This is a genomic window from Flagellimonas nanhaiensis, from assembly GCF_003382275.1.
Lineage (GTDB): Bacteria > Bacteroidota > Bacteroidia > Flavobacteriales > Flavobacteriaceae > Flagellimonas > Flagellimonas nanhaiensis.
Genome location: NZ_QTJX01000002.1, coordinates 980,416 through 1,095,758 on the forward strand (window position 1 = coordinate 980,416; position 115,343 = coordinate 1,095,758).

114 protein-coding genes and 1 tRNA gene (2 of these 115 only partly in view) are annotated in these 115,343 nt (G+C 41.2%); 58 read left to right on the plus strand and 57 right to left on the minus strand.

Annotated elements, in window-relative coordinates; translation table 11 throughout:
- The 3 genes in view from DX873_RS11970 to DX873_RS11980 are tightly spaced (at most 5 nt apart) and all read right to left on the minus strand, a layout consistent with a single transcriptional unit that may run on beyond the window.
- On the minus strand, positions 1-479 hold the 5' portion of the coding sequence (locus DX873_RS11970; RefSeq protein ID WP_116184895.1) for a LytR/AlgR family response regulator transcription factor. It extends 280 nt beyond the left edge of the window; the window shows 479 of its 759 coding nt (coding positions 1-479); it begins with the start codon at positions 477-479; its stop codon lies off the left edge, out of view.
- A gap of 5 nt (positions 480-484) precedes the next feature.
- Complete coding sequence (locus DX873_RS11975) at positions 485-2,281, minus strand: sensor histidine kinase (protein WP_116184661.1); 1,797 nt, start codon at positions 2,279-2,281, stop codon at positions 485-487.
- On the minus strand, positions 2,274-2,840 hold the full coding sequence (locus tag DX873_RS11980; RefSeq protein WP_116184662.1) for a hypothetical protein: 567 nt from the start codon (positions 2,838-2,840) through the stop codon (positions 2,274-2,276). The genes DX873_RS11975 and DX873_RS11980 overlap by 8 nt, the downstream gene beginning before the upstream one ends.
- A 370-nt stretch (positions 2,841-3,210) precedes the next feature.
- Between DX873_RS11980 and DX873_RS11985 the strand changes: the two genes are divergently transcribed.
- Positions 3,211-3,930, plus strand: coding sequence for a hypothetical protein (locus DX873_RS11985; protein ID WP_147296654.1), 720 nt, complete (start codon positions 3,211-3,213; stop codon positions 3,928-3,930).
- A gap of 46 nt (positions 3,931-3,976) precedes the next feature.
- Entirely contained in the window at positions 3,977-4,465 is a 489-nt protein-coding gene (locus tag DX873_RS11990; protein WP_116184664.1) for a putative adhesin, read from the plus strand.
- 189 nt (positions 4,466-4,654) lie between these two features.
- Here DX873_RS11990 and DX873_RS11995 read toward each other — a convergent pair whose 3' ends face one another.
- Both DX873_RS11995 and DX873_RS12000 read right to left on the minus strand, forming a co-directional pair.
- On the minus strand, positions 4,655-5,599 hold the full coding sequence (locus DX873_RS11995; RefSeq protein WP_116184665.1) for a hypothetical protein: 945 nt from the start codon (positions 5,597-5,599) through the stop codon (positions 4,655-4,657).
- A 167-nt stretch (positions 5,600-5,766) separates the two neighbouring features.
- Positions 5,767-7,419 carry a sodium:solute symporter gene (locus tag DX873_RS12000; RefSeq protein WP_116184666.1) on the minus strand — a complete coding sequence of 551 codons (1,653 nt, stop codon included), beginning with the start codon at positions 7,417-7,419 and terminating at the stop codon, positions 5,767-5,769.
- Between the two features lie 341 nt (positions 7,420-7,760).
- Here DX873_RS12000 and DX873_RS12005 point away from each other — a divergent pair, with 341 nt between their 5' ends.
- The 3 genes from DX873_RS12005 to DX873_RS12010 are packed head-to-tail and all read left to right on the plus strand — an operon-like array spanning position 7,761 to position 9,845.
- On the plus strand, positions 7,761-9,005 hold the full coding sequence (locus tag DX873_RS12005; RefSeq protein ID WP_116184667.1) for a DUF5690 family protein: 1,245 nt from the start codon (positions 7,761-7,763) through the stop codon (positions 9,003-9,005).
- Entirely contained in the window at positions 8,995-9,162 is a 168-nt protein-coding gene (locus tag DX873_RS18915; protein ID WP_181899491.1) for a hypothetical protein, read from the plus strand. Before DX873_RS12005 ends, DX873_RS18915 begins: the two co-directional genes overlap by 11 nt.
- Positions 9,159-9,845 (plus strand): phosphonatase-like hydrolase, encoded by a 687-nt coding sequence (locus DX873_RS12010; protein ID WP_116184668.1) that lies wholly within the window; start codon positions 9,159-9,161, stop codon positions 9,843-9,845. The genes DX873_RS18915 and DX873_RS12010 overlap by 4 nt, the downstream gene beginning before the upstream one ends.
- Here the strand turns inward: DX873_RS12010 and DX873_RS12015 are convergent.
- Positions 9,838-10,404, minus strand: coding sequence for a helix-turn-helix domain-containing protein (locus DX873_RS12015; protein ID WP_116184669.1), 567 nt, complete (start codon positions 10,402-10,404; stop codon positions 9,838-9,840). The genes DX873_RS12010 and DX873_RS12015 overlap by 8 nt on opposite strands.
- A 285-nt stretch (positions 10,405-10,689) precedes the next feature.
- On the opposite strand from DX873_RS12015, the gene DX873_RS12020 reads away from it, so the two are divergent.
- The 14 genes from DX873_RS12020 (at position 10,690) to DX873_RS12085 (ending at position 29,705) form a co-directional block, all read left to right on the plus strand.
- Positions 10,690-13,971: a SusC/RagA family TonB-linked outer membrane protein gene (locus tag DX873_RS12020; protein ID WP_116184670.1), complete on the plus strand. Its 3,282-nt coding sequence runs from the start codon at positions 10,690-10,692 to the stop codon at positions 13,969-13,971.
- Positions 13,972-14,006: 35 nt separating this feature from the next.
- Positions 14,007-15,470 carry a SusD/RagB family nutrient-binding outer membrane lipoprotein gene (locus DX873_RS12025; RefSeq protein ID WP_116184671.1) on the plus strand — a complete coding sequence of 488 codons (1,464 nt, stop codon included), beginning with the start codon at positions 14,007-14,009 and terminating at the stop codon, positions 15,468-15,470.
- 12 nt (positions 15,471-15,482) lie between these two features.
- The gene (locus DX873_RS12030) at positions 15,483-17,153 is read left to right on the plus strand and encodes an alkaline phosphatase family protein (protein ID WP_232520907.1); all 1,671 of its coding nucleotides are present in this window, start codon (positions 15,483-15,485) and stop codon (positions 17,151-17,153) included.
- A 2-nt stretch (positions 17,154-17,155) separates the two neighbouring features.
- On the plus strand, positions 17,156-18,397 hold the full coding sequence (locus DX873_RS12035) for an NAD(P)/FAD-dependent oxidoreductase (RefSeq protein ID WP_116184672.1): 1,242 nt from the start codon (positions 17,156-17,158) through the stop codon (positions 18,395-18,397).
- Between the two features lie 16 nt (positions 18,398-18,413).
- Complete coding sequence (locus DX873_RS12040; protein ID WP_232520908.1) at positions 18,414-19,703, plus strand: ComEC/Rec2 family competence protein; 1,290 nt, start codon at positions 18,414-18,416, stop codon at positions 19,701-19,703.
- On the plus strand, positions 19,681-21,054 hold the full coding sequence (pbfA, locus tag DX873_RS12045) for a (R)-1-hydroxy-2-aminoethylphosphonate ammonia-lyase (protein WP_116184674.1): 1,374 nt from the start codon (positions 19,681-19,683) through the stop codon (positions 21,052-21,054). Before DX873_RS12040 ends, pbfA begins: the two co-directional genes overlap by 23 nt.
- Positions 21,054-22,136 carry an alkaline phosphatase family protein gene (locus DX873_RS12050; RefSeq protein ID WP_116184675.1) on the plus strand — a complete coding sequence of 361 codons (1,083 nt, stop codon included), beginning with the start codon at positions 21,054-21,056 and terminating at the stop codon, positions 22,134-22,136. Before pbfA ends, DX873_RS12050 begins: the two co-directional genes overlap by 1 nt.
- A gap of 156 nt (positions 22,137-22,292) precedes the next feature.
- Positions 22,293-22,925 carry a Crp/Fnr family transcriptional regulator gene (locus tag DX873_RS12055; protein WP_116184676.1) on the plus strand — a complete coding sequence of 211 codons (633 nt, stop codon included), beginning with the start codon at positions 22,293-22,295 and terminating at the stop codon, positions 22,923-22,925.
- A gap of 62 nt (positions 22,926-22,987) precedes the next feature.
- The gene (locus DX873_RS12060; RefSeq protein ID WP_116184677.1) at positions 22,988-24,721 is read left to right on the plus strand and encodes a SulP family inorganic anion transporter; all 1,734 of its coding nucleotides are present in this window, start codon (positions 22,988-22,990) and stop codon (positions 24,719-24,721) included.
- Positions 24,722-24,776: 55 nt separating this feature from the next.
- A complete protein-coding gene (locus DX873_RS12065; RefSeq protein WP_116184897.1) occupies positions 24,777-26,186 on the plus strand; it encodes an MBL fold metallo-hydrolase in 1,410 nt (469 codons plus the stop codon).
- Positions 26,187-26,191: 5 nt separating this feature from the next.
- Positions 26,192-26,572, plus strand: coding sequence for a rhodanese-like domain-containing protein (locus DX873_RS12070; RefSeq protein ID WP_116184678.1), 381 nt, complete (start codon positions 26,192-26,194; stop codon positions 26,570-26,572).
- 81 nt (positions 26,573-26,653) lie between these two features.
- Positions 26,654-27,001 (plus strand): rhodanese-like domain-containing protein, encoded by a 348-nt coding sequence (locus DX873_RS12075; protein ID WP_116184679.1) that lies wholly within the window; start codon positions 26,654-26,656, stop codon positions 26,999-27,001.
- A 54-nt stretch (positions 27,002-27,055) separates the two neighbouring features.
- Positions 27,056-28,039 (plus strand): c-type heme family protein, encoded by a 984-nt coding sequence (locus tag DX873_RS12080; RefSeq protein WP_116184680.1) that lies wholly within the window; start codon positions 27,056-27,058, stop codon positions 28,037-28,039.
- 187 nt (positions 28,040-28,226) lie between these two features.
- Positions 28,227-29,705, plus strand: coding sequence for a BspA family leucine-rich repeat surface protein (locus tag DX873_RS12085; protein WP_181899492.1), 1,479 nt, complete (start codon positions 28,227-28,229; stop codon positions 29,703-29,705).
- 62 nt (positions 29,706-29,767) lie between these two features.
- Here DX873_RS12085 and DX873_RS12090 read toward each other — a convergent pair whose 3' ends face one another.
- Genes DX873_RS12090 through DX873_RS12100 form a run of 3 tightly spaced genes read right to left on the minus strand, consistent with a single transcriptional unit; the run spans position 29,768 to position 32,327 of the window.
- Positions 29,768-30,643, minus strand: coding sequence for a sterol desaturase family protein (locus DX873_RS12090; RefSeq protein WP_116184898.1), 876 nt, complete (start codon positions 30,641-30,643; stop codon positions 29,768-29,770).
- Positions 30,644-30,648: 5 nt separating this feature from the next.
- On the minus strand, positions 30,649-31,104 hold the full coding sequence (locus DX873_RS12095) for a monoheme cytochrome C (protein WP_116184682.1): 456 nt from the start codon (positions 31,102-31,104) through the stop codon (positions 30,649-30,651).
- A 2-nt stretch (positions 31,105-31,106) separates the two neighbouring features.
- Positions 31,107-32,327, minus strand: a complete 1,221-nt coding sequence (locus DX873_RS12100) for a sulfite oxidase (protein ID WP_116184683.1) — start codon at positions 32,325-32,327, stop codon at positions 31,107-31,109.
- 361 nt (positions 32,328-32,688) lie between these two features.
- Between DX873_RS12100 and DX873_RS12105 the strand changes: the two genes are divergently transcribed.
- The 14 genes from DX873_RS12105 (at position 32,689) to DX873_RS12165 (ending at position 43,454) form a co-directional block, all read left to right on the plus strand.
- Positions 32,689-33,951, plus strand: coding sequence for an NAD(P)/FAD-dependent oxidoreductase (locus tag DX873_RS12105; protein ID WP_116184899.1), 1,263 nt, complete (start codon positions 32,689-32,691; stop codon positions 33,949-33,951).
- Positions 33,952-34,043: 92 nt separating this feature from the next.
- Complete coding sequence (locus tag DX873_RS19160; RefSeq protein WP_262511005.1) at positions 34,044-34,172, plus strand: hypothetical protein; 129 nt, start codon at positions 34,044-34,046, stop codon at positions 34,170-34,172.
- A 167-nt stretch (positions 34,173-34,339) separates the two neighbouring features.
- Complete coding sequence (locus tag DX873_RS12110) at positions 34,340-35,650, plus strand: TolC family protein (protein ID WP_116184684.1); 1,311 nt, start codon at positions 34,340-34,342, stop codon at positions 35,648-35,650.
- 9 nt (positions 35,651-35,659) lie between these two features.
- Positions 35,660-36,748, plus strand: coding sequence for an efflux RND transporter periplasmic adaptor subunit (locus tag DX873_RS12115; protein ID WP_116184685.1), 1,089 nt, complete (start codon positions 35,660-35,662; stop codon positions 36,746-36,748).
- 16 nt (positions 36,749-36,764) lie between these two features.
- Positions 36,765-39,956 (plus strand): efflux RND transporter permease subunit, encoded by a 3,192-nt coding sequence (locus tag DX873_RS12120; protein ID WP_116184686.1) that lies wholly within the window; start codon positions 36,765-36,767, stop codon positions 39,954-39,956.
- Positions 39,957-39,958: 2 nt separating this feature from the next.
- Positions 39,959-40,264 carry a hypothetical protein gene (locus tag DX873_RS12125; RefSeq protein ID WP_116184687.1) on the plus strand — a complete coding sequence of 102 codons (306 nt, stop codon included), beginning with the start codon at positions 39,959-39,961 and terminating at the stop codon, positions 40,262-40,264.
- A 10-nt stretch (positions 40,265-40,274) separates the two neighbouring features.
- The gene (locus DX873_RS12130; RefSeq protein WP_116184900.1) at positions 40,275-40,460 is read left to right on the plus strand and encodes a YgaP family membrane protein; all 186 of its coding nucleotides are present in this window, start codon (positions 40,275-40,277) and stop codon (positions 40,458-40,460) included.
- Positions 40,461-40,528: 68 nt separating this feature from the next.
- Entirely contained in the window at positions 40,529-41,086 is a 558-nt protein-coding gene (locus tag DX873_RS12135; RefSeq protein ID WP_116184688.1) for a YeeE/YedE family protein, read from the plus strand.
- Positions 41,083-41,496 (plus strand): DUF6691 family protein, encoded by a 414-nt coding sequence (locus tag DX873_RS12140; protein WP_116184689.1) that lies wholly within the window; start codon positions 41,083-41,085, stop codon positions 41,494-41,496. Before DX873_RS12135 ends, DX873_RS12140 begins: the two co-directional genes overlap by 4 nt.
- Before the next feature lie 99 nt (positions 41,497-41,595).
- The gene (locus tag DX873_RS12145; RefSeq protein WP_116184690.1) at positions 41,596-41,997 is read left to right on the plus strand and encodes a response regulator; all 402 of its coding nucleotides are present in this window, start codon (positions 41,596-41,598) and stop codon (positions 41,995-41,997) included.
- A gap of 101 nt (positions 41,998-42,098) precedes the next feature.
- A tRNA-Arg gene (locus DX873_RS12150) sits at positions 42,099-42,170 on the plus strand.
- Positions 42,171-42,223: 53 nt separating this feature from the next.
- Positions 42,224-42,664, plus strand: coding sequence for a molybdenum cofactor biosynthesis protein MoaE (locus tag DX873_RS12155; protein ID WP_116184691.1), 441 nt, complete (start codon positions 42,224-42,226; stop codon positions 42,662-42,664).
- Between the two features lie 3 nt (positions 42,665-42,667).
- Entirely contained in the window at positions 42,668-43,096 is a 429-nt protein-coding gene (gene moaC / locus DX873_RS12160) for a cyclic pyranopterin monophosphate synthase MoaC (protein ID WP_116184692.1), read from the plus strand.
- Positions 43,097-43,163: 67 nt separating this feature from the next.
- Positions 43,164-43,454 (plus strand): hypothetical protein, encoded by a 291-nt coding sequence (locus tag DX873_RS12165; protein WP_116184693.1) that lies wholly within the window; start codon positions 43,164-43,166, stop codon positions 43,452-43,454.
- 3 nt (positions 43,455-43,457) lie between these two features.
- Here the strand turns inward: DX873_RS12165 and DX873_RS12170 are convergent, their stop codons facing one another.
- Positions 43,458-44,405, minus strand: coding sequence for an NAD-dependent epimerase/dehydratase family protein (locus tag DX873_RS12170; RefSeq protein ID WP_116184694.1), 948 nt, complete (start codon positions 44,403-44,405; stop codon positions 43,458-43,460).
- A gap of 64 nt (positions 44,406-44,469) precedes the next feature.
- Here DX873_RS12170 and DX873_RS12175 point away from each other — a divergent pair, with 64 nt between their 5' ends.
- On the plus strand, positions 44,470-44,967 hold the full coding sequence (locus tag DX873_RS12175; protein WP_116184695.1) for a hypothetical protein: 498 nt from the start codon (positions 44,470-44,472) through the stop codon (positions 44,965-44,967).
- On the plus strand, positions 44,957-45,460 hold the full coding sequence (locus DX873_RS12180; protein ID WP_116184696.1) for a nuclear transport factor 2 family protein: 504 nt from the start codon (positions 44,957-44,959) through the stop codon (positions 45,458-45,460). The genes DX873_RS12175 and DX873_RS12180 overlap by 11 nt, the downstream gene beginning before the upstream one ends.
- A 6-nt stretch (positions 45,461-45,466) precedes the next feature.
- Here DX873_RS12180 and DX873_RS12185 read toward each other — a convergent pair whose 3' ends face one another.
- From DX873_RS12185 to DX873_RS12195, 3 genes are all read right to left on the minus strand, one after another.
- Complete coding sequence (locus DX873_RS12185) at positions 45,467-46,162, minus strand: hypothetical protein (protein WP_116184697.1); 696 nt, start codon at positions 46,160-46,162, stop codon at positions 45,467-45,469.
- A gap of 80 nt (positions 46,163-46,242) precedes the next feature.
- Positions 46,243-47,052 (minus strand): SDR family oxidoreductase, encoded by an 810-nt coding sequence (locus DX873_RS12190; RefSeq protein WP_116184901.1) that lies wholly within the window; start codon positions 47,050-47,052, stop codon positions 46,243-46,245.
- Positions 47,045-49,324 (minus strand): M28 family peptidase, encoded by a 2,280-nt coding sequence (locus DX873_RS12195; RefSeq protein ID WP_116184698.1) that lies wholly within the window; start codon positions 49,322-49,324, stop codon positions 47,045-47,047. Before DX873_RS12195 ends, DX873_RS12190 begins: the two co-directional genes overlap by 8 nt.
- Before the next feature lie 123 nt (positions 49,325-49,447).
- Between DX873_RS12195 and DX873_RS12200 the strand changes: the two genes are divergently transcribed.
- On the plus strand, positions 49,448-49,918 hold the full coding sequence (locus DX873_RS12200) for a CBS domain-containing protein (RefSeq protein ID WP_116184699.1): 471 nt from the start codon (positions 49,448-49,450) through the stop codon (positions 49,916-49,918).
- Between the two features lie 15 nt (positions 49,919-49,933).
- On the opposite strand, the gene DX873_RS12205 is transcribed toward DX873_RS12200, so the two are convergent.
- The 3 genes from DX873_RS12205 to DX873_RS12215 are packed head-to-tail and all read right to left on the minus strand — an operon-like array spanning position 49,934 to position 54,025.
- On the minus strand, positions 49,934-50,287 hold the full coding sequence (locus DX873_RS12205; protein ID WP_116184700.1) for a hypothetical protein: 354 nt from the start codon (positions 50,285-50,287) through the stop codon (positions 49,934-49,936).
- Between the two features lie 9 nt (positions 50,288-50,296).
- On the minus strand, positions 50,297-50,869 hold the full coding sequence (locus tag DX873_RS12210; RefSeq protein ID WP_116184701.1) for a pentapeptide repeat-containing protein: 573 nt from the start codon (positions 50,867-50,869) through the stop codon (positions 50,297-50,299).
- 9 nt (positions 50,870-50,878) lie between these two features.
- Complete coding sequence (locus DX873_RS12215; protein ID WP_116184702.1) at positions 50,879-54,025, minus strand: VPS10 domain-containing protein; 3,147 nt, start codon at positions 54,023-54,025, stop codon at positions 50,879-50,881.
- Between the two features lie 158 nt (positions 54,026-54,183).
- Here DX873_RS12215 and DX873_RS12220 point away from each other — a divergent pair, with 158 nt between their 5' ends.
- Positions 54,184-54,933, plus strand: coding sequence for an SDR family NAD(P)-dependent oxidoreductase (locus DX873_RS12220; protein ID WP_116184703.1), 750 nt, complete (start codon positions 54,184-54,186; stop codon positions 54,931-54,933).
- 36 nt (positions 54,934-54,969) lie between these two features.
- Positions 54,970-55,554 carry a TetR/AcrR family transcriptional regulator gene (locus tag DX873_RS12225; RefSeq protein ID WP_116184704.1) on the plus strand — a complete coding sequence of 195 codons (585 nt, stop codon included), beginning with the start codon at positions 54,970-54,972 and terminating at the stop codon, positions 55,552-55,554.
- 2 nt (positions 55,555-55,556) lie between these two features.
- Here DX873_RS12225 and DX873_RS12230 read toward each other — a convergent pair whose 3' ends face one another.
- From DX873_RS12230 to DX873_RS12240, 3 genes are read right to left on the minus strand one after another with little or no spacing between them, the layout of a single operon-like run.
- Positions 55,557-56,048, minus strand: coding sequence for a DUF6265 family protein (locus tag DX873_RS12230; protein ID WP_116184705.1), 492 nt, complete (start codon positions 56,046-56,048; stop codon positions 55,557-55,559).
- Positions 56,049-56,084: 36 nt separating this feature from the next.
- Positions 56,085-56,786 (minus strand): SIMPL domain-containing protein, encoded by a 702-nt coding sequence (locus DX873_RS12235; protein WP_116184706.1) that lies wholly within the window; start codon positions 56,784-56,786, stop codon positions 56,085-56,087.
- A gap of 42 nt (positions 56,787-56,828) precedes the next feature.
- A complete protein-coding gene (locus tag DX873_RS12240) occupies positions 56,829-57,854 on the minus strand; it encodes a LacI family DNA-binding transcriptional regulator (RefSeq protein ID WP_116184902.1) in 1,026 nt (341 codons plus the stop codon).
- Between the two features lie 176 nt (positions 57,855-58,030).
- Between DX873_RS12240 and DX873_RS12245 the strand changes: the two genes are divergently transcribed.
- From DX873_RS12245 to DX873_RS12265, 5 genes are all read left to right on the plus strand, one after another.
- Complete coding sequence (locus tag DX873_RS12245) at positions 58,031-60,697, plus strand: TonB-dependent receptor domain-containing protein (RefSeq protein WP_116184903.1); 2,667 nt, start codon at positions 58,031-58,033, stop codon at positions 60,695-60,697.
- Positions 60,698-60,785: 88 nt separating this feature from the next.
- Positions 60,786-62,102: an MGH1-like glycoside hydrolase domain-containing protein gene (locus DX873_RS12250; protein ID WP_116184904.1), complete on the plus strand. Its 1,317-nt coding sequence runs from the start codon at positions 60,786-60,788 to the stop codon at positions 62,100-62,102.
- Positions 62,103-62,112: 10 nt separating this feature from the next.
- Positions 62,113-62,706, plus strand: coding sequence for a GNAT family N-acetyltransferase (locus tag DX873_RS12255; protein ID WP_116184707.1), 594 nt, complete (start codon positions 62,113-62,115; stop codon positions 62,704-62,706).
- Positions 62,703-64,307, plus strand: a complete 1,605-nt coding sequence (locus tag DX873_RS12260; RefSeq protein WP_116184708.1) for a sodium:solute symporter family protein — start codon at positions 62,703-62,705, stop codon at positions 64,305-64,307. The genes DX873_RS12255 and DX873_RS12260 overlap by 4 nt, the downstream gene beginning before the upstream one ends.
- Before the next feature lie 11 nt (positions 64,308-64,318).
- On the plus strand, positions 64,319-65,455 hold the full coding sequence (locus tag DX873_RS12265) for a glycerate kinase (protein ID WP_116184709.1): 1,137 nt from the start codon (positions 64,319-64,321) through the stop codon (positions 65,453-65,455).
- On the opposite strand, the gene DX873_RS12270 is transcribed toward DX873_RS12265, so the two are convergent.
- Genes DX873_RS12270 through DX873_RS12285 form a run of 4 tightly spaced genes read right to left on the minus strand, consistent with a single transcriptional unit; the run spans position 65,452 to position 67,878 of the window.
- Positions 65,452-66,048 carry a GNAT family N-acetyltransferase gene (locus tag DX873_RS12270; protein WP_116184710.1) on the minus strand — a complete coding sequence of 199 codons (597 nt, stop codon included), beginning with the start codon at positions 66,046-66,048 and terminating at the stop codon, positions 65,452-65,454. The two genes, DX873_RS12265 and DX873_RS12270, sit on opposite strands and share 4 nt — an antisense overlap.
- 4 nt (positions 66,049-66,052) lie before the next feature.
- On the minus strand, positions 66,053-66,316 hold the full coding sequence (locus DX873_RS12275; protein ID WP_116184711.1) for an Ada metal-binding domain-containing protein: 264 nt from the start codon (positions 66,314-66,316) through the stop codon (positions 66,053-66,055).
- 2 nt (positions 66,317-66,318) lie between these two features.
- Entirely contained in the window at positions 66,319-67,029 is a 711-nt protein-coding gene (locus tag DX873_RS12280) for a 2OG-Fe(II) oxygenase (protein ID WP_116184712.1), read from the minus strand.
- A 9-nt stretch (positions 67,030-67,038) separates the two neighbouring features.
- Positions 67,039-67,878 (minus strand): methylated-DNA--[protein]-cysteine S-methyltransferase, encoded by an 840-nt coding sequence (locus tag DX873_RS12285; protein WP_116184713.1) that lies wholly within the window; start codon positions 67,876-67,878, stop codon positions 67,039-67,041.
- A 378-nt stretch (positions 67,879-68,256) separates the two neighbouring features.
- On the opposite strand from DX873_RS12285, the gene DX873_RS12290 reads away from it, so the two are divergent.
- Together DX873_RS12290 and DX873_RS12295 are read left to right on the plus strand one after the other, a co-directional pair.
- On the plus strand, positions 68,257-69,111 hold the full coding sequence (locus DX873_RS12290) for a helix-turn-helix domain-containing protein (protein ID WP_181899493.1): 855 nt from the start codon (positions 68,257-68,259) through the stop codon (positions 69,109-69,111).
- 47 nt (positions 69,112-69,158) lie between these two features.
- Complete coding sequence (locus tag DX873_RS12295; protein WP_116184715.1) at positions 69,159-70,334, plus strand: alpha/beta fold hydrolase; 1,176 nt, start codon at positions 69,159-69,161, stop codon at positions 70,332-70,334.
- A gap of 92 nt (positions 70,335-70,426) precedes the next feature.
- Here the strand turns inward: DX873_RS12295 and DX873_RS12300 are convergent, their stop codons facing one another.
- On the minus strand, positions 70,427-70,843 hold the full coding sequence (locus DX873_RS12300) for a hypothetical protein (RefSeq protein ID WP_232520909.1): 417 nt from the start codon (positions 70,841-70,843) through the stop codon (positions 70,427-70,429).
- Between the two features lie 269 nt (positions 70,844-71,112).
- On the opposite strand from DX873_RS12300, the gene DX873_RS12305 reads away from it, so the two are divergent.
- Entirely contained in the window at positions 71,113-71,445 is a 333-nt protein-coding gene (locus DX873_RS12305; protein WP_116184717.1) for a single-stranded DNA-binding protein, read from the plus strand.
- Positions 71,446-71,581: 136 nt separating this feature from the next.
- Positions 71,582-72,004: a hypothetical protein gene (locus tag DX873_RS12310; RefSeq protein WP_116184718.1), complete on the plus strand. Its 423-nt coding sequence runs from the start codon at positions 71,582-71,584 to the stop codon at positions 72,002-72,004.
- Between the two features lie 248 nt (positions 72,005-72,252).
- Here the strand turns inward: DX873_RS12310 and DX873_RS12315 are convergent, their stop codons facing one another.
- The 7 genes from DX873_RS12315 to DX873_RS12345 all read right to left on the minus strand — a co-directional run bounded on the left by DX873_RS12315 (position 72,253) and on the right by DX873_RS12345 (position 81,507).
- The gene (locus tag DX873_RS12315) at positions 72,253-72,774 is read right to left on the minus strand and encodes a ferritin (RefSeq protein ID WP_116184719.1); all 522 of its coding nucleotides are present in this window, start codon (positions 72,772-72,774) and stop codon (positions 72,253-72,255) included.
- Positions 72,775-72,843: 69 nt separating this feature from the next.
- Entirely contained in the window at positions 72,844-73,683 is an 840-nt protein-coding gene (locus DX873_RS12320; protein WP_116184720.1) for a phosphatase PAP2 family protein, read from the minus strand.
- A gap of 29 nt (positions 73,684-73,712) precedes the next feature.
- Entirely contained in the window at positions 73,713-74,615 is a 903-nt protein-coding gene (locus tag DX873_RS12325; protein ID WP_116184721.1) for a histone deacetylase family protein, read from the minus strand.
- Positions 74,616-74,618: 3 nt separating this feature from the next.
- Positions 74,619-75,683 (minus strand): hypothetical protein, encoded by a 1,065-nt coding sequence (locus tag DX873_RS12330; protein WP_147296655.1) that lies wholly within the window; start codon positions 75,681-75,683, stop codon positions 74,619-74,621.
- 373 nt (positions 75,684-76,056) lie between these two features.
- Positions 76,057-78,138, minus strand: coding sequence for a methionine--tRNA ligase (gene metG, locus DX873_RS12335; protein WP_116184723.1), 2,082 nt, complete (start codon positions 78,136-78,138; stop codon positions 76,057-76,059).
- Between the two features lie 149 nt (positions 78,139-78,287).
- Positions 78,288-80,006: a DUF1501 domain-containing protein gene (locus tag DX873_RS12340; protein WP_116184724.1), complete on the minus strand. Its 1,719-nt coding sequence runs from the start codon at positions 80,004-80,006 to the stop codon at positions 78,288-78,290.
- Between the two features lie 10 nt (positions 80,007-80,016).
- Positions 80,017-81,507, minus strand: coding sequence for a DUF1800 domain-containing protein (locus tag DX873_RS12345; RefSeq protein WP_116184725.1), 1,491 nt, complete (start codon positions 81,505-81,507; stop codon positions 80,017-80,019).
- A gap of 169 nt (positions 81,508-81,676) precedes the next feature.
- On the opposite strand from DX873_RS12345, the gene DX873_RS12350 reads away from it, so the two are divergent.
- The 3 genes from DX873_RS12350 to DX873_RS12360 are packed head-to-tail and all read left to right on the plus strand — an operon-like array spanning position 81,677 to position 84,783.
- A complete protein-coding gene (locus tag DX873_RS12350) occupies positions 81,677-82,036 on the plus strand; it encodes a YraN family protein (protein ID WP_116184726.1) in 360 nt (119 codons plus the stop codon).
- 50 nt (positions 82,037-82,086) lie between these two features.
- The gene (locus DX873_RS12355) at positions 82,087-82,746 is read left to right on the plus strand and encodes an aspartate kinase (RefSeq protein ID WP_116184905.1); all 660 of its coding nucleotides are present in this window, start codon (positions 82,087-82,089) and stop codon (positions 82,744-82,746) included.
- Between the two features lie 57 nt (positions 82,747-82,803).
- Entirely contained in the window at positions 82,804-84,783 is a 1,980-nt protein-coding gene (locus DX873_RS12360) for a DUF3352 domain-containing protein (RefSeq protein WP_116184727.1), read from the plus strand.
- A gap of 54 nt (positions 84,784-84,837) precedes the next feature.
- Here the strand turns inward: DX873_RS12360 and DX873_RS12365 are convergent, their stop codons facing one another.
- Positions 84,838-85,137, minus strand: a complete 300-nt coding sequence (locus tag DX873_RS12365; protein ID WP_116184728.1) for a GIY-YIG nuclease family protein — start codon at positions 85,135-85,137, stop codon at positions 84,838-84,840.
- 125 nt (positions 85,138-85,262) lie between these two features.
- Between DX873_RS12365 and DX873_RS12370 the strand changes: the two genes are divergently transcribed.
- Both DX873_RS12370 and DX873_RS12375 read left to right on the plus strand, forming a co-directional pair.
- Positions 85,263-86,426: a serine hydrolase domain-containing protein gene (locus tag DX873_RS12370; protein WP_116184729.1), complete on the plus strand. Its 1,164-nt coding sequence runs from the start codon at positions 85,263-85,265 to the stop codon at positions 86,424-86,426.
- Positions 86,427-86,556: 130 nt separating this feature from the next.
- The gene (locus tag DX873_RS12375) at positions 86,557-87,366 is read left to right on the plus strand and encodes a helix-turn-helix domain-containing protein (protein ID WP_116184730.1); all 810 of its coding nucleotides are present in this window, start codon (positions 86,557-86,559) and stop codon (positions 87,364-87,366) included.
- Positions 87,367-87,378: 12 nt separating this feature from the next.
- Here DX873_RS12375 and mfd read toward each other — a convergent pair whose 3' ends face one another.
- From mfd to DX873_RS12390, 3 genes are all read right to left on the minus strand, one after another.
- A complete protein-coding gene (gene mfd, locus DX873_RS12380) occupies positions 87,379-90,777 on the minus strand; it encodes a transcription-repair coupling factor (protein ID WP_116184731.1) in 3,399 nt (1,132 codons plus the stop codon).
- 202 nt (positions 90,778-90,979) lie between these two features.
- Positions 90,980-91,612, minus strand: coding sequence for a ligase-associated DNA damage response endonuclease PdeM (gene pdeM, locus DX873_RS12385; protein ID WP_116184732.1), 633 nt, complete (start codon positions 91,610-91,612; stop codon positions 90,980-90,982).
- Between the two features lie 32 nt (positions 91,613-91,644).
- Positions 91,645-91,983, minus strand: coding sequence for a winged helix-turn-helix transcriptional regulator (locus DX873_RS12390; RefSeq protein WP_116184733.1), 339 nt, complete (start codon positions 91,981-91,983; stop codon positions 91,645-91,647).
- 103 nt (positions 91,984-92,086) lie between these two features.
- Between DX873_RS12390 and DX873_RS12395 the strand changes: the two genes are divergently transcribed.
- Positions 92,087-92,686: a nitroreductase family protein gene (locus tag DX873_RS12395; protein WP_116184734.1), complete on the plus strand. Its 600-nt coding sequence runs from the start codon at positions 92,087-92,089 to the stop codon at positions 92,684-92,686.
- A 10-nt stretch (positions 92,687-92,696) separates the two neighbouring features.
- Positions 92,697-92,993, plus strand: coding sequence for a putative quinol monooxygenase (locus tag DX873_RS12400; protein WP_116184735.1), 297 nt, complete (start codon positions 92,697-92,699; stop codon positions 92,991-92,993).
- A 35-nt stretch (positions 92,994-93,028) separates the two neighbouring features.
- Here DX873_RS12400 and DX873_RS12405 read toward each other — a convergent pair whose 3' ends face one another.
- A complete protein-coding gene (locus tag DX873_RS12405) occupies positions 93,029-95,491 on the minus strand; it encodes a ligase-associated DNA damage response DEXH box helicase (RefSeq protein ID WP_116184736.1) in 2,463 nt (820 codons plus the stop codon).
- A 110-nt stretch (positions 95,492-95,601) separates the two neighbouring features.
- Between DX873_RS12405 and DX873_RS12410 the strand changes: the two genes are divergently transcribed.
- Positions 95,602-96,024, plus strand: a complete 423-nt coding sequence (locus DX873_RS12410; RefSeq protein WP_116184737.1) for a tellurite resistance TerB family protein — start codon at positions 95,602-95,604, stop codon at positions 96,022-96,024.
- A gap of 1 nt (position 96,025) precedes the next feature.
- Here DX873_RS12410 and fbp read toward each other — a convergent pair whose 3' ends face one another.
- Complete coding sequence (gene fbp / locus DX873_RS12415; RefSeq protein ID WP_116184738.1) at positions 96,026-97,033, minus strand: class 1 fructose-bisphosphatase; 1,008 nt, start codon at positions 97,031-97,033, stop codon at positions 96,026-96,028.
- 109 nt (positions 97,034-97,142) lie between these two features.
- Between fbp and DX873_RS12420 the strand changes: the two genes are divergently transcribed.
- From DX873_RS12420 to DX873_RS12430, 3 genes are all read left to right on the plus strand, one after another.
- Complete coding sequence (locus DX873_RS12420; RefSeq protein WP_116184739.1) at positions 97,143-97,625, plus strand: GNAT family N-acetyltransferase; 483 nt, start codon at positions 97,143-97,145, stop codon at positions 97,623-97,625.
- Complete coding sequence (locus tag DX873_RS12425) at positions 97,625-98,875, plus strand: aspartate kinase (protein WP_116184740.1); 1,251 nt, start codon at positions 97,625-97,627, stop codon at positions 98,873-98,875. Before DX873_RS12420 ends, DX873_RS12425 begins: the two co-directional genes overlap by 1 nt.
- Positions 98,876-98,948: 73 nt before the next feature.
- A complete protein-coding gene (locus DX873_RS12430) occupies positions 98,949-100,769 on the plus strand; it encodes a GNAT family N-acyltransferase (protein ID WP_116184741.1) in 1,821 nt (606 codons plus the stop codon).
- Between the two features lie 15 nt (positions 100,770-100,784).
- On the opposite strand, the gene DX873_RS12435 is transcribed toward DX873_RS12430, so the two are convergent.
- From DX873_RS12435 to DX873_RS12530, 20 genes are all read right to left on the minus strand, one after another.
- On the minus strand, positions 100,785-101,207 hold the full coding sequence (locus DX873_RS12435; RefSeq protein WP_116184742.1) for an arsenate reductase ArsC: 423 nt from the start codon (positions 101,205-101,207) through the stop codon (positions 100,785-100,787).
- 19 nt (positions 101,208-101,226) lie between these two features.
- On the minus strand, positions 101,227-101,718 hold the full coding sequence (locus tag DX873_RS12440) for a GNAT family N-acetyltransferase (RefSeq protein ID WP_116184743.1): 492 nt from the start codon (positions 101,716-101,718) through the stop codon (positions 101,227-101,229).
- Positions 101,719-102,207: a DUF6428 family protein gene (locus tag DX873_RS12445; RefSeq protein WP_116184744.1), complete on the minus strand. Its 489-nt coding sequence runs from the start codon at positions 102,205-102,207 to the stop codon at positions 101,719-101,721. It lies immediately after the preceding gene.
- A gap of 2 nt (positions 102,208-102,209) precedes the next feature.
- Positions 102,210-102,533: an ArsR/SmtB family transcription factor gene (locus DX873_RS12450; protein ID WP_116184745.1), complete on the minus strand. Its 324-nt coding sequence runs from the start codon at positions 102,531-102,533 to the stop codon at positions 102,210-102,212.
- A 94-nt stretch (positions 102,534-102,627) separates the two neighbouring features.
- Entirely contained in the window at positions 102,628-103,008 is a 381-nt protein-coding gene (locus DX873_RS12455; protein WP_116184746.1) for a TM2 domain-containing protein, read from the minus strand.
- Between the two features lie 52 nt (positions 103,009-103,060).
- Positions 103,061-103,447 carry a VOC family protein gene (locus tag DX873_RS12460; RefSeq protein ID WP_116184747.1) on the minus strand — a complete coding sequence of 129 codons (387 nt, stop codon included), beginning with the start codon at positions 103,445-103,447 and terminating at the stop codon, positions 103,061-103,063.
- Positions 103,444-103,908, minus strand: coding sequence for a DUF1801 domain-containing protein (locus DX873_RS12465; protein WP_116184748.1), 465 nt, complete (start codon positions 103,906-103,908; stop codon positions 103,444-103,446). The genes DX873_RS12460 and DX873_RS12465 overlap by 4 nt, the downstream gene beginning before the upstream one ends.
- 7 nt (positions 103,909-103,915) lie before the next feature.
- Complete coding sequence (locus DX873_RS12470; protein ID WP_116184749.1) at positions 103,916-104,422, minus strand: DUF4199 domain-containing protein; 507 nt, start codon at positions 104,420-104,422, stop codon at positions 103,916-103,918.
- A 78-nt stretch (positions 104,423-104,500) separates the two neighbouring features.
- On the minus strand, positions 104,501-104,917 hold the full coding sequence (locus tag DX873_RS19180; protein ID WP_116184750.1) for a response regulator transcription factor: 417 nt from the start codon (positions 104,915-104,917) through the stop codon (positions 104,501-104,503).
- 9 nt (positions 104,918-104,926) lie between these two features.
- Positions 104,927-105,859: a 2-hydroxyacid dehydrogenase gene (locus DX873_RS12480; protein WP_116184751.1), complete on the minus strand. Its 933-nt coding sequence runs from the start codon at positions 105,857-105,859 to the stop codon at positions 104,927-104,929.
- An 18-nt stretch (positions 105,860-105,877) separates the two neighbouring features.
- Positions 105,878-106,243, minus strand: a complete 366-nt coding sequence (locus DX873_RS12485; RefSeq protein WP_116184752.1) for a cupin domain-containing protein — start codon at positions 106,241-106,243, stop codon at positions 105,878-105,880.
- Positions 106,240-107,073, minus strand: coding sequence for a hypothetical protein (locus tag DX873_RS12490; RefSeq protein WP_116184753.1), 834 nt, complete (start codon positions 107,071-107,073; stop codon positions 106,240-106,242). Before DX873_RS12490 ends, DX873_RS12485 begins: the two co-directional genes overlap by 4 nt.
- A gap of 51 nt (positions 107,074-107,124) precedes the next feature.
- Positions 107,125-108,477 carry a magnesium transporter gene (gene mgtE / locus DX873_RS12495; protein WP_116184754.1) on the minus strand — a complete coding sequence of 451 codons (1,353 nt, stop codon included), beginning with the start codon at positions 108,475-108,477 and terminating at the stop codon, positions 107,125-107,127.
- Entirely contained in the window at positions 108,464-109,336 is an 873-nt protein-coding gene (gene rsmA / locus DX873_RS12500) for a 16S rRNA (adenine(1518)-N(6)/adenine(1519)-N(6))-dimethyltransferase RsmA (RefSeq protein WP_116184755.1), read from the minus strand. Before rsmA ends, mgtE begins: the two co-directional genes overlap by 14 nt.
- Before the next feature lie 18 nt (positions 109,337-109,354).
- Positions 109,355-109,663, minus strand: a complete 309-nt coding sequence (locus tag DX873_RS12505; protein ID WP_181899494.1) for a gamma-glutamylcyclotransferase family protein — start codon at positions 109,661-109,663, stop codon at positions 109,355-109,357.
- Between the two features lie 4 nt (positions 109,664-109,667).
- On the minus strand, positions 109,668-109,985 hold the full coding sequence (locus tag DX873_RS12510; RefSeq protein ID WP_116184757.1) for a DUF4286 family protein: 318 nt from the start codon (positions 109,983-109,985) through the stop codon (positions 109,668-109,670).
- Between the two features lie 35 nt (positions 109,986-110,020).
- Positions 110,021-111,805 carry a tetratricopeptide repeat protein gene (locus tag DX873_RS12515; RefSeq protein WP_116184758.1) on the minus strand — a complete coding sequence of 595 codons (1,785 nt, stop codon included), beginning with the start codon at positions 111,803-111,805 and terminating at the stop codon, positions 110,021-110,023.
- A gap of 75 nt (positions 111,806-111,880) precedes the next feature.
- Positions 111,881-113,152: a serine--tRNA ligase gene (gene serS, locus DX873_RS12520; RefSeq protein WP_116184759.1), complete on the minus strand. Its 1,272-nt coding sequence runs from the start codon at positions 113,150-113,152 to the stop codon at positions 111,881-111,883.
- Positions 113,153-113,203: 51 nt separating this feature from the next.
- Positions 113,204-114,520 carry an HTTM domain-containing protein gene (locus tag DX873_RS12525; RefSeq protein ID WP_116184760.1) on the minus strand — a complete coding sequence of 439 codons (1,317 nt, stop codon included), beginning with the start codon at positions 114,518-114,520 and terminating at the stop codon, positions 113,204-113,206.
- Positions 114,521-115,343, minus strand: the 3' portion of a protein-coding gene (locus DX873_RS12530; RefSeq protein WP_116184906.1) for a bifunctional riboflavin kinase/FAD synthetase. The gene runs 107 nt beyond the window's last position; the window shows 823 of its 930 coding nt (coding positions 108-930); its start codon lies off the right edge, out of view; its stop codon occupies positions 114,521-114,523.

The following is a 115,343-nucleotide window of genomic DNA, read 5'->3' on the forward strand; positions in this document are numbered from 1 at the left end:
TGATGTTTCTTTTTCAGAAACAAGCTGTCCATAATCTGCATTACTTTATTATCAGCTACAGTAAACTCATGGGTTCTTAATGGATTTTTTTCGGGCTTTCCGTTTGCAAAATTTATCAAGGCCATCTCAATGGCCACACTCAACTGCCTGTCATTAAAAGGTTTTAAGATATAGGCATAGGGTTTGACACTAATGGCCCGGGAAACTATGTTTCTATCGGCATGAGAGGTAAGAAAAATGAAAGGAATACGGTATTTCTCATTTATGATTCGCGCCAGCTCTATCCCATCCAGGGCTCCATGCAGGATTATATCGATTAAGATAATATCTATTGATGCGTTTTCTTCCAAAAAGTCCAAGGCCTTTTGTGAAGATAGTGCTACCCCAGCTATGGAGTAATTCATTTTGGAGAGCCGGTTGGAGATATCCTGGGCCACTAATATTTCATCTTCCACAATCAGGATTTGTACTTGTTCCATTTTGTTTAGGCTATTTTCATTAACATGTTCCAATGTGCTCCTTGCCCGCTAATTGTATTTATGCTCCCACCTAGTTGTTCTATTAAGGAGTGTACAAGTCTAATTCCAAAGGAGTTGTTCTGCTGCGTTTCCAAGATATCGAACCCGCCACCATTGTCCATGACCTGAATATTGATTTGATCATCCTGTTCGGTTTTCTTCAAGATGACCTCCAACAGCGGATTTTCAATATTATCGTAGGCATACTTTAGCGAATTGATGATGACTTCGTTGATAATCAGTGCCAACGGTATGGCCTTGTCAATAGTGATGTTGATATCTGCAATATCGAAACGGGGTTTAAAAGTAGCTCCATAACCATGAAAAAGTCCCAGCACTAATTCCTCAATATATTCTTTGACTTTAATTCTGGTGTCAACCCCATCTTGGTAGAGTTTTCTATGTACCAAGGAGAGGGCTTCCACTCTGGATTGCCCTTCCAATAGGGCTGCTTGGGCCGGATGTCCATCAAGTTGATGCCCCTGAAGACTCAGCAAGCTGGAAATCATCTGTAGATTGTTCTTGATCCGGTGGTTCAGTTCCCTAAGCAATAAGGCTTTCTCCTGTTCCCGCTTGGCAATTTCATCTTTTTGATTGGCGAGAATGGCATTGGCTTTTTTGATTCGATTGTTGCCCCTTCTAAGCAAATAAGCAAAAATCAACAAAGAGAATAATCCCAGGGCGAGTAAGATGACAATATATTTTTGATTGGTATTTATCTTGTTGAGCAGCCCAATCTCTGACTCTCTTTTGTCAATTTCATAGCTAGCTTTGAGTTGTTCTACTTTTTGAATGTTTTCCTTGTTTACCAAACTATCCTGGTACACCTGGTTCATTTTTTGGAATTGAAGCGCTTCCTGATATTGCTCTTTTGCTTCATAAAAACTTGAAAGCAGGGCACTAACATCACGAATCTCTTCTTTAAGACCATTTTTTTTGGCTATGTCCAATGCTTCCAAAAACTTTTCCTCAGCAAATTTTGGCTGCCCCTTCATTTTATGAACTTTGCCCAGTTCAGCCAGATATATTGAAACCGAATAGGAATCGCCAAGTTCCCGAAGAACATTAATGGCTTCGCTTAGGTTCCGTTGGGCAGGGTCAAGAAGATTTTGGGCCAATTGCACCATTCCCAGATTTCCTTGGGAATAGCTCTGGATAATCACATTCTCTATGGACCTGTTCAGTTGCAACGCTTCTTCAAAATGTAAGGAGGCCTTTTCCAACTGTCCATCCAAACGATAGGCCTCTCCCAAGTTGAGTATTGTGAGTGCATGATTGGTGGTTTGGTTGGAAGCGGAATAAATATCTCTTGCCTTTATCAAATACTGTATTCCCAAAGCGTAGTTCTCATCGCTGATGTAATTGCTGGCCAATTGGGTATAAGAAGCTGCCTGGCGTTCGGTCAACTTCAGGGATTCATAAATTTTAAGCGCATCCAGAGAAGCTTGGAACGATTGCGGATTATTTCCAAGTCTGCGTTCCAAATGACTGATTTCTTCCAACGCTTCAGCTTGGAGAAGAAGGTTCTGTATATCCTCTGCTATTTGTAATGATTGTTTGGCCAGAAGTAAAGACGAGTCGATGTCTTGATGGTAATGTGCAGCTAGACTGAGCAGTTTTGACTTCTCTTTTTGGGATAAGTCTTGCGTCCTTAAAATATGTAGGAGGCTATCCGGGTCTTTACTTTGAGAAAAGGAAGTTTCTGCTGTCCATAAGAAAACCAAGAATATGCATATCCTTATAAGAAAATTGCCTTTACACATTGGAGCTTATTTTGGCCAATGGATCAAATTCGAAGTAACATTTCATATGTTCACCAGCTTCATTGTCTATGAAGAGTTGGAAAATGATGCTGTACAATATGTATATGTTTTTTTCAGTGGATTGGCGTTTTTTCAAGGTGCTGATCTCACAAAAGGACTGATAATCCGTAATGGTCTGCGGGGTAATGTACAATGTTCCATCAGGAGCAGTTTTAATATGTTTATAGCTACAGTCAAAAATTTTATACCAATCCGTGAAGTCAGCGGTTCTTTTGCCAATGTTTTGAACCTTACAGTAAATAAGGGGGGTGGCATTGGGGTTTTCCTCACCTTCAACCAATGAGAAACTAGCCCTCACCGTGGTGTTGTAACCAATATGGGGAAGTTTGTTCTTGGATGCGGTAATAAAGTCGTCTATGGGAATGGGTTCAATTAAAGATCCTGTTCCTATGGTAGTGTACAGTACTGCCTCTTTCAATGCTTCCATATCAATAGGGAATGGATAGGCAGGAGAATCAGTGGGATTAGTGTTGTCGATCAATTCGATAGAAATGTTCATTAGTTGGAATTTATATGGTTGATGTTGATTTATGTTAGAGAAGGTATTTTTTACGATAGCTTATGAATTTACTGATTTTTTTGTTCAATATATCCAGAAAAAGCAAGATAATTCCTATGGGTATTAACTCTTGGCGCACTCATGAATCCTTGAAAATGAATGAATTGGCTCGTATGAAGATTGGGAGGAATACATAGGTTAAGGTTGAAAAGTACCTCCCCTTAGGATTTTGAGATAATGCCTTTACTCAATTTCAAGTACGGTCCACTAAACAATTGGTTTCGTTCACTCATCTCTTTTTGTTTACAGATTTTGTGTGGTCAAATTTGAGAGACAAAAAATTAGTATTAATCCTTTAAAAAAATTAAAAATGGGACACGGACCAAAATTAGGAAACGCAATTAAAGACAACACAGCAGCTAGAAATGCAGTTAATGCTGCAGTTAAGCAAGCAGAAGCAGAACTGAAGAATACTGAGGCCAAGGCCAAAGCATTTATTAACAGCCACACAAAAGGTATTGTGGATATTAAGGCTTCCAATGCCAACTCGTATTCAAAATTCTCGGAAGAGTACAGCCTTAAAGTCTTGGACACTATTGTTGATGGTATTGTAGACGGAGCCAAGACCTATCTCGACCCTACAAACGAAGCAACCAAAGCGGCCAAGTTGGCAGAAGACGCCGGGACTATTGTAAAGGGAATTTTGGCACTTTTCTCTACAAGTTCAAGTGTAAATGAGAATGTGCAGGTAACTTTTAACCAAATACAGGCAGCAGATGGCACCAATTGGGCTGTTTATTATGCGTGTAGCTCAATGAGTGTGAAGGCAGAAAATGCATGGGGCAACAAAGATATTATTGTTGTTTCCAACATGTATCTACTTGCAACGGTTAAGCCAAACCCAGAGGCTACTTATGAAAAAATGCTTCAGCAGGACTTGGATACCCTCCTAACACTTAATGAACAATTCGACAAAGCCATTATTGATGCCAGAACTGAAGGTGACCTTGATAATCTTAAGTTCTACCAAGAGAAGCTGAACATGGAACAGGAAAAAATCAAAAAGGAGCTTGAATTGATCGGAGCTTAAGCTTTTAGATTGGATTGAAAAGCATTTACAATTTAATCTAGAAAGTATGAGTGTACTGGTTACAAACAAGGATATTGTCCTTTTAGGGCATGGCAGTTATGCGGGAGGTGCAACGAACACAAAACTTCCCGGGAATATTGACCTTTATGTTTTACCTCCAGTGGGGTATACGTTAAAAACGGATGTAGCGGAAGCATTAATTCAACAACGGGAAATTAAAAAGCTTGTGCTTCATCATGACAATGGTAGCGGAGATACCACCATTGAACCTCCAATGGCAATTTATAAAGGAGGAGGGAACGCTCCCGATTTAAAACTATATGATCTTGGAAGTCTTTCCGATTGGGGTAGACGAACCATCGGAGCAAAAACGAATGTGGTGACGGTTGGCGAACCTACTTTGTTGTCCGATCTATTAAAAAGTGATCAGAAAATTAAGGAGGCAATAAAGCAACTCCCTCCAGGTGGGAAATTAAAATTGTATTGGTCGGCATGCGCTAGTCAGGTAAGAGGAAATAGTGCCAGTCTACCATGATCAGTTCAATAGGTCAAGTTTTGTATCCACTATTTCTTGGATATTTCAATAACTAGACCTATTAGGAATACAGTTTTCTATTAAAATCAGCATTTGACAGTTTGCTTAAAGCAATGGTTCATTTGCTGATTTTTCAGATGTTCATCTTTTAAATCTTCGTGGCAACGGTTGAAATAGATGCGGGAGGATTTATTCAATTTCCGAAATCAGGTCTATTTCCATTTGCTCCACTCCCAAACTCTGCAGTTTTTCAATGTATTTTGGGTTTAATTTGGCCTCTTTCCATTCTGTTTTAAAGTGTCTGTCTATTTCACCGAACCTTGGTTTATGGGCAGATTCAAATTTTAGGATCATTCCATTTGTGGCAAGTCGGTTTCTAAGGTAAAGGCCGGCCCAGTAGGTGTCCCCAAACCCAAATAGGGAAACAGATACAAATGAGGTAAAGGACTTTAGAATCAATTTGTCGTATTTGTCGTGATGGATTTGATCAAGTAGACCAATGATTCTATCTTCATTGAGTCGAATATGGTCCGTAATGTATTCCGAAGTCATTTTGTCCGTTTCGTTCAATGATTCCACTCTGGCCTCAATTGCACCGTGACAAGAGGGGTCCAAAAGCATTACATGAAACCGGCACCCCCGATTGTTTATGGCATCTACTATGGCAGGACAAATACTTTCAATATTGGGCATCCAGATTTTCAGCACTTTTACCCTTCGATCTCTAATTTTCCAGAGTCGCTCACCAAGTATATTACTGTCCAGATTGTCATAAACATCAACAATTCCGTGGTTCTTTATGTTCTTAATGGCGGGCGGAAGCTCCTGCTTGACTATTTCATTGAACCTGGTTTCTACCAAATTCAAGAATTTGGTGTATTGAAAAGTGTTGAACAGAATGGACAACAACCCAATGGAAAACAAGGTGGCCGACAAGTTCTCAATAACATGCACCATTTTGTCAAACTGAAAATAGTTGTTCAATGGGTAGAACAGTATAATGTCAGCTAGAATGTGTGAGCAAATTGAGGAAACAAAGCCTATCAGTACAGCTATGAAGCCCAATTTTGTGCTGTTGAACAATATCTTTCGGTTCTTACTTAGAAAAACGTTTTTAAAGCTTAGTCTTGGCATGGTAGGAAATTATGTTGGAAATATAATCAGTTTTTCTTTACAAATAGATAAAAGCTTTGACAACTCACTTCAACCAAGATTGAAGCTAAGCTTCGGTCAAACAGCACTATACAATGAAAAAAGCCTGTGCCAATTCAGGCTCTTTTCATCTTGTACTTTTTAATTTTCTATCCCGTAAAATAGGATAATATGGCTATAACTATCACCACCAACAGAACGGATAGAACAACATCTATGGTACTGTAGCTACCTTTGGTAGCCGCTCTGTCCTCAGCGGTCAACGTGCCAAAGGAAAGCCCCTTGATTGTGGCATAATCGGGTTCGGCAGTGGCCAAACTAACAGATACACATAATACCACAGAAAAAATGAACATAAAAATGGCCATATGGGCAAAATTGATTGTCGCAAATTGGTACAGAAAGTTTGAAAGCTCAGCTCCCGCTGCTATTTGAGGTTGAAAATAAATTTCCGACCCTAGTCGGAGTACCAATAATACCAAACCTGCCAATAATGTGGTAATGGCCGCTTTGGAGTTGACCCTTTTCCAAATAATCCCTAAAAGGAACACAGCAGTTACCGGAGGGGCAATATAAGATTGCACGTTTTGCAGGTATTGATACATAACGCCACCTCCAATTTTATCCATGATGGGAATCCAGACAATACCCAACACCACAATGAAACTGGTGGCAATTTTTCCAATGGTCAATAATTGACGCTCAGATTTTTCAGGACGAAGTTTTTTGTATATATCAATCGTAAAGATGGTGGAGCAGGAGTTAAATACTGATGCGAGAGAACTCATCAAGGCAGCCATAAGTCCACCGGCCACTAAACCTTTTAATCCGACTGGGAGTAAAGTTTTTACCAACATTGGGAAAGCCCTGTCGGCCCGTTCTACACTAAAAACCTCGGGATTTTGAATGGTCAAGGCAAAAGCAATGATACCTGGAACCAAGAAAATCAGTATAGGCATCAACTTAAGATAAGCGCCAAAGATGGCCCCTCTTCTACCAATCTTAATATTATTGGCAGCCAAGGTGCGCTGAACAATATATTGATCTGTGCACCAATACCAGATTCCCACAATAGTTCCTCCAATTAAAAGACCGGTCCATGGAAAATCAGGGTCGCTCATGGGTCGCCACATATTAAAGTGGTCCGGGCTAGCTGCGATTACAGTTTCCCGCAATTGACCCCAACCTCCAACTTCTTGCAAACCTAGATACGTAATGATCAAGGAGCCCAGTATCAAAATTACCGTTTGAAGAGTTTCAGTATAAATCACCGCCTTCATACCGCCTACCACGGTATAAATTCCAGTAAAAATGACAACTCCAATGGCACCGTACCAAAAGGGAATGCCCAAGAGTTCAGAAACCACAATACCTCCGGCGTAAATGGTCACGGAAACCTTTGTTAGCACATAGGCTACCAATGAAAAAATGGATAAGAACCATCGTGAACGACTATCGAACCTTTTTTCCAGAAATTCCGGCATGGTAAAAGCACCACTTCTAATGTAGAAAGGAAGGAAAAGCCATCCCAATAAGAGCACAATCCATGCATGAAGTTCATAATGGGCCATTGGCGTTCCAGATTCAAATCCGGTCCCGGCGAGTCCTACCACATGTTCTGAGCCTATGTTGGAAGCAAAAATAGAGGCCCCAATAACAAACCATCCTACATTTCTACCTGCTAAAAAGTAGTCCTCGGTGTCCTTGTTTTTTTGGGCAACCACCCAGACGGCCACTGCAATAAGGGCCAAAAAATAGATGCCCAGAACTATCCAGTCTGGTCTCTCTAATACTGATTCCATAGTTGATTTTGAATTGGTTTGGTCATTAAGAATGACACTGCGTTAATTGTATTGGTTGATACTTTTTGCACGAAGCAAGCTCTAGTATAACATTGATAGAGTTGATAGCAATGCTTTGCACTTAGTGCTCCCTAATATAAATGGAATTTTTCAAAACTTGATTGGAGGTACAGTATTCTAACAAACTAAAGACATAATTTTTTGCTAACAATTATTTAATCTATTTGGGATAGGGCTTTTCTTATAAAAGTGAGTAATTTGAAATATAATTTTATTATTTGTAAACATTGCTCCCGAATAAACCTACATTGTTAAAGCAATCAAAAGCTACTTTTGTACTCATGGCTTCCCTGGCTGCTTTTGGCACCTACTTTTGTATGTACGCATTTAGGAAGCCCTTTGCAGTTGCAACTTTTGATGGATTGACATTCTTTGGCATTAACTACAAGATTTTATTGGTCATCGCTCAGGTTTTGGGTTATGCACTATCCAAATTTATCGGAATCAAGGTGATATCGGAGTTAAGGTCCAATCAAAGGTTGTTATATCTTATTTCGTTGATCGGGTTTGCCGAGATAGCCCTATTTTTCTTTGCGTGGGTGCCAGCACCTTACAACATCATATTCATGTTTCTAAATGGAGTGCCCTTAGGCATGATTTGGGGAATTGTATTCTCATACGTTGAAGGGAGAAAGTTTACGGACATTTTGGGAATTGCGCTTTGCGCCAGCTTCATTGTTTCCAGTGGGGTGGTCAAGTCGGTCGGTCTTTTTGTAATGGATTTTTTTGGAGTAAGTGAATTCTGGATGCCGGCCGTAACTGGAGCTATTTTTTTGGTTCCGCTTCTTTTCTTTGCACTCCTTTTACAAAAGATTCCTCCACCTACCGAAGAGGATAAGACCCAAAGGATGGAGAGGATTCCCATGACCAAGGAAGACCGCAAAAATATTATTCAAAGTTTCTTTTTTCCTTTGTTGATCATCATCTTTTTTTATACGCTACTAACGGCTTTCAGGGATTTCCGGGACAATTTCGCCAGGGAGTTATGGGACAGTATCGGTTACAAAGGAGATGCATCCGTATTTTCCAGTTCGGAGCTCATAATAGCAGTGGTGGTCCTTTTGATCATTGGGTCTATTTTTTACATCAAGGACAACTTAAGAGCCTTGCTCACATATCATTGGTTGCTTGCGTTGGGGACCTTGGTATTGGGCGGCTCCACCTTACTTTTTCAGTTAGGACTACTGAACCCTTTTGTGTGGATGGTATGCACGGGCTTTGGCCTGTACATTTGTTATGTTCCTTTTAATGGCTTATTTTTTGATAGGTTCATCGCGGTTTTTCAGATTAGGGGCAACTCCGGTTTTCTGATTTATCTGGCAGATGCCTTTGGGTACGTTGGTAGTGTAGTGGCTTTGTTATATAAGAATTTCGGACAGGCCAACCTCTCTTGGTTGAACTTTTTCATATATGGCACCTATGCTGTTGCCTTGATCGGGCTGGGCATAACAATAGTATCGTTTCTATACTTGAAGTCTAGATACCGTTCAATGAACCTAAACCAACAACTTGAATATGGGCAATAGGTTGGATGCCGTTATGGTCTGTGAAGATATTTTCAAGGCAACGGTGGATAATCATATCCACATAATTGCAGAAATAGAGGGAGTGGCTATAGCAGGTAGCGTAGGATACTCCGAAAAAAGAATTGCTTCAATTTTTAATTACAGAAAGAGAAAATGAAAGACATAAAATTAGCTGTTTTTGATATGGCGGGGACTACTGTCAACGAGGACAATGTTGTCTACAAAACCGTTCAACGCGCACTGGAGATAGGAGGATTTAAAGTGCCTTTGGAAAAGGTTTTGGAGTTGGGAGCGGGAAAGGAAAAATATAAAGCCATTGAGGACATATTGAATGAGGAAATGAATGGAGCAGTTTCCAAAGAAAAAATGGAGGAAATATACCTGTCCTTTAAAAGACTTTTGGGTGAAGCCTATGATCAATTGGAGGTGGCTCCCTATAAGGGTGTTGAGGAGCTGTTTGGGATTCTAAGATCAAACCAGGTAAAGGTGGTACTTAATACAGGTTACGATTACAGAACCGCAAAGACCTTGGTGGATAAACTGGGATGGGAAATTGGAAAAGAGGTTGATGCTTTGATTACGGCAGATGATGTGGAAATAGGCAGGCCCTCTTCAGAAATGATAGATCGGGCCATGGAACAGTTTGGGATTGAAAGTGCAGAACAGGTTTTGAAGGCTGGTGACTCCGTGATAGATATTGAAGAAGGAAAAAATGCAAATTGCGGAATGACCGTGGGTGTCTTGACGGGAGCCCACACCAGAGAGCAATTGGTAAAGGCTAACCCTACTTTGATTTTGGAAAATTTGGAAGAATTGGGTAAAGTATTGTTTCCTAAATAAAAAAGTAGACCACCAGCATTTTTGAAGATATTTTGCCTTTATTGATGGGCACATGGGGAATTCTGCCATCAAAAAAAATAGAATCCCCCTCATTCAATAATACTTCTTGATCTCCGATCAGATAATAACATTTTCCAGAAAGTATATACTTAAACTCAAAAGCGTCTGTAGTCACCTTTTCTCGCTTGGAATTGGGTTGAACTTCCAAAAGAACACTTTCAAAACCAACGGAATTCAATTGCTTGCTAAAAATGTAATTATAGGTAAAGCCGACCGCATCATCCTCTTTGTCAATAATGGTCTGGTCCTCTTTTCTGGATACCAAGAAATTTTGACCATTCACTTTGGGCATACCGTCAAAAAAATCGATCATTTCAGTTTCCAGGGAGTCTACAATTTTGAAAAAAACAGGTAGGGAAGGAATGGTTCTACCATTTTCAATTCTGGAAATCAACCCGGCAGTAACTCCAGCTTTCATGGCGATATCGTTAATTGTCTTTTTGTTGTTTTTTCTAATTTCCTTGATGCGCTTCCCTATTCCTATCAGATAATCTTCCATATTATTTTTCTAATACTTACAATTTTATTATTTATAATATTCTTCAATTTTCTTAAAAATTAAGATGTCCAACTTAACCTATTGTTAAACAATGAGATATTAAAATGTTCATCTACCGCAAGATACTGCAAAATTTGAATATTTGTAAATAATATTTAGCTAACATTACCGTATTTCTTTTAACCTTTCCATATCTTTTTTTTAATCTGTACAAGGGCATGCTTTAACGCACGTGTTGGATATTTGTTGATAAATAATTAACCAAATTTTACAAATACTCAACAAATGAAAAGAACACTAGTAGCATTCTTGCTTGCCTTTACCGCGAGTATTATGGGCTATTCCCAGACAATTTTTTCGGGAAAGGTCGTAGACGAGAACAATGTGTCTTTACCAGGGGCTTCTGTCGTAGTAAAAGGCAGTTCCAATGGTGTGGCCACAGATTTTGATGGAAACTTTCAAATTGGAATTTCCCAAGACGGAGACATTTTGGAGGTGTCCTATATAGGATACCTATCTCAAGAGTTTGACACATCAGGAAAAACAACGGCAACAATTACACTTCTACCAGATTCTCAAAAACTGGATGAGGTTGTGGTAACTGCATTGAACATTACAAGGGACGAAAAAACCCTTGGGTATGCAGTGGAAAAAGTGGATGGCGATGCAGTATCCCAATCCACAAGTACTAACATGGTAAGTACCCTATCGGGTAGGGCCGCCGGGGTTCAGGTTGTTACCAACGGAACTGGCCCAGGTCAGTCCTCATCTGTGGTAATTAGGGGATATTCCTCATTACAAGGAGATAACCAACCCCTTTTTGTTGTAGATGGTATACCTATCAACAATGCAACCGATACCCGGACCAATACTTTGGGAGGTGCAAGTAACATGAATATAGATTATGGTAATGGTGCCGCTGAGGTCAATCCGGAAGATGTGGAGTCGATTTCAGTTCTTAAAGGTGCAAATGCAACGGCCCTTTATGGTTCCCGAGCAGCCAATGGGGCAATAATTATTACCACCAAGTCTGGAAGGTCTCGAAAAGGAATGGGAATCTCGGTGAATTCCAAAGTAACCTTTGAAAGTATGTTGAAGGGGCCTGAGTACCAAAGGGTGTATGGACAGGGTAAGAACTTTGACTTTCAATTTGTTGATGGATATGGAAGTGGAACTTTTGATGGGGTAGATGAATCATGGGGTCCATTGATGGACGGAACCCTTCGTGCTCAGCACGATTCTCCAACAGCCAACGGATTGCGTGGTGGTGATGTTCACGGATTGGACTTCATCTTAGGTTCTTCTGGGGTTGACTTGTCCCGAAGGGGAGCCATTGCACCAACACCTTTTGTAGATCCAGGAGATCCCGTTGAGAATTTTGTGCAGACCGGAAGGACTTTCACTAATAACATCTCCTTCTATGGAGGTAATGAAAAAGGAAATTATAGGGTCAGTTATACAAACCTGGACAATGAAGGAATTCTTCCTAACACCGATTTACGGAGAAACACGATTTCCCTTTCCGGAACATATGACCTAACAGATAAACTGACAGTTTCTTCAAAAGTGAACTATGTCCGTACAGATTCTGACAACAGGCACGTAAATGGATATGGAACCGAATCTGTGATGTACCTCTTTATTTGGTGGGGACAACAAGTGGATGTTAAAGGTCTAAGAAACTACTGGCAAGATGGCCTTGAAGGTTTCCAACAGTTTAATTACAACTATAACTACCACGACAATCCTTACTTTACCATGTTTGAGAATACCAATGCCTTGGCAAAGGATAGGATTATTGGCAACGTTTCCGCTACTTACAAATTCTCGGACAACTTCAGGTTGATGGTCAGAGGTGGTCGTGATTTCTTTTCTGAATATCGATTCATCAAAAGAGCATATTCAACCCAACGTTTTCCAAACGGGCAGTACAGAGAGGATAAGATTAATTTTCATGAGACCAACTTGGATTTCTTGTTGACCTATGATCAGAAGGTGAATGACGACTTCAGTGTAAATGCCAACATTGGGGGTAATAGAATGGTGCAAAAGAATCACTTCAATGCACTTATGACCAATAAGCTGTTGTTGCCTGGAATTTATTCTTTTACCAATGCAGATGGCCCTTTGGTACAGCGTGTGGCACGACCTGAAAAGCAAATCAACTCTTTGTATGGATTTGCGCAATTGGGTTGGAAAAATCAAATTTTCCTTGATTTGACCGCTAGAAATGATTGGTCTTCTACGCTTCCGCAAGAAAATAACTCCTACTTCTATCCATCAGCATCTTTGAGCGTGCTGCTATCGGATATGCTTGGAACCTCCAACAATGATTTGTTATCCTTCGCAAAACTTCGCGCTGGCTGGGCCAAGGTGGGTAACGATACCGATCCTTACGGATTAAACAACTTTTTTGCCTTGGGAACACCTGTAGGGAGCAATCCAACAGCATCTCCATCCAATAATTTGGCAAATGCGGATTTAAAACCTGAGATTCAGGACTCCTGGGAAGTTGGAACCGACCTTAGGTTCTTCAATAACCGATTGGGACTTGACTTTACCTACTACAACACGGTATCCAAAAACCAGATTTTGGATATTGATCTTCCTACCACATCAGGAAAAACCTCAAGGACCATTAATGCTGGTAAGATCAAGAACTATGGAGTGGAGCTTATGCTTACAGGAACACCCGTGAGCACGGACAACTTCACATGGGATACCATGTTCAACTTTGGTCTTAACCGAAACGAGATATTGGAACTTCCTGAAGGAGTGGATAGATATTCCTATGGAGGAAACGGTATTACTTTAATTGCTGAAGAAGGTGGTTCTCTTGGAGATATGTGGGGAACAGGATTGGTGAAGGTTGAAGATGAAAACAGTCCTTTCTTTGGTGAAGTAGTGTTCAACGAAGGATTGGTACAGCAGGACAATACCTTGAGAAAACTTGGAAACTTCAATCCTGATTTCACCTTGGGTTGGAACAACACCATAACCTACAAGAACTTCTCATTGAACTTCCTATTCGATTGGAGACAGGGTGGAGAATTGCTTTCTAGAACCCGTTTGATTGCTGCCACATCTGGAAACGTTGTAGAGACCCTTTGGGGAAGATCCCCTGAATTTGGAGGACCCCATCCAGGAATCAGTGATTCTGGTTTGGACTATGGCGGAGCTAATTCTGATGGTGTAATTGGAGATGGTGTGCGTCAAACAGGAGATGGTTCTTACGTTCAGAACGATGTTATTGTTCCTGCCAATGCCTACCACAACAACAGATACAGAAGAGGAAATGAAACAGAAGGAATCTACGATGCAACCTTTATCAAGTTAAGAGAGGCAAGATTAAGTTATTCTCTTCCTAACAAAGTGTTGGAAAAATTGGGAGTGCAGGACTTTACCTTCTCCTTGATAGGTACCAACCTTTGGTTGTGGGCAAAAGATTTCAATCACGGTGACCCAGAGCTTCTTTCTTTTGGAAGCGGAGCCTATGTGCCCGGTGTGGAAAACGCAACAGTTCCCACAACCAGGAGTATTGGAATGGCGGTTAACATGAGATTATAAAAGCAACTAACACAATAGTGATAACACAAGTAAAGATGAAAAAACAATTAATGATCATAGGCATCATTTTGATGGGCATTCTAAACTCATGTGACAACTTTGATGTGTCCAATGAGAACCCGGATGTGGCATCCAATATCAACAACAATCCAGAATTGTTGTTGACCAACTTACAACGAAGCTCTATTAGAAGAGCAGTGGGAGATTCTTGGAGCGAAGGAAACCTCATGGGACAATATGGAGCCCGCATCGTATTTACCTCATTTGACTTATTCGATTGGGGTGACCAAAGCGGAACATGGGAAAGGCATTACCTGGCCATTAGAGATGCAATGGAACTTGAAAAAATTGCCGTTGAGAATTCCTTGCAGAGCTATGAAGCAATCTCCCTTATCATGCAGACATGGATGTTCAGCATTTTGACCGATATGTATGGAGATATTCCTTATAGCGAAGTAAACCAGGCTGTGGCCGAGGAGGCCAATTACACCCCTGTTTACGATACACAGCAGGCAATTTATGCTGATATGATTGCCAAGTTGAAACAGGCCAGTGATATTTTGGGCGGTTCAGATTTAAATCTGGTAAAAGGAGACCTAATGTTCGGAGGAGATTTGTCCCTCTGGAGAAAATTTGCAAACTCCTTGCGACTACGTTTGGCCCTGCGCTTGAGCGAAGTTGATGCTACAACTGCCGAATCCGTAATAGCGGAAATCTACAATAACCCAAGTAGTAATCCGGTTATGGAATCCAATGATGACAATGCGGTTCTTGAGTTCTTGGCCTCTAACCCGGATGCGCATCCAATAACCGAAGAATCCGTGTATAGGGTAGGATCATACAATGAATACAGAATTTCAGAGCATTTTGTGCAGTTGTTGGAAAGCTTTAACGATCCAAGATTGGACTTTTTTGCCGATCCAACTGCCAATTCCGTAGAAAACGGCACACCTGAAATCGAAGGGATGCAAAATGGAATTGTGGACGGTCCGGCATACGAATACAAGGGAGGAGATGCCTTTCTTTCTAAGTTCAATATCGATTATTTCTACTTTCAACCCAACAGCAATGATGCACGTTTGATGTTGTATTCTGAGGTGGCTTTCATTTTTGCAGAGGCTGCACAAAGAGGTTGGATCACTGCAGATGACCAAGGTTTGTACGAGTCCGGAATTCAGTCAAATTTTGATTATTGGGACGTTGATATGCCAGCAGATTATTTGACCGGCACAGAGGTATCTTATGACGGAACATTGGAAACCATCATAAAACAAAAATATGTTGCGCTGTTCTATACGGACTATCAAGGCTTTATTGAATTTAAGAGAACAGGATTTCCTAATACGATTGCGCCTGGTCCTGATGCGTTTTATTCCACTTATCCGAGTAGGTTTGAGTACCCAAGTGAGGAGCAGTCCTTGAATAGTACCAACTACAATGAAGCATCAAGTAGAATTGGCGGCGATGAAATCACCACAAAAGTTTGGTGGGAAAACTAACTTTTTTAACTGATGTTAAGCAGTAAAACAGTTTGGATTGTGGCAATGACCATAGGAACTTTGTTCCTGTGGTCTTGTGCTTCAGAGAAGAAGGATGTTTCCTGGGGAATTGAACATATAATAGTGATTGGAGTAGATGGAATGAGCCCGGATGGTATCCAAAAGGCAAATACTCCCATGTTGGATTCCATGATTCAAAATGGAGCATCCACCATGCATGCAAGATCGGTGTTGCCATCAAGTTCAAGTCCCAATTGGGCCAGTATGATCATGGGTGCCGATACGGAGCAGCATGGAATTACCTCTAACGGGTGGGAAAAGTTTGATCACAGGCTTCCTCCTGTTGTATCTACCAAAGAGGGAACTTTTCCAACCATTTTCACTCTTTTTAAAGATCAACAGCCAGATGCTCAAATAGGAGCAATATATGATTGGGATGGATTTGGTCGCTTGTTTGAGAAGGATGATGTGGATTTTGATATCGATGGTGACCACGAAGACGGTACAACTAAAGATGCCGTGGGTTATATTGAAGAACACAGACCAAAATTCACTTTTGTGCATTTAGACCATGTGGACCATGCCGGTCATAGCATGGGCCATGGAAGCTTGGAGTATTATAAATCTGTTGAAAAGGCAGATTCTTTGATTATGGAAATCGTCAATGCTGCAAAGAATGCTGAAATGTTCGATAAAACCCTCTTCATTGTATCTGCTGATCACGGTGGTCTGGGCTTTGGGCATGGAGGAGAAAGTCCAGCAGAAATGAATGTTCCATTTATTCTTTATGGAGCTGGGATAAAAAAAGGATATCAGATTGAAGAGACCGTTTATCAATTTGACAATGCCCCAACTGTGGCCTATGCCATGAATTTGCAAACACCTCAAGCGTGGATTGGCAGACCGGTCAAAGGAGCTTTTGTCGGCAATGAAAAACCAAAACTTACCTACAAGAGAAAAGAGCAAATCACCCAACCAAAGATTTTGCCAGATGCGGGCTACTTTGAACCTGCCGGGGGAATCTTCAAGTCTGATTCGGTAACAGTGGTCATGCAGAACCCAAACAACGCAGGAGAAATCCGGTATGTTCTTGGTAATGAATTGCCCACTTTAGAGAACAGTGTGGTTTATCAAGATACCTTTTACCTGAAAGAGACAGCAATTGTAAAAGCAGCAGTGTTCAAAGACGGGAAGATTGTGAGCACCGTGGCCGATGCCAGTTTTCGAATTGTTTCTCCATCCAAAGAAGACCCTGTAAGCTTCAAGGTATATCATGGAGATAAGATGGAAGAGCTACCTAATTTTTCAACACTTGAACCTGTCCAACAAGGGTTTGTAACGGAGTTTTCCCATAAGCAATTGATCATTGATGCTGCCAAAGAGGACCAAATAGCCTTAATCTTGGAAAGCTATCTAGAAATTGATGAAACCAGCACCTATGGATTTTTTACCAACAGTGACGATGGAAGCAAGCTATATGTTAATGGAGAGTTGGTTGTTGATAACGATGGAAATCATGGTGTTCGGGAAAGAGGAGGAAGAATGGATTTGGAAAAGGGGAGACATTTAATCAGGGTCGAGTTTTATAATGGAGGTGGGGGCTACCATCTGGATGTAAAGTACCAGGGCAAAGAAATTCCCAAGCAGATAATTCCCGCAAACAAATTATATCGTAAAAAATAGCAATGGGTAATTTTGAGTACAGTAACATTGGAGCGGTCGTCATAGGAGCGGGAACCATTGGTTCTGCAACAGCATGGCATTTGGCCAAAAATGGAGTGAAAAATGTTATTCTGATAGACCGGAATCAAGTGGGGACCGGAAATACTTCGAAAGCAGCTTCATTAATGACTTCGGTACGTACCAAAGAGGCCATGGTACCCCTCATCAAGGAAACGTACAGAAATATTAAGGAGATAGAGGCCAAAACAGGAGAATTTGTTGGAAAGAAAACGGTGGGCACACTCCATGTGGCGTCTTCAGAGGCCACCGTAAAAGGCATGGATGCCATTGGAGCGATCGCAGACCGACATAATATTTCCCATAGGTTCTGTACAATTGATGAGCTCAAAACCAAACTTCCTTGGTTTGATGCAGACCAGGCATTGAAGGTGATGTATTTTGAAGAGGACTCCTTCGTAGATGCGTATGTATTGGCCAAAGTTTTTGCTGATGCAGCTAAGAAGGAAGGAGCTACGCTATTACAGAACACAGAGGTTTTGGAGATTCTTCAGGAAAAAGGTGAGATCATAGGTGTTAAAACGGACAAGGGAAACCTAGAAACCTCTATAGTGGTTGATGCTGCCGGTGCATGGGCAAACCAACTTTCTTTACAGGTTAATGTCCCAATTCCAATGGCTCCGGTTAGAAGTATTTATTGGATTACTGAAAAGAATGAGACCTTGTTCCCTAAGGAACAACCCATGGTTTCCCTCCCCGATGCCATGGCCTATAGTCGCCCAGAAGCAGGGGGATTGTTGTTTGGACTACGGGAAGATAACAGCCCTCATTTTCATCCAAATGAACTGGATAAAAATCCCCATTCAGATTTTTTGGGTAATCCAGAAGATCAATGGGATATTATTATGGAGCATGGTAAGGACTTTGCCTCTTTCTTTTTAGGATTTGAAGATATGGGCATTGAAAACTGTATCACGGGGATATCAACCTACACCCCTGATGGATATTACTCATTTGGCAAAGCGGTTGGAATGGAAGGTTTTTATGTGGCAGCTGGATGCGCTGGTGCCGGAGTGGCAGGAGCCGGCGGTATTGGAAGAATGATTTCTGAAATGATATTGGAAAAAGAACTGTTTGCAGACCCCATACCCTTTAGGATTGACAGGTTCGATGATTTTGATCCTATGTCGGAATCATTTAGACAACGATGCGCCGATGCTAGGAGCAAAAAGAAAGATGGAGGCTGATTAAAATTTAAAAGTGATGTCGACAATAAGATTGAAATGGAATTTATCCACTCCCTATACATTTTATGCTTTCTTTTTGGGGATGTTATTCCTGAATGCACAAAAACCTATGCTTTCTAAATGGCAGGAAGGTTTTTTGGATATTCATCACATCAATACGGGAAGGGGAGACGCAGCTTTTATGGTTTTCCCTGATGGAACAACCCTTTTAGTGGATGCAGGGGATATGTCCGAAACCCATCCCAGAACGACCTCAAGTCGAAATGCTCCGCTGGTTCCCAATAATTCTAAATCTGCTCCGCAGTGGATTGTTGACTATATCGATCAATTTCGTCCCAAAAATCAAAAACGTCAATTGGATTACGCCCTGATCACCCATTATCATGATGATCATTTTGGCGAGGTCGATTCACTTCGGAGTATAGCAAAAGAAGGCTATCAACTAACAGGAATCATGGTAGTGGGCATGCTCATTCCCATCAAAAAATTGATTGATAGGGGATTTCATTTTCCCATTGACCTAAAGGATTCCGAAGTACAATCGGAAGAAAGGTTTACAAGCGACAAGTATGGAATGATCCCCACCCTAAAGGAGTATTGGAAATATATTGATGTTCAATCTAGCGCTACAGGACTCGAAAATGAAGCCTTGAAGGTTGGACACACAGACCAGATAGTTCTTAAAAACGATTCAATTGGTTATCCTTCATTTTTAGTTAGGAACATCGCTTCCAATGGAACAATCTGGACAGGTGAAAATACCAATACTTATTCTCTTTTTACCCAAGGGGAATATCCTGGCGAAAACCCTTTGAGCAATTGCATCCGAATTGATTATGGAAAGTTCAATTATTTTACGGGAGGTGATATTTCTGGAGTAAACAGAATGGGACAAATGGATTTTAATTCAGTGGAGTCTCACATAGCTCCCATAGTTGGCCCAGTGGACGTAGCTACTCTAAACCATCATGGGAACAGGGATTCGCAAAATCCATATTATGTTCGGGCCATAAGACCCAGGGTCTGGATACAGCAGAATTGGACTGCGGATCATCCAGGGGAGGAGGTTTTACGCAGAATTACTTCAAAAGAATTGTACCCTGGTGACCGGGATATCTTTTCCACCGTAATGCTCCAAGGAGCAAAAGATGTGATTGGAGGAAGGTTGAATCAGTACAGAAGCCAAGAGGGACATATTGTTGTACGAGTTTATGATGAGGGGGATAAGTATGATGTGTTTATATTGAATGACAAGTCCGAAGAAAGGGAAATATTAGCAAAACATGGACCATACACAGCCAGATAATTATAGGCCCGAACAGCTGGTGGAAGGAGACATCAACCTAACTTCCGCAAGGGGAGATTGGGTGGTGAACGGAAATTTGGACGAGCGAACCAAGGAGCTTTTGGAAAGAGATGCCAAGTGTTTTATGCACCAATCCATGTCCACTCCTTGTTTAGATGTACTAAAAACCTGCGATGGGTCATATATCGAAAATATTTCAGGGAAAAAATATTTGGACTTTCACGGCAACAATGTCCACCAAATTGGGTTTTCGCATCCTAAACTTGTAGAGCGGCTTACAGAACAATTACAGGGGCTTACCTTTTCAACCCGAAGGTACACCAATGAAAAGGCCATTCAATTTGCAGAAAAACTAACCTCTTTGACCCCAAAGGGACTCAATCGCATCTTGCTCACGCCAAATGGCAGTTCCTCAATTGGAATTGCACTTAAGTTGGCTCGAGCCGTTACCGGAAAACACAAAGTGGTCTCCTTTTGGGATTCCTTTCATGGCGCTTCTCTGGATGCCATAAGCGTAGGAGGAGAATCTGTTTTTCAAGAGCACATGGGACCTTTGATGCCAGGAGTTGAACGCATTCCGCCCCCAATAACCTATCGTGGAATTTTTGAGGGCAATGAGGATAAAGCCCTCGAATATTTGGAGTATGTGCTTTCCAAAGACACCCAAATTGGAGCTTTTTTGGCAGAGACCATACGCAATACCGATGTACAGATTCCTTCTAAAAAGTTTTGGAAAGCTGCTCGCGATTTGTGCACAAGACATGGTGTGCTATTGATTTTGGATGAAATCCCAATTGCTTTGGGCAGAACAGGTAAACTATTTGCTTTTGAGCATTATGGCATAGAACCCGACATCCTTTGTCTGGGTAAGGGCCTAGGAGGAGGAATAATTCCCCAAGCTGCGATAGTGACCCGTGAAGAGTATAATACTTTTGGGCATATTTCCCTAGGGCACTACACCCATGAAAAAAGCCCCATGGGAGCAGCGGCCGGGTTGGCCGTTCTTGAAATTATTGAAGAAGAGGGGTTGCTGGAAAAGGTGAAGTGCTATGAGGCCTATATGAAGACAGCTCTTCATAAATTACACAAAAAGTATTCGCTGATTGGTGATGTTCGCGGTGTTGGACTTTTATTGGGAATTGAATTGGTCACTAGTAGGACAACCAAGGAAAAAGCAATTTCGGAAGCGGAGGAAATCATGTACGATTGCTTAAAACAGGGATTGAGCTTTAAAGTTTCCAAAGGAAATGTGTTACAGTTATCCCCGGCGCTGACCATTTCCAAGGAAGAACTGGAAAGAGCATTAGAAATTTTAAACAAAGCATTTTTAAAAACAAATACCATAGCCTAATGAAAAGTTTAAAAACAATATTCGTTTTAATAAGTATCGCTTTAACAGTGGTGGTACGAGGTCAAGAGGAGAAAACGCCAAAAGTTGTACTCATTACCCTTGACGGCCTTAGGTGGCAAGAACTCTTTAAGGGAGCTGACCCTGAATTGATTGAAAACAAAGAATATGTTCAATCCCCGGAAAGTTTGAAGAAACACTATTGGAGGGAAACTCCAGAAGCAAGACGGGAAGCCTTAATGCCCTTTTTCTGGAAAGAGGTTTCCAAAATGGGCCAATTACATGGCAACCGCGCATTGGGGAGTAAAATGAACCTTACCAATGGTATGTGGTTTTCTTACCCCGGGTATAATGAGATATTAACTGGAAAAGCAGACGATAAGAATATTACCAGCAATGATAAGATGCCTAACCCGAATACTACAATACTGGAGACTGCCAACAAAGACTCAAGATATAAAGGAAAGGTCGCTGCCTTTGGCAGCTGGGATGTTTTTCCCTATATCATCAATGAAGAACGCTCTGGTGTCCCGGTAAACGCAGGTTACGAAAAGGCGGTAGGGGCCAACCTTACCGAGAGAGAAAAAATGCTCAATGAAATCCAGAAGCAAGCTCCCATTGTTTGGGAATCGGTTCGATTGGATGTGTTCACGCATAACTATGCCTTGGAGGAAATGAAAAAGAACCATCCTAAGATGCTGTACATTTCTTATGGTGAAACCGATGATTTTGCCCATGGAGGGTTCTATGATTTCTACTTACAGTCTGCCCAACGTACCGATGCAATGATCAAGCAGTTATGGGATTTTACCCAACAGGATCCATTTTATAAAGATCAAACCGTATTCCTCATTACAACAGATCATGGTCGGGGAACAAAACCTCTGGAAACTTGGAAGAGCCATGGTACCCAAATAGATGGGGCCGATCAGGTGTGGTTGGTTGCTTTTGGGAAGGGTGTCCAACCTTTGGGTGAAATTTCCACAGATGAGCAGTTGTATACCAATCAAGTGGCTCCAACTGTACTGAATTTCTTAAAACTGCCCATTTCTAGCAATATAAAGAGTAAGCCCATTAAGCTATAAAAGCTGGGTAGATCATGTTTTAAGTTAATTGTTTGAGTTAGTTTGTTTAGAGCCCACACTTAGGTGTGGGTTTTTATTTCCAATACGAATTCCCCTTTACCTTAAGGAGAAATTCTTTGGGTCAAAATAGTTACCTTAGAAGAGTATTTTTGTAATATGGTAACAGAGCTTTATAAAACTTTTGATGCGCAGTTTGAACTGGACCTGATAGATGAAATTGCAGAAGTCGGAAAATTTGTCGAAGTATCCGCAGGCGAAATTCTAATGGATATTGGAAATTATATTAAATCCATGCCTTTGCTTCTATCTGGGGCAATCAAAGTTTTGCGGGAAGATGAAGAAGGGGATGAACTGTTGTTGTACTACTTGGAGCAAGGTGAAACCTGTTCGGTGACCATGGCATGCTGTATGGGCCACACGAAGAGCGAGATACGGGCGATTGCCGAAACGGATTCTATGATTGTGATGGTGCCCGTGCAAAAAATGGAGGAATGGATGGCCAAGTACAAAGGATGGAGGAACTATGTTTTTGAAAGCTATCATAACCGATTGAACGAATTGTTGAATACTGTAGATAGTATTGCATTCAAAAATTTAGATCAACGATTGGTGGATTATCTTAAAAAGAAGGTGGAGGTGAACAACGATAATCGCATCAGGAATACGCACCAAGAAATCGCATATGACCTCCACACCTCAAGAGTAGTGGTTTCCAGATTGCTCAAAAAGCTGGAGAAAATGAAAAAACTGGCCCTGCATAGAAACTATATCCGGGTTTTGGATTTATAGATCTGTGTCTTTGGTTACCGTAATCCATTTTTAAGAACACTATTTTTGCTAAAAACCAATTCATGCTCAAAAGGTTCTTCCCTTTTTTAGACTGGATGCCTTCCTATAACCGTTCCCAATTATATGGTGATTTGGTAGCTGGTGCTACAACAGGGGTCATGTTGGTGCCACAAGGGATGGCCTATGCCATGATTGCTGGTATGCCACCCATTTATGGGCTTTACGCCGCTTTGGTTCCCCAATTGGTTTACGCACTCACGGGAACATCCAGGCAGTTGGGAGTTGGCCCTGTGGCCATGGATTCACTTTTGGTAGCCACAGGAATAGGAGCCTTACAATTGGCCAGTATAGATGATTACATCTCAGCAGTACTTTTTCTAACACTGTTGATTGGGGGAATTCAATTGCTTTTAGGCTTTTTAAGAATGGGTTTCTTCGTCAATTTTTTATCAAAGCCTGTCATTCGTGGCTTTACTTCGGCTGCCGCCATTCTAATTGGATTGGGGCAACTGAAGCATGTTCTTGGAATTGATATTCCCCAATCCAGTAAGATTTATACCCTATTTGGGAACATCCTAGGAAATTTGGGAGAGATAAACCCATACACCTTTGGTTTAGGCGCTGTGGCCGTTCTGTTGATTCTATTGATGAACAGGATAAGCAAAAAAATACCCACCCCCTTGATCTTGGTAATATTGGGGATTTTGGCGGTTTCATTTTTCGGACTGGAATCAGTTGGGGTAGAAATAGTTGGAAACATCCCAAGCGGACTCCCCGGTTTTCAAGTTCCCAATATGGAAATGGAAACTTTGGGACAGTTGTTGCCCATTGCCATTACGGTGGCCCTCTTTGGTTTTATGGAATCCATTTCAATTGCCAAAACAGTTGAGGAAAAACACCCAGAGTACGAAGTGGATGCCAATCAAGAGCTACGGGCCCTCGGGTTGTCCAACCTTTTGGGATCATTTTTTCAATCTTTTTCTGTTGCTGGAAGCTTTTCAAGAACAGCGGTCAATGATCAGGCTGGTGGAAAAACGGGAATGTCGTTGATTTTTAGTGCAATATTGGTGGCAGCAACATTACTGTTTCTTACCCCCATGTTCTATAATCTTCCAAACGCAGTTTTGGGGGCAATCATTATGGTATCGGTATTTGGATTGATAGACATAACATATCCACTACAACTTTGGAAACATCGAAAAGATGAATTTTTGCTACTGAACGCTACATTTTTAATGACCTTGTTTATTGGGTTGATCGAAGGCATATTGTTGGGCGTGTTACTTTCCCTTTTATTATTGGTGTACCGAATTTCCAATCCTCACGTAGCCATTTTGGGGCGAATCAAGGATACCAATTACTTCAAAAATATTAGCCGGTTTTCGGATGAGGTGGAAATTGAACCAGATAAATTGATTCTAAGATTTGATGCCCAGCTTTATTTCGGAAATCAGGATTACTTCAAAAAAGAACTTTACAAGCAGGTTGAAAAAAAAGGGCCTGATTTAAAATTTGTCGTCCTCAACGCAGAGGCCATTAATTATATTGATAGTAGCGCTACAACTACCCTGGAGAGAATTATATTGGATTTACGTGAAAAAGGGATACAATTTCTTATTGCCGGAGCTATTGGTCCCACTAGGGATATTTTGTACAGCAGTGGCCTAATTGAAGTCCTTGGAGAGGAAAACCTATTTGTTAAGACCTTTGAAGCGGTAGACCAATGTTCCCATCAAAAAGAAAGAAGTATAATACAAAGAAGAGTATCATTACAGTCCAAAACTAGGAGTTTGTAACTTTAGTGACCATGCAATGCAAATAGCATAGCTATATTTGAAAAAATCGGAAGAAATGAAAATAGAACAAATATATACAGGGTGTCTTGCCCAAGGAGCATATTACATTGAAAGCGAAGGGGAGGTCGCTATTATTGACCCGCTGCGCGAAGTAAAACCATACATAAAGAGAGCACAGGACAATGGTGCTGAAATAAAGTACATTTTTGAGACCCATTTTCATGCCGACTTTGTAAGCGGGCATGTAACACTATCCAAAGAAACCGGAGCACCTATAATTTATGGGCCTAATGCAAATCCTGCATTTGATGCGATTATTGCCGAAGATGGCCAGGAGTTCAACTTGGGAAAAGTAACTATAAAAGTACTTCACACACCGGGGCATACCATGGAAAGTACCACGTACCTGTTAAAGGATGAATCAGGAAAAGACCATGCCATTTTTAGCGGGGATACTTTGTTTTTAGGGGATGTGGGCAGGCCCGATTTAGCTCAAAAGGCAGCAGATATGACCCAGGAAGAATTGGCAGGAACATTGTTTGAAAGTCTTCGCTCCAAAATAATGCCTTTGGCAGATGAGGTAATCGTTTACCCGGCCCATGGTGCGGGATCGGCCTGTGGAAAGAACATGATGAAGGAAACCGTGGATACCCTGGGCAATCAAAAAAAGATGAACTATGCGCTTCGGGCAGATATGACCAAGGAAGAATTTGTAAAGGAAGTCACTGATGGACTTCTGCCCCCTCCACAATATTTCCCCTTGAACGTGAAAATGAACAAAGAAGGGTATGATGACATCGACGAAGTACTGCAACGAGGAACAAGGGCGTTGACTCCAGATGAGTTTGAAGTTGCCGCAAATGAAACCGGAGCGGTAATGTTGGATGTTAGACACCAAGGTGATTTCTCCCAGGGACATATTCCAAGATCTATCTTCATAGGGCTAGGCGGTAGCTTTGCTCCATGGGTAGGTGCGCTGATTGCCGATGTGGAACAGCCTATACTTTTGATTGCACCTGAAGGAAAAGAGGAAGAAGCCATTACAAGACTTTCAAGGGTTGGGTTTGATGGAACCATTGGCTTTTTAAAAGGAGGAATAGAGGCTTGGAAAGCTTCGGGAAAGACTGTGGACACTGTAGAAAGCATTGACGCTGGTGAATTCAAACAAAGATTAGCAGAAAAAATCCCGGTATTTGATGTTCGTAAAGAATCTGAATACGTTTCCGAACATATTGAGGATGCCAGGCTTACCCCTTTGGATTTTATCAATGACCATTTGGCCGAATTTCCCGAAGATGAAACCTTTTATGTGCATTGTGCTGGAGGATATCGGAGCATGATTTTCGCTTCTATTCTAAAAAGTAGGGGAATCCATAACTTGGTGGATGTTGCTGGAGGCTTCAAAGCCATAAAAGAAGTGGGAATACCTGTAACAGATTACGTTTGTCCAACAACTTTAAAATAAACACAATGAGCAACTTGATCAAACTGTTTTTTTTGGCTGCCGGAGTTCTATGGATTTCTTCATGCCGACCTCAGAATGAAGGAACAATAGTCAAAATTGATAAAGCTACGGTAGAGGTAGAGGTTATTGGCAAAGATGTACAATGGGTAGATGTTAGAACGCCTGGAGAGTATAAGGATGGATATATTGATGATGCAGTCAATTTTGATATCAAGGGAGCTGATTTCATGGAGCAGATCAATACATTGGACAAGGAAAAACCGGTCTACCTCTATTGCAGACGAGGAACACGAAGTAACAATGCTGCAGAAATTTTAAAGAGTAAGGGCTTCTCAAAGATATTTGACTACTCAGGAGGTTACGATGACTGGGTGGCCAACAACTGATCATCCTTTGTTCTTTCTGTAACCCTCGTTACAGACTGCACCAACATTCCTTGCTAAATTGGGCCATCAAAAAAAGATATAATGTCAATATTTAGTTTTTTATTTGGAGGTTCTGGAAACACATCAGATGCAATAAAAGTTCTGGATGGTGAGAATTACAAGAGAGCAATCTCCAAAGGTAAAGTGCAATTGGTGGACGTTAGGACTCCTAGGGAATATGGGGCCGGACATATTAAAAATGCCAAGAACATAGACTTCTTTCAAAGATCATCATTCGAGGCTGGATTTTCCAAGTTGGAAAAAGGCAAACCTGTATACCTGTATTGCCAGTCCGGGAATAGAAGTCTTAAGGCTGCAAGAAGATTGGTGGCCATGGGCTTTTCGGAAATCTATGACCTTAAAGGAGGTTATAGGGCTTGGAGCTATTAAATAAATCTCAGACCTCAATTCTAGGGAGTACCCGCAAAACAGTTTGATTTTTCTATGAAAAGCAAAGTCCTTTTTATTCTATTCATCTTTTTGATGTTTTCTTGCAAGAAGAAACCCGATAGTAAGATTTCTTCTGTTGAACAGCAAGAGGAACAGCCCGCGGTTGAACATGAGGGAAAGAAACTCATGGAGACCAAATGTTATTTGTGCCATAGTCCTTCGGAACCAGAAAAAGGGACCCGAATTGGCCCACCCATGGTTGCTATAAAAGGCCATTATTTGGAGGAGTTCAAGGACAAGGAAGGCTTTGTAAACGCAATTTCAGACTTTATTAAGGCCCCATCTCAGGAAAAGGTAAAGCTAACCGGAGCAGTTCAACGATTTGGATTGATGCCCTATCAATATTATCCAGAGCAGGAAATTCAAAAAATAGCGGAATACATGTTCGAATACCAAATTGAGGAACCTGAATGGTTCAAAGAGCATTGGGAAGAGCGAAGAGGGGGGATTGATTACAATCCTGGGAAGAAAGAAAACAATCCGGTTTCCTCAAAATTAGATTATAATGATATTGGTTTGAAGTATGCTTTGGGAACCAAAAAGGTCTTGGGAAAAAATCTTATGGGGACTATCCAGAACAAAGGAGAGGTTGCCGCGGTGGCCTTTTGCAATGAAAGAGCGTATCCTCTCACAGATAGTATGGCCATTGCCTATAATGCCAGAATAAAAAGAGTTTCGGACAAACCTAGAAATCCAAAAAATAGAGCAAACGAGATAGAAAAAGAACACATTGCTACCTTCAAAAAAGAACTGGCCGAAGGTAATTCAATAGAACCTATAATTGTTGAAGAAGAATACGAGGTTAATTTTTATTACCCTATTGTAACCAATAGCATGTGCCTAAAGTGTCACGGCTATCCGTCACAGGAAGTACAGGAACAATTGTCGCTGTTATATCCAGAAGATTTGGCCGTTGGCTATGATGTTGACCAGGTCAGGGGAATCTGGAGCATTGTTTTTGATGCGGATGCTCAGTAGAACAGTATAGGTTAAACGTGACTTTCTGGTCCAATGTCATTCCGAACTTGTTTCGGAATCCAAAATCCACATATTGGCCAAAAATAACGCATCCGTCAACCCAAACCCTATATCCATGAATCGGGCAGGGGCCAAAAGGAAAATAAGGCCCATTTTTAGGTCTTAATCCTTTTAAATGGCCCAAATCATGAAATTAAGAAACTTATTGGTCCCAGTGACCCTTCTAATCCTGATGGTATTTTCCTGTGGAAAGGACGATGATGCAACAACAAACACTGAACCGGAGATTGCGGCACAATCCTTTAATGTAAAGGAGAACCTATCGGATACCGACCCAATAGGCACCGTAAAGGCCACTGATGGTGACGGTGACAAACTCACCTTTTCCATAACTACCAATGACAACAACTTGTTCGCCATTTCCGATAATGGGATATTGACCCTGACCAGTGGGAAAAGCCTGGATTATGCCACGGCCACCTCGCACACCATTATTGTAAGTGTCTCTGATGGCACGGATAGCGCAAAAGCCACCATGACCATTAACGTTACGGAAGTTGCGGCAGCGAACCAAGCGCCCATCATAGCGACACAGGAATTTGAAGTGGCCGAAGATTTGGAAAGCAACCTTTATATTGATACTGTCATAGCATCTGATCCAGATGGTGACATCCTTACTTTTGCGATTGTCACGAACGACAATGATTTATTTGAACTAACTTCGGAGGGAGACCTGAGACTTGCCGATGGCAAAAGCTTGGACTATGAAACGGCCACCTCCCACCAGATAACCGTAAGGGCAAGTGATGGTACAGATTCCGCTGAAGCTATAATTACTATCAAAGTAAGCAATGTGGTTGATGCACCCTTGGCCAAAGAAGTGACCTCCTTTGTGCTTACGTTTGAGACTACCGAGGCCAATGAAATTGTTATTATAGGAACAGATGGAGGTCTTGTTTATGATTACACTATAGACTGGGGAGATGGCACTGTGGAAACTATTACTACAGGTGTATCCCCATCACACGAATTTACTAGTCCGGGCACGCATACTATTGCCATAAATGGAAAGTTTCCAAGAATTATTATGTCCCAAAGCCCGTCAGCCGCAAAACTGATGAGCATTGAACAATGGGGAGCCATTGAATGGGAAAGCTTTGCTCTAGCATTTCAGAGTTGCCAGAATATGATGTACAACGCAACAGATGTACCAGATCTTTCATTGGTCATGGATTTAACCGCGATGTTCTATAATGCCACCTCTTTCAATGGCAATTTGAGCAACTGGGATGTAAGTACAATTAAAAAGATGAGGAACATGTTTGCCTATGCAAGTTCTTTCAATGGTGATATCAGTGATTGGAAGGTGGACAATGTTGAAACCATGTTCGGGATGTTTGCATATGCCACTGAATTCAATCAGGATCTTGGCGGATGGAATATCGGTAATGTTCAAGAAATGAACAGTATGTTAGATGCTTCTGGACTTTCGCCTGAAAACTATGCCAAAACAATCATTGGCTGGGCAGGACAAGAAAATGTACCAAGTAACATTACATTTGGAATGGATTTAATGGGGCACTGCGATGTAGAAGCTTTTGAGGCCCAAACCTTTTTGGAAAATGAAAAGGGTTGGACTTTTGACGGGCAAGATAACTCATGTTGATTGTATTGGTCTTTGGATTAAAATTATATACAAATTACCCCCAGAAATTTAGCTTCTGGGGTTTATTTTTTGCTTTTTTTAAACCCATAGACCAACTGTCCCCAAAAACTTTTGGGCATGGTTTCGTCGCCAGGATACCCCAGTGGAATGGTTCCACTTTCTTCAGGGATATAGTTGGTTCTGAAAATGTAATCCCATAAACTAAGACTTATGCCAAAGTTCACCCCAAAGGACCCTCTGGGAAGCGTATATGCATGATGGTATAAGTGCATCACTGGGTTGTTGAAAATATATTTCAAAGGACCCCAGGTCAATTTAATATTGGCGTGGTTAAAATGTCCAATGGCTATGGCAGCAAAATGAACGATATAAGCTTGTTCAGGCTCAAATCCACCCAAGAGCATTACCCCAAACGTTTTTAGGGGTTTGTACAGAATATTTTCCATCCAGTGGTAGCGTAAATGTGCAGCAAAGCCCATTTCCTTTACACTATGGTGAACTTGATGGAATCTCCACAGGACAGGAAATCTGTGTAGGCATACGTGGGTGAACCACTGTACAAAGTCTAGGATAAAAAAGAACAGCAATAATTCTGCCCATACCGGCCACGAAGAAGTATCGATCAAGGCAAGACTTTTGGCCGTTATACCGATTTCCCCAAAAAGTACCTTAAGTACGTCATAAACCCCACTGATGATAATGGCAAAAAGGAAGAAGTTGAAGAACATGTAAAAAGCATCCAACCAAAAATCGCGTCTAAAAATAGATTGGTTTTTCCTCCATGGAAATAGAATTTCCAACCCCCAAACTAGTAGAGAAATAACTATGAGTCCCCAGAAATAGTTGGTGTACCAGGGTACTTCGAACAAAATCGATTTCCAGGTCCATTTTGTGGTAGATAAAAAGCCATTGATCAAAGCATCTAAATAGTTTTCCATAATGTTCATTCAAGTTCGTACCATTCAATATTTTCCAAATTTTGCCTTCGCCCTTTTTTAGTTGGAGCATAGTTTTTAGACAAATAAGTAAGAATTAGCTCTTCATTAGCACCCAGGTCCCATAAGTTCTGTGTCTCCTGCATCCACTTTATGGTGGCCTTCCACCCCTCTCTGCTCATTCTGTTTTGAGTGACCAATTGGGCCGAGTGGCAACCTGTGCAGTTCTGTATGGTCGCTTCCATTCCCTCATCGTCTATAAATCCGTTGGCCAGGTCAATAGTATTCTCGACTTTGTCGTCAGCTTCGGTTACATCTTGCAAGGAATCTGTCTTGCTGGATTCAAAAGTTTCAGGATTATCAATGAGATAAAACAACCCTCCAATCAGAATCAAAAACAAGAAGAAAAATGTAAAGAGCATTCTGGAGAGCAATTTGATTTGATCTCTAAAGGTATTCTCCATAATCAAACAACTTTAACTGCGATTCTATGGCAGGCATTGTTCAGATATCCCTTCGGATTCCATCCTGGCAATACCATAGGTTGACTTTTCCCATTAGAATCCGTTGCTCTGGCCCAAACTTCGTAATAACCTTTTTTTGGGAAGGAAACTGAAGTATCAAAGTGTTGCCATGCTAAACGATTTGTCGGTTTTTCAAGAGTACAGTGCTGCCAGGTACTGCCAAAGTCTATGGAGAATTCCATTTTCGAGACCTCCAGTTCACCCGCCCAGGCATGCCCATTAATTTTCAACACTTTCCCTTCTTTAAGAAGGGCTCCACTTTTCGGGTATGTAATCAGCGACTTTACCGGCATGGACTCAATAATGCACATGTTGGAGTCTTCCACCTTGCTCCCCGGGGCTACAGTTTCGCAGGGAACGCGATAAGAGGTGCCGCCCATTTTTGCCCCATCGTGAACTACATCTCTTACACTTAAACGGGTTATCCATTTGCCCGAAGTAGATGCTGGCCAACCCCCACAGACCAATCGCAATGGAAAACCATGGGCAATAGGAATATCTTCTCCGTTCATAGAAAAAGCCACTAAGGTTTCATCTTGCATTGCCTTGGAAATAGGAACGCCCCTGGAAATAGGTTCTTTGTTAGGGTCTCCACTTAAGTGGGTGTCCGCGGCATGATAGCCGATGTACACGGCATTTGATTTTATGCCTACATCTTCAAGGATGTCTCTTAGACGTACTCCGGTCCAATTGGCGCAAGAAACTGCTCCAACGGTCCATTGGTTTCCTTTGGCGGGAGGATTGAATTCGCTTCTGCCATTACCCCCACATTCCAAGGTCAATTGATAGGTATATTGCGGAAACTTGGTTTTTAACTCGGAGAGAGTATATGTTTTTTTTCTATTTACAGATTCGCCATCAATGGTCAATGTCCAAGTAGAAGGATCAATGTTCTCCGGAATCTTACCATTGTTTCTGATGAACATGAACTTGTTTGGAGTAATCTTATCGTTAAGTAGGTGGGCCTTGGCCTCAATGTTCCAAGGTCTATTATTGAGTACTTCCATTTCCCCATCCTTTTTAAAAAGTTTAAAAGGATCGGAATCCTGAAGTCCCAACGGAAGGTACGTTGAGGGCATTTGGTTGCCGAAAACAATTTCAGTGCCCAAAATACTGGCCATGGCGGCCAAAGATAGCTTCTGTGAAAAATCTCTTCTATCCATTGAAATATCCCAAACTTAAAAATACTATAAAATTGAATAGCTCTATGTAACAGAGGTTACTAAAGTATTGGTGAACAAGTTTTAGTTTTGGAGAGAAACAAATTATCAGCTTAGGCTGGAACATTTGTCTTAAACGTTTTGTTAGTTTTTGTCCTACTTGAATCAGCCTTTTTTGGATTGATTCTCATAAGGTCAAAAATTAGGTTTCTTGGTTGGTTGATAAAAAGCCGTCCCGTTGGGCGGCTTTTTTTGTTGTCAAATCTTCAAAGAATTGAATACTGTTTTGAGGACTATGTAACATTGGTTACAAATTTTTATGACAATGGTCAGTATTTTACGTGAAACAATTAAATCAGTAAACATGAAATCCCATTATCAAATTTTAGTGATTGGTGGAGGTACGGCCGGAATTATGACCGCTGCACAAATGTTGAGGAAAAATGCAAAATTGGATATTGCAATTATAGAACCTTCAGAAACCCATTATTATCAACCTGCGTGGACCCTGGTGGGTGCCGGCGACTACGAATTTGATAAAACGGTTAGGGCAACGGCGGATATTATGCCAAAAGGGGTGGATTGGATAAAGGATAGGGCAACAGGGTTTGATCCTGAGAATAACTTGGTTTCTACCTTGGAAAGTGGAAATATAACCTATGACTATTTGGTGGTGGCCACAGGACTGGTAATGGAACCGGGAATGATAAAAGGGTTGCCCGAAGCACTGGAACAAGGTGTTGCGTGCAGTAACTATATAAATCCCGAACATACATGGGAAACCCTTAGAAATTTTAAGGGAGGTAACGCACTTTTCACTCAACCTACAACACCTATTAAATGCGGAGGTGCACCACAAAAAATTGCATACCTGGCAGCAGATTACTTCAGAAAAAATGGTCTAAAAGATAAAGCCAATGTCATTTTTGCTACTCCGGGAACCGTCATTTTTGGTGTAAAAGAAATTAGGGAGACCCTGATGCATGTAATAGACCGTTACGGAATCCACTTCAAGCCTTTTTATGCCCCAAAAGAAATAGATATTGAAAATAGGATTGTGCATTTCAGCCATACGGCCCCAGATGAAAACACATGTGTGATCAATGAAGACAATGACCTGGGGGAAAAGATGTACGGAGATGTTGATATCCATGTTCCATTTGATATGCTTCATTTGGCCCCTCCCCAGGCAGCGCCAAAGTTTGTACGCGAATCTGTGCTCTCCAATGATGCAGGTTGGTTGGATGTAGATCATCACTCCATGCAGCACAAAAAATACCCTAACATTTTTGGATTGGGAGATGTTGCGGGGCTACCAACTGCCAAGACTGGAGCAGCGGTAAGAAAGCAGGTCCCGGTTGTTGTGGACAACCTTGTAAAGTTGATGGCCGATAAGACCGCGGACAACCATTCTTACAACGGATATTCCTCATGCCCGTTGGTTACAGGTTATGGAAAAATGACCTTGGCCGAATTTGATTACAAGAACAACTTTATTCCAGATCCAAAACTAAAACGGATGTTGGTCTTCAACAGTGCCAAAGAGCACTGGCGACTTTATATGTTCAAAAAATATGGATTACCCTATTTGTATTGGAACAAAATGATGAAAGGGAAAAAAGTATAGCCCTTAAACACATTAACCTTTCTTTTCATGAGAATTATCATGATTTGAGGAAGGTATAGCCTTTATATTTGGTTGCATTAAAACCCGTGTATATGAAAACTCTTCTTTCCATTCCTTTAGTTTCCTGGGAAAATGGTATTTGGATGATTGGATTGTTCGCCTTGGTGGTAATTGTATTGGTAGGTGCAGTACTTGCGCTGATGAACAGCGGAAAAAAGTAATAATTACTATATCCCCATACTATTTTTTATTCCAGATTTAGCTTCTTGGATGTTTTTCGTGATTCCTAAATCCTTTTAGGAAACAAAAGTCATTTTTTGTCGGTAACTCATGTTACTGTGTGGGTAAATGGCCCATTTTAATTTTGCCTCAAAAGAGATTAAAAGGCATGATTAAAAGAAAATGGATTTTGATATTGTTGACCGTCACAACTGTTGGATGGCTCAATGCCCAAACTAAAACAACGATAGCTCTGGACGAGGTTCTGACCAAGGTCCATGAGTCCAATGCCAGTATAAAAGTATCGGAACAGGAGGCTAAAATGGCCAAATATGACTACAACCTGTCCAGTTCGGTCTTTTTGCCTCAAATCTCCATTTCGCATACAGGGATTGCAACCACCAACCCCCTAATGGCATTTGGGTCCAAGCTGAACCAGGAAATTTTGACCCAGGCCGATTTTGTACCGTCAACATTGAACGACCCAGATCAGATAGAAAGTTTTGCTACCAGAATTTCTGTGGAGCAACCCTTGATCAATGTAGATGGATTCTATCAAAGAAAGGCGGCCAAGACCACCATGGAAGCCAAAGAGCTTCAATCCCAGAGAACAAAGGATTATCTGGTTTTTGAATCTGAAAAAGCATACTCCCAGCTTCAATTGGCCTACGTGGCTGTTGAAGTGTTGGAAAAAGCCTTTAAGTCGGCAAGCGCTAATCATGACTTAACAGAAAACAGCTATGATCAAGGATTACTTCAAAAGGCGGACCTGCTTGAAGCCAAAGTACGGATGACCGAAGTGGCCAATCAGTTGCAAACAGCCAAGAGCAATGTTCAAAATGCATCGGACTACTTGGCCTTTTTAATGAACGAGCAAGGGATAACAACATATGAACCGGCCGAAAAATTGACCCCAACGAGCTTGAAGACCGATACGGGAAGCACATTAGAGAGTAGAGCAGATGTGCGTGCCATGGATTTGGTATCAAAAGCTTACAAATCTAATATGAGGGCGGACAAAATGACTTTTCTGCCCCGGCTCAATGCCTTTGCCAGATATGAATTGTATGATGATGAAGTTTTTCAGGCAGATGCAAAAGGCTACCTATTTGGGGCGAGCTTAAGCTGGGATGTATTCAAAGGGGCCCAGCGATTTGCAAAAACCGGAAAGAGCAAGGCTGGCTATGAAAAATCCAAACAAGAATACCAACAATACCTTTCCAAGAGCAATATGGAACTACAACGTGCCTTAAGAACGGCGCAAGTTGCCCAAAGCAAGTTGGAAACTTCCAAACTTGCCATGGAGCAATCAGGGGAATCGTTGAGAATCCGAACAAATCGGTTCAAAGAGGGATTGGAAAAAACCACGGATCTGCTCATGGCTGAGGCATTGTATGCAGAGAGGCAATTGGCCTACTATCAAACCGTGTATGAATTTAATCAAGCGCAATCCTTGCTCACTTTTTTAACCAAAGAATAAAAATTCGATATGAAAAATAGATATACCTATAAAACAATATTTGCAGTGGCCCTCATGGGGTTGACAGTTATGGCATGTGGAAGTGATGCAAAGTCGACCCAAATTGATTCAGAACCAGTACGAGTATCTGTTGCTGAAGTGGCTGTGGGAGGTGAATCTTCCATATTGGCCGGAAGCGGTCAAATAGCTGCGGTGAACAATGCTACGCTAAGCACTAGAATGATGGGGCATGTAGAGAAGCTCCCAATAAAAATTGGACAAAAAATAAAAAAAGGAGATCTGCTTGTATCCATAAACAATGTAGATTTAAAAGCAAAGAGAGCTCAAGTAGATGCTTCCATTACCGAAGCCAACGCAGCTTACACCAATGCAAAAAAAGATTACGAAAGATTCACAAATCTCTTCAAGGAAAACAGTGCTTCCCAAAAAGAATTGGATGACATGACCGCTCGTTTTGAAATGGCCAAGGCTCGACTTGAGGCTGCCCATCAAATGAAAAACGAGGTCAATTCACAATTTGCCTACGTCAACATCAGGGCGCCATTCAACGGCGTGGTAACCAACACCTATGTAGATGAAGGTGATATGGCCAATCCTGGAATGCCGTTGGTGTCAGTTGAGTCCCCAGGTAGTTTTGAGGTAGAGGCCAAGGTAGATGAAAACAAAATTGGAAATATTGAAACTGGGATGAATGCCCTAGTTCACATTAAAGCATTGGACACCACTTTAAGTGGTAAGGTGAGCGAGTTGAGTGCTTCGGCACAAAATACAGGCGGCCAATATGTAATGAAAGTATTGTTGGACCATTCTGAGGCCAGAATATTGTCAGGCATGTATGCAACCATAAGGCTAGAGACGGACAAAGAGAAAAATGAAGAGGGGATATTGACGGTTCCGTCCAAGGCCTTGGTGCATCAAGGACAACTATCGGGAATTTATACGGTGGGACAAGACAATGTTGCGCTTTTGCGATGGCTAAGGCTTGGAGATAGTTATGGAGATGAGGTAGAAGTGCTTTCGGGACTTTCCAAAGGAGAAAAATATATCCTTTCTTCAGATGGAAAGCTGTTCAACGGAGCTAAAGTAACCATACAATAACCTAAACTAGGTAGGGATGAAAGACGGACTTGCAGGAAAAATAGCGAGAGGTTTTATTGGCTCCAAGCTAACGGTGCTTTTGATGATCGTATTCATGATCATTGGGGTGTACAGTTCTTTCTTGATCCCAAGGGAAGAAGAGCCACAGATTGATGTGCCCATGGCAGATATTTTTGTGGGATACCCTGGGGCTAGCCCAACAGAGGTGGAATCCAGAATTACAAAACCTCTGGAAAAGATCATATCCAATATTAAGGGAGTGGAATACGTATACTCCACCTCCATGAAAGAGCAGGGGATGGTTATTGTTCAGTTTTATGTTGGGGAAGACATTGAGCGTTCTTTGGTAAGACTCTATGATGAGATCAACAAGCACATGGACGAAATGCCTGAAGGTGTAACCATGCCTTTGGTAAAAACCCGTGCTATTGATGATGTACCCATGTTGGCCCTTACGCTTTGGAGCGAAACTTATGATGATTTTCAGTTGCGGGAAATTTCAGCAGAGTTGATGAACGAAATTGAAAAGGTGAATGATGTTTCCATCACCAAAAAGATTGGAGGTAGAAATCGCCAACTTCGGGTAGAGGTGGATAAAGATAAGATGGCAGAAAGCGGATTGGACTTTCTGGCGATTGCCCAAATGGTGAAGGCCAATAACCAACAGATGGATTCGGGTAACTTCTATACCAACGATACCGAATTCCATATCAGTACAGGTAAATTTTTACAGTCCGCACAGGATTTGGAAAACCTTATTGTAGGAACAAAGCAAGGCCAGCCTATTTATTTAAGACAGATTGCCATGGTTACTGACGGACCAGAACTGCCAAAAAACTATGTTTCCTTAGGTTTTGGAGCTGCCAGCGAAAAATCGGCAGAGTACAGATCGGAATATCCCGCAGTGACCATTTCCATAGCTAAACGAAAAGGGGCGGATGCCATGAAAATTGCTGACGTTGTACTCGAGAAAGTAGAGCGTTTAAAAACCACACTTATTCCAAATGAGGTACAGGTTGAAGTAACGCGAAATTATGGACAAACGGCCTCGCAGAAAGTATCTGAGCTATTGCTGCACTTGATCGGGGCCATTATTGCAGTAACCTTTGTTGTGATGTTGGCCATGGGCTGGCGTGGAGGCTTGGTTGTGTTTCTGTCCGTGCCCATCACATTTGCCCTAACCTTGCTCAGCTATTACATGCTGGATTATACGTTAAATAGAATTACCCTTTTTGCCCTTGTTTTTGTGACCGGTATTGTAGTGGATGACTCCATCATTATTGCAGAGAACATGCACCGTCATTTTAAAATGAAACGATTGCCATTTAAGGACGCAGCGCTCTACGCAATCAATGAGGTGGGTAACCCTACTATTTTGGCAACCTTTACGGTCATAGCTTCCGTACTCCCTATGGCCTTTGTTTCAGGATTAATGGGACCTTATATGTCGCCTATGCCCATTGGGGCATCCATAGCCATGTTGCTGTCCCTTTTTGTGGCATTGACTATTACTCCATATTTGGGATATCTCTTTTTGAGGGAAAAAGACAAAAAGCAGGAGGAAAAACCCGCCGCCAAAATGCAAGACTCATTCATTTATAGAATGTATGACCGTTTTGAGAGGCCACTGATTGAGAATCGTAAAAAGCGCTGGTTGTTTCTAGGGATTACTTTTTTCTTGTTAATGGCTTCCATAGCCATGTTCTTTACCAAATCGGTAGCGGTAAAAATGTTGCCATTTGACAATAAAAACGAATTTCAGGTGGTGATAGACCTTCCTGAAGGCAGCACCTTGGAACGAACAGCAGTAGTTGCCAAAGAAATCGGCGCCTATTTGTCCACTCGCCTAGAAGTGGTCAATTATCAAAGCTATGTGGGAACTTCGGCCCCTATCACCTTCAACGGTCTGGTAAGGCATTATGATCTTCGAGGAGGAAGTAACATGGCCGATATCCAAGTGAATCTAACTGACAAACATGACCGAAGCGAACAGAGCCATGATATTGCCAAACTGTTGAGGCCAAAAATTCAGGAATTGGGTAAAAAACACAATGCCAACATTAAGATTGTTGAAGTGCCACCGGGACCGCCTGTATTGTCTACCATCGTTGCCGAAGTGTATGGTCCAGATTATGAAAAACAAATAGAAATAGCCAATAAGGTAAAGGCCATTCTTGAAAACACCACGGATGTTGTGGATGTGGATTGGATGGTTGAGGATGACCAAAAGGAGTACGATTTTGTCATAGATAAAGAAAAAGCAATGCTTTATGGCATTACTCCCCAACAGATTGTGCATACCATGGGCATGGCTTTTAGGGAAAGGCCCATAACCCATATCTATAATGAAGATTCCTATGATCAAATAGGCATTTTGCTAACCGTGGCCGAGAAGGAGAAATCCAGTTTGGACAAAATCAAACAGTTGAAGATTGCATCAATGCAAGGGAACATGGTTTCGGTAGGGGATTTGGTGAAGATCAATGAAGGAATTAAGGAAAAGAGCATCTATCGAAAAAACCAAAAAAGGGTGGTCTATGTGATGTCCGATATGGCTGGAAAGCTGGAAAGCCCAGTCTATGCCATTTTGGGAATGACAGATAAACTGAATCAACTGGAATTGCCTCAAGGATATTCCATCAATGAACTCTACATGAACCAACCCGATTTTGAGGACGATTTTACCGTAAAATGGGATGGTGAATGGCAAATTACCTTGGAAGTTTTCCGAGACCTCGGAATAGCATTTCTAGGAGTGATTGTCATTATTTACATGTTGATTGTAGGTTGGTTCCAAAATTTTAAAGCACCTATGGTGATGATGGTGGCCATTCCGCTTTCCTTGATCGGAATTGTATTGGGGCACTGGATTCTGGGAGCATTCTTCACCGCAACTTCGTTTATTGGCATGATTGCCCTTGCAGGAATTATGGTGCGGAACTCTGTGCTCTTAATTGATTTCGTTAATCTAAGATTAAGGGATGGAGTGCCCTTCAAGCAAGCAGTGATAGAGGCAGGAGCGGTTAGGACCACTCCAATCTTACTTACCGCAGGAACCGTGGTGATTGGAGCTTTTGTTATTCTCTTTGATCCCATTTTCCAGGGATTGGCCATTTCCTTGATGGGCGGAACCATCGCATCCACTGTATTGACGCTTCTAGTGGTGCCCCTGGTCTATTACATGATTGAACACAAAAAACATGACTAACTATGAAAATGATACTTGTTACCACCGTAGAGGAATATAAAAGTGAAGTTTTCAAGCTTTTCAGAAAAGCAGGTATAGAAAACTTTAGTGGCTCTGATATTGACGGATATAAAAATGTACCTCCATTGCTATATTCCAGCAGTTGGTTCCCCAGTGAAAGGGGCGGAGCGGCTTCCAATTTGTTCTTCTCTTTTACCGAAGACGATAAAGTAACCGAATTGTTCAAATATTTAGAAGAGTTCAATAGTGCGAGCCATATTACGAACCCAATAAGGGCAGTGGAAATTCCTATTGAACGAACAGTATAAAATCAAAGAAATGAGAAATAGAATTGTTAGGGGAGTGGCTGGAAGTTTTATCTTGATCAGCTTGATATTGGCCATTTATGTGAATATAAATTGGCTATGGTTTACTGCATTTGTAGGTGCCAATCTACTGCAGTCCTCAATGACCAAATGGTGCCTGTTAGAGGACATCCTTAAAAAATTTGGGATCAACAATTAGAGAAGACCATTAAGGTCCAAATTTGTTTTTTAGAGCATTTTCTTCATTTTTGCGTGAAATAGAAGGATATGCTTTATCAATCATGGCCCTGGTATGTATCGGGCCCACTTATTGCCCTGGTGATGGCCATTTTGGTCCTTATGGGGAAACGATTTGGAATGTCATCCAATCTGGAGACGTTCTGTTCCATTGGAGGAGCAGGGAAATTTGTCGACTACTTTAAGATAGACCTAAAGTCCAAAAGATGGAGCTTGTTGGTGGTGTTGGGAGCGGTCATTGGGGGATATTTGGCCGCAAATTTCTTTTCTCCAGACCCAGCGGTAGAGATATCCCAAGCTACTGTCAATAAGCTGCAAGAACTTGGGTTTAACAGCGCTGGGCAAGCATATTTGCCAACCGAGCTCTTTGATGTTGCAGTACTTTCTCAGCCCAAAACATGGATTTTACTCCTTGTTGCGGGATTGTTGGTCGGTTTTGGGACCCGCTACGCGGGAGGCTGTACTTCCGGTCACGCCATATCTGGATTGAGCAATCTACAATTTCCATCCCTGATTGCGGTAATCGGCTTTTTTGTTGGAGGACTTATCATGGTCCATTTGTTGTTTCCCTTAATTTTTGGATCATGAGAAGTTTGGCCTATCTATTCGTTGGTATATTTTTTGGTTTTGTGCTCTTTAAATCGGAGGCAGCATCTTGGTTTCGGATATACGAAATGTTTCAATTTCAATCCTTCCACATGTATGGCATAATGGGTTCAGCCTTGCTGGTGGGAATGGTGTTTGTTCAATGGGTTAAAAAGACCAAAAGAAAATCCCTTTTTGGTGAGAAAATAATATTGGACAAAAAGGAACGGTCATTTGTAAGGTACGCCATTGGCGGAACCTTGTTTGGGCTGGGCTGGGCATTGGCCGGCGCATGTCCGGGGCCAATGTACGTATTGGCTGGTGCAGGGTTTGTCCCAATTTTGGTAGTGCTTCTAGGAGCTGTACTCGGTGCGTTTTTGTATGGGTTGTTAAGGTCTAAACTACCCCATTAAGTTAATCTTGACGGGTTATTCATACCACATGGCGAGTATGGAAGGCGAATTTCCATTAAGATTTTAATTTTGTGGGCAGCTTCCCTTTAAAAACCCCATATGAAACTTACCGTCTGTATTATTGATGATGATTTGGTGTCGCAATTTGCGACCCGATACTGCATTCAGCAATCCAGTGGAGATTTTGATATCATGACTTGCTCCAGCGGAGAAGAAGGGTTGAGTCTATGTGTGGAACTCATGGAACAGAACGAAGAATTGCCACACATCATTTTTCTGGACCTGGTCATGGACGGGATGGACGGATGGACCTTTTTGGAAAACCTTCAAAACCTGTTCAAGGAAAGTAAGCTGCCCAAAGTCTATATACTATCCTCGTTCACTAATGCCAAGGACCGGGCAATAGCCAAGGAGCATAAGCTGATTTCTGGTTATGTGGACAAACCACTCTCAAGAAATTACATTGAAAAGATTCTTGATCAAGAAAAAACCATATCCTAAACTGTCATCATGTAAGCCTATGGAAACAGGGTCTTTTTATGTGTTGAGTAGTGTGTATAGTTCCTTGAAAAAACATATTTTTGCTATCCATTTTTAAGAATGGCCCCGTAGTTCAATGGATAGAATAGAAGTTTCCTAAACTTTAGATGCAAGTTCGATTCTTGCCGGGGCTACAAAACCCTCCCTTCTTTTTAGTTTTCTTGGTACCTTAGCAAAAAGTCGTTTTATGGAAAAGAAGCTAAAGAACGTATTTGTAGAAGGAGCCATTTCCCCGGATTTTATTGCGAATTCCATAGCCAAACATCAATCCAAGACCACTATTGGTGCCCACGATATATTTTTGGGGCAGGTACGGGCAGATGATATTGAGGGGAAAACCGTTTCGGCCATTGAGTATACCGCATATGAAAATATGGCCAATCAGAAATTCCATGAGATACGGGAAAGTACGTTCTCCAAATTTGATATCACTTGCATGCACATCTACCATAGTTTGGGAAAAGTGGGAGTAGGAGAAATCTGTTTGTTCGTTTTTGTGTCTTCTCCCCACAGAAGAACCGCATTTGAAGCGCTTGAATTTGTGGTTGAGGAGATCAAGGCACATGTTCCAGTCTTCGGGAAGGAACTTTTTGAAGACGATACATATCAATGGAAAGTCAATACCTAATTCATGGTAGATATAACACAAAAACAATCCACCCACCGTACGGCTGTTGCCCAAGCAATTGTTAAGGTAAGTTCCGTGGATACTATTGAGGCAATCAAAAAGGGAACAGTTCCCAAGGGAGATGTATTTTCTATGAGCAAGGCCGCAGGTTTTCTGGCCGTTAAGAAAACAGCCGACCTTTTACCGGATTGTCATCCATTACCCGTTGAATATTGTGGTATAGACTATACAATTAACGGGCTGGAAATTACAATCAAAATAACGGTAAAAACTTTCTACAAAACAGGAGTAGAAGTGGAGGCCATGCATGGAGCAAGTGTTGTCGCCCTTAATATGTACGACATGCTCAAACCCATTGATAAAGGCGTGGAGATTCATCTAATCAAACTGATTGAAAAAACGGGAGGAAAATCTGATTTCCACAACACTTAATTTTTTTCACAGCGAAAACTTTTTTGTTCTAATTTTAAGATAGTTTGATATAAGCTCACTATCAATCATGAACAACCTTAAACGAGTAATTGTTGATTACAAGAAGCTAACACCGGAATTGCTGAAGCTGTTAGTGGAAAAATATCCTGATGGCTATGGCGACAATGATGTCATCAATTTCAAGAACCTTAAGGGAGAAAGGATTGAGGCAGTGGAGGTCTCAACTGAAGACACCAAATATTTGGTGAAAATCAGTTCAAAACTGGAACAGAGTATGGCCAAATTTGATGATGACTTGGTTGCTGAGGATATGGATGAAATCCCCGAAGAAGATTTTGCCGACTCTGAGGAGGAATGACCTCTACTTGGTTTTATCCAAGTTTGCCAACATCTCCGCCGTAGTGCTGTTGAGGTCAAATTTTGGTCGCCAACCCCATTCGTTTCTAGCAGATGAATCATCAATACTACTGGGCCATGAATTTGCAATTTCTTGCCTAAAATCCGGAGCGTAACTTATTTCAAAATCTGGGATATGTTCTTTTATGCTTTGTGCCACTTCCGCAGGTGTAAAGCTCATGCTTCCCAAATTGTAGGAGGAACGTACTTTCACAGAATCCAAAGGGCTTTCCATTAGACTTATTGTTGCTCTGATGGCATCGTCCATGTACATCATTGGCAATTTGGTGTCTTCACTCAAGAAGCACTCATAAGATTGTTTTTTTATTGCTTCGTGGTAGATTTCCACAGCATAATCTGTGGTTCCACCACCTGGCATGGTCTTCCAACTGATCAAACCAGGATATCGTACACTTCGCACATCTACTCCAAACTTCCTGAAATAGTATTCGCACCATCTTTCCCCGGATTGTTTGCTTATTCCGTAAACAGTGCTCGGTTCCATCACCGTGTTTTGGGGAGTACTTTCCTTGGGGGTGTTGGGGCCAAAAACGGCTATACTTGAAGGCCAGAATATTTTAGAGATTTTGCGCTCTTTCGCAAGGTTGAGCACATTGAACAAGGAGCCCATATTGAGGTTCCACGCCCTCATAGGAAATTTTTCGGCGGTAGCACTCAACATAGCCGCCATAAGATAGACCTCATCAATTTCATAGTGCATCACCACATCCTCAATGGCTTCATAATTTGTGGCATCCAGCAATTCAAAAGGGCCAGAATTTACGAGTGATTCGCTGCCTTCCCTAATATCACTGGCAACAACATTGTCCGAGCCATGCTTTTTTCTTAGCTCAACGGTCAACTCGGTGCCAATTTGTCCGCAGGCACCAAGGATAAGGATGGGTTTTTGCATTTAAAATGGAGTTAATTGCATTTGCGCGTAAAGATAGCCTTTATTAAAATTTGTACATTCGCCTATGCAGAAATTGTTACCTCTCCTTTTTGGGTTATTGGTTCTTTTTGGGTGCAAGAAAAAACAAGACGCCAATGAAGATGCAGAAGATGGGAAACTGGTTTTCGAGTACCAAAAAATGCCTGACAAAACAAGCTTGAATCCTGAAGCTACGGTCATTGTCGAAAATTGGAAGGATTTCCAAAAATTTAACGAAAGTATTGATGTTCTCTATCGGGCCACCAACAATGAGGACCTAATCTTGGCAATTGACGATCTTATAGAAAAGGAAAAGCTTTTGGAAGAGGGAACCTACCCAGAGATGTTCAATTCGCTTCAGATAAAGAGTAGGCAGCGGGTGTTGAAGACGTATTTGTACAAGGTAAAATCCAGTATTCTAGAAAATCAAGAAACTACCGAACCAACAGTGGAAATGTTGGAGGCCTACAATGCCTTACGAAGTCAGTTGAATAGCATGGTAAATAGCCAGTTGGATAAAAAACTCATATTGGATGAAGAATAAATTCTTTTACATATTACTTTGGACCTCTATCTTAGGCCTCAATGCGCAAAGTACGGACAAGGAAGAAATCAACCTGTTATTGGATAGTTGGCATTTGGCAGCTTCGAATGCTGATTTTGATGCATATTTTGGAAAAATGACCCAAGATGGTGTATTTCTGGGGACAGATGCTACAGAAAATTGGCAAAATCAAGCTTTTCGCGAATTTTCTAAACCGTATTTTGATCAGGGCAAGGCATGGAGTTTCACAGCGGTGGAGCGCAACATTTACGTAATCGAGACCGGTGAATTTGCATGGTTTGACGAGGTGTTGGATACCCAAATGAAATTATGTAGAGGCTCTGGAGTACTCAAAAAAATCAATGGTGAATGGAAAATAGCCCACTACGTGCTATCCATAGCCGTTCCCAATGAGAATGTTTCGGAACTGATCCAAATCAAAAAAGAAAAGGACAGTCTGCTGCTCCTGGATTTTAAGAAGAAGCTAAAATAAGGGAAGCTAGTTCCCGCCCTCCGGATTTTCTTTTCGAGACTGCAAAGCCTGTTTACTTAAACTTGCCAAATTGAAGTTAGAATCTAGTTTAAGGGCTTCATCTATAAGCGCAATGGCCTCATCAATTTTTGCTTTGTCATTGTTGTAGGTCACAAGGGCTTTCAAATGATAAAAAGCTGCCTTCAACGGAACTTCATAAGGCTGTTGTCTTTCGTAGAATGCATATTTCATGTCATCAGTCGCATTGGTGATGCCATAATCAATGTTGGTAGAGGCGCCCGTGTTGTCTCCAACTTGTATCTTAAGATCGGCCAATTCATAGGCTAGATAGGCTGATGGATTTCTTTTATACAATATCTCAAAATGCTCTAGCGCCCTTTTTGGCTGGTTCAATGATTTAAGTGAAACAGCCTTTACCTGTACGGCAAGGTCAGAATCGGCCTCACTTTTTTCAATTCCAATAGTATTCAGGGCCTGTACATGTTGATTGTTGTTCATGTATACAAATGCCAAGGTGTCTTTGCGTTCTTTGGACGGTGAAAGCACGTTTAAATGTGTAAGAGCACCAATAACCCCATTAATGTCGCCTTGCATGCGCATTTCTTTGTAGTAGGCTTCATAATGTTCTAAAAGCTCGTTTTTGGTTTGAGAAAACACATTCAAACCGATAAACAAAAACAGTAGCAATACAATCTTTTTCATGGACCTTTGATTAAGTGCGGCAAAACTAAAAAAATTATCGGTACAAAGCTGTTAAAGAAGACTATAACAAATTCTTTTGTCTAAGAAAAAATGGACTTTTGAAACTTATGTCCCAAGTCCAAAAAATTTTTGCTGAGCACAATCTTTCCCACTGCTTCGTTTGAACTTTCAAGATAATTGGGAATGGGAATTCCTCTGGATTTCGCTTCGGCGCCATAATATTCCCTTTTGGAGGGATGGGAAGGATAGACCCCATTGAAAATTTTACCCCAATAATCTTTTTCCAAAATGGTACAAATCATATGAATGCAATCTTCCAAGTGAATGAGATTTATAGGATGATTTCCGTTAGAGAGATTCTGCCTTTTTGATAACATGGTCACAGGGTGCCTGCTGGGCCCTATCAACCCCCCGAATCTAATTAGGGTACAAGAAAGATTCTCGTCCTGGGAGAAAATCTTTTCACAAACCAACAATTGACGCCCAGATTCTGTGCTTGGTTCTGGTAGGGTCGTTTCGGTAATCTCTCCTTCAACCATTCCATATACTGATGTGCTACTTACAAATACAATTTTTTGAACACGACTTTTTCGGATTTCTTCATGCAACAGCGTCATTTTGGTTACGTAACTTTCCGAAGCACTTCCTCGCAGTCTTGGTGGGATATTGATAATCAAAACATCAATGTTGGACAATAATTTTTGGATATCGCCCTTGATTTCTTTTTCGGATAATTCAACGATATAGGGTTGTATTCCCTTCGTTCTCAATACATCCTGTTTTTCAAGCGAAGTGGTCGTACCATGGACTTCGTATGAGCGGGAAACGAGACATTCGGCCAGTGGGAGACCCAACCAGCCGCAACCCAGCACACCTATTCTACTAGTCAAATCGGACTGTTTTGGTGACCAAGATGGCATCGTTTAGCACAAATGGCGTAGGAATGCTATTTTTTGGTCGTTCCGGGACGGTAAAATCCGAATGCGTCAATAGGTCGTTGGAAGCCTCATAGAAAGTCAGCTCAAGAATGGAATCCTTGGGAAAACTAAGCCCTAATTCTGTATAGTGATTATCTGAAATGTAATGGGTGACCAACTTGTTCTTCCTTTTTTCAAGATAATGATCAGAAAGTGGAATGTTGTTCACCTTGGCGGAGTTCAACTTAATGGAATTAGTATAGACATCGAGTCGATTTACATCTCGTTTTGGAGTGATACAAAGTTCCAAAATACGTTCAGCTCCTATAACCGTATCCTTTACGGTATCTACCCATGGAACAGCAATGGTCTTCTTTGGTGCATCTGCGATATGGGAAAAACGGGTTAGGTACTTACTAGAAAGTGTTTTGAATCCTGTTTGGGCAGGTGTTCTTTTTTCGTTCTCTAAAAATTGGTTGTTCCACGGAATGGGTCTATGGTCATATGTGGCCCAAATTGCAGAATCTTCATCAGCATTATAAACATATAAAAGACTGCTGGGCTTTGGACGCTCATCATTAAAATTTGAATCTATATGGGCAGAAATGCCAAAAGCCATGAACAAGAAAAAGGCTAAATAGGCCAGCCTGTCCTTGTTTTTTAGTTGTTGAATGAGGGGTAGTGCCAAGAAGAATAGCAGAGTTGTAAAAACTGTAGCGGCTGCCATCATTTTCAATCCCAATCCTACAGGAAACATTTTTATGAAAGGCGAATAGATGAAAACGGCGGGCAAGGCCAAAAAGAGCATCAAGAAAGGGTTGGGTTTTTCTTGGTTCAGGATTACCATGAAAGCTACCAAAAGCCCGAATAGGGGAATAACAAAAAAACTGGCTCCTTTTAAATAGGCAGCAACCAGTCCACAAATCAGCAACCAAATAAATATGGGAGCTACTAAAAGGTTGGATGTGCCCACTTTTTTGAACTTATGGTAAACCCAAAAACATACTCCGCAGGACAAAAGTGCAAACATCAAGATATAGGTGTGGCCATTATAGGTGAAACCATGGAGCATGTCATTGAACGCCGGATACCACCAGGTTAAGGCGCTCCAAAAGAAATACCCTAGTGCTCCATTGAAGAGTAGGGACAATAGCATAGGAAGAAAACCTTTCAGAGAGTCCTTTATGTTGAGTTTTTTCCTCTTAAAACCAATGCCGAGCAGTATTACAAAAGCCAATACGGCTATACCAAACATGGGCCATATCCATTCAAATGGATAGGAAACCAATTTAAAGAAGGGCAGGTTGAAATAAATAAGGTCATCCAAACTCTTTAAGTTTTCAAGGTCAGCTTCACTAAAGTGGTAAAGTAACGGCATGAGATAGCTTCCTTGGTGCGCCATGGTTTTTTTGTCAAGACGTTCATAGTTGTCCAACGCAGTGTGATAGTCAAAATGGTCATCAATAAATGCAAAATTGAAGCCTTCGATATCACCATCTTCTCTAAAAACAGTAAGGTCAGTGTCATTGGGAAGCATTTTATAAATGCTATAGGCAAGAGAATTTGCAACAGGATATTCAGGGTTAGCTTCCGTGAATTCCCGAATTAGGGTTGCATTACCGCGGTTTGTTTCAATGAGCATATAACTAGGGCCTCCGCTACCACGGGCTTCAAAATTCAGTACAAGGCCAACTTCTTTGGCCCAAGGATGTTTGTTAACAAAAAGATCGGCACCGTTGAGCCCAAGCTCCTCTGCATCTGATATTAATATGATGATATCATTTTTTGGCTGTCTGTCTTCAGAAAGGAAAGCCCGGATGCCCTCTAAAATTGCGGCCACCCCACTTCCTGCATCACTTGCTCCGTAGGATGAGTGCGGACTGCTGTCGTAATGTGACAAAAGAAGTAAAGCTTTTCCAGGTTTTGAGCCTTTAATTCGGGCCAGAATATTGGTGGCCTTACTCAAATTTCCCCAATCCCCTGCGGTGTATCCTTCCTGGGTGGTGGTTTCCAGCCCCATTTTTTTTAGTTCAGCTATGATATAGCTCCTGACGTTAACATGACCTGGGAAACCAACTGCATGTGGCTCTTTGGATAGGTTTTTTACATGTTCCAGGGCTCTATCCGTAGAAAATGAATTTGAAGGATTATCAGCATCAGTTTTATAGGATGGCATCAATGATTTAAAGCTCCAGTAAACAGCAAAAAACAGGAGCAAAAGTGCGAGGGATCTAGAAAATTTCATGGTACAGTTACGTTGGTATGTAAAAATATGAAATTATGAAAGGTTCGCAGGTTTAAGCTCCAAAAATTAGATAATTCGCTAAAAATCACTATATTCAATGTTCAACCTTTAACAATTAACCTTATGGGAATCAAAAGTTTTCAAGGCGTTAGGTCCAAGGAAGAGGCAAAGAAAAAATACGATGCTCCAATTTTGGTTGAAGATTACATGACTAAGAAACTGATCACGTTTTCACCTGATCAATCCATTCTGGAAGTCATGGAGGCATTTGCCAAACACCATATATCGGGTGGGCCGGTAATGGATGAGAATGGTTTTTTGGTGGGAATCATCTCCGAGGCGGATTGTATGAAGCAAATTTCGGAAAGTCGCTATTTTAATCAGCCTATATTGGATAAAAGCGTGGGACGTTATATGACAAAAAATGTGGAGACCATACCCCATGATATGAGCATTTTTGATGCTGCCGGGGTTTTTGATAGACACAAAAGACGTAGGTTGCCAGTAATGAAAAATGATATTCTTGTAGGCCAAATTAGCCGAAAAGATATTGTAATCGCGGCCTTAAAGCTGAGTGCGCAGAATTGGAAATAGTCAAGGTTTTTCCTTTCATTCACGTTTAACAATCATAAAATAATCGTTGTCCAAGGGTAGATAGCCCAAATCATACACAAAATAATAGGTGCTGCCTTTTTTTGTGGTGTATAGATTTGTGATGTACTCAAAGTCAAAACCTTTATCCAGCAATCTCATCTTTGTGGTTCTTGTCTTGCCCTCTTTTAGAGGAAAACTATCCAATATGCGATAATTTTTTCGCAGCTTGTTATTAATGTTCCTCACCAAGTTTTTGCTGTCCTTGTTCAGCCGATTGTTGTAGGCATTTCGGCAATGATCGGAACAGTATTTTTTGTCTATTCTGCCTATTAGCTTTTCACCGCATTCCAAACAACTTCTTTCCTCCATAAAATAAGATTAGGGTATCACAATATCATATTTTTTTAAGAGACCAATGAGGTTGTCTTTACTGAACTTTGCCTTTTTCAGGAAGTTATGTTCCGGGTCAATGGAAAAATTAAAACTTGAGGAGAGGTCCGCCTTTTCCAGATTTGTTTGCTGAAATATGGCATTTTCCAAATTGCAATTGGAAAAAATGCTCTGTGAAAGGTCGGTCTCGGTGAAATCGGCCTCAATTAGAATACATTCCTCAAAGCATGTCCCCTTTAAGGGAAGTTGAAAGAAAGAGGCCAAGGTCAGATTGCAGTTTTCAAACCTTATGGAAAGTAGAAAGTCATTGCAGTCTTCAAAACGCAATCCTACCATTTTAGAGCCTGTGAAGACAGATTCTTTAAATATGGTATTGACGATGTTGGTATTGGTAAGGTCACAATCAACAAAACTACATTCCATAAAGTTTTGGTTGTCCAGGAAACCATTTGAAAAATTACAGCCGTTAAAGGCACAGTTCTCATAATCTGCTTTGGGCAAACGATTTTGGGTAAAGTCCTTACCAGAGAATTCCTTGTCAGCTATAAATGTATTTTGCATTAAGTCGATCTATTCTTTTAAGAGCAACGCGGGAATCTGTAGCTGTCCGTGCATTGCATTGTAATTTGACATTTCGTTGTTGACAATGGCATCTTTTTCATTTTCCATGGTTCTCCAAATGGCCAGAAGGTCTTGTAATCGTTGTTGGGCGCCCTGGGTTATTTTGGGCTCTGCAACATCTACAAATCCTTTAAGGTGCATGAAGTCGGCATTAAGCTGATTGTGGAAGTTGATCACATCCTGGAAGGTCTTTTGTTTAGGTTGGATGAGTTTTTCCTCCCAAACCTCAATACGTTTTACTAAAGAATCCCCCAATTTTAAGAGGTCTTTTGCGCTATCCATGTCTTTTAAAAGCTTTTTATGACTTTTGAGTTGAGCTTTTACCGATCTCATTTGGTTTACAGCATCATGCATGGAATGAACGGTTTTTTCAATCTGGGTCAAAAATGTTTGTTGCTCAGCATAATCCTGCGGAGATGCATTGATTTTTGGATTGGGCAAAATGGCTACATCGGTTTCAGAGGTTTGATCTTCCAAACTTAGTCTAAGTGTATAAGTTCCGGGTGCTACCCTGGCACCATTGTAATTTCCGAAGACAAATACCTTATCGATACTAGGTATTCCGTTTTTCCTAAAATCCCATGTAAACCGATTGAATCCCTTTTTGGAAGGAAGCACAGCTGGTTTTGGAGGACCACCGGGCCAAGATTTAAAATCTTTGGGTTTTGTGTTTGTTATGGTCCTTATCACTTTTGCGTTCAAAAGAACCTCAAGTTTTAGCTCCAAAGAATCTACATCTTTGGGCAGATGGTAGTCAAATGTTACTCCTTGCTTAGGATTTTGCCCCAATCCCGGTATGGGTTTGTCAGAGCTTCCCCCAAATAATCTGTAGGTGTCTTTTGGTTTAAAGAGTTTAAAGGAATTACCAGCATTTTTGCTTTGCTGAATGGACCCAAGGTCATCCAATATCCAAAATGAACGACCAGCCGTGGCCACTACCAGATCATTGTCTTGAATGACCAGGTCATTGATGGGAACAATAGGAAGATTAAGCTGAAATTTTTGCCAATTGGCACCATCATCAAAAGAAATATAAAGTCCGGTTTCCGTACCGGCATACAAAAGTCCTTGCTGCTTTTTGTCTTCCCGAACAGCTCTAACAAAGGTGTGCTTGTCTGTTATTCCATTGGTAATCTTGGTCCATGTTTGACCATAATTGTTGGTTTTGTAGATATAAGGCTTAAGGTCCATGAATTTATAGCGCATTACAACCATGTAAGCGGTTGCCGGATTATGGGGGGACACCTCTATACTATTTATGATTCCCTCTTGAAGCCCTGCCGGGGTTATATTTTGCCAATTGGCCCCGCCATCTTTGGTGATGTGCACCAGTCCGTCGTCACTTCCTGCGTACAAGACTCCTTCTTCATGGGGAGATTCCACCAAGTACATCAGCGTATTATAATTCTCTCCACCTGCAGCTTCATTGGTGTAGGGACCACCTCCGGGACCTTGTTTTTCTATTTGGTTTCGGGTTAGGTCTGGACTTACCACTTCCCAACTGTTTCCACCATCCGTTGTTTTGAAAACTACATTGCCAGCATGGTAAATAGTGTTCCTGTCGTGGGGAGAGCTTATGATTGGGGCGTTCCAATTGTATCTGAACTTAAAATCCTTTGGAACTTTACCGAGACCAAGTTCAGGATACGCTTTAATTGGTTTGCCTTCTCTACTAGCCTTTACCCATTTTTCAATGATACCTTGATAACAACCACCATAAACCACTTCTGGATTATCAGGATCGAAAGCTAGATAAGCACTTTCACACCCCGCAACGGAATACCAATCTTTCCAATCAATGCCAAAATCATTGGTCCTGCTGGCAATGGCGATGGCAGAATTATCCTGTTGCCCTCCATACACATTGTAAGGAACCAAGTTGTCGGTTATGACCCTATAAAATTGTGAGGTGGCCTGATTTTGTTGTGTGCTCCAACTTTTGCCTCCATTATTGGAAACATTGGCACCACCATCGTTGGAGTTTATCATTTTGGAATTGTCCTTGGGATTGATCCATAAGTGGTGATTGTCCCCATGTGGTGTTGGAAGTGGAGCAAACGTTTTTCCTCCATCAATGGATTTTGTGACTGGAGCGTTGAGCACGTAAACTACATTCTCGTTCTGGGGGTCTGCAAAGATTTCCATATAGTACCAGGAACGGGCAATATTTATTCTATTGGAGTTAACTTGGATCCATTTTTTTCCAGCATCATCACTTCTGTAAACCCCGCCTTTTTTTCCTTCAGCTTCAATTACGGCAAAAACACGTTCCGGGTTGGCCCTTGATACTGATATGCCGGCTTTTCCCATTTCTTTGGGAAGACCCTCCTTCATTTTTTTCCAAGTGGTCCCTCCATCTGTGGATTTGTATAAAGCTGATGAGGGTCCTCCGGACTCCATGGTCCAAGGATAGCGACGGTGTTGCCACATGGCAGCATAAAGAATCAGTGGATTTTTCATGTCCATGGACAGCGAAGAAGCTCCTGTATTGGAATCCACATAAAGTACTCTTTCCCATGAGTCACCTCCATTTAGGCTTCTATAAATTCCCCGCTCTTTAGAAGGACCATATTGTGCTCCTTGGGCAGCAACAAAAATGATATCTGGATTTGTGGGATGAATGATTACATCTGAAATGTGTCGAGTTTCATCTAAACCAATATGTTTCCAGGTTTTTCCAGCATCCGCGGATTTATAGACCCCGTCTCCCATAGAGGTCATAACCCCTCTGGCTGCATGTTCACCCATTCCAACAACCACCAAATTTGGGTTAGTTTCTGAGACGGCGATGGCGCCAACGGTTCCTGTATTTAACTGGCCGTCGGAAATGTTTTTCCAGGTAATTCCATCATCAATGGTCTTCCAGATACCACCCCCTGTTGTACCCATATAATAGGTCATGGGTTGACCCACTACTCCTGAGGAGGCAACACTTCTTCCTCCTCTAAAAGGGCCAATATTTCTCCATTTTAGGCCATGAAACGTTGAGTCTTGAAGGACAAAAGTTGGTTCAGCCGTTTTGTTTTTTCTCCGTTGGGTATGCCCATCAAAAGAGAAAATCAATAAAAAAGGGAGCAAGAAGTAGAGTGTTTTCATGTTGATCTGATTTAGCTTTTGGTAAGATACAAAACCCGAGCTAATTGTTAAGAATGTGATAAAGTCGAAATTTTATTTGGAATGATTGTTCCAGATAAATTATGTTTGTATCGGAATGAACGTTCCAAAATAAAAATGAAATCAAAAATCACATCAAAATGAAAAAATTAGAAGGCAAAGTTGCCGTAGTAACGGGCGCAACAAGTGGAATAGGCTTGGCGACCGCAAAAAAGTACCTACAGGAGGGCGCAAAAGTAGTATTGACCGGAAGGAGTCAGGAAAAACTGGATGCCCTCAAGAACGAACTCTCTGGAGAATACCTTTTGGTAAAGGCTGAAGCTTCAAGTTTAACCGACAGTCGTGATTTGGTTGACAAAACCGTTCAGACTTTTGGGAAAATTGATGTCTTGTTCCTAAATGCAGGGGTATTCCGCTTGGAAGGAATCAATGAACTTACCGAAGAGATTTATGATGAGGTCTATGACATCAACGTAAAAGGACCTTTGTTTACTGTGCGGTCCGCTTATGAACACCTTAATGAGGGAGCAAGTATTATTTTTAACACTTCAATAGTCAATGTAAAAGGTTTCGCCGGAATGGCCACCTATGCTTCAAGTAAGGCAGCATTACGATCTTTGACCAGAACCCTGGCTGCAGAATTTGGTCCTAGAGGTATTAGGGTAAATGCCATTGCTCCTGGACCTATTGATACTCCCATTTATGGAAAACACAATGTTCCCCAGGAGAATGTGGATCAGATGGCATCGGGCCTTCCCTCTATGGTTTCGCTGGGTAGATTTGGAAATGCCGGAGAGATAGCTTCCACCGCATTGTTTCTGGCTTCTTCGGACAGCAGTTATATAACTGGAGCCGAAATTCCTGTGGATGGCGGTTTGGCCCAGGTATAGTTTTTGAATAAATTTGGAACATATATTCCAAAATATATGCCGAGGACGAAACAATTTAATGAAGAAGAAATATTGAACAAGGCCATGGAGCTCTTTTGGGAAAAAGGGTTCCATGCCACTTCAATACAAGATTTGGTATCACATCTGGGAATAAATAGAGCCAGTTTGTACGATACTTTTGGAGGAAAGGACGAATTGTTCAACAAGGCCTTTGCTCATTACAGGAGCATAACCGGAAATATGCTCAACTCTATTTTTGGAGATACGGAAAACGTTAAGGCCGGTTTTCAAAAACTTTTTGATAAAGCCATTGAAGAAACCTTGGAGGATGATTCCAGAAAAGGTTGTTTTGTGGTCAATACTACTACTGAACTTATTCCTGGGGACAAGGCTTTGCTCAATATTTTGTGTGAGAACAAATCGAATCTGGAGGCTCTTTTTACCCGTTTTATCCAAAATGGAATCGATAGTGGTGAGCTCCCTAAGTCTTTGGATGCAGAAAGCACCGCTTTAATGTTGTTTACCATTTATAACGGACTCCGTGTTGTGGCCAAAGTGGACCCGAACCCCATAAAGCTGAAAAAGACGGTCAGTGCAGCACTTTCGGTGCTGGATGGATAGGGTTACTGATACCTTTTGTAATTAAAGACCAACTCCTGTGGGTTTTCTGATTCTTCAATAAGCACATAGACCCTCATTTCATTTTGATTCACTTTCTCCATCGTGAGACCTTCAAAAAAGACTTTGTCTTTTTCTAGCTTAACCAGTTTAAAATCTACCGTTTCATCTTTGGTTTCCCATCCCTTTAAGTTGCCATTAAAATGTTTGAGTTGCATCAAAAGCGTGGAATCAACCTGAATAATGTGCCCAATTTCATAAAAGGAGACCTTATCTTCATTGACTAACCGGAATGAAAACATCATGGATTCTCCCATGGGAGGACTCCAAATTTCCTCTGCGATGCCACCTAGAGCTTCACCCCGCCAATGCCCGGTTATCCATTGGACGTCATCCAAGGTTGCTTTAGGAGATTGTTGTCCTTCTTTTAATTGATGTGTGTTTTGCGCATTACCTAGGCTAAAACCGAATAGTGTAAGTAAAACCAGAATTCTCATAAGATGTCCATTTTCCTAATGACGAACGGAGACATTTTATTTGGACAACTCAAATTTTACATTGACGGAGGTTTCCACTTTAATTTTTTCAAAATCTATGTCCAAAGGTTCTGCTTCAGCCATATCCATGGCCATGGTTTTCATTTCCATTCGGGGGGCTTGGTTGTATCTGGCGTAGTAAGGAGTGGATGTGTCCATAATATGAATGGCTGCACCTACCTTTTGCCCCAAAGGAGCCGTTAGGGCCTCTGCTTTTTTCTTTGCCTTTACTATGGCTTTTGATTTAAGCTCTAATTCCAGTTCGTCCATTTTGGAGTATTCGGTTTTCTCCAAATAGGTGTTGGCGATGTCCAATTTCTCCAAGGCCACCATAACCTCCCCGGCCTGTTTTCCAGAGTACACCAAAAGTGAATATTGTTTGCTTTTCAGCACATCTTTTTGACGTAAAAAGTACTTCTTAAAATTGCTGCTCAAGTCTTTGATGACCAATTGCTTGTCCAAATCTATTCCCAATGCTTTTAAACGCTGGGCCATTTTGTTCTCTTGCTCCTCAACAGACTTTTTTCCTTTGGAATCCTTCTCTTGGATGGTGATATTGAGATAGATTTTGTCAGGAGTGACTAGAGTGTCCACTCGAGCCGAGGTTTCCAGGTAAGGCACATCTAGAAAGTTTTTGGTCTGGGAAAATGCAGTTAGACTAACTAAACAAAAGGACAGAAATAGTATCGTTTTTCTCATGGTTCTATTTTTTTGAAGCTAATTGCAACTTCCATTCCAAAGTTACACCTTAAAAGATGAATCTCTTACGATAAGGTTGGTTTTGATTTCTATGGTTTTGGTCGTGGCGTCCTCCTTTGGATTTTCAATTTCGTCGATAAGATATTTCACGGCAGTTCTTCCGATTTTGTTTCCGGGTTGGTCTACAGTTGTCAAGGAGGGATTTATGATAGTGGAACTGGCGGAGTTGCTGAAACCTACCACCGCAATTTCTTCTGGAACCTTGACCTTGAATTTGTTCAATGCCTTTATCACTCCTATTGCCGCACTGTCTGTTATTGCAAAGATGGCATCGGGTCTTTTCTTTAAGCTCAACAATATGTTCGCCATCATTCTGCCCTTGGTCAGCGAAATATCCTCTGTGCTCAGAATGATTTTTTCATCGATGGGCAATCCGTGTTCCGAAAGTGCCCTAAGGTAACCTTGATAGCGCTTTTCAGAATTGAATGACCCTTCTGTTTCCTTAATAATCGCAATCCTTCTCTTTCCGGTGTTAATAAGATGCTCCACGGCATTGTAGGCAGCTTCTTCTTCATTGATCACCACTTGAGTACAGGGAATCTTGCTCGAGACCTTGTCAAACATCACCAAAGGAATACGGTTGATGACCTTCAGAATATCATCTACGGATTTGGTCTTTCGGGAAAGTGCCAAGAGCACGCCATCTACACCAAATTGCATCATGGTCTGGAGCATTTCCGATTGCTTTTTTTCATCATTCTTGGATTCAGAAATAATAACCCGGTAGCCTAGGTTTTCACCTTCTTCCAAAATGCCCTTTAGCACAGTCGTGGTAAAATAATGGGAAATATTGGGGACCACCACACCCAATATATGGGTTCGATGACTCCTAAAACCACTGGCGAATAAGTTTGGTACATAATTATGCTTTTCAGCCAGCTGTTTCACCTTGTTTCTGGTTGTTTCACTAATATCAGGATGATCGTTCAACGCTCGGGATACTGTGGATACCGAAAGATTGAGCGCATTGGCCAATTCTTTTAATGTTACATTTTGCTTCTTTTTCATGTCTCTTGACAACCTAGATGATATATTTTTTCGGATTGCAAACGTTTGCGAAAACGTTTGCGTGCTAAAATCGCAATTTTTCAGGTAAATCTTTAAGGTATTCAAATAATTTTAGTCCGTTACTGATGAAAACACAACTAAACTCAAAAAATGTTTCACTAATAATTTTAAGTATCATGAAAAATTTAGTCTTTGCGGTACTTGCTCTATTATGTATGGGAGCGAGCTTTGCACAAACGGAGATTACCGGAAATGTAAAAGACAATTCCGGGGTTCCAATTTTAGGGGCCAATGTTATAATTCTCGGAACTACCGAGGGTACAACTACTGATTTTGATGGTAACTTTGTATTATCTACAAGTCTTACAGGAAATCAAACAGTCAGGGTTTCTTATGTAGGATTCACTGCTGTGGAAACACCAGTGGAGTTGAATGGTTCCACAATATCTTTAGATATTGTTCTTGATGAAAGCGGACAACAGTTGGATGAGGTCGTAATTACGGCATCCACCACATTTAGGTCCCAAAAGCAGGCACCTCTATCGATCAGTTCAAAAAAGATTGCAGAAATCACCAAGTTATCTGCCAATAGCCAGGCTGACATTCTAAGGGATGTTCCAGGTATTACCGCTGAAGGTGGTGGTGGTGAAACGGCCACAAACCTATTTGTAAGAGGTTTGCCTTCAGGAGGACAATATGTTTTTAATCCTTTACAGTATGATGGAATGCCTTTGATGAGCACCTTCGGTCTCAACTCATCAGCACATGACGTTTATGCAAGACCCGATATCGGTTTTAAAGGAGTTGAATTTGTTCGAGGTGGTGCCGCCGTGCTGTATGGAGCAGGTTCTGTAGCTGGAATTATTAACTACACCAGTAAAACAGGCGACCTAAATCCAGGAAACGTTATCAATGTTGAATGGGGAAGTAGGGGAAGATTAAAAACAGATTTCTACACCGGAGGTAAGCTGGGAGGAGATGATTCCAATACATTTTATGCCTTCACAGGTTTTGTTCGTAAGGATGATGGCCCCATAGAAACAGGATTGACCACAAGAGGTGTCCAACTAAGGGGAAACATTAAAAAAAGATTTGAAAAAGGTTCTTTTACCATCCATGGTCAATTTATAGATGACAAAGCGCAGTTCTTTTTGCCCCTGCCCCTAGAAGGCGGTTCCAGGGAAAGAATTGCTGGAAATGACGGGGATGATGTGGAACAGCTATTATCCGGGGAACTTGCGGAAACGTCCTTCCTTACACCCGGAGGAGTATACAAAAGCCCTATTGAAGATGGTGTGTCCACACAAGGAGGCTACATAATGGGTGAATTTTCTTATAATTTCAATGATGATGTACGGTTCAAATCCAAAATCAGATATGCCAATTACAAACATGATTTTGCACTTTACGTAGGAGGTAACGGCGATTTTGGGAATCCAATTACACTTTCGGATTATGTATCGGAAGTTGCTCCTGGAAATCAAGGATTCAATGCCACCTATCAAGGAGGCAGTGGCGATCAGATTAGCAGCGGTGACCTAGTAGTTGAAAACCTTCATATTGACCGCCTTCGACCTATGACGGATTACGCGGGAGAGGCCAATCTTATCTATAGGTCTCCCGATGGAAACCACACCTATACCTTAGGAACCTTTTTGTCCAGAACAGAAGCAGAGGATGTAAACTATCAATATCGCGTGTTGTCTGAGTTCAACAATAACCCAAGATTGGTCAATTTGAGCTATACAGATGGTGCGGGAGGAAATGTAATCTTTTCCGAAGGAGGAATTTATAATCGTATTGGAATGACCTCAAATAGATTCTTGACCCAAAGTAGAACAGCAGTATATCTAACAGATGAAATGGTATTTGACAGATGGCGTTTTGACGTTGGACTTAGAGTTGAATCCACTACAGGAACCTTTAGCAATGGAGGTCTGGAAGAAACCGAAGTGTACTCGAACCCTGAATTGACTCCAGAGTTAAGAAATGTACGCTTTGCTGATGGAAGCTTTACCAAAGCGGAGATCAATGATACAGATTGGGCCATTTCCCTCGCAGGCCTTTATGAGCTTACGGAAACCACAAATCTATATGCAAACTTCTCTAGAGGATTCTTCTTTCCACAACAAAGAGGTTTTGCACCCACCCCAGGGATTAGGGAGTCCAATTACGAGGCTGAAACCATTCTACAAGGTGAGGCCGGGGCAAAATTTGGCACCTCGGTGTTCTCAGGTTCGGTGGCTGGCTACTTTGTAACCTTACAGGATAGAATAAGGATTGATCAGGCCATAGTAGGAGGTCAGTTGGTAGATCAGGGTAGAAGTGAGCAGACCACACGTACGTTTGGACTCGAAGCTACTGGGAACGTGAGGTTTTCGGATTACTGGAGTCTAAATGGAACAGCAACCTATCAAAACCATGAAATCACCAAAAATGAAACCACAGACTTGACAAACGGCCAGGTCTCAACCATAAACGAAGGAAATGAGATAGGCAGGCAGCCAAACTTCCTTGGAAGTGTCGCATTAAATTTTGATGACCGTAAGTTCGATGCCAATTTCACCTTGAACCATACCGGAAGTAAATTCACGGACGATAGCAATAATGTAGAGCTTGATGCCATTACCATTGCACGTTTGGGTGCCGGATATACATTTAGAACGGAAGATGTGAATTCCATCAGACTTGGTTTCTCTGTCTTCAATCTTTTTGATAGTGATGGCTTGACCGAAGGTAACCCCAGAGCTGGAATCGCAGGTCAATCGGCAGATGGAGAATTCTTTTTTGGTCGCCCAATTTTGCCAAGAAGATTTTTCCTGACAGCAACGTTCAATTTTTAATAGGTAAAAAAATAGTTTAAGTTAGTTTTTTAGTTCATGCAACATATTGGCGGCCTGATCACCGCCAATATGTATTTATAAAATGGTTATGAGAGAGCAATTGATAAACAGGGCCATAAAGGTACTTGAGGACAATTATCAACCAGGAGGTTTTACAATTCCAAGTGAAGGATTGTATCCCTTTCAATGGAAATGGGATTCAGGGTTCATTGCCCTAGGGTTTGCCCATTTTGATTTGGAAAAGGCCAAAAGTGAGATCAAGACACTGCTGGATGCGCAATGGGAAAATGGGTTCATCCCTCATATTGTTTTCCATACGGATAGCGATTCGTATTTTCCAGGGCCAGATTTCCATCAATCCGACTTACATCCTCAAGCTTCGGAAAAATACCGTTCCACTGGAATGACCCAACCACCGGTCACAGGGTTCGTTTTGGAGAGATTGCTGGAGATAGCAAATGAGGATGGGGATATGATGGAATTTGTAAAAAGTCAGATAGACAAGGTCTATACAAATCACATCTATCTCTATGAGAATAGAGATGTGGAAGGCAACGGCTTGGTGTACATATACCATAATTGGGAATCGGGGACTGACAATTCCCCTATATGGGACGATATCTGGGAAACCATGGACCCACCGGAGTATCAGTTTGAAAGGAGGGATACCTCGCATGTGGATCCTGCCCAACGACCATCAAAAAGGGAGTATGACCATTACTTGTACATTATTGATATAGCCAAGCAACATAATTACGATGATGCTAAAATTGCAGAACATTCCCCATTCCTTGTTCTGGACCCGCTGTTCAACTCCATGTTGATTCGATCCAATGAAGCGCTCATCAACTTGTACACCAAAATAGGTGGAAACGAAGAAAAGCTATCGTATCTAAAATCAAAACAAGAACAGAGCATAGCTAGTTTAAATGAGAAACTTTACAACAGTACTCTAGGAGCCTATGTTCATTTTGATTTAAGGAACAACAAGCAGATACCTTATGTTTCCTCTTCGTCCTTTACACCCTTTTTTGCTGGAGCACCGGATAAGGAAAAAGCTGAAGCCATGGTGAACACCTTACAGCAAAAATTTGGAGGAGAAGGGCGTTATCTATGCGCATCGTTTGATCCAACCCATGACCGTTTCAACCCAAGAAAATATTGGAGAGGTCCTGTGTGGATAAATCTAAATTGGATCCTGTTCCATGGGCTGAATAGATATGGATATCATGATTTGGCAGATCGGGTAAAAACCGACTCGCTGAAATTGATTGAAAATTATGGATTTCATGAGTATTTCGATTCAAGAAAGACCAATCCCGATACCGACAACAGTGGATATGGAGGGGACAATTTCTCATGGAGTGCCGCACTGCTGATTGATTTAATGAATGATAAATCCTAAACACTGAACCATGTCATTCAACTTTACCAAAGATTATGTGCTTGAAAATGATAGGGTAAGGTTGGTTCCGTTAGAGGAAGAACATTTTGAATTGCTACAGGATATTGCCCGGGAAAAAGAACTTTGGACTTATTTCCTGGGTAAATCCAATGGGTATGCTGACTTTGAGAGGTATGTGAAGAATGCTTTGGAAGGGAGAACTGCAAAAAAGGAATATTCATTTGCAGTTTTTGACAAACGCCATAAAAAGTATGCCGGGAGCACTCGTTTTTTTGATTATGATGCTGATTTGAATACCATTCGTTTGGGCTACACTTGGTATGGAAAAGATTTCCGAGGTTCTGGGCTGAACAAAAATTGTAAGTACCTTCTTTTTCGGTTTGCCTTTGAACAAATGGGTTTTGAACGGATTGGATTGGGAGCCCATGCCGAAAACAAGGTAAGCTTGGCAGCTATGCGGAGTGTAGGATGCATACAGGAAGGGGTTGTACGAAACCTTTTTCCGTCCATTCGTGGACAGGGAAGGTCACATGCGGTCCTTTTGGGAATCCTAAAAAAAGAGTGGTTTAACACGGCAAAAGAAAACCTAAAAAATAAATTATGAATTACGTTGATTACATCATTATAGTGGTCTATTTGGTTGGGTTCTTGGGAATTGGATACTTCTTCAAGGAAAACAAGAGTTCAGGAGATTATTTTTTAGGAGGCCGAAGCATGGGCTGGTTGCCGCTAAGTCTTTCCACAATGGCCACACAATTGTCCGCAATAAGTTTCATTTCCGCACCTGCTTTTGTAGGATTGAAAGAAGGGGGAGGGCTACAATGGTTGACCTATGAATTTGGGGTGCCCCTTGCCATGGCATTTTTGCTGGTAGCCATAATACCTTCACTGTATAAATCTGGTATTGTCAGTGTTTACGAATATCTGGAAAAACGTTTTGATGCATCCTCAAGGTTATTGATAAGCTTTGTGTTTCAAATAAGTCGTTCCGTGGCCACAGGCGTCATGGTCTATACCATGGCATTGATTTTACAGGCAACCGTCGGTGTAGATTTTTGGATTTCCATTTTGATTATTGGCGTCATTACCCTGATTTATTCTTTTCAAGGGGGAATGAAAGCGGTGATATGGGGAGATGTCATTCAAATGGTCATTTTGTTTTTGGGAATCATTATTTGTCTTATTTATGGAATTAGTGAGTTGGGAGGTTTTGAAAATTTCTTGACCCATGTGGATAAGGACCGTATAACAGCAGTTGATTTTAGCAAATGGGGATTCAACAATGCAGACCAAGGAGATGAGTTTGGTTTTTGGCCCATGGTTATTGGGGGCTTTTTCCTATATGCATCCTACTATGGAACCGATCAGACCCAATCTCAAAGATTGCTATCGGCAAAAGGGATGCCCACCATCAAGAAACTATTACTGGCCAATGGATTGTTCAGGTTTCCCTTGACCCTGACCTATTGTATCATGGGACTTGTTCTAGGAACGCTGTTGTTGCAAGATGTGGGATTTCAGGAAATGATGGATTCCGTTTATCAATCCAATATTGATTCATTGGAAGGAAAAAGGGCCGATTTGATGGTCCCCGTTTTTATCATCAATTATTTGCCTAATGGGGTTATTGGTATTTTGATTGTAGCAATTATGTCGGCGGCCATGTCGTCTTTGAGCTCCACGGTCAATTCCCTTTCTGCGGTTACTATGGAAGATTTTGTTAAGCGATTCAACCCTGATATGGGCGACAAAAAATACGTTTGGAGCTCTCGTTTACTTTCACTTTTTTGGGGATTGGTCTGTTTGTTCTTTGCCTTTTTTGCCGGAAAGATTGAAGGAACAGTAATTGAAGTGATCAATAAAATCAGCTCCATTTTTTATGGTCCCATCTTGGCTGCTTTCATTCTGGCGATACTTACCAAAAAGACCCACGCATTGGGCGCCAATATAGGAATCATCGTAGGGGTTGTTTTCAATATGTACCTATGGCTATATGTACCCGAGGTCTTTTGGTTTTGGTGGAACGCCATTGGTTGTCTGGTAACGGTCGTTGTAGCAATGTTGGTCAGCTATTTGGTCAAGAAAAAAGCCAATGAGGGCTTGGAAGTAGTATATTATTCAGGTAAAAAAGAGATTATTATCTTAGCTTCATTCTTCTTGTTCATTGTGGTATTGAGTATGTCTTTGCCAAGTATTTTTAGTTAATATTGCTTCAGATGAAGTTTGTTGTTGCTCCTGATAAATACAAAGGGTCCCTAACGGGACATCAATTCTGCGAAGCTGTGGAGAGCGGCATCAAAATGGTCTTTCCAGAAGCAACTATCGTTAAAAAGCCGTTGGCAGATGGTGGAGATGGAACCATTGAAGTGGTCCAAGATTATTTAAAGGCTTCTACGGTAAAAGTAATTGTCAAAGACCCTCTTTTCAGGGACATTACTTCAGAATATTTGCTTTCCAAAGACGGTAAAATAGCTTTTATTGAAATGTCCGAAGCCTCTGGGTATAAGTTATTGACCAAAAAAGAAATGAACTGCATGCACACCACATCTGTTGGCACGGGTGAAATGATTGTGGATGCAATTGATGGAGGTGCGAAGGAAGTCGTGTTGGGAATTGGAGGGAGTGCAACCAACGATGGGGGAATGGGAATGGCCACCTCCTTAGGATATGAATTTTTGGATGTGGACAACAAAATTTTAAAGCCCACAGGTGAAAATTTGATAAATGTAAGCAGGATTAAAAGGGCCAAAATCCATAAAAAGCTAAATGAAGTCCAGATTAAGGTTGCCTGCGATGTAACCAACCCTTTGTATGGAGAAGATGGTGCTGCCAAGATATATGGCCCCCAAAAAGGAGCATCTTCCCAAGAGGTAGAGTTTTTGGACCAAGGATTGAAAAGTTTTGCCAAAGTATTGCATGCAACCTTTGGGGTTAATGTACAAAACATACCAGGTGCAGGAGCTGCTGGAGGAGTTGGAGCGGGAGCAGTGGTTTTCTTGAATGCCAGTCTGACCTCAGGGGTGGACCTTATCATGGAGATGGCCAATTTTGAAGAAGCTTTGGACCAGGCCGATTGGGTAATTACTGGAGAAGGTCAGTTGGATAATCAAACACTTTCTGGAAAAACCATTAATGGGGTAATAAAGTCTGCGAAAGCTAAAGGCATCCCTGTAGCGGCCCTTTGTGGGTCGGTCAATATTTCCATCGAACAGATTGAGGAAATGGGATTAGATTATGCCGTTTCCATATTGAATCAAGTAGGGGACTTGGAGAAAGCCAAAGCAACTAGCTATAGAAATTTGGAATTGGCCAGTTATAATTTTGCCCGCTTGCTCAAACAAAGTTTGAGTTAGTATTTCTTGTTCATTCTATACTCAAGCGAATACTTTACCGTTGGCCACTCACTTTCCAAAATGGAAAAAACAACGGTGTCTCTGTAATTGCCCTGTGGGTCTATTCTATGATTTCGGAGAATGCCTTCTTGTTTGGCCCCCAACCTTTGAATGGCATTTCGGGAGGCGAGATTGTGGGCATGTGTCCGAAACTCCACCGCAATGGCATTTAGTGTTTCAAAAGCATGTTGTAGCAAAAGGTACTTGCATTCTGTATTGATTCCTGTTCGTTGTACCCGTTTGGCATACCATGTCGCACCAATTTCCAGACGTTTGTGGGGAGCTTCCACATTCAAGTATCTGGTGGAACCTACGATTCTATTTGATGCCTTATCAAGTATTACCCAAGGTTGAGCAGAACCCTCTTTTTGGGCATTTAGGGCATCCTCAAGGTAAGCATCGATATTTTTTTCCGAGGGAACCGAAGTAAACCAAAGTTCCCATAGTTTTCCATCTGAAGCCGCATCCAACAAATCCTTTTTGTGGGATTTTTGTAGCGGGACGAGTTTGACCAAATTTCCTTCCAAGGTTATCGGACTCAACCAAGTTTGCATAGATTCAGCTTTTGTTATCAAAGATAACCTTATTATTTTTCCAATCTACATATTTGGAACGAAGACAATGCCCGCAGGGACGAAACCCTTCTAAAATAGCTTCGTCCTCCGATTTAAAGAAAACCCGGTTTTCAGTCTTCATTCGGTTACCCGATTTGCAACCTAATGTCCCATAAATCTTGAGCTTTTTATTTCCGGCCCAAAGTATTTCCTTTTGTTTTATAGCTTTGAAAAGCTCAATGGAAGAAAGTTCTGCATGAAACAACATAATCAAGATGTTGCATCGTGAAAGATTACCCCCATGGTGTACCGTTCCCCTGAACGCACCTCGCTTACACCATGTCTCATGGAGACTCTATAGAAGCCTTTCTTGCCCTTGATGGGTCTGTAATTTGTTGTAAATATGAGCATGGAACCTTTGGGAGGATGCAGTACAATAGCTTTGGATTGAGCTCTAGGAACCTGTTGGGTCATCACAAACTCACCTCCAGTGTAATCTGGCCCATAGTCGTTGAGAAATAAAACTGCCTGCATCGGGAAATAGACCTCCCCATAAAGATCTTGATGCAAAGTGTTATACCCTCCAGCCCCATATTTCAAGATTAATGGTGTGGCCAACAGCTGCCCATGATCAATACATTGTTGATGCAATACAGCCAAACTGTCCGGAAAAATTACATCTTTCTTGAGATCTTTCATCCATTGGTTGGCAATGGGGACCAGTTTAGGGTAGACAAATTCCCGTATTTCTGAAATTGTTTCAGGAAGGGGGTACTTAAAATATTTATAGGTGCCGCTTCCAAAACGGTAACGCTCCATTTCTACTGTTTTCCTGTAGAGGGTTGAATCTTGGAACCCTTCAATTAACTGGTCGCATGTGTTTGAATTCAACACATTTTCCACTAGGGCATACCCTTTTTTATAGATTTCTTTCTGAACACTGACCCAGTCATGGGTGTTCAGACCATCGATTGTTGACATGATTGTGTTTTATTGAATTTGAGCCGCTTCCCAACCGATGATGGCGGTCTTCCGTGAACTGTCCCAACGGTATTCGCCTAAATCTCCTGTGGACTGAATTACCCTGTGGCAGGGGATTAAATAGGCAACAGGATTGCTGCCAACTGCAGACCCAACCGCTCTTGACGCTTTGGGCTTATCGATTAGCTTGGCAATGTTGCCATAAGTAGCCAGTTGTCCTTTGGGTATCCGAAGCAGAGATTCCCATACCTTCAGCTGAAAATCCGTTCCCTTTAAATGTAGTTTTAGCTTGGAGATTTGACTCCAATCATTGGCAAAGAACATTAGGGCGTTTACCTGGGTTTGATCTACCCGTTGATGGTATTGCGCTTTCGGAAACTGTTTTTTTAGATCGTACAGTCCTTTTTCCTCATCATCGGTAAATGCTACATGGCAGAGACCTTTGGGCGTAGAGGCAATGGTCACCAATCCAAAGGGACTTTGGGCAAAACTGTAGTTAATGACCAAATTTTCACCTTGATTTTTATATTCCCCCGGGGTCATTCCTTCAATGGAAATGAAAAGGTCGTGTAGTCTGCTGGTACCTGAGAGTCCTGTTTCTATAGCTGCATCAAAAAGGGAGGCGCTTGATTCTTCCAAAATGCCTTTGGCATGTTCCACGCTGATATATTGCAGAAATTTTTTGGGACTTATTCCTGCCCATTCCTTGAACATTCGTTGAAAATGATAGGGACTTAGGTGGACCTGTTCTGCTATTTCATCCAAAGAAGGTTGGGCCTTAAAATTTTGCTTTATATGGGCAATGGCCTTGGCAATACGATTGTAGTTGATGTTTTTTTGTTCACTCATAACCTTGCTTTTTCAATACTCCAAAAGTAGGATGGTAAAATAGAGTGTGAAACCCGATTCTTGCTTTCATCAAAAAACAAAAACGCTGCAAAATACAAGATTAATTGCTTTTTTAATTGAGGCAGAGTTTGTTGCGTCATCATCAAATATTTTGAAAAAGGACTAATTTTAGAATCGCGGTATAAATTCTGATAATTTATATGAACGGACACTCTCCAATGTGATTCTATGGATACGATGGGTATACTTTTTATAGTGATAGGGATTCAGGGTGTCTTTTTGGCCTTTGCGCTCTTTCAAAAAAAACATGTTCCATCCACTTTATTAGGGATTTTGATTTTTTTGATAGGCATTGATAGCCTGTCCCATGTCCCTTTCATGAAAAAGCATTTGTTCTTGATAAATCATGGCAACTTGTTTGCAATGGGGCCATTGCTCTATGTGTTTTTGTTGTCAATCAATGCAAAAAGGAACAAAATTCGGATTCACCTCCTACATTTGGTTCCATTCGTATTGTTCAAGCTTGCTGTGGTTATTGTAGACCTGGCTTCTGTCCCAGTGTCTGTTCAGTTTGGAAAATGGATTAGTTATATCATGGCATTGTATTGCTTGGGGTATTCCTTTGGCAGCCTTTTCTATCTGATAAGGAAAAGCAAGTTGTTCTCCAAAATAGATGTGCGTTATCTCTATACCTTGATAGGTATCTTCTTGTTGGGATGGTTATTTTCGATAGTGGCCAGAATAGTAGAATCATCAGACTATGGAATAGGCCAGATAATTTGGCAGATAACCTACATTATTGCTGGTCTGTTCATTTACTTCATCTCTTGGAGCATGATCAAAAACACAAAGATTTTGGTGCCACGCACCTATGTTTATGATAAAAATCCGGATTTTGAACAGCGACTGAAACAACTCTTTGATGAAGACAAGATGTACCTGAACCCTACGTTGACACGCCAAGACATCGCAAAACGACTTAATCTGTCCAATCATGAAATTTCTTATCATTTAAGCCAACATCTAAAGACATCTTTTACTGATTTTGTGAATGGGTACCGCATAGAAGAATTCAAAAGAAAATTGGAAAAAAACGATAACCCCAATTACACTTTTTTGGGAATGGCACTGGATTGTGGGTTTGGATCTAAGGCTTCGTTCCAAAGAGCATTCAAGAAAAAGACTGGAAAGACCCCATCAGAGTACAAAAAAGAGGTTCAAAAAATTATTTGAGTCGATTCAATCTTGGGTTTTGGTTTCATTTGACCAAAACTTTAAAGATGAAAACAAGAACAATACTGATTCTTTTATGGAGCATTTCGCTGTTCCATTCTTTTGGGCAATCCAAAGAGGCAAAGTATATATCCAAGAAATTTGCCTTGGAGCACCAATATGAAGGCGATTTTACCACAGTTAAAAATACCATAGCCGGATATGAACCCTATCGACCCTATTTAAAATATGTTTTGGTGGGGTTTGACGCTTACAAACTGGCCTACTGGACAGATATTGGAGGCGAGGAAAAATGGTTGAGTGGATCTATACTTGTTCCAAAGGAATACAATGAAACGAATAAAAATGTTCTGATGTTCTGTCATGGAACCATTTTTAATCAAGATGTTCCCTCAAATTGGAATTCTCCCATTCATATAGAGGCTCTTCCGGCCATGGGTAACCGAATTACTTTTTTGCCGGATTATTTGGGCTATGGAACCAGTTCCGAAGATGTGCCGGCCTACATGCAAAAGAAAATCACGGTGCAACAGCTTCAAGAGTTCGTTGAATATGGATTTATGGCATTGGAAAAGCTAGAAGTGCCTTTTTCAAAACAAATGGATGTGGTGGGATTTTCCCAAGGAGGGCATGCAGCTCTGGCGTTGGCGGAGAGTCAGTCAGAATCCAAAAACTCAATATATGATTTGAAGAATGTGGTAAGTATTGGTGGACCAATAGACATTAATGAGAACCTGGACTATATTCTAAAGAAACAGACTTTTGCAAGTGCGGCCTATCTCACCTATATTTTTGGCAGTTATGGCCATTACTATTGGGAAAATAATGTCTCGGGAATTTTTAATGAACCTTATGATCAGCTCACAAAGGACTTTGCAAATGGCAATTCAACTTTGAAGATGCTAAAGGATTCCACTACAGTGGATATTAGAGCACTAATGAATCCCAAGTTTTTGGAAGACTTTCTTGGCAATAAAAATCACTGGATGCGAAAAGATTTTGCTTCAAACAGCATCACCCCTTTTGAGACAGATATCCCGGTGTTGCTGATTCATGGAATAAAGGATGAAGATGTACCGTTCGCCACTACCAAAAAGTTCTTCAATGAGCTAAAAAAACAAAACGAGGTCGAGAAGGTCACTTTTTATCCTTTGGATAACCTAAACCATATTGAAAGTGGATTTTTGGGCATACAGTTGGCCTTGGATTTTCTTACTGATTAGCAACGGGTAGACGCCAACATGCAATACGGGACATGCCTAGGGTACAAAAGGTTCAATATACCATCGAGCCTAAAATGTATTATAACAGGGTTTTAGTTCCCTTCGCTCAGCGAAAAGCTGCCATCTCCGTTGAAATTGGTCAACGTAATCGTCACTGACCATATACCGGACGCGCCCGAATCGGTAACCCCTGAAAAGGAATCCGGTTCGGTTGCCCCTTCCAAAGACCTGTCAAGAACTACATTGCCGTCTATATCTCTGACCACAATGTTGAAGGTCCCGGCAGCCGTGGAGGTAATATCTGCATTGTAATCCGCACGACTAAGGTTATTCTGCCACATAAAAGTTCTGGTAGCACTTCCTCCTGTTCCGGTGAAATCACCATCAACGTCTCCGTTAAAGTCATCGCCATTGTCGAACGCTACACCATTTACGCGTACACGTACCGTAGTGTCATCGTCATCACTGCAACTTACAAATGTGGTCGCCGCCACCATTGTAAGGATCATAAAGAAATATTTTACCTGTTTAATGACAATTGTAAGATTAGATGTTAGGTATTATCTATAACGGATTTAGTGGGTGATTAGTACGTTTGAACCCTCCTGAACCAGAAAAGAATCTAGGAGTAACAGTTATTGCATACAATCATTTACATTCGTTTACAAACGAAAGCAAACGATTACATACCGATTTATGATTTTTACCACCCTTAAGTTTGCCCTGTCGAATGATAAGAGTTCGATAGTATTAACTGTTTAACGCAAAAATTAAAATCATGAATTCACTTAGAAACAAAGTACAGTTGATTGGAAACTTAGGAAATGATCCCGAAATGGTAACCTTGGAAAATGGTAGCAAACTGGCCAAATTTTCCATAGCAACCAATGAGTCATACAAAAACGCTGAAGGGGAGAAGGTGACCGATACCCAATGGCATAGTATTGTTGCCTGGGGCAAACTGGCGGAGATTGCGGAAAATTATTTAATCAAAGGAAAAGAGGTTATGATTGAGGGTAAACTGATGTCCCGCTCTTACGAGACCAAGGAGGGCGAAAAGAGGTACATCACGGAGATAAAATGCAATGAATTGCTGATGTTGGGCAAATAAGGCCCCATACAGATAATCGACAAAAGGGGGCGGCTTGCCCCCTTTCTTTGTTTTAGCTATTTTTTAACGTTAACTTAAAGAGAGCCAGTGTTATATAAGAGGGCTTTATACGTCTAATGTAGTAGAAGATGGTGGCATGAAAACTGTAAAATTACTTTTGGTCATAATGATGTTCGGAACAAACTTCTCTGTTTGGTCCCAACAGGAAGGAAATGTCCAAGGGTTGTGGTTTTATGAACAGCTGGCTCATAGAGATGCTGCCTATGAAATAGAGCTTCAAAACATAAATGGTCAGGATGAGTTGGACTATTGGGTGGATCAAAGCAATTTTGAGCGGCATTTAGGCAAGGCAAATTTTCCAGCATATCTCGCCTACATGAAAGGAAAGAAGGAAGCCTATAAGTCCCATTTACAAAAATGCAACGACGGTTGCTCTTTTAGCTCATTGTATTTGGCCAAGGCAAGGGAATATTTGTCTTTGTCGGATTCAGAATTTCTTGGCGGATATAATACGGACAATGTAGCACAACATATTCCCAGAAAAAGAAAATTGAAATAAAAAACCGCCTTAAGGCGGTTTTTTTAAGCTACTCTTTTGAGCAAATCAAAACAAGGACAGCGCTTGCATCGCTTGTTTTCGCTCTTTTTATATTTTTTACAGCATTTGGTCTTGCAATTGGTCAAGGACAATTCTTTGAGCAAGGCCTTGTGCTGTTTCTTTTCTTTCTTCTTTTTTCCCATTGCGGATAAGCAGATGGGTCAAAAGTAGTTATTTTAAATTAATCTAAATAAAAGATTTATCAACAATTATTCTCCGGCCATATCCGAAGCGGCACTTTCCACCGTAATTTGCTGCACGTCGCGGTCAAATAGATAGAGTCCTCCCTTATCATTGCCAATCAAATTGATTTTATCAAGGATGGTTCTTGCCAAAGCCTCTTCTTCAATTTGTTCCGCCACATACCACTGTAGAAAGTTATGGGTGGCATAATCCTTTTCTTCCAAGGTTACGTGAACAAGTTCGTTAATGCTGTTGGAAACAAAGATTTCGTGTTCATAGAGTTCTTCAAACATCTTTTGAAAAGAACCAAAATCTATCTTAGGAGCTTTTAGGTCCGAAATCTGGGCATGTCCGCCTCGTTCGTTTACGTATTTAACGAGTTTCAGCATGTGCATGCGTTCCTCATCTGAGTGGCTGTACATAAAACCGGCAATTCCTTCCAGACCTTTTACTTCGGCCCATGATGCCATGGAAAGGTATACTTGAGAGGATTCGGCTTCTATGCGTATTTGATCGTTAAGTGCTTTTTCGAGTTTCTTTGATAACATATTTTATCTGTTTTGCCTTATAAAATTACAAAATGAGCTAGACTATGACCAAAAGTTTAGTGCTCCTTCTTAAAAGCGAAGCACCATTCCCACCGTATTTGGACCAAAGGTCAGGTTCCAACTTAGCTTTTTAGAGGTGTCGTTGTACTTCTCATCGTATTTTGAATCTAAATATCTGTCTATGGATTCCACAATGAAGATGCTTAACGCCGTACTAAAAGCAACATCTGAAATCCAATGGAAATCGTCCATCACGCGAACAAGACCTGGAATCATGCCCACGGTATAGAGTCCAGCTTTTACCCAGGGACTTTTAAATTGTTTGGCAATTGCATAAGCATTACTGAAGGCCAACATGGCATGTCCGGAGGGAAAAGAATCATAGTTTCGTACCCGATCGAGGTGAAAGGGATCGTAAGTACTGGATGAGTCACCACTCTTAGGTCTTGCCCTTCCTATGATTCGCTTACTAACTTGCTGAAAAAAGCCTCCAGCAGTGGCCGAAGAAATCAGCAGTACCCCAGTACGTCTCAGTTTTTCGTTTTTAGTGAACAGTCCAACCAAGTAAACACCTCCAGTGAGCATATAATTGTTCTCGGGACTTCCATATTCATGGCCGTAATCAAGCAAAAAATCCGGAACATCCTGATCAAAACCATTCGTCCAATCTTGAATTTCATCATCAACAGTAAAAAGTAGAAGCGTACCACCCGTTACGTAGCCAAAATTGGCCCAATCGTTTCCTTTCCAGTGAAAAGGTCTGGAATAGGCATGGCCCACACCTCCAAAAATGTTGCCCATATCATAGGTAAAGTCGTTCCACAGGGTCTTTTCCTTTTGTATTTCCAATTCCTGTGCTGTAAGCGGAAGCACTGCAAGTAAGATTATAAGCTGTTTCAAGGCTTTCATAAGGTTGATTTTGAAATAAGTCGTTAAAATTAGAAATAAATTTCCTGTGCCAATCGAAAAGTATTGGCATGGGCTTCTACAATGGTCTTGATATCTGGGGAATAGCCACCTCCCATGCTGCACTGCACGGGAATCTTAGTGTCGAAACAGGTTTGAAGAATATAGCGGTCCCTTTCCTTGCAACCCTCTAGGGTCATTGAAAGGGTGCCCAGTTTATCCGAGGCCAAAATGTCCACACCACAGAGATAGAAAATAAAATCGGGCTGTAAATTTTCCAAGAGCTGGGGAAGCGTTCTTTTTAAAATGGCTAGGTATTCTTGGTCAGTTGTTCCCTTTTCTAGGGGAATATCTAAATCCGATGTTTCCTTCTTAAAAGGATAATTTCCCTTGCCATGCATGGAAAAGGTGAAAACAGAATGGTCGGTCTCAAAGATTTCGGCGGTACCATTGCCTTGATGGACATCCAAGTCCACAATCAAGATGTTTTTGGCCAGACCTTTGTTAGTCAAATACCTTGCCCCGATGGCTTGGTCGTTGAGCATGCAAAAGGCTTCTCCACGATTGGTATAGGCATGATGGGTGCCTCCGGCAATGTTCATGGCAATACCATGTTCCAGGGCAAATTCGCAACCTTTTATGGTGCCATCGGCTATGATACGTTCCCGCTGCACCAATTCTTCACTTAACGGAAATCCAATTTTTCGGATTGCACTTGAAGAAAGTTCCAGATTTGTTAAATCGAGATAGTAATTTGGGTCATGGGCTGCCAAAATGTGTTGGTCTTTAGGAAATGCAGGCTCAAAAAAGTTTTCTGGCGCACAAGTTCCCTCGTGGAGCAATTGTTGGGGCAATAGCTCGTACTTGATCATGGGAAACCGGTGCCCTTCAGGTAAAGGATGTTTATAGATGGGATGACAGGCTATTTTGAGCAAAGGCTATTTTTCAAATTTCATTAAAGAGTACGTCTTTTCTTTTTTATTGTAGAATCCATACAGAAAATAATCCTCTTTTCGAAGAACCGTTTCCAATTTTAATTTCTTTTTAAGTACTGTATTCTTTAGGTATTTGGACTTTAACGAAATTCGGTCAAATACATTGTTTTGGTTTTTTTTGTCTATGTGTTTTAGCGTTTTATTATCAAAAAGTAATCTTGTGAAAATTGACCTGCTGCTGGTATAGGAACCATAACTCCATGATATTGGCGCTACTGTTGTTCCTATAGAAGATAAGGAAGCTCCGGTAGTAAATCCATTTGATCCCGGAGTCACTATAAATTGTTTTGTGCCACCCAAAGTAATATCTAGTTTACCACTATTTTCAAAGGCATAAATTCCAACTTCTGAGTTTGATAATTTTCTAAAAAACTCTTTAGCAGAAGAAATTTTGGTTTGGCTATTTTTAAAAGGTGAAGAATAGGGAGAATTTCCTTGTTGAAGTATTGGAGAGTTTTTAAAGAAAAAGTCTTCATTTTTTTTAACCGAGTGTTCAACGATTTTTTTTCTGGTCTCTAGATCATGCACACTTAAAACCAGAAATTCGGGAGAAACTAAAAGTTGAAATAGTCTATTTCCATTAACAAATGAATTGGATTTTTTGGCGTCACTTGCTCCAATATTTTCTACAAAAAAAGAAGAGTTTACAGAATCATTGAGGTTTAAATTTATTATTCGTGTTCCGTGTAACCTATGATCAAGAGAAATCCTTAAATAATCTTTATTGGGATAGATTTTAATTTTTTTGAAAACTATTTCCATAGAATAAGGGATGTCCTCCTCTATGATTTCTGTTTCTTCTTTTTTTAACAAGTTCCCCAGTACCGTTGAATTATTATTTGAATTGTAAAATGAGAAATTGGACAAGTCATGCGTCAGTACAGTATGTCCATCTTTTTCAAAGGAGTATATTTTGATAATTGATTCTCCATTAAGATAAGTCAATAGATAGAATCGGTTTTGGAAATTTACAGTAGAAAGAAATCTTTCATGACTTTCAAAATTCAAACTGAATTGTTTGGCAAAAAGTTCCTCCCCTTCTTTTATGGACATCAAAAAAAAGCCATCTCCGCGATAATTTGAAAAATACAAATTGAGACTATTATCAGAACCAAGATTGTATCCATGAATTCTTGGAAAGGTTTCTGGGGGTTTTGGAAAAATCTGCTCCTCTTTCCCTCCGTCATTTTTAAAGATGACTCGAGCGATTTCCTTACTATCGACAAAAAAAATGTTTGGTTGCCCTAAATCATCTATCACAGACATTGTTTCCTTTAAATCGGGGAAGCCTAAGTTCAAATCAATTTTATTAACTATCTCTTGTGAAAGACAAATTTGAAGAATAAAAAATGAAAGTATTAGATGGAAGGAACGCATAAGCCTAATTAATAGTTTCTCCACTCCCAACACCATCTTCATCCGGATTTACAAAGACCAGTTTTCCTTCTTGATTTTCGGTCATTAAAATCATGCCTTCACTTTCCACTCCTCTAAGTTTTCTTGGAGCCAGATTCACCAATATCGTTACTTTTTTGCCCACAATATCTTCTGGCTTAAAGCTTTCCGCAATACCTGAAACAATGGTGCGTGTATCCAATCCGGTATCTACTTTTAAGACCAAGAGCTTGTTGGCCTTGGGCATTTTTTCGGCTTCCACAATGGTGCCCACACGCATGTCGAGCTTAGTGAAATCGTCAAAAGTGATGGTGTCTTTTTGTGGTTCGACCTCTTTTTCCATTTGTGCATTTACTTTTTTGGTGGCTTCCAGTTTGTCCAGTTGTTGTTGAATTTCCTTGTCCTCAATCTTTCGGAACAACAACTCACTTTTGTTGATCTGGTGATTGGAAGCTAATAGCGTTTTATCGGAATTGACATCTTCCCAACCTAAAGATTTCTCACTCTCGTTCGAAATGACATTAAGAATGGATTTTAGTTTCTTGGAAGTGAATGGCAAAAACGGTTCACTTAATATGGCTAGTCCAGTGGCAATCTGAAGGGCTACATACATAACGGTTTTTACCCGTTCCTCATCAGTTTTTATCAATTTCCATGGCTCTTCATCTGCCAAGTATTTGTTGCCCAATCGCGCCAAATTCATCAACTCCTGGCTTGCTTCACGGAAACGATACCTATCCAATGAATTAGATAGAATTTCTGGAAAGCCCTTTAGGGCTTCCAAGGTTTCCGTATCCACTTTTTGAAGCTCATTAGGAGAGGGAACAATCCCACCGTAGTATTTATGGGTCAGTACTGCCACACGGTTTACAAAATTGCCAAAAATAGCAACCAACTCATTGTTGTTCCGTGCCTGGAAATCTTTCCAGGTAAAGTCATTGTCCTTGGTCTCAGGCGCATTGGCGGTCAATGCGTAACGGAGCACGTCCTGCATGTCGGGAAATTCTTCCAGATATTCGTGCAACCACACGGCCCAATTCTTTGAAGTGGAAAGTTTGTTGCCCTCCAAGTTTAAAAATTCATTGGCAGGAACATTTTCCGGCAGAACAAAATCTCCATGTGCTTTGAGCATGCTGGGGAAAATAATGCAGTGGAAAACAATATTGTCCTTGCCGATAAAATGGAGCAATTTGGTGTCTTTGTCCTTCCAATAGGGTTCCCAGTCTATTCCTTCGCGTTCTGCCCATTCCTTGGTAGAGGAAATGTAGCCGATAGGGGCATCAAACCAAACGTAGAGTACTTTGCCTTCACCACCTTCAACAGGAACGGGGATTCCCCAATCCAAATCACGGGTAACCGCACGCGGTTTTAGTCCATCGTCAATCCATGATTTGCACTGTCCATATACATTAGGTTTCCAATCGTTTTTGTGGCCTTCCAGAATCCACTCTTTCAAGAAGCCTTCATATCGATCTAAAGGTAAAAACCAATGTTTGGTCTTCTTTAGCGTAGGAACGCCTCCAGTAATCGTAGATTTAGGATTGATGAGGTCTGTGGCGTTCAAAGAGGACCCACAATTTTCACATTGATCCCCATAGGCTTCTTCATGACCACAACGGGGACAGGTTCCTACCACAAAACGATCTGCCAAGAATTGTTGGGCTTCTTCGTCGTATAATTGTTCGGTTTCTTCTTCAATAAAATCGTTCTGATCGTAAAGCTTTTGGAAGAAATCCGAAGCGGTCTTATGATGGACTTCCGCTGAAGTCCTTGAGTAGTTGTCAAAGGTGATACCGAAATCTTCAAAGGATTTTTTGATGATGCCGTGGTATTTGTCGATAATTTCCTTTGGAGAGACCCCTTCCTTTTTGGCCTTCATGGGAATCGCTACCCCATGTTCATCACTTCCGCAGATAAAAGCCACATCATGCCCTTTTAGACGCAGGTAGCGCGAATAAATGTCAGCAGGAACGTAAACACCGGCCAAATGCCCTATATGAATAGGACCGTTGGTATAGGGTAGGGCTGCGGTAATGGTATATCTTGAAGGCGTTTTGGTCTGGGCCATGAAAAGTTTAATTAGGCACCAAAAATACTGATTTTACGCAAAGCCTTAAGGGGTATTCCAAAAAAAGGAAACCTCCGAATAGTGCAGCCCAAAATTGGGGTGGGGGATGCCCTATCGGAGGATTTCTGGAATATGTATTTTGGTCCTGATTACATGATCATCACGGATTTACTCATTCTCTGGTCACCAACGGAAATTCTATATATGTATTTTCCGGTGGACAAGCTATCGCGCATACGCTCCCGAATATTGATTTCGGCAGAACCTTCCAACATCATTTCATTGAAAACGGTACCCACTTTTTGTCCCAAAATATTGAACAGTTCAATATCCACATGGGCCGCAAAAGGCATTTCCAAATGAATGTGAGGTGCACGTTCTGTTGGATAGTATGGGGTATGTACAATGGTATTCAACAGTTCTGGGTCTGGATCAGTACCATCAGGGCTAGGTGGAGTGTCCGGTAAAGTCGGTGGATCGTTATCCATGGCAATATCGTCAAAGGTTTCACCGCTACAGTTGAACCCAAGGTCTATTGCCTGATACTGATATCCTAACAAATGTTGTTCTACAGAAGCCCTAGGTACACATAACCATTCTGCCAGAACGGTACCATATAGATTTCTAAAATCCATGGTGTACTCTAGGTTACCTCGGCTGTTTGGACTATCCAAAGAAGGGTGGTCACCTACAAAGGCACTTCCACTCAAACCGGAACCAAAGAAAAGGGTAGGAGCCGCTTTCCCGTGGTCCGTTCCGTTAGAACCATTTTCAAAAATCCTTCGTCCAAATTCTGAGAAGGTCATACTCAATACCTTATCATCTTGTTCTGTACAGGCCAAATCTTCATAGAAGTTGTTTACGGCGATGGACAGATTGGACATTAAACGTTCATGGGCAAGAGGTTGGTTACCGTGGGTATCAAACCCGCCCATGGAAATCATATAAACTTTAGTTCCAAGACCTCCTTTGATCAATTTGGCCAAAAGGGACAATTGCCTTGCGAAACCATTATCCTGATATTCTACACACCTTAGGGCATCGCCACGCTCGTAGGCTTCATGAATTTTGCCGGCATATTCATAAGTGGTATTGGCAACTCCTCTTAAAAATCTCAGCTGATCACCGTACATACAGTCATCAAAAGGAGCATTCTCAATTTCATAAAAGGAACCGGTTTGGGCAATTTGCTCCAATTGATCCACATTGTTGGTCACGAAGGCGTAATTGGTCTCTTCGCCTTGGAAAACTAAATTGGCCAAACTTCCTATTTGAATAGCAGCAGGAGCTTCAGGTGGGTTGATCAAATAGTCTGGATAAAGGTCTTCAAAGTGCCTTCCCATCCAACCTGTGTTCAACCCGGAAAAACCTGTGGTTGTCAAATCGGTGTTGGCAAAAATATCGGACCCGGTAAAATGGGATAGACTTTGGTTATCGTATCCTACACCATGAACAGCTTTAAACTGTCCTTCTCCCCAAAGGGGTTCCAGTGAACCCATGTAGGTCGGAATTCCAAAATCATCGGTAAGTTTTAGGACTTTACTTTCGGGAATGTAAATGTTGGGCCTTGCATTAGCATAAGAATCGTATTGTTGAATCGGGATTACAGTACTTAATCCGTCGTTACCACCAGAGAGTCTGATCAATACCAAAATATTGTCAGTTTCGGCAGCTGCAACTGCAGCCGTTAATGGTGATGGCGCTGAAGCGGATATTAAGTTGCTTCCCAGGAACATGGAACCTGATCCGGCTATTCCCAAAGCTTGGATAAAGGAACGCCTGCTCCAGTTTTTGTGTTCTAAATCGTGGCCTTCGTGTTCTAAGCCTTTGTGTGGGGTTGTATCGTGATTATGATGAGTATCGCACATGGTTGTAGGGTTATTTTAGTTGAAATTCGGGTTCTCTGACCAGATGAAGAAGTAATAGATATACCTGGATATTGGCATCTGGCAATGTCATATTCCAGCTATTGGTCTCGTAAGTTCCGGTATCTTCATAGGGTTCCCTAAAAACCGTAATAGCTCTATCATAGTCTGGGTCTGTGAGTAGACCTTTAGGTGTAAGCTGGTCTACAATGGCCCTGGTCACAACCGCGGGGTCGCTTTCCGAAGCTCCTCCGGCACCAACAGCGGCAATACCAAAAGTTCTGAACTGCTCAGCATCTGACTGAAACGAGCGCTCTAAGAACACTTCGCTTGTCAGCCAACGACCAATGATAAAATTGGTGTTGATCCATTGTCTATCTCGTTGCCAACCGGCTACATCAAAGGGGTCAAACATAGTTTGGCCTATCATGCTGCAGGCATCCACAATGTTCATTACCGTACCGTCATCATAAGTAAACCCGGTTTCCTTGTATAAATGAAGGTATAGATCGAAAGGACTTTTTATGATTACCCCTATTGCAGTGTCATCAAAAAAGTGCTGGCTTTTAAACAATTGACGCAATACAGGTGCTAGCTCAAAATTATTGGCTACAAAGGTCTGGGCAAGACCGTCAATTATTTGTGGGGCAATACCATTTCCGTCATCTCCGGTAGAGTCTGGATGAACAAAATATTCGTACAGTTTCTTACAGATGAACCATCCTATTTCGTTTGGTCTTTCGTTAAAAAGGATATCATGGACATCATCATATCCCCAATTTCCTGTCTGACCAAAAATGGTTTTGTTCTCAGTATTGAAATCTTCGGTATTAAAAGCTACTTGTGTACATCCTTCTTCTCCTCTTTCAGTATAACCGGAAAGAGCTTTGGCCGTTTCTATGATGTCTTCCTCGGTATAGTTGTTACCTTCACCTAAAGTGAACAACTCGTATAATTCCCGAGCATAGTTTTCATTTGGATTGTTACCTCTGTTACGTACACCATCTAAATAGTACAACATGGCACTGGTTAGACCAATTTCGCTTACGAAGGTCTTAAAGTTGCCCAGTGCATTTCGTTGAAGGCAGTTGATGTAATGATATAAAAAGGAATTACAATTGTAAACATCAATCTCCGTTACAAAGTGATTGTGCCAAAAGAAGCTCAAGCGATCTCTGAGGTCGTTATCCAAAAGGGCGTTGCCATATGCAATGGCAAATTCTTCCCGTTGGGCTCTTCTTAGTTGTCCGGCTAAATCATCATCGTCGGGATAATCGGCATCGGTCCAATCGGCCCACGTTGGAGGCGGAATGGGAGGAGCTGCCAGAGCCTGGTCCACCAAGTTGTCAACAAGGGTCCCTACGGTCTGTCCAACAGCAGCATTTATGGTCTGTACTGAGGCACTAAAACCTAGCCTCCGGTACAAATGGGCAGCACGTACTTCATCCAATGGAGTAGTGTACGGCGCCAACGTTGAGGAATTACAATTAATGAAGTACTCCATAGCAATGTCTGGCGTTAATTAGGTACATAGTTTTGGGGCAACTATATGTTTAGTTAACGTTGGGCGTGGTTCGATTCGGCCAACAAATTACAATCTTAACGCAGTTTTACCCTTGAACTGCACAATTTTTCGATGAACTGCACAATTTTTTTAATATTTTTCGAAGTAAATGGGGAAACACAATGAATTTGGAAAGCGTGGAGAGCAGATTGCTGCTGATTTTTTAATAGATAAGGGCTACAATATCCGCGCTAGGAACTACAGATTTCAGTATGCAGAGGTAGATATTATTGCAGAAAAGGATGGAATACTAAGTGTGGTAGAAGTAAAATCCAGAACCCATGGATTTCTTGAAGATATTTCCGAGACAGTAAACAAAAAGAAAATAAGACTCTTGACGTTGGCCGCCAATGAATTTGTACTTGAGAATGATTTGGATCTTGAGGTGCGGTTTGATATACTTTTAGTAATCCAGGAAAAGGAAAAGTATACGGTTGAGCATATGGAGAACGCCTTCTATTATTTCTAACCATTTGTTTGTTTTGTAACAATATGTTATTTTTGTACAAAACCAAGCCAATGAAAACCATATCCGCCGTAGTAGAACATTACATTAAAAAGAAACCATTTTTACAAAGTGCCCTCGCCCAGGGAATCATCAACCTGACTTCATTGTCCCGGCAAATTAAACCGGAAATTTCCGATGAATTGGGCAAGGATGTAAAAGATGGAGCAGTGGTGATGGCGCTCAAAAGGCTTTCGGACGATTTGGAATTTAGGGCCACCCACAGAATTGTAAAGGTTCTTAAAAACATTGGTGAAATTACTGTGCGGTCCTCACTCACCGATTACACTTTTTTGGCATCGGATACCATTCTGCAGCAGCAGGCCCGGTTATTGGAGGAGGTCAACGCAAACCAAGATGTCTTCTATACTTCTTCAAGAGGGGTCAATGAGATCAATATTGTCATAAGCAATGTCATGGATCATGTCGTGGAGAAGTATTTTAGGAACGAACGTTGTACGCAAAAAGCTGAGGGCCTTTCCTCCATTACGGTAAAGTTGCCTGCTGAGAATGTATCGGTTCCTGGAATCTACTATTTCATCTTTCAGCGTTTGGCCTGGGAAGGCATTGTGCTCTATGAGGTGATTTCAACTACCAATGAGTTTACCATTTTGGTGAACGAGGACCAGGTTGATGTAGCCTTCAAGACCATTAAGGATTTAAAGACGCTCTAGCGGTCAATAGACTAAAAAACATACACTTTCGTTATTGTTTAAGACGCTTTTTGAACAATGACAAAAAAAAGATTCTTTTATGGTATGCTTGCCTTGTTGTTGGCCTACCTATGTTATTTAGCCTACATTTTTGTTCTTTCCCCAAAAACCAATCTGCAGTCCATATACCTTATCCCCAAGGATGCTGTTTTTGTAATTGAATCTGAAGAACCTGTACATGGTTGGGGCAAAGTGAGCGAAAGTGAAGCCTGGCACCATCTTCAGAAAAACGATTACTTCTCGGAACTCACGGAGAACATTCAAAAGGTGGACACCATTTTTAATAATAACCATAAGTTGTTCAAGTTTTTTGATGGACGGTCCCTCTTTATTTCCGTTCATATGATTTCCCCGAAGGAGTATGGAATTTTTTATGTTCTTGACCTTAAACGTATCGCCAAATTAAAACTCCTCAAAACCTATTTGAACACCTTGTTGAACGAGAATTATGTGTTGAGCAAGCGTACCTATCATGCCCATGAGATTTTGGAAGTGCACGATAAAAGGACGAAAGAGACCATGTACTTGGCGTTTATCAAAAACCAGTTGGTTGCATCTTATACACATGCTTTGGTGGAGGCTTCCATTGATCAATACCAAGAACCGGTCTTGGGAAGAAACCTCAATTTTATTGAGGTCAACCAAAAAGTGGGACATGAGGATTTGTTCCGGTTGTATGTGCAGTACAATTATTTTGATGACTACTTCAGACGATTTTCTGATAACCCTTCTGATTGGGTGCAACGACTGAGCGAAAACTTTTTGTTCTCAGGATTTCATTTGAATTTGGACGGAAATAGCACCTTAACGGCCAACGGTTATACCAATATTGGCTCTACCAACGAAAACTATCTGGAAGCCTTACAGAGATCGGGAACATCCAAACGAACTGTTCCCAAAATAGCTCCAAAGCGCACGGCCTTATACATTAGTTACGGCTTTGACAGCTTTGCTGAATTCTATAAAAATTTTGAAACCATTCAGCAAGAGAATCCGAAACAGTTCGAAAGCTATCAAGATGGTATTGAGAAAGTGGAAAAATTTCTCAAAATCGATGTGAAGGAAAACTTTGTAAGTTGGATTGGGGATGAAATTGCGTTGCTGCAAGTTCAATCCCACATTTCAAAAGGAAAGAACGACCTCGCCTTGGTATTAAAATCCAATGATGTTGATGAAGCCAAATCCAATTTGGATTTTGTATTGAAACAGATTAAAAAGAAAACCCCGGTAAAGTTCAAAGCGGTTAATTATAAAGAGCATGAGATCAATTTCCTCTCTATAAAGGGATTCTTCAAAATACTGTTGGGAGCTCGATTTAAAGAGTTTGACAAACCATACTTCACCTTGATAGATGACTACGTGATTTTCAGCAACAGCCCTAATACCCTCAAAAGTATAATTGATGATTTTGTAAACAAGGAAACCCTTTCCGCTTCAGAAGACTTCAAGGAATTTAATAGCCATTTTGAACGAGAATCCAGCGTTTTTGTCTATAGCAATATTCCGGTTTTGTACAATAATATGTATGCTCTTGCCGATGCCAGCACCAAACAAAAGCTTCGGAAAAACAAAGACTTTATCATTTGCTTCCCTCAAGTAGGATTACAATTGACACCGGAGGATGACCTATTTGAAAGTAGGTTGGTTCTCAACTATCAAAATGTAGAGGAAGTAAAGAAGAATGCCCAATTTGAGGAAAGGCCCCAATCAGCACCAATAGTTAAAAAAGCGGTCCCTGCTCAAGTAACCGATGCCATTTTCAATCTAAAACCCATTTATCCCACTGATCTGAACGCCAAGTCATTTTCAAAAAAGTACGGCAATGGAAAAATTAGGTTTGAGGTAGACTTAAAGGACGGTCTCAAGCATGGACGTTACACGGAATATTATTCAAATGGTGAAGAAAAAATAACGGGTCGTTTCCGAAACGATGAACAAGTGGGCACTTGGCGGTTCTATGATCAAGAGGGCAAGCTTGTTAAAAAGAAGCGCTTTTAGGACACCTAGATATTTGTTAAAGCTACATTGTCATTTCGAACGCATGTGAGAAATCTAAATAATTTCATTGTTCAAAAACTTCCACTGAGGATTGAATGAGAAAATCAATTTTTCTTTTTTCTCCCTGCGCCATTTTTTTAATTCTTTTTCCCTTTGGATAGCCGTTTCAATGGATTCAAAACCCTCATAATAAATTAAGTAATAGCAATTGTATTTTCCAGCAAAGGATTCCTTTGCATTTTTACTGTCAAAATAATGCTGGGACAATCTTTTTTGAATATCGTTGGTCACACCAATGTAGAGTGTGGTTTTGGTCACATTGGTGAGAATATAAACGCAGTAGCGATTAAGCATATTTAAAAATAATTAATTCTGGATTTCTCGTCGCTTCGCTCTGTCGAAATGACATTGAAAATAATTGCCATTTCAAAATCCAACTGCAATTAGTACCTTCATTTCCAAAATCAAACATCAACTAAATGAAAGGTATTTTCCCCTCTATTGTTTTGCTTCTAGGATTACTTTTATCTCCAATGGCACTTACCGCCCAAGACTATTTTTTCCCAGAACGGAACCAAGCCTGGAAAGCAGCAGAAAAGAATCAATTCAAATACGATGCGCAACAATTGAACACTGCGGTCGATTTTGCAAAAGACAACGAATATTCTGGCCCACGCGATTTACGTCAGGCCATATTGAAAGGATTCCAAAGAGAACCTTTTCACGAAATTTTGGGGCCTACCAAAAAAAGGGGAGGACCTGCGGGCATGATTCTGAAGAACGGTCACCTATTAACTTCTTGGGGAGACACCCAAAGGGTGGATATGACTTTTAGCGTGACCAAAAGTTTTCTTTCTACCGTGGCGGGGCTTGCAGAAGACCAAGGCCTGATTCAAAATGTGGATGATAAAGTCTCCCGTTATGTCTGGGATGGCACATTTAATGGGGAACACAATTCCAAAATTACCTGGGGACATCTGCTCCAACAAAATTCCGATTGGTCCGGAGAGCTTTGGGGCATAAAGGACTGGGCAGACCGTCCGCCCCGTGAAGGCGGTTTGGATGATTGGAAATTCAGAAAACTCAACGAACCCGGAACCGTTATGGAGTACAATGACGTTCGGGTGAACGTGCTGGCCTATTCCCTGACGCAAGTTTGGCGCAAACCTATGCCTTTGGTGCTCAAAGAGGAGCTCATGGATAAAATTGGTGCATCGACTACTTGGCGCTGGTATGGGTATGATCACGCATGGACGGTAATCGACGGATTAAAAATGAAATCCGTGACAGGAGGTGGCCATTCGGGGGCAGGTATTTTCATCAGCACCGAAGATATGGCCCGGTTTGGTATGGTATTTCTGAACAATGGCAAATGGAAAGACCAACAATTGATAAGTGAAGAATGGATTGCAAAGGCAACCGAACCTTCAGTTCCCAATGCAAGTTATGGCTATATGTGGTGGCTGAACCAAAAGGACGGTACCAGAGAGTGGGAAGGTGTTCCTGACCATGTCTTCTACGCAGCAGGCTTTGGGGGCAACTTCATCGTTGTAGACCAAAAGAATGGATTGCTTATTGTAACACGATGGTTAGAACCTTCAAAAATTGGGGAGTTTGTAAAACAGGTGTACCAGGCATTCTAGGGCTGAAGAGCTGAATTTTAAAGGATTAAGGCGTAAATGCCGGCTAAATGTCGGGTCAATTTCTGTATAATTCCTTGGGAGCTAGGGGTTTTGAAAGTAACATTGTCCTAGTTTTCAAAACGTAGAGATTATGAAACAACCAGAACTAGGATTAAAGATTACCGAATTGCGCAAGCAAAAAGGATTTACCCAGGAGGAATTGGTAGAGCGCTGCAATATTAATGTGCGCACTTTACAACGGATTGAAAATGGCGAGGTCTCTCCAAGAAGTTATACCATAAAGACCATACTGTCCGCTTTGGATTACGATTACGAAAGTCTTCAGGAAAGCGGAGAAACAGTTGGCATGGATAAGATAGGTCCCATACCTCAAAAAGAAGCTAAATCCATTCGCTTTTTATTGACCTTGGCCTGGATTTCTGGAATCTTGTTCTTGATTGCCGCAGTTTTTGAAGGAGTAGCCGACTTTATGCGTTTGGAGGAAGACGAACTCATCTATGGACAATGGGGCCATATGGCCGTAAAGGTGTTGGTGGTGCTGTTCAATGTGTTGTTCATGTATGGTTTTTTGATATCCGGTAAACTCCTAAAAAACTACCTGATGAAGATTGCCTCACTCTTGATTATGGCGGCCGTAGTAGTGTTCTACGCCTACGATATCATCTCCATTTTCAATGACCCGCTCAGTATTGAGGCCGTATTTATGGCAGAAGCTGTAACCTTTGGTGCGTTGGGAGTCTTGTTTGGTATTTCCATATTAAAAGCTGGCAAAAAATTACGCACCGTAGCCTTTGCCGCTGGCGGAGCAGAGTTGTTGATGTCTTTCTGCTTGTTGATCATTGTTTTGGCACCACTGGCCCTGTTCCTGTTCTTCCCTACGGTAATTTTGGAGATGGTACTGCTCTTTAAGATTGCTTCGTTGGTACGGGAGAAAATGTGAACAAATCTATATTCAAGAGGGAATAGAATCGCTTTGGAGGTTTAAGGGCCCCAAAACCCTCAAGGCCTTCTCCACACTTGTCACCCCATCAAACACCAGCAACAAACGCAACCCATTTCGGGTTTGTTTTTCTTTTAGTTGACAGGTTTTGGGATGGGTTTGAACATAGTTCAATATCTGGGTGAAGACGGGACTTTGGTAAAAATCGGATTGTTGGTCGGCAATAAAATACCCCAAAAACTTATTCTTTTTCAGCACCACTTTTTCCAGACCTATGTGGGCAGCGATCCATTTGATTCGCACAGAGTTTAACAAGTCCACGGCCTGTTCAGGTAATTCCCCGAACCGGTCCACCAATTGTGCTTCAAATTTTTGCAGTCCTTCTTCATCCTCAACTTGGTTGAGTTGGGTATACAGATTAAGTCGTTCCGTAATATTGTTGATATAATCATCGGGGAACAACAACTCAAAATCTGTATCCAACTGAAGATCCTTTACATAGGTTTTTTCGTGGCTGCCCTCCACTTCTTCGTAAAGTTCTTTGAATTCATTTTCCTTGAGTTCCTCAATAGCTTCGGACAATATTTTCTGGTAGGTCTCAAAACCAATTTCATTGATGAATCCGCTTTGTTCTCCTCCCAACAGGTCTCCCGCACCACGAATCTCTAAATCCTTCATGGCAATATTGAAACCACTGCCCAGTTCGGTAAACTGCTCCAAGGCCTCAATTCGTTTTCGGGCATCCGGGGTCATTACCTCATATGGTGGGGTGATGAAGAAACAGAATGCCTTTTTGTTACTTCGCCCAACGCGACCACGCATCTGGTGCAAGTCGCTCAACCCAAAATTATTGGCATTGTTGATGAAAATGGTATTGGCATTGGTGACATCCAGGCCACTCTCCACAATCGTAGTGGAAACGAGCACATCAAACTCTCCGTTCATAAAGGCAAGCATCAATTGCTCCAATTTTTTGCCCTCCATCTGCCCATGACCGATACCAATTTTGGCATCGGGGACCAGACGTTGGATCATACCTGCAACTTCCTTGATGTTCTCAATACGGTTATTGATAAAAAATACCTGTCCGCCTCTTTGTATTTCATAGGAAACCGCATCCCGAATAATTTCTTCATTGAATCTGATGACCCTGCTTTCAATAGGATAACGGTTTGGGGGTGGGGTATTGATTACCGAAAGGTCACGCGCCGCCATCAAGCTAAACTGAAGCGTTCTGGGAATGGGCGTAGCGGTCAGCGTGAGCACATCCACATTTTCCTTGATGGACTTTAACTTGTCCTTTACGGACACGCCAAATTTTTGCTCTTCATCCACAATGAGCAACCCCAAATCCTTGAACTGCACATTTTTGTTCACCAATTGGTGCGTCCCGATGATGATATCGATTTTTCCTGCGGCCAAGCGTTCCAGAATGTCCCGTTTTTCCTTGGTTGTCCTAAAACGGTTGAGGTAATCCACGGTTACGGGAAGCTCACCCAGTCGTTTCTTAAAAGTATTGTTGTGCTGAAAGGCCAAAATGGTGGTGGGCACCAAAATGGCTACCTGCTTCCCATTGTCTACAGCCTTAAAGGCAGCACGGATTGCGACCTCGGTTTTTCCAAAGCCTACATCCCCGCAGATCAACCGGTCCATAGGACGCTCACTCTCCATGTCCTTTTTGACATCTGCGGTTGCTTTACCCTGATCGGGAGTGTCTTCGTATAAAAAGGAAGCCTCCAGTTCATGTTGCAAATAGCTGTCCGGGTCGTATTGAAATCCTTTTTCCAGTCGGCGCTTTGCATAGACCTTGATCAGGTCAAAAGCAATTTTCTTGACCCTACTCTTGGTCTTTTGCTTTAATTTTTTCCAGGCCGCGGAACCCAATTTGTAGATTTTGGGCGGAGCACCGTCCTTTCCGTTATACTTGGAAATTTTATGCAAGGAATGAATACTCACATATAGAATATCCCGGTCGCCATAAACAAGTTTGATGGCTTCTTGCTTTTTGCCTTCTACATCAATTTTTTGAAGTCCACCAAACTTTCCTATACCGTGATCAATGTGGGTGACATAGTCACCAATCTCCAATTTGTTGAGTTCCTTGAGTGTAATTGCCTGTTTTTTGGCATACCCATTCTTGAGGTGGAACTTATGATATCGTTCAAAGATTTGATGGTCCGTATAGCAGGCCAATTTTAAATCATGGTCCACAAATCCCTGATAGAGTGGAAAAACAAGAGTTTGGTAATGTACGGTTTCATCTACCTCATCAAAGATGTCGTGAAAACGTTTGGCCTGTTGTTCGGTAGAACAGAAAATGTAGTTGGTAAAACCTGCCTCTTGATTTTCATTAAGGTTGGCAATGAGCAGGTCAAATTTTTTGTTGAAGGCAGGTTGGGGCTTGGTTCGAAATATAATTTCGTCACCCTGAACTTTTTTCTGGGCCTCACCCGAAGAAGCACCGATCTCGATGCTCAAAAACTGCTGTAATTGTTGTTTTAAGAGGTCGGAATCTACAAAAAGCTCTTTGGGCTCTGCATGTTTTACCTCTGTGCTGAGTTTTGCGAAACTTTCCTTGGCCTTTTCAAAATTGGAATCGATTCGATTATAGACCAAGTCCAAATTTTTGGAGAAAATGACAGTTTTGGAGGCGATGTATTTTAGGAAGCTTTCCCGGGTTTCCTGCAAAAACTTGTTCTCCACATTAGGGATAATAGTGATTTTTTTCACTTTTTCCGTAGACAGCTGGGTCTCCACATCAAAGGTTCGGATGCTGTCCACTTCGTCCCCAAAAAACTCGATACGGTAGGGTTCGTCATGTGAAAACGAAAAGACATCAACAATCCCTCCTCTGACCGAAAACTCACCTGGTTCGGTCACAAAATCCACCCTTTTAAACTGATATTCAAAAAGCACTTCGTTTAAAAAATCCAAGGAAAGCGTATCCTCCAATTTAATTTTAAGAGTGTTCTTGTCCAGTTCCTTTCGGGTGACCACTTTTTCAAAAAGTGCATCAGGATAGGTGACAATGACCGCTGGTTTCCTTCTGGAATTGATACGGTTGAGCACTTCGGCCCGAAGCAGCACGTTGGCATTGTCCGTCTCTTCAATTTGATAAGGCCTTCGATAGCTTCCAGGATAAAAGAGCACATCTTTTTCTCCTATCAATTGCTCCAGGTCATTTAAGTAATAAGCGGCTTCTTCCTTGTCATTTAAAATCAAAAGAAATGGCAGTTCCATCGATTTAAAAAGATGGGAAAAAACAAAGGAAAGAGAGGATCCAACTAGCCCTTTTGCATTGATTTTTTGATTTTGGCTATCAGTGGAATTTTGAAAATGGGCAATAGTATCCCCCAGTTTCCGAAGTTGCGGAGACTGTTCAAAAAGTTGGGAAATTGATGTTTGGGTCAATCCAAAAACTTTGCGGCAAATATAAGCTGAATCCTTTTTAGAGAAAGTATTTTTTCAGATTTCTCGTTGCTTCGCTCTGTCAAAATGATTTATTACTGTACCGTCATGCTGAACTTGTTTCAGCATCTCATTTATTGTGATGAGATTCCGTGTCAAGCACGGAATGACGATTCTAATGTCGTTTAGGAGGAACGTGGCACATCTAAACTTTTACCACACTGTCCTCTACAATGGCAAAGATTTCATCTTCTTTGTTGGGTTGGAGGGTATGGGTTCCGGTAAATTCGCCAAAGGCGGGCAAGATCATCTGGTTCTTGCTCTTAAAAAAACAGGGAAGTCTTAATCTCTGCCTACCAAAGCCTCGCAATTTAACTGCTGGGTGAATATGCCCGCAGAAAGTAAAATGACCCTTGCGTTGTTCGGGATGGTGCGTAAGCAAAAAATCGTCGATGACCATTTCCGGAAAGATTTCAATATGCAATTGCTTGTATTTTTCTGGAGAAATGATGTCATGGTTTCCGGAAACCAAAATAATCTCTGCAGGGGTCTTGGCAACCCAATTTTCAAACAGGTCCCACTCCTTGTTGAGCGAAGAATGGAAAAGGTCTCCTAAAAAACAGATTTGAAAAGGCTCAAAATCAGCTACGATTTTATCGAGTAGAACAAAATTTTTGTGAATAGCCTTTCTGGGAACAGCCGCTCCAAATTTTCTAAAGTGGTTCACTTTGCCCAAGTGCACATCGCTGATCAGCAACAGTGATCTATCAATCCAAAAAACGCCACCCAAAGGGTGGAGCACAAAATTTTGGTCCAATATTTTTATGGAATGGGTCATTTGGCTTTTAAAGCCTAAAGATAGGTTTGATATTATTTTTCGGCGTAGTTCTCCACTACAAAATCACCCCAATCTGCTATGGATTTCAATAGCGGGACCAGTGTTTTTCCAAAATCAGTTAAGGAATACTCCACCTTTAATGGAGGTTTGGTAGTGTATACCTTTCTTCGGATTACACCGTCTTCTTCAAGACCTTTAAGTTGGAGACTCAGTGTTCTTTCCGTGACTCCGTTGATACATTTTTTCAACTCGTTGTATCTCAAAGGACCATCAATTAAATAGAACAGAATTACGGATTTCCATTTGCCCCCAATGATTCCCATGGTAACACTGGTACAACAGGGATATGTTTTGCCTTTTATGGTGTACATGTACTAAGATCAGATTAAAAATGCTACTATCCTTTTAGACCGTTATTGCACAACTGCAATACCCTATATAGTTTTGTAACTATAATTTTTATAGTTCAAAAATATGAGTTTCATCAACACAATGCAAGAGCGCTATACCACAAAAAAGTATGACGCTTCCAAAAGAATAGATTCCAAAAAAATTGAGGAACTAAAGGAAATAGTAAGATTAAGCCCATCTTCCATCAATAGTCAGCCCTGGAAGTTTACTTTTGTAAGGGATTCTGAAAAAAAAGAAGCTCTGGCAAAAGCTTCTTTCTTTAACGAACCCAAGGTGCTTGATTGTGACACTTTAGTGGTGTTCAGCAGAATAGACAATATTGAATTGTTTGAAAAACAGATTGAGGAAAACCTGCCAGAAGGTGCGGTAGGATATTACAAGCAATTTTTAAAGCCTCAACCTGAAAATCAGGTTAAATCCTGGTTCAGTAGCCAAACTTATTTGGCGTTGGGGGTTTTCCTTTCAGCTTGTGCGGCAATGGGAATAGATGCCACACCTATGGAAGGTATTGAACCTGAAAAATATGATGAAATATTGGGCTCAAAGGATTATCATGCCCTGGTTGGAGTTGCCATTGGATACAGAGAAGCAGATGACTTCAATCAACCGTCAAAGAATCCGAAATCAAGGAGACCTTTAAATGAAGTGATCACAACTTTATAAAATATATTTTATGGAAACCAAAAAGCTGACTATTGTTGCTCGAATTTTGGCCAAACCAGAGAAAAAGGAATTGGTAAAGAGCGAATTGGTTAAACTTATTGAACCGACTCTCAAAGAGGAAGGGTGCATCAATTATGACCTTCATCAGGACAATGAAAATGAGAACCTTTTTCTTTTCTATGAAAACTGGACCTCACGGGAACTTTGGCAAAAACACATGGACGCTGCCCATCTGGCCCAATACATGGAAGCAGTTGAGGGAGCCGTTGAAGACTTTACCCTGAACGAAATGACCCTTGTTGATTAAGTGGTTAATCGAGGTTGTTTGGAAGGTTGATTCTCCTATCTCGTTAGGATTTTGGTCATTCGTTTAATACGATCTGCCAATTTTTCATTGGATAGTTTTTCCCGTAATCTATCTGTGATAATGGGAAATGAAAATGGAGTGGGTCGTTGGCATTGTTTCCAAACGATTTCTTGCTCAGCTATGCGTTCCAAAGCCAATCGTAATCGGCCTTCTTCAAGTTGATGTTCAAATGTTTCGGTATAGGCTTGTTGATAGAGCAGGTTATCATCCTCAAAATCCCTAAAAACATCAAACAAAAGCTCTGAACTGCTTTGCAGGTGCTTCATCTTCACTCCTTTTTCTGGATAACCCGTGAACACCATGCCACTAATGACCGCAATATCCCGAAACTTACGTCTGGCCATTTCGTTGGAGTTTAGGCTTTTTTGAAGATCGGAAAGCATGTATTCGCTTGTAAACAAATTATTGTCCAGGATTTCCTGAATGTCCAGGGGTTTGTCCGATAGTAATTCAAAACCGTAGTCGTTGAAGGCCAGGGAACAGGTGATGGGCGTCAATAAACTGATTCGGTAGGCTAGCAGGCTGCTCATTCCTTCATGAATGGCCCTGCCCTCAAAGGGATAAAATATGTGGTGATAACCATCGCTGGTCTTAAAAGTCTCTATCAAGAATTGATGAGGTTGGGGCACCATGCTTTCTTCACGTTGCTTGGCAAACATGGGCGCTAAGGACTGAATTTCAATAGACTGTTTGGAAAATGGCAACTCTGCGGTATACAATTCTTGCCGTAACAGTTCCGACATCTTTGCTGAAAAACTTAACCGCCCACCCATCCAGCTGGGTACTTTGTTGGTGCGTTTAGATGAATTTCTGACATGGGCGGACATTCCCTTGATTCGGATGAATTCCAAATTCCTTCCTGCGAAGGTGAATACATCTCCCGGACTCAATTTGGAAATAAAGTATTCCTCAATGGTGCCAATATACCCTCCCTTTTGATAGCGAACTGATATGGTTGCATCTCCCACAATGGTTCCAATCTGAAATCGGTGCCTCATGGCAACGGCCCTGCTATTTACCTTGAACTTTCCATCTTCTTCCAGCTCCACTTTTTTGTACTCATCATAGCTTTTTAGACTTTGACTTCCCATCACCAAAAAATTTAACAGCCATTGCCACTGTTCCTCATCAATGCCCTGGTAGCAAAATGTTTGTTTGATTTCAGGATATATTTCCTTAGGATAAAATCCATCGGAAACAGCCAAAGTGGTCAGATACTGGATAAGAACATCAAAGCTGTTCAAATACGGTATTCGGTCTTCCACGGCACTATCCAATACAGCTTTTTGCATTGCAGCGGCTTCCACCAATTCTATGGCATGGGTGGGCAAAAAATAAATAACACTTTCCTCTCCAGGCCTGTGACCGCTACGTCCTGCCCTTTGAAGAAAACGGGCAACACCCTTGGGGCCTCCAATTTGGATGACGGTTTCCACAGGCGCAAAGTCTACACCCAGATCAAGGCTCGATGTGCACACAACTGCTTTTAGACTTTCGTTTCGAATGGCCTGTTCCACCCAAAGCCTGGTTTCCTTATTGATGCTGCCATGGTGCATGGCCATTTCTCCTGCAAACTCAGGGTATTTTTCCAAGATTTTTTGAAACCAAATTTCGCATTGGCTTCGGGTGTTGGTGAAAAGCAGTGTGGTTTTGCTTTTTCGGATGATAGGGACCACCTCATTTAAAAGATGCAATCCCAAATGCCCTCTCCAGGGGAAGGTTTCCATTTTCTCTGGAATGATACTTTTGACCGTAATTTTTTTGTTGAGATTGGCCTTGATCAATGTTGAATTTTTCAGATGGCCCGAAGAAGGCCCCAACAATACTTGTCTGGCCTGTTCTAAATTACCGATGGTCGCAGAGATGCCCCAAATTCGAAGGTTGGCACAAATGGTCTTTAACCTAGATAGACCCAGTTCCATTTGAACCCCGCGTTTGGTACCCAACAGCTCGTGCCACTCATCAACAACGATTGCCGAACAATCTTTAAAGGTCTTTTCATATCCTTTTGATGAAAGTAGGAGTTGAAGACTTTCAGGAGTGGTGATCAACAAGTCGGGCATAGCCGCTTTTTGTCTTGCTCGTTCCTTGTTTGGGGTATCTCCGGTTCTGATTCCTACCGTCATTTGGGTCTCCAAGTCCTGGGTAATCCGCTCGGCAGATTGTTTAATTTCTTGCGAGAGTGCCCTTAATGGTGTTATCCAAATCGCTTTAAGTCCCTTTTTGTGCTTGGTTTTGTAATTGGGATGGGTTTTAATGTAGTTCAGCACAATGGGAAACCAAAGTGCGTAAGTTTTTCCGCTTCCGGTGGGGGCATTCAAGAGTCCATGTTTGCCATCCAAAAAAGCTTTCCAGGTCTGTTCTTGAAAAGGAAATGGCTTCCATCCTTGTTGGTTGAACCAATTATAGGCAATATTAAAAAGTTCAGAGTCTTGCAGTTTGCAATTTTTTGGGTTTCAAAATCAAATGAAAATACAAATTTCTTTTGGGGGTAAATATGCCTACCTTTCTATGATAAGATATATATTTGTGCCACAAAAATTGAAGTATGCCAATTTTAGATTTATACGAACACGGCGAACAACGGAAAAACCTTGCGCATTTTGCAACTTTGGCCAGTTTGGCCGCAGCGGATGGTGTAATTACCGATGAGGAAAAAACCGCTTTGGACAAATTTGCCTTTAGATTGAACATCACGGATGCAGAGTACAAAGAGGTGATGAAAAAGGAAAATAAATATCCTATTGAAACACCTCATAGTGGTGAAAAAAGACTGAGGAGGTTGTTCGATTTCTTTGAAATCGCTTTTGCAGACAATGTTGTGGATCAAGAGCAGGTTGGACTCATTGTCAAGTATGCTATTGGACTAGGGTATTCCCCCAGCAAAGCAAAACTGATCGTAGAAAAATCCATTGCAATTTTTACTGGAAGAATAGATTTTGAGGATTACCAATTCCTCATGGAAAAATAATCTAGTATTTGGCCATAAATTCTTCGGCCTTTTCTACCATCTTTTTACTTCCACAGAAGAAAGGAACCCTTTCATGAAGTTCTGAAGGTTGGATATCCATAATGCGTTGGAATCCATCACTTGCCTTTCCATTGGCCTGTTCCGCCAGGAAAGCCATGGGGTTGCATTCGTACAAAAGACGAAGCTTGCCGTTATGCGCCATACTGCTCTTGGGGTACATGTAAATTCCACCTTTGATCATATTTCGGTGGAAATCGGACACCAAGGAACCTATATAACGCGAAGTGTAGGGCCTGTCTCCCTCTTCTTTCTGACAGTATTTGATATAATCTTTCACCCCTTGCGGAAAATGGATGTAGTTTCCTTCATTGACCGAATAGATTTTTCCTGTTTCAGGAAATTCCATATTGGGGTGGGAAAGGTAAAATGTTCCTAGGGCAGGATTCAATGTAAAACCATTTACACCATCTCCCGTGGTATAAACAAGCATGGTGGAGGTGCCATAAATTATATATCCGGCCGCAATTTGGTTTTTGCCGGGCTGTAGAAAATCTTCCATTGTTACCGGGGTACCGACAGGAGTTATTCGCCTATAAATGGAAAAAATGGTACCTACAGACACATTTACATCAATATTTGATGAACCATCTAAAGGATCGATCAAAACCACATATTTATTTTGATGGTTTTCATCTTTGCTGTTGATGGCAATAAAATCGTCTTCTTCTTCGGAAGCAATACCGCAGACAATTTCTCTGTTTTTTAGGGTTTGAATAAACTTTTCATTGGCCAGAACATCCAGTTTTTGCTGGTTCTCACCTTGAATGTTTGTGTCGCCCGCACCACCTAAGATGTCTACCAGCCCCGCTTTGTTTACCTCGTGGTTGACAACTTTTGCAGCCAGCCTCAATCCGTTGAGGAGTCGTGAAAGTTCACCAGAGGTGTATTGAAAAGAGTCTTGATTGGCAATTATAAATTCTCCCAGGGTCTTATGCTGGAGGTCAAACATGGTAGCGTGTTTTATTTGGCGACAAATATCGTTCATTTTGTGATACTATATCGATTTCGTTGAGGGAAAGTTTTAGATATTTATAACTTTGAGTTTTATTTCTAACAATATGGATTTTTCAATCAGAGAGGCCAAAAAAGAAGATATGGGTCAAGTTTTGGGGCTCATCCAAGAATTGGCAGATTTTGAAAAGGAACCGGATGCCGTTGAAGTCACCAAAGAGGATTTGGAAAGGGATGGCTTTGGTAAGAACAAAATGTTCCATTGCTTTGTAGCGGAATTTGCAGGAGAAATATTGGGAATCGCTTTGGTGTACCCAAGATATTCTACTTGGAAAGGACCCGTTATACATTTAGAGGATTTAATCGTTTCCGAAAAAATGCGAGGGAGTGGAATAGGCTCTGCACTTTTGGACGAAGTGGTAAAGTACGGTCATAGTTTGGGAGTTCGAAGAATTTGTTGGGAAGTACTGGACTGGAACGAGCCAGCAATAAACTTTTATGAGAGCAAAGGAGCTAGAGTGATGAGAGATTGGGATGTGGTACAGTTAGATGAACAAGGAATTGAAAATTACATAGAAAGAACAAATTAATGAGGGTTTTTAAGTTTGGGGGCGCTTCGGTAAAGGATGCAGAAGCGGTCAGGAATGTGGTAAAGGTTTTAAGTGAGGTGGGATATGAGGATACTCTAGTAGTAATCTCGGCCATGGGTAAAATGACCAATGCCATGGAAAAAGTGGTCAAGGCTTATTTTGAGAATAAAAATACTTTAACTCCTGCCTTTCAAGAGGTCATAGATTTTCATGAGACCATTTTAACTGATTTGTTTAAAAACCCAAACCACCCGGTACATGAAAAAGTAAAACTCCTTTTTGATGAGGTCAAGGGTTTCTTGACATGGAACAAATCTCCAAAATATGCTTTTGTGTATGATCAGGTTGTAGGATATGGAGAATTGGTTTCTACCACAATAATTAGTGAATATCTTAATGAAGTAGGGTTGACCAATTCTTGGTTGGATGTCCGTAGTTTAATCAAGACAGACAACAATTATAGGGATGCCAAGGTAAATTGGGACCGCACCCAGGATGAAGTTTCCAAGCAGGTGGATATGTCCAAGCTCAACATAACCCAAGGCTTTTTGGGCAGTGATGAAAACAACTTTACCACTACCTTGGGAAGAGAGGGTTCGGATTATACGGCAGCTATTTTGGCCTATTGTCTGAATGCAGAATCTGTAACCATTTGGAAAGATGTTCCCGGGGTATTGAATGCCGACCCAAGGAACTTTGAGCAGACTCAATTGTTGGACCGAATCTCATATCGGGAAGCCATAGAATTGGCATTTTACGGAGCTTCGGTAATCCACCCAAAAACGTTGCAGCCTTTACAGAGAAAAGAGATTCCATTGCATGTGAAATCATTTGTAAACCCAAAGGGAGATGGAACCATGGTGGGCAAAGGTGAGGGGATCTCCCCTAAAATCCCTTGCTTTATTGTAAAAAAGGACCAGGTTTTGATCAAACTTTCCTCTTTGGACTTTTCTTTTATCGTGGAAAACAACATCAGTGAAATCTTCAAACTGTTCCATGACCATCGAATGAAAGTAGACCTGATCCAAAATTCGGCCATTAGCTTTTCGGTTTGTTTGGATAACAAGTTCAATGGGCTACAATCTATGCTTAACGAACTAAAAAGGAAATTCAAAGTGGTCTGTCATGAAGAGGTTTCTCTTTACACCATAAGACATTTTGATGACAATGCGGTCAAATCCCTTCAAAACGGAAGATCTGTATTGGTAGAACAGCGCGGAAAGGAGACTGTGCAGCTGGTCGTAAAATAGAAATGCCTCATTTCTAGGGCAAAAGCCAATACCTGTAATTTTCTATCTTTATACCTACCTAATATTTTCTTATATGGGGTTGGTTTCTGCAAAAGAGGTGGCTAAGGTCATTCATCTTGACAAATATGGCTTTTTGGGCACCTTTGTAGGATGGTTGTTGATGGCGTTCACCAGGATAACTACCATCAATCGTTTTTATGATCGGAACAAGGATTTGACCGGGCCAGAATTTTTGGATCGGATTTTGGATCATTATGAAATTGATTTTGAAATTCCCGAAGAAGACTTGAAACGTCTTCCTAAATCAGGACCATACATTACCATTAGCAATCACCCATTGGGAGGCATAGACGGAGTTCTGCTACTTAAGTTGATGCTTCAGGAGCGTAGTGATTTTAAAATCATTGCCAACTTTCTATTGCATAGAATAGAACCATTGAAGCCATACATCATGCCTGTTAATCCTTTTGAAAACCACAAGGATGCCAAGAGCAGTATCATGGGTTTCAAAAATGCATTGCTCCATCTGAAGGAGGGACATCCGCTAGGTATTTTTCCGGCGGGGGAGGTTTCCACTTATAGAGATGACAAATTGGTGGTGGACAGACCTTGGGAAGAGGCCGCAATCAAGCTGATTCGTAAGGCCGAAGTTCCGGTAGTGCCCATATATTTCCATGCGAAAAATAGCAGACTTTTTTACAGACTCTCCAAAATCAATGATGTTTTTAGGACTGCGAAGCTGCCATCTGAGCTTACTTCCCAAAGTAGAAGGCCCATAAAGGTGCGTGTGGGGCAGCCTATATCCGTAAATACCCAAAAAGAAGAAGAAACTTTGGAATCTTTTGCGGAGCTGCTGAGAAAAAAGACCTATTTGTTGGCAAATGCTTTTGAAAAAGAGCGTTTGATTGACAAGGTCCCCACCACTTTGAAGATACCCAAACCGCCAAAGAAGATAGCCTCTGCTGTAAATGTGAAGGTTCTGCAGGGCGAGATCGATAAGCTTAGGGAAAAGGATTGTCGCATGCTCCAGAGCAAGAACTATGAAGTTTATCTGGCACAAGAAAAAGACATGCCCTTTATCTTAAAAGAGATTGGCAGGCAGCGCGAAATTACCTTTAGAGAAGTGGGAGAGGGAACAAATAATGCCGTTGATTTGGACCAGTTTGATTCCTACTACCACCATCTTTTTCTATGGGATAATGAAGAAAAGACCATTGTTGGGGCATACCGTATGGGATTGGGATCACAAATCTTCAAGGACTATGGAATTGATGGATTCTATCTTCAGGACCTCTTTAGGTTTGAACCGGAATTGTATGGTATGATGGAAAAATCCATAGAAATGGGACGGGCCTACATCGTAAAAGAATACCAGCAAAAACCGATGCCCCTCTTTTTGTTATGGAAGGGGATTGTCCATACCACCTTACGATATCCAGAGCATAAATATTTAATTGGGGGGGTCAGTATCAGTAATCAGTTCTCCAATTTTTCCAAATCCTTGATGATCGAGTTTATGAAATCCAATTACTGGGATCCCTATGTAGCTCAATACATAAGGCCTAAAAAGGAATTTAAGGTACAGCTCAAGGATGCAGACAAAGAATTTGTGTTTGATGAAACCCAAGCAGACTTAAACAAGTTTGACAAATTGATCAGTGAGGTAGAACCCGGAAGTCTTCGTCTTCCGGTATTGATCAAGAAGTATATCAAGCAAAACGCAAAGGTTGTGGCCTTTAATGTAGATCCTCTGTTCAATAATTCTGTAGATGGGCTGATGTATATACGAATTGCGGATTTACCGGAAAGTACGGTCAAACCTGTCATGGAAGAATTCCAGGCTGAGTTGGAAAGAAAAATGGCAGAAGGGAACATGCCTTCCGCCATTGACTAACCAAATTGTTTGAGTTTAGTTTACCAACTCCTCTTTCACAAAATCGTGGCAGAACTCTTTTATTTCATCTCTGGTACTCACAAATGCTTTATGTTTTACATCTTCGGGACCAGAAACTTTTGATGGGTCCATGAAGTTCTGATGTATCCGTTGCGCATTTTTGGCTGGAATAAAAGGGCAGTTTTCCTTGGCATGATCGCAAACCGTAATAATATAATCCCATTCAATCCCTTCGTATTCATCCACATGGTTAGAGGTATGGCCAGAAATATCAATGCCATCTTCTTTCATAATGGACACGGCACCAGGGTTTAGCCCATGGGTCTCTATCCCTGCACTATAAACATTGGCCAAGGAATCCTGAAAGTGATTCAAATATCCATGTGCCATTTGGCTTCGGCACGAATTTCCGGTACAAAGTACTAATACGTTTTTCATTCGGTTTTTTGATTTGATGTTAATCTATTCCAATTTTTTTACTACGTTTTTCAAATAGGAGGTTGTCTTTCCAAACCCCATGTATTTTACCTACCCGTTCCCGTTTGCCAATATAGCGAAAACCTACTTTTTCATGAAGCTTGACACTGGCTTGGTTTTCGGGAAAAATCCCAGATTGAATCGTCCATAATCCTGCCTCCTCACTTTCCTCAATAAGTCGCTCCATCAACAATTTCCCTACTCCTTTTCCACGACTTTTGGAAGCAACGTATACGCTTACTTCGCCAACTCCACCATATACGCATCTGCTCGATACGGGCGATAGGGCTGCCCAACCAAGAATGTTCCCTTCTTCTTCGGCAATCAAACGGCATTTTTCTAGATGGGCTTGATCCCAACTTTCATAGCTGGGAACATTCAGCTCAAAGGTGGCAATACCCGTACTTATCCCTTCTTTGTAGATTTGGGAAACCTGTTCCCAATCCTGAGGGGTCATGGCCCTGACCTTCATTTAACAACAACCGCTTTCAGGAGAACAACATGCGGTTTCGGCAGGTTGGGATTCCTCCACAACTCCGCAAGTTTCTTTGGCCTTGCAGTCTGTTTTCTGAACGGACAATTTTACTGTGAGCGTCTTGTTGTCCAAAGCATGATCATGTACAAAGAGTTGAGCCGTATGAAAATCAGCATTGCTGTATTCAAATTTAATTTCGGCATCTTGTACCATGGGCTTCATCCTATCAACTTTGTTCAGGATGCTCAGAGCTTTGTAAACGGACATATAATCTCTTTTGTCCTTTTCCTTTGGACTCTCCCAAAGTTGAACAATGGTTTCTTTCCAAAAATCGGTGCCAGCACCACAATCAACGGAATCAACGGTAATATTCTTGACCTCGGTGATATGATAGTTGGCCCCGACCAGCTTACCTGGAGTATATTCGAAAAGTAGACTTTTGTCTTGATGCTGTTTTAATAGTGATAGAAATTCTGAAGTATTCATGGTTAACAACAGTTTTGATTAATATTGGTAAAGAACACATGAAAGGAGTGTTGCAGTTCTTCCCAGCGTTCTTGGTTAATACAGTAACAAAGATTTTTACCTTCAAAGGTTCCTTTTAGGAGCCCAATTTTTTTGATTTCATTCAAATGTTGGGAGATAGTAGGTTGAGAAAGGCCAATAACATCTACAAGGTCGTTGCAGATACAATTTTCTTGTCTGCTGATGTATTCCAGGATGGCAATTCGGGCTGGATGTGCCAATACTTTGGCAGCCTGGGCCAGCTCATTTTGCGTCAAGGAAAACATATGTGTCTTAGAAACTCCCATGTCTTGAACAATGCATTTATAATTTTATATTGCAATATTACGATAATATTAGTAAATAAAAAAGCCGAAGAGGAAAATTCTCCGGCAGTTTTCTTTAGAACCAAGGTTTTTTACCCACCTGATAGGTGTTGTAAAACTCTTCGTCTGATTTAGTTAGATATATAATTCCTTCAATAAGTCCAATGATTCCAGGAATCCAGGCCAAAAAGGCCCCGATCACAAAACAGACCAGGATATAGGCTATAATGGAAAAGCCAAGAAGTATAAATCCTTCTTTATTATATCCGAGTATAAATTTATGAACTCCAAGGGATCCCAGCAGAATTGCCAAAATTCCTGCCAAGATTTTTTTGTTGTCACCTCCAACGTCTTTAAGGCCTTCCTTAAATTCTTCGGCGGTTTCCTTGGCTGCATCTTTGGCTTTGTCGAAAGCATCTTCGGCTTTATCTCCTAAATCTTTTTTTTCTTCAGACATGGTTTAAATGTGTTGGTTAAACGAGTCTTAAATGTAGCAAATAATTCAATATCTAGAGAAAAGCTTTATCAACAGGTTCCCATAACTCAATTTTATTACCTTCTGGATCTAAAATCCAACCAAATTTACCATAGTCGTACTCCTCCATTTCCCCCACAACGGTTACCCCTTCCTTTTTTAGAACTTTTAAGAGTTCTACTAGATTTTCTACCCTAAAGTTCATCATGAATTGTTTTTCACTGGGCTGAAAATACTGGGTATCTTCTTTGAAGGGACTCCACTGCGTCATACAATCATTCCCATCTTTATCTTTCCACCAGAAACTCCAACCATATTGATCCATGGGAATACCTAAATGTTCTTTATACCAGCTCTTGATTTCATCTGGATTTTTGGTTTTAAAGAAAAAACCGCCCAGACCAGTTACTCTATTTTTCATCTTTTCCTGTTTTTTATATTCTTTTCGTAAAGTGCAATCCATGCTTGCGGGGTCATTTTTTGGCACAGCTCGGCTATTAGATCATGGGGAATGGTCTCCATTTTTTTAAACCGAATACAACTCTTGCCCATATCCAATTTGGTCCGCACGTATTTTGGATATTCACCCATAAACCAATCCAATAGTTCCTTGTCTGCATAAATCCCGGAATGGTACAGAGCCACAAAGTTCTTCTGGGAAGCTATATTGATGAAAGGGAGTGGGAGTTTCGGGTCGCAATGATACCCATCTGGATATAGGGAGTGGGGAACCACAAAACCGATCATTTTATAGCTGATACATTCCTCAAAGCCTTCGGGCAGGTTATCCCTTACCGTGGCGCGTAATTTTGAAACCGCTTCTTTTCGGTCTTCTGGCAGTTTGGAAATATACTCGTCCGTAGTTTTGGCATCAATGGTCATGGCGCGATTATTTCCGTTGCAGAATCAAAGCTGAAATCAGTGAAATAATAAAACCAATCACAAACACGGTCATGGACATAATTGCAAAAGAGAACAATGGATTGGAAAACATTTCTTTTTCGGCCTCCATTTTGGCCAGTTCCACTTTAAACTCATCAGGAGGTAGTGTATTTCTTAAACCTTCAACCGTGGTATCGTAATATTCCGTCATAAAATCTGGGTTCAGCACCTGGGAGTACAGCACATCCAAAATTCCAAAGGCCAAAGCAGTGATAAGGCTAATTAGGATTCCTATGACCAAAGCTTTTTTAAAACTGAGCTTCCCTTCGTTCTCTTTGTCCCTAAAATGTTTGATTCCAAAATAGACAAAACCCAAGGATAGAATCATGGAAGCATAGCCTATAATTTCTTGGGTAGTAAAGGATAGATTGTCCAGTAGGAACAGACTGATCAGAAAAAGAACCCAGATGGTGATCGCCCCATATAATCCGAATCGTAATACTGTTTTTTTCATGTTGGTACATTTTTGATGGTTGTCATAAAAGTAAGCCTCAGTGCAGGTTTACCTCTCATACTAAAGTACCAAAATCAATTAAGGGGAAAGAATTTCCAGGTCTTTGGCCTTCTGAATTGCCTGAGTTCTTCGTTTGGCATCCAATTTTACCAATAGGTTGGAAACGTGGGTTTTTATAGTGCTTTCGGAAATAAAGAGCTCCTCCGCAATTTCTTTGTTGGACATGCCTTTGGAAATATGGACCAAGACTTCATACTCCCTATTACTGATGCCCAACTCGTTTATTTTCTTGGAATCAATTGTGGGTAAAGTGGTAGGTTTCTTGGCCAAGGTTTTTTTGTTTATGTAAACCCCAATTATAAAAAAAATGATGGCGACAACGGCAATGGCCACTTCAATGGAAATATCACCGGAGAGATAAGAATATTTACCTAACTGAAAAAGGGCAAGCAGTGCAACAATGAGCGCAGAAAAAACAAAAATGGTCTTTTTCACCCACTAAATTTAGCAAAATCTCTCTTGGATTTTGTCGACAATGGTCTGGGCCAATTTCTCTTTACTTTCCTTGGTCCAACCCGCTACATGGGGTGTCAGGACCACATTTTTGGCCTTTCTGAGATATTTGAACGCCTTGGGTTTTTGGATGAACATGTTTTCAAACGACTTTTTTTCGTACTCAAGTACGTCCAATCCAGCGCCCAATATTTTTTCTGATTTTAAGGCTTCCACCAAGTCTCGTGTGACCACACATTTTCCTCTTGCGGTGTTCAACAACCAAAATGGTTTATGAAAACTATTGATGAACTCTGTGTTCACCATTCCAGTGGTAAGCTCAGTCTGGGGGACATGGAGGCTGACCACATCAGACCTTTGGTGCAATTCCATAATGCCCACTTGTCTTGCATTCTCATCCCCGACTCCTCCAACAATGTCGTAGCAAATGACCTCAACATCAAAGCCCTGGAGTTTTTTTGCAAAGGCTTTGCCCATATTTCCATAACCGATTATGCCCACTGTTTTTCCTTCCAACTCTACCCCCCGGTTGCCCTCACGATCCCATTTACCTTTTTTAACCTCTCGATTGGCTTTGCACATCTTGTTCATTACAGATAATAACATACCCAAAGAGTGCTCACCTACTGCGTTTCGGTTACCTTCTGGAGCTGAGGCCAAAAAAATATCTTTATGTTTGGCGTGGGCGACATCAATATTTTCCATTCCCGCACCGACCCTTCCAATGAACTTCAGGTTGGTGGCCTTATCCAAGAACTGTTGGTCCAGGGTAAACCGGCTTCTTATGATCACGCCGTCATATAAATGGATTTTCTTTTCAACTTCATTCTTTGAAGATTTGTAGTCTTCATAGTTTTCAAAACCCAATTGGGACAATTGTTCAAGAAGTAAAGGATGGTTGGTATCCAAGTGGAGAACTTTCATGGGCCAAATATACAACTCCTAGATTTTTGGGTATTCCGTTTGTGTCTTTTCGTGCTGTACTTTACCGGTGTGGGCCGTGGTCAATTTTTCAAATAGGAGTACATGCACTTCTTCTCCATTCTTGGTCATGGGATTATGTTCCACTCCTTTGGGCACAACAATGATATCTCCTTCTTTCACCACCTCGACCCGATCTCTAAACTGCATGTATAATGTTCCTTTGATCACTTGGAACAGTTCATCTTCATGCTCATGGGCGTGCCAGACAAATTCTCCCTGTAACTTGGCCAAAAGTACTTGCATATCATCTACCACCGCTATTTGGTGCGGATGCCATTGTTTGGTGAATTCTGCATGCTTTTGTTTTAGATTGATAGGTTTCATTTCCTGTATTTTCTTATTGATAAGCTAAATTTTTCAAACATTCCTTCAATCCATTCATCTGTTCTTTTTAGATATTCTTCTAGATTATTGACGTGAACTATGTCAGGAAAAAAATCAATATCGCTTTTGCCATAATTAGGGGAAGAATAATTCAATTTTATTTGGATTAACTCCTTTTCATTTAATTCAATTTCTCCGTTATTATTTAAAATAGCTTCATATAAATAACCATCTAATACAACCAAAGGGATGTAAATATATAATTCGGTACTCTCTTCAGGGTCAAAATCATCTAACTTTCCAAAGTCATAACGATTATTCATGTGCCATGTCGCTTTACATACGCTAATCAGTGACTCATAAATTTTTGATGTTTCGGATGGAGATTTAAAAGCTTCGTGAAAGGCAATACCATATTTGCTCACATTTTTCTTAAAATTTTTATAGTCCACTTCGGTAGAGAAAATACCTGCTCTATATTGTTTTTTATCTCCATATTTCCTCATGTAGTTATATCCGCTGTGTTGGATTCGCCATCCTTGAGTTAAACTTGTATCTTTATCAACGGAAAAAATAACCCAAGGTTTCTTATTCATTTTTTTTACATCGATTACTAGACTAAATTCCAAATGCAAATGATTTTCTGAATCATTTTTAACTTTTGTGGCTATTATATCAATTTCTCTGCTTTTTGATAAATCTTTATCTTCATAATGGTCACTATGATTAGTTGACCAACCATTCTTTCTAAGAATGGAGCCTACTTCAAGTTCTTTTATAAAACCAGTTTTCCTAATATCCGCAATTATTTTTTCCTTCAAAGATTCCATTCGAATAATTTCTATTGGAGATTCACTTAAAATAGTTTTCTTATTCAAAAACTAGATTCCCAATATCAACTTGGCTATCCAAAAATAAATCAAGATTCCGAAGATATCATTGCTTGTTGTAATGAACGGCCCTGTGGCTATTGCCGGATCAATATTTCTTCTATGAAGAAACAGGGGAATAAAGGTGCCGATGAGACCAGCGACCACTATGACCACCACCAATGACAGCGAAATGGCCACAGCCGTATTGAATGTTCCTTTCCAGACCCAAGTAAATACCAAAAGCAAGACCGCCAGTATGAGTCCATTGAGCAAAGCCAGAAGCATTTCCTTGATCAAGCGATTGCTAATGCTTCCTTTCAGATCATCATTGGCAAGTCCTTGCACTATTATTGCACTGGATTGTACTCCAACATTTCCGGCCATTGCGGCAATCAGCGGAGTAAAAAAGAAAAGAATGGCATGTTTGGAGATCATTTCCTCAAAGCCTCCCATAATGGCTGCAGCTCCAAGGCCACCAAAAAGACCAAGAATCAACCAAGGTAAGCGTGCACGTGTCAATTCCCAGATGCTGTCATCTGCTTCAACATCTTGGGAGATACCGGCGGCCATTTGATAATCCTTGTCTGCCTCTTCCTTGATCACGTCTACAATATCGTCAATGGTAATTCGCCCAACGAGCCTTCCGATTTCATCCACTACAGGGATGGCTTCCAAATCGTATTTGGACATTATTTTGGCCACTTCCTCTGCTTTTTCATTCACCTCGACATGGTCAACCTTGGGAATGTAGACGTTCTTTATGTGGGTCTTAGTAGAGGTGGTCAATAGATCTTTTAAGGAAAGTCTGCCTTTAAGTTTGTCTTCATCATCCACCACATAAATGGAGTGAACCCGGGTGACATTTTCAGCCTGGGCACGCATTTCCTTTACACAAGTGAGCACATTCCAGTTTTCGTTTACTTTCACCAACTCCTTTGCCATAAGACCACCTGCGGTATCCTCGTCATAGCGCAAAAGATCTACAATATCCTTGGCATGTTCCTTGTCCTCAATTTCTGAAATTACCTCTTGGATAATTTCCTTGGGAAGTTCATTGACAATATCGGCGGCATCATCTGTGTCCAGCTCTTCCAGCTCCCCGGCAATTTCCTTTACGGTAAGATTGTTCAATACTGCCTCCCTCATATCTTCATGCATTTCTGCAAGGATGTCAGAGGTTTTTTCGCTGTCGAGTAATTTAATGAGATAGGTGGCTTCCTCCACGTCGAGCTCATCGGCTATTTCGGCGATGTCCGCATAGTGGAACTCCTTCATCATCAACCGAAGATCCGAATTCTTTTTATCGGAAATCAGCTGGTGAATTTCTACTAAAAGCTCTTCTGTTAGTTTAAATGGAGTCATCGGCTATCTTCTGTGTCAACGTTACAAAATCAGCTACGCCAAGCTGTTCTGGACGCTGGTCAAAGATAGCATCTTCTTTTAGATTATCAGACAGGTTGAAAGCCTTAAGGCTGTTCCGTAACGTCTTGCGTCTTTGGTTGAATCCTGTCTTTACAACCCTAAAGAACATTTGATCGCTACAAGGAAGGTTAATATCGTTTTTCCGAATCAGTCGTAACACACCGGATTCTACTTTTGGAGGAGGGTCAAAAACTTCTGGAGGTACGGTAAACAGATATTCTGCTTCGTAAAACGCCTGGACAAGCACAGAAAGGATGCCGTAGGTCTTACTCCCAGGTTTTTCACATATACGTTCTGCAACCTCTTTTTGAAACATTCCGGAAAATTCTGGTATCTGTTCCCTGAAGTCCAACATTTTGAAAATTATCTGACTCGAAATGTTGTACGGAAAGTTTCCTGTTATCGCAAATTGTGAATCGCCGTACAGTTGTTTGAGGTCAAATTTTAAAAAGTCGGCTTCTATGACCTTAAATTGGTTTTTACCGGTAAACAGTTGTGGGTGTTCCAGCTCAAATTCATGTCTGAGGTAGACAATGGATTCTTCATCTAGGTCCATGGCCACCAAATCAATATCCCTTTGAAGCAAATACTTGGTAAGTACCCCTGTTCCTGGACCGATTTCCAAGACGTTGGAATATCCTTCAAGCGATAATGTGTTGGCAATTTTTAGTGCAATGTTCTCGTCCCTTAAAAAGTGCTGGCCAAGGTGCTTTTTTGCCTTTACCGGTCCTTTTTCTTGCCCATGTTTTTCATTGGGAATACGGCCTGATGCCTTTTTCCTTTTACTTTTTTTGCCCATGGGTGGTTTTATTGCAATTTACTTGGAATTTTCGATATAGACCCATGCCCGGATTCCAGATTCCAAGTGGAATTTTTCCCGTTTGTAGGCGGTCGTCTCATAAATATCGGCTTTTAGCAAATCTGTTTCGGAAACTTCGTAAACCTTTCCTTTTACCATATTGTTTTGGTCAGAGGTGCGTACAACCAACGGGTATCTGTCGTACACCGCATTTTCAAGGCTTTTGAATCCTGGAAGAGCATCATTTTGACCGATAAGGACACGTCCAAAAATGTACTGCTGTACTTGAGGGTCCTGCAAGGTGCCATAGGTAAAGAGATGGTCCAAAATATCAAGGAATTTGTTGGCTTATCACTTCGAGTTCTGTTCTAAACGCCACAAACTTATTGGCAAACAGTTTTTGGGCATCTGAACGGAGCCGGTCTGCATCTTCCTTATAATAGGAATCCAAGGTTTTTCTGTCTTTTGTAGTGTATTGAACAGAATAGGTAATTCCACCCATATCCTCTTCCACTAGAACTTTGACCATTTTGGCATGGGAAAATTTTCCCGTGGCGAGCATATCCGGAACGTGCTTATCACGCATCCAAGAAAGCCATTGGTCATGAACACTTTCATCAATATTGATGGTAACGTTGTATATGAGCATTTACTAAGGTTTTGTGGGGCTAAATGTATGGAGAATTAGTTAATGGCATCCCCCCGGAGCCGCCTAAAATTCTTTCTGGCCTGCGGAAAATAGTAACTGTCCTGATAGTTGAGGATAATACGTTCGTAATGGGATTTGGCCTTTTCAGGCTCGTTCAAAATGGTTCTGTAAAGCTCTCCAAGGGCAAAATGTGCATCATCAGCCAAAATACCACTTGCATAGAACTCTACTATCTTTTTGTAATTGAATTCCGCACTTTCATAGGATTTTTGCTCTTCAAGTAGTTGTCCTTGTTTCAATAAAGCTTCGTCCTCAATTTTTTCGCCTTTATGGTTCTGCAAAATATCCTCCAAGGCCTCAATGGCCTCTGCATTTTTGTTTTGATAGGCCAACAAGTCTGCCCGGGCATATTTTTTTAGTGCGGTTTTGGTAGAATCTTCCAGTGAATTATCAGAAATGAGCAAGCTCAACTGCATGGCATCGTTGGCCATAAGTTGCGAAGTGGAACCGCGAAGCACTTTTAATTGGGTAAGCGCCCAATCAAAATCTCCTTTATAAAAACTCGTCTGCGCCACTTTGAAACGGGCATCTTGCCCCATAACATCATTTTTGAGCCTTTTTTGGACCTGGGTAAAAAGGATGAGGGCTTGATTGAACTTTTGGTCGAACACCAAAATATCACCCAACGCCAGTTTTACATAAGCCGAAACCATTCTTCCCATGGGCTGCTCGAGACTTTCCTTGAGCATAGCAATGGCAGGTTCTGGCCTTTCCAGTTTAAAAGTGAGAAAATTGGCGTAGGCAATCTGAAGTTGAAGCGTGTTGCTCTGGTTCCCATATTCCGAAACAAGGGCTTCAAATTTCTTTTCAACTTCACCCAGCTTCTTTTCGCTTGCACCCTCAAGGTCAATATCGATGAGATGGAGCTGCGCGTTCAGTTTGGTTCGAGTGTCTGTGCTGTTCTCAACAATGAAGTCAAAGATGTCAATAGCATTGGAAAACTCTTTTTCTTCCAACGTGATCAATCCAAGACTTTCCATTCTATCCAAGGAGTTTTCACCAGAACGTTTAAAAATGGCCTTTTCCTGATTGAAAGCACTACCGTATTGTTTTTGTTGAACAAACAACCAGCTGAGCAGTTCGTTCCACAGAATGTCAGGGCTTTTCTGGGCATTTTTAAGAAGCACCTTTCTTAACAATATATTGTTGGCGTCCGAAGGATTTTCCGAAATAAAGTCATCAATGTTCCTGAGCACATTGGATCGGGATGTTCTGCCTTCCCATATCAGGTTGAGATAAGACAGGTACATTTTTTCTATATCGCCCTGTTCACCGTAAATACGCGCCAGCTGAAAATCATAGTTGAGTTCAGGTTTTAGGGTCATGGACCGAGTGTATGCCTGTATAGCATGTTCCAAAAGTGCATATTTCTGAAACCTGTACCCAATACTGTATCCAAAATTGGGGTTCTCATCTATTTTTTGAATGGCCCTATCGTAATATTCGGTTGCTTTTTCGGGTAGGTTCTGCAGTGTGTAGTTGTAGCCCAATTCTATCAAAAATGTTGGGAATACATAAGGGCTTTCAACCTTTTTCAGCAAAAATTCTTCAGCTTCCTTATAGCGCTCCAATTGCTGGTAGCAGGCTACCAATCCTTCGGAATAATCTGTACGCCTAGGATTTTTGTCCACCAACTTTTCATAGAAAACCATTGCTTTTTCATAATCCCCATCATTGAAGTATTGTTTGGCCAGAAAATCCTCTTGGGAGTAGGTATGACCAAGGACGATGAAACACAGAATCAGAAAAAAATACCGCAATAGCTCGTTTTATTTCAAATATAACGCAGAAAAACGGTGGATTCTGTTAAGTGAATCCAAATAATGGACGATTTTTTAGTCGATTACCTCAAAACCACAGTAGGGAACCAGGACCTCAGGAATTTTGATACCATCCTCTGTTTGATAGTTTTCCAGAATTCCGGCCAATACCCTCGGGAGGGCAAGAGAGCTACCGTTCAAGGTGTGGGCCAATTGACTTTTTCCGTTTTCATCCTTAAAACGGAGTTTTAAACGATTGGCCTGAAAAGTCTCAAAATTAGAGCAAGAACTAATTTCCAACCACCTGTCCTGGGCAGTGGAAAACACCTCAAAATCATAGGTTAGGGCAGAGGTGAAGCCTAAATCCCCTCCGCAAAGTCGTAGAATGCGATAGGGCAACTTCAATTCTTGAAGTATATTTTTGACATGTTCCACCATGTCATCCAGAGCTTGATAAGATTTGCTCGGATGCTCCATACGGACAATTTCTACTTTATCAAATTGATGAAGACGATTTAAACCTCGAACATGGGCACCGTAACTTCCGGCTTCCCTTCTAAAGCACGGAGTGTATCCGGTATATGTAATGGGAAAATCCTTCTCATCCAGAATGTCGTTTCTATGCAGGTTGGTAATAGGAACCTCTGCTGTAGGAATCAGGTAAAGGTCATCAGCAGTAACATGGTACATTTGCCCTTCTTTATCTGGCAATTGTCCTGTACCATAGCCAGATGCTTCATTGATCATTAGAGGGGGTTGAACCTCGGTATAGCCCGCTTCGGTATTTTTATCAAGAAAATAGGAGATGAGCGCTCGTTGAAGCTTCGCACCTTTTCCTTTATAAACCGGAAAACCGGCACCTGTGACCTTTACACCCAGTTCAAAATCAATGATGTTGTATTTTTTGGCCAGTTCCCAATGTGGTAAGGCTCCTTCAACAAGGGTTGGAATATCTCCTTCACGAAAGACCTCTTCGTTATCCTCATCAGAATTTCCATGTGGGACAGAGGTATGTGGTACATTGGGTATAAGATAAAGTTGCTCCTGTAATTCTTCGGCAGTGGCATTAAGGTCTTCGCCCAATTGTTTTGAAGCCTCTTTTAATCCTGCCGTTTTTTCCTTCAAGGCATTGGCTTCATCTGCTTTGCCAGACTTAAACAACATCCCTATTTCTTTGGAAAGTTTGTTGGATTCAGCCAAAGTACTGTCCAGTTGGGTTTGAATGGAACGCCTTTTTTCATCCAACTCAATGACTTTGGATATTAAGGGTTTGGCATCAACATTACGCTTTTTTAAAGCTGTTATAATACTTTCCTGATTTTCCCGAATGGTATGTAATTGAAGCATGACCTTGTTTTGAGCCGCAAATTTAGTTCAATCTGCATTGTTGCCCAACAATTATTGCATTTGAGATGGGCATATCCAATCGTTGTGCAAGAAATGTTTCCATGGCACACTGGCAAGATCTACTTTGGGGTCAATGAATTCATGATACTTCCCATTGTTTATTTTAACCCTGTTGGTCACAAAAACCTGTACGTCCTCACCATTGGAAGCATAATGCTCCTTCAGGTATTGGGCAAATTGCCAGGTGAAATCTGGGTAACACGAAACTCTTCTTCCCTGTTTTTTGGTCAGATGGTCATTTAAATTTACGTAAGTGATCTTTTTGGTTTCCTTGTTGACGACTTTAACATGAATGGACCCTGTACGGCTGCGAAGCATCATTCGCCAACTCAATCGATGCCCTTCTTCGGTCCAAAGTACATTGTCCTCAAACGCGTGGTGCCTTAGGGGTAGTAATATTTGAATGATGAAATAGATTCCAAGTACACCAAGAACCAGATTTCTTCCTTTGGAAGGAGCTGAGACTTTTTCAACAACAATCTCCTTTGTTTTTAAGAAGATATTTCTGATAGTCTGTGGTTCAAAAAAGAAAACCGTAAAGGCCAAAGACAGATACGGAAATATGCCTATTCGGAACACATAGCTGTTGAATAGGTGGAAGAATATGGAAAATGCAAAAGCAATTTTTCGGGTAGGTTTCCAGAGCAGGGCAGGAACAATGAGCAGGTCAAAGAAGATTCCATAAAAAGCCACGACTTTGTGGGTCCATTTTTGCTGTAAGATCTCGCCCACCAAAAAATAATCTTTCTTGGGTTTCAAGAGGACTTCCATAAAACTAAAATCTAACCAGTCGCCATAGAGTTTTGCCACAGACGCGTAGGTGTACACAATGAACAATTGGAAGATAATGGTCCACCGAATCCAGTTCTGCATGGAATGTGTACGTAGGCTTGGGTTGAGTTTGGCATCCAAAGAAGCATCTTTATGTGCTGGGAAAATAGCCATCATAAACGCCAACAACATAAAAAGATAGTAGTGGTTGTTGTAAGAGGTCTTTTGCATGAAATAAACCCCGGCCCACATAAAAGCAAAAGCAAGGGAGCTAAAGCGATATTTATAGCCAATGGTAATGAGAAATCCCAAGATTCCCATAACTGCAAAATAGATGTACATTCCATTGCCCGGAAGCGGTTGTAGCCAATCGAACCAGATAAAAGAAAAAGTAAATTTTGGCTCGATCAAGGTTTTTCGCACCCAGCCTGTGGCAATGGCCCCAAAACTTTCGGACATTACAAGGAGACCGTAAAAGACTCTGAAAACAACCAGTTGGGCGTTGTCTATTTTTTTAAAGAGGAATCGGTACAGCATTTATTTGGAAATTAGTTCCAGTGAATGGTGTTTGTCCTTTTTCAATTGTTCCTGTAGTTCCTCAACGGAATCAAATTTATGCTCATCGCGAATTCGATGTAAAATACCGATCTGTACCTTTTGGTCGTAAAGATCACCCTCAAAATCGAAAAAGTTGATCTCTATGGTTTTTTTTGTGCCCGAAACGGTAGGGTTGTACCCAATGTTCATCATGCCGTGAAACTCATTTCCTTCAAGAAGGCTCTTAACCACATAAACACCATTTTTGGGAATGAGTTTGTATTCCTCCTCAATGTGAAGATTAGCAGTTGGAAAACCGAATTTCTTGCCCAACCCTTTACCTTTTGAGATGGTTCCTGTTAACATATAAGGGTAGTTCAGGTAGCTATTGGCTGTGACAACATCACCTTCCAAAAGGGCGTTCCTGATTTTTGTGGAGCTTACAGATACATCATCTATCTCTTGAGCGGGAATTTCCTCTACCTCAAAATCCAGTGTGTTTCCAAAGGTTATCAAATCTTGGATATTGGCATTTCTGTTACGTCCAAACCTATGGTCGTAGCCAATAATCACTTTTTTGGTCTTTAAACCATTGACCAAGATGTCCCTAACGAACTCTGTGGCGGAAAGCCTTGAAAATTCTTTGGTAAAGGGATGGATGATCAGGTAATCGAGGCCCAGACTGTCCAAAATTTGTGTCTTTTCCTCAAGGGTGTTCAACAGTTTTATGTCGGTATCCTTCTGAAGAACCATTCTTGGATGGGGGAAAAAAGTGAGCACTGTTGACTTTAAACCAGAAATTTTGGCATTATTTATGAGGCGT

Excerpts from the sequence above, each read along its gene's own strand:
- DX873_RS18915 (WP_181899491.1), top strand. The coding sequence starts at position 8,995 with ATGGGCAATAGGTTGGATGCCGTTATGGTCTGTGAAGATATTTTCAAG.
- DX873_RS12305 (WP_116184717.1), top strand. The coding sequence starts at position 71,113 with ATGAATTCACTTAGAAACAAAGTACAGTTGATTGGAAACTTAGGAAAT.
- DX873_RS12455 (WP_116184746.1), bottom strand. The coding sequence starts at position 103,008 with ATGTCTGAAGAAAAAAAAGATTTAGGAGATAAAGCCGAAGATGCTTTC.
- DX873_RS12510 (WP_116184757.1), bottom strand. The coding sequence starts at position 109,985 with ATGCTCATATACAACGTTACCATCAATATTGATGAAAGTGTTCATGAC.
- DX873_RS12490 (WP_116184753.1), bottom strand. The coding sequence starts at position 107,073 with ATGGAATCTTTGAAGGAAAAAATAATTGCGGATATTAGGAAAACTGGT.
- DX873_RS12055 (WP_116184676.1), top strand. The coding sequence starts at position 22,293 with ATGGTAACAGAGCTTTATAAAACTTTTGATGCGCAGTTTGAACTGGAC.
- DX873_RS12120 (WP_116184686.1), top strand. The coding sequence starts at position 36,765 with ATGAAAGACGGACTTGCAGGAAAAATAGCGAGAGGTTTTATTGGCTCC.
- DX873_RS12375 (WP_116184730.1), top strand. The coding sequence starts at position 86,557 with ATGAAACAACCAGAACTAGGATTAAAGATTACCGAATTGCGCAAGCAA.
- DX873_RS12205 (WP_116184700.1), bottom strand. The coding sequence starts at position 50,287 with ATGGAGGAAAGAAGTTGTTTGGAATGCGGTGAAAAGCTAATAGGCAGA.
- pbfA (WP_116184674.1), top strand. The coding sequence starts at position 19,681 with ATGGACCATACACAGCCAGATAATTATAGGCCCGAACAGCTGGTGGAA.
- fbp (WP_116184738.1), bottom strand. The coding sequence starts at position 97,033 with ATGTTTGACCTCCAGCATAAGACCCTGGGAGAATTTATAATTGCCAAT.
- DX873_RS12070 (WP_116184678.1), top strand. The coding sequence starts at position 26,192 with ATGAGCAACTTGATCAAACTGTTTTTTTTGGCTGCCGGAGTTCTATGG.
- DX873_RS12275 (WP_116184711.1), bottom strand. The coding sequence starts at position 66,316 with ATGTTGTTTCATGCAGAACTTTCTTCCATTGAGCTTTTCAAAGCTATA.
- DX873_RS12465 (WP_116184748.1), bottom strand. The coding sequence starts at position 103,908 with ATGACCATTGATGCCAAAACTACGGACGAGTATATTTCCAAACTGCCA.
- DX873_RS12310 (WP_116184718.1), top strand. The coding sequence starts at position 71,582 with ATGAAAACTGTAAAATTACTTTTGGTCATAATGATGTTCGGAACAAAC.
- DX873_RS12485 (WP_116184752.1), bottom strand. The coding sequence starts at position 106,243 with ATGAAACCTATCAATCTAAAACAAAAGCATGCAGAATTCACCAAACAA.
- DX873_RS12245 (WP_116184903.1), top strand. The coding sequence starts at position 58,031 with ATGAAAAATTTAGTCTTTGCGGTACTTGCTCTATTATGTATGGGAGCG.
- DX873_RS12300 (WP_232520909.1), bottom strand. The coding sequence starts at position 70,843 with ATGATCCTTACAATGGTGGCGGCGACCACATTTGTAAGTTGCAGTGAT.
- DX873_RS12285 (WP_116184713.1), bottom strand. The coding sequence starts at position 67,878 with ATGAGTGAACAAAAAAACATCAACTACAATCGTATTGCCAAGGCCATT.
- DX873_RS12360 (WP_116184727.1), top strand. The coding sequence starts at position 82,804 with ATGACAAAAAAAAGATTCTTTTATGGTATGCTTGCCTTGTTGTTGGCC.
- DX873_RS12260 (WP_116184708.1), top strand. The coding sequence starts at position 62,703 with ATGAATTACGTTGATTACATCATTATAGTGGTCTATTTGGTTGGGTTC.
- DX873_RS12105 (WP_116184899.1), top strand. The coding sequence starts at position 32,689 with ATGAAATCCCATTATCAAATTTTAGTGATTGGTGGAGGTACGGCCGGA.
- rsmA (WP_116184755.1), bottom strand. The coding sequence starts at position 109,336 with ATGGGCAAAAAAAGTAAAAGGAAAAAGGCATCAGGCCGTATTCCCAAT.
- DX873_RS12265 (WP_116184709.1), top strand. The coding sequence starts at position 64,319 with ATGAAGTTTGTTGTTGCTCCTGATAAATACAAAGGGTCCCTAACGGGA.
- DX873_RS12345 (WP_116184725.1), bottom strand. The coding sequence starts at position 81,507 with ATGGAGTACTTCATTAATTGTAATTCCTCAACGTTGGCGCCGTACACT.
- DX873_RS12210 (WP_116184701.1), bottom strand. The coding sequence starts at position 50,869 with ATGCAAAATACATTTATAGCTGACAAGGAATTCTCTGGTAAGGACTTT.
- DX873_RS12155 (WP_116184691.1), top strand. The coding sequence starts at position 42,224 with ATGGAAAAGAAGCTAAAGAACGTATTTGTAGAAGGAGCCATTTCCCCG.
- DX873_RS12370 (WP_116184729.1), top strand. The coding sequence starts at position 85,263 with ATGAAAGGTATTTTCCCCTCTATTGTTTTGCTTCTAGGATTACTTTTA.
- DX873_RS12235 (WP_116184706.1), bottom strand. The coding sequence starts at position 56,786 with ATGAGAAAAACGATACTATTTCTGTCCTTTTGTTTAGTTAGTCTAACT.
- DX873_RS19160 (WP_262511005.1), top strand. The coding sequence starts at position 34,044 with ATGAAAACTCTTCTTTCCATTCCTTTAGTTTCCTGGGAAAATGGTATT.
- DX873_RS12130 (WP_116184900.1), top strand. The coding sequence starts at position 40,275 with ATGAGAAATAGAATTGTTAGGGGAGTGGCTGGAAGTTTTATCTTGATC.
- DX873_RS12270 (WP_116184710.1), bottom strand. The coding sequence starts at position 66,048 with ATGCAAACTTGGTTGAGTCCGATAACCTTGGAAGGAAATTTGGTCAAA.
- DX873_RS12440 (WP_116184743.1), bottom strand. The coding sequence starts at position 101,718 with ATGAAGGTCAGGGCCATGACCCCTCAGGATTGGGAACAGGTTTCCCAA.
- DX873_RS12280 (WP_116184712.1), bottom strand. The coding sequence starts at position 67,029 with ATGTCAACAATCGATGGTCTGAACACCCATGACTGGGTCAGTGTTCAG.
- DX873_RS12195 (WP_116184698.1), bottom strand. The coding sequence starts at position 49,324 with ATGAAATTTTCTAGATCCCTCGCACTTTTGCTCCTGTTTTTTGCTGTT.
- DX873_RS12450 (WP_116184745.1), bottom strand. The coding sequence starts at position 102,533 with ATGGGAGTTTCTAAGACACATATGTTTTCCTTGACGCAAAATGAGCTG.
- DX873_RS12225 (WP_116184704.1), top strand. The coding sequence starts at position 54,970 with ATGCCGAGGACGAAACAATTTAATGAAGAAGAAATATTGAACAAGGCC.
- DX873_RS12090 (WP_116184898.1), bottom strand. The coding sequence starts at position 30,643 with ATGGAAAACTATTTAGATGCTTTGATCAATGGCTTTTTATCTACCACA.
- DX873_RS12085 (WP_181899492.1), top strand. The coding sequence starts at position 28,227 with ATGAAATTAAGAAACTTATTGGTCCCAGTGACCCTTCTAATCCTGATG.
- DX873_RS12115 (WP_116184685.1), top strand. The coding sequence starts at position 35,660 with ATGAAAAATAGATATACCTATAAAACAATATTTGCAGTGGCCCTCATG.
- DX873_RS11995 (WP_116184665.1), bottom strand. The coding sequence starts at position 5,599 with ATGCCAAGACTAAGCTTTAAAAACGTTTTTCTAAGTAAGAACCGAAAG.
- DX873_RS12065 (WP_116184897.1), top strand. The coding sequence starts at position 24,777 with ATGAAAATAGAACAAATATATACAGGGTGTCTTGCCCAAGGAGCATAT.
- DX873_RS12145 (WP_116184690.1), top strand. The coding sequence starts at position 41,596 with ATGAAACTTACCGTCTGTATTATTGATGATGATTTGGTGTCGCAATTT.
- DX873_RS12425 (WP_116184740.1), top strand. The coding sequence starts at position 97,625 with ATGAGGGTTTTTAAGTTTGGGGGCGCTTCGGTAAAGGATGCAGAAGCG.
- DX873_RS12250 (WP_116184904.1), top strand. The coding sequence starts at position 60,786 with ATGAGAGAGCAATTGATAAACAGGGCCATAAAGGTACTTGAGGACAAT.
- DX873_RS12165 (WP_116184693.1), top strand. The coding sequence starts at position 43,164 with ATGAACAACCTTAAACGAGTAATTGTTGATTACAAGAAGCTAACACCG.
- DX873_RS11990 (WP_116184664.1), top strand. The coding sequence starts at position 3,977 with ATGAGTGTACTGGTTACAAACAAGGATATTGTCCTTTTAGGGCATGGC.
- DX873_RS12110 (WP_116184684.1), top strand. The coding sequence starts at position 34,340 with ATGATTAAAAGAAAATGGATTTTGATATTGTTGACCGTCACAACTGTT.
- DX873_RS12255 (WP_116184707.1), top strand. The coding sequence starts at position 62,113 with ATGTCATTCAACTTTACCAAAGATTATGTGCTTGAAAATGATAGGGTA.
- DX873_RS12295 (WP_116184715.1), top strand. The coding sequence starts at position 69,159 with ATGAAAACAAGAACAATACTGATTCTTTTATGGAGCATTTCGCTGTTC.
- DX873_RS12410 (WP_116184737.1), top strand. The coding sequence starts at position 95,602 with ATGCCAATTTTAGATTTATACGAACACGGCGAACAACGGAAAAACCTT.
- DX873_RS12095 (WP_116184682.1), bottom strand. The coding sequence starts at position 31,104 with ATGGAGAATACCTTTAGAGATCAAATCAAATTGCTCTCCAGAATGCTC.
- DX873_RS12075 (WP_116184679.1), top strand. The coding sequence starts at position 26,654 with ATGTCAATATTTAGTTTTTTATTTGGAGGTTCTGGAAACACATCAGAT.
- DX873_RS12100 (WP_116184683.1), bottom strand. The coding sequence starts at position 32,327 with ATGGATAGAAGAGATTTTTCACAGAAGCTATCTTTGGCCGCCATGGCC.
- DX873_RS12125 (WP_116184687.1), top strand. The coding sequence starts at position 39,959 with ATGAAAATGATACTTGTTACCACCGTAGAGGAATATAAAAGTGAAGTT.
- DX873_RS12400 (WP_116184735.1), top strand. The coding sequence starts at position 92,697 with ATGGAAACCAAAAAGCTGACTATTGTTGCTCGAATTTTGGCCAAACCA.
- DX873_RS12350 (WP_116184726.1), top strand. The coding sequence starts at position 81,677 with ATGGGGAAACACAATGAATTTGGAAAGCGTGGAGAGCAGATTGCTGCT.
- DX873_RS12035 (WP_116184672.1), top strand. The coding sequence starts at position 17,156 with ATGGGTAATTTTGAGTACAGTAACATTGGAGCGGTCGTCATAGGAGCG.
- DX873_RS12220 (WP_116184703.1), top strand. The coding sequence starts at position 54,184 with ATGAAAAAATTAGAAGGCAAAGTTGCCGTAGTAACGGGCGCAACAAGT.
- DX873_RS12320 (WP_116184720.1), bottom strand. The coding sequence starts at position 73,683 with ATGAAAGCCTTGAAACAGCTTATAATCTTACTTGCAGTGCTTCCGCTT.
- moaC (WP_116184692.1), top strand. The coding sequence starts at position 42,668 with ATGGTAGATATAACACAAAAACAATCCACCCACCGTACGGCTGTTGCC.
- DX873_RS12020 (WP_116184670.1), top strand. The coding sequence starts at position 10,690 with ATGAAAAGAACACTAGTAGCATTCTTGCTTGCCTTTACCGCGAGTATT.
- DX873_RS12435 (WP_116184742.1), bottom strand. The coding sequence starts at position 101,207 with ATGAAAAACGTATTAGTACTTTGTACCGGAAATTCGTGCCGAAGCCAA.
- DX873_RS12480 (WP_116184751.1), bottom strand. The coding sequence starts at position 105,859 with ATGAAAGTTCTCCACTTGGATACCAACCATCCTTTACTTCTTGAACAA.
- DX873_RS12030 (WP_232520907.1), top strand. The coding sequence starts at position 15,483 with ATGTTAAGCAGTAAAACAGTTTGGATTGTGGCAATGACCATAGGAACT.
- DX873_RS12185 (WP_116184697.1), bottom strand. The coding sequence starts at position 46,162 with ATGAAAAAGATTGTATTGCTACTGTTTTTGTTTATCGGTTTGAATGTG.
- DX873_RS12470 (WP_116184749.1), bottom strand. The coding sequence starts at position 104,422 with ATGAAAAAAACAGTATTACGATTCGGATTATATGGGGCGATCACCATC.
- DX873_RS12395 (WP_116184734.1), top strand. The coding sequence starts at position 92,087 with ATGAGTTTCATCAACACAATGCAAGAGCGCTATACCACAAAAAAGTAT.
- DX873_RS11985 (WP_147296654.1), top strand. The coding sequence starts at position 3,211 with ATGGGACACGGACCAAAATTAGGAAACGCAATTAAAGACAACACAGCA.
- DX873_RS11980 (WP_116184662.1), bottom strand. The coding sequence starts at position 2,840 with ATGAACATTTCTATCGAATTGATCGACAACACTAATCCCACTGATTCT.
- DX873_RS12460 (WP_116184747.1), bottom strand. The coding sequence starts at position 103,447 with ATGAAAAATAGAGTAACTGGTCTGGGCGGTTTTTTCTTTAAAACCAAA.
- DX873_RS11975 (WP_116184661.1), bottom strand. The coding sequence starts at position 2,281 with ATGTGTAAAGGCAATTTTCTTATAAGGATATGCATATTCTTGGTTTTC.
- DX873_RS12050 (WP_116184675.1), top strand. The coding sequence starts at position 21,054 with ATGAAAAGTTTAAAAACAATATTCGTTTTAATAAGTATCGCTTTAACA.
- DX873_RS12340 (WP_116184724.1), bottom strand. The coding sequence starts at position 80,006 with ATGTGCGATACTCATCATAATCACGATACAACCCCACACAAAGGCTTA.
- DX873_RS12010 (WP_116184668.1), top strand. The coding sequence starts at position 9,159 with ATGAAAGACATAAAATTAGCTGTTTTTGATATGGCGGGGACTACTGTC.
- DX873_RS12170 (WP_116184694.1), bottom strand. The coding sequence starts at position 44,405 with ATGCAAAAACCCATCCTTATCCTTGGTGCCTGCGGACAAATTGGCACC.
- DX873_RS12000 (WP_116184666.1), bottom strand. The coding sequence starts at position 7,419 with ATGGAATCAGTATTAGAGAGACCAGACTGGATAGTTCTGGGCATCTAT.
- serS (WP_116184759.1), bottom strand. The coding sequence starts at position 113,152 with ATGCTTCAATTACATACCATTCGGGAAAATCAGGAAAGTATTATAACA.
- metG (WP_116184723.1), bottom strand. The coding sequence starts at position 78,138 with ATGGCCCAGACCAAAACGCCTTCAAGATATACCATTACCGCAGCCCTA.
- DX873_RS12290 (WP_181899493.1), top strand. The coding sequence starts at position 68,257 with ATGAAAAAGCATTTGTTCTTGATAAATCATGGCAACTTGTTTGCAATG.
- DX873_RS12355 (WP_116184905.1), top strand. The coding sequence starts at position 82,087 with ATGAAAACCATATCCGCCGTAGTAGAACATTACATTAAAAAGAAACCA.
- DX873_RS12200 (WP_116184699.1), top strand. The coding sequence starts at position 49,448 with ATGGGAATCAAAAGTTTTCAAGGCGTTAGGTCCAAGGAAGAGGCAAAG.
- DX873_RS12525 (WP_116184760.1), bottom strand. The coding sequence starts at position 114,520 with ATGCTGTACCGATTCCTCTTTAAAAAAATAGACAACGCCCAACTGGTT.
- DX873_RS12315 (WP_116184719.1), bottom strand. The coding sequence starts at position 72,774 with ATGTTATCAAAGAAACTCGAAAAAGCACTTAACGATCAAATACGCATA.
- DX873_RS12135 (WP_116184688.1), top strand. The coding sequence starts at position 40,529 with ATGCTTTATCAATCATGGCCCTGGTATGTATCGGGCCCACTTATTGCC.
- DX873_RS12430 (WP_116184741.1), top strand. The coding sequence starts at position 98,949 with ATGGGGTTGGTTTCTGCAAAAGAGGTGGCTAAGGTCATTCATCTTGAC.
- DX873_RS12025 (WP_116184671.1), top strand. The coding sequence starts at position 14,007 with ATGAAAAAACAATTAATGATCATAGGCATCATTTTGATGGGCATTCTA.
- DX873_RS12240 (WP_116184902.1), bottom strand. The coding sequence starts at position 57,854 with ATGAAAAAGAAGCAAAATGTAACATTAAAAGAATTGGCCAATGCGCTC.
- DX873_RS12140 (WP_116184689.1), top strand. The coding sequence starts at position 41,083 with ATGAGAAGTTTGGCCTATCTATTCGTTGGTATATTTTTTGGTTTTGTG.
- mgtE (WP_116184754.1), bottom strand. The coding sequence starts at position 108,477 with ATGACTCCATTTAAACTAACAGAAGAGCTTTTAGTAGAAATTCACCAG.
- DX873_RS12445 (WP_116184744.1), bottom strand. The coding sequence starts at position 102,207 with ATGAATACTTCAGAATTTCTATCACTATTAAAACAGCATCAAGACAAA.
- DX873_RS12080 (WP_116184680.1), top strand. The coding sequence starts at position 27,056 with ATGAAAAGCAAAGTCCTTTTTATTCTATTCATCTTTTTGATGTTTTCT.
- DX873_RS12015 (WP_116184669.1), bottom strand. The coding sequence starts at position 10,404 with ATGGAAGATTATCTGATAGGAATAGGGAAGCGCATCAAGGAAATTAGA.
- DX873_RS12005 (WP_116184667.1), top strand. The coding sequence starts at position 7,761 with ATGGCTTCCCTGGCTGCTTTTGGCACCTACTTTTGTATGTACGCATTT.
- DX873_RS12175 (WP_116184695.1), top strand. The coding sequence starts at position 44,470 with ATGCAGAAATTGTTACCTCTCCTTTTTGGGTTATTGGTTCTTTTTGGG.
- pdeM (WP_116184732.1), bottom strand. The coding sequence starts at position 91,612 with ATGACCCATTCCATAAAAATATTGGACCAAAATTTTGTGCTCCACCCT.
- DX873_RS12365 (WP_116184728.1), bottom strand. The coding sequence starts at position 85,137 with ATGCTTAATCGCTACTGCGTTTATATTCTCACCAATGTGACCAAAACC.
- DX873_RS12420 (WP_116184739.1), top strand. The coding sequence starts at position 97,143 with ATGGATTTTTCAATCAGAGAGGCCAAAAAAGAAGATATGGGTCAAGTT.
- DX873_RS12390 (WP_116184733.1), bottom strand. The coding sequence starts at position 91,983 with ATGTACACCATAAAAGGCAAAACATATCCCTGTTGTACCAGTGTTACC.
- DX873_RS12060 (WP_116184677.1), top strand. The coding sequence starts at position 22,988 with ATGCTCAAAAGGTTCTTCCCTTTTTTAGACTGGATGCCTTCCTATAAC.
- DX873_RS12230 (WP_116184705.1), bottom strand. The coding sequence starts at position 56,048 with ATGAGAATTCTGGTTTTACTTACACTATTCGGTTTTAGCCTAGGTAAT.
- DX873_RS12215 (WP_116184702.1), bottom strand. The coding sequence starts at position 54,025 with ATGAAAACACTCTACTTCTTGCTCCCTTTTTTATTGATTTTCTCTTTT.
- DX873_RS12180 (WP_116184696.1), top strand. The coding sequence starts at position 44,957 with ATGAAGAATAAATTCTTTTACATATTACTTTGGACCTCTATCTTAGGC.
- DX873_RS12040 (WP_232520908.1), top strand. The coding sequence starts at position 18,414 with ATGTCGACAATAAGATTGAAATGGAATTTATCCACTCCCTATACATTT.